Below are 115,343 nucleotides of genomic sequence, written 5' to 3'. Positions count from 1 at the left end.
GCCGTGCGGGGCGACGACGACCGGTTCCAGGGTCACCGCGACGACCTCGGGGTGGTCGTCGACGAGGCGGGACACCCTCAGCAGCAGTTCCTCCAGGGCCGCGGTGTCGACGGGCGCCGAGCCTCTCCAGCCGAACAGGAGCGGTGCCGTCCGGATGGAGCGGACCAGGGAGGTCGCCTCGCGGTCAGTGACCGGAATCAGCCGGTGCGCGACGTCCCCGAGCAGCTGTGATGCGGCCCCGGCGAGCCCGAAGGAGAGCACGGCTCCGGCCGCGGGGTCGATGACGGCCCGTACGACGGTGTCCACGCCGCGTGGCGCCATCCGCTGCACGACGGGGCGCAGCTCCTCGGGCGTCCCGAACAGCTCGGTCAACTCGGCGTACGCCCGCCGCAGTTGTTCCTCGTCGGCGAGATCGAGGCGTACGCCGCCCAGGTCGGCGCGGTGCCTGAGGTGCGGGGCGGTGGCCTTGAGGGCGACGGGGTAGCCGAGGGTGCGGGCGGCTCGGGCGGCCTCGTCGGGGGTGGGTGCGGGCAGGGCCCGGTGCACCTGGACGCCGTACTTGCCGAGGAGTTCGCAGGTCTCGTCGGTGCCGAGGGTCAGGCCCTGTCCGCGCGCGAGGAGGCCGTCGATCAGTTCGGCGGCGCCCTTCTCGTCGATGTCCTCGTGCTCGGGCACCTTGCCGGGCTCGGCGGCGTCGCGTCGCCATTGCGCGTACTTCACGGCTTCGCCGAGGGCGCGGACGGCGCGCTCCGCGGCGGGGTAGGCGGGGATGAGGCGGGAGCAGTTCCGGGGTGCCTCTTCGGGTGCCTTGACGGCGAGGCGGTCCAGGGCGCGGAAGGGGTGGGAGGCGCTCGGCGTGGCGGCCTGCGGAGCCGTGCTGGCCGCGGCGGACAGTGCCTCCGCGAGTCCGCCCAGCTCGACATGGACCACCAGCACCGGCTTCCCCGGCACCCGCTCGGCCGCCGACCTGAGCGCCTCGGCGAGCGCCGCGTCCCCGGCGGAGCCCTCCCCCACGGCGGGTATCGCGGTCACGACCACCGCGTCGCAGGTGTCGTCCGCCAACGCGCGCGACAGGGCCGTGTGGAAGTCCGCGGGCGAGGCGGCCGTCGTCAGGTCCAGCGGGGTCAGCGGCCTGAGCCCCTCGGAGAGGCAGGCGTCGTAGGTCAGCAGGCCCAGGGACTCGGAGTTGCCGAGGATCGCCACGCGCGGGCCGCCCGGGAGGGGCTGCCGGGCGAGCAACAGGCCGGTGTCGACGAGCTCGGTGATCGTGTCCACGCGGATCACACCGGCCTGTCCGAGCAGGGCGGACACCGTCGAGTGCGGCAGCCGGGTGGCCCGTACGGCATGCCCCTGGGGGGCGGCGCCGGCGCTCTGGACGACGACCAGCGGCTTGGCGGCCGCGGTGCGGCGGGCGAGGCGGGTGAACTTGCGCGGGTTGCCGATGGACTCCAGGTACATGAGGACGACGTCGGTGTCCGGGTCGTCGTACCAGTACTGAAGGACATCGTTGCCGGAGACGTCCGCGCGGTTGCCGGAGGAGACGAAGGTGGACACGCCCGTGGTCCCCGTGACGCCGCCGCCGCGTCGGTGCAGGCGGGACAGCAGGGCGATGCCGATGGCGCCGGACTGGGCGAAGAGGCCGATATGGCCGGGCCGAGGCTTCTCGTTGGCCAGGGACGCGTTCAGCTGTACGTCCGGGTTGGTGTTGATGATGCCGAAGGCGTTGGGCCCGATGATCCGCATGCCGTACGCGCGCGCGTGCCGCACGAGTTCGCGCTGCCGTTCGCGTCCCTCGGGCCCGCTCTCGGCGTACCCGGCGGAGATCACCACGAGTCCCTGCACGCCGTGCTCGCCGCACTCGGTGACGACCTGGGGGACGTGCTCGGCGGGCACGGCGACGACCGCGAGGTCGACGGGCCCCTCGATGTCGCGCACCGAGCGGTAGGCGGGAACCCCGTCGAGCTCCTTGCCGGGGAAGGCCTGGTTCACGGCGTACAGCCGGCCCGTGAAGCCGGCGTCGCGGATGTTGTCGAAGATGCCGCGGCCCACGCCACCACGGGCGCGGCCGACGCCGATCACGGCGACCGAGCCGGGCGTGAGCAGCCGCTGCACCGACCTTGCCTCGGCACGCTGCTCGCGCGCGTACTGCACGGCGAGGGAGCGGTCGGTGGGTTCGAGGTCGAACTCCAGGCGGACGACACCGTCCTCGAAGCTGCGCTTCTGGGTGTACCCGGCGTCCCTGAACACCTTGATCATCTTGTTGTTGGCGGGCAGCACCTCGGCGGCGAAGCGGCGGATGCCGCGCTCGCGGGCGACGGCCCCGATGTGTTCGAGGAGGGCGGAGGCGACGCCCCGGCCCTGGTGGGCGTCCTGCACGAGGAAGGCGACCTCGGCCTCGTCGGCCGGTGCGGACGCGGGCATTCCATCAGTGCCGATGCGGTCGTAGCGTACGGTGGCGATGAACTCACCGCCGACCGTGGCGGCGAGTCCCACCCGGTCCACAAAGTCGTGGTGCGTGAAGCGGTGGACGTCCTTGGCGGACAGGCGAGGGTAGGGCGCGAAGAAGCGGTAGTACTTCGACTCGTCCGACACCTGCTCGTAGAAGCTGACCAGGCGCTCGGCGTCATCAACGGTGATGGGGCGGATGCGCGCGGTACCGCCGTCGCGCAGCACCACGTCGGCTTCCCAGTGCGCGGGGTACTCGTGCCGGTCCGGCGAGGTCTGCATGGGCCCCAGATTACGGCTCGCGTACGACAACGGCGCGAGGCAGTCTGTGGAGAACGCAAGAGGATCACTCAAGGACGGAAGTCGGACCGAGGCCGCGGTCCGACGACTCACCCCGGACGGGACACAGGGTCCGATCCGGAGACGCTTCACGTTGTGGGAAACTGGTCTAGACAACCTGAACACCGAAGGGCAGCATCACATGGCTGAGCGCCGCGTCAACGTCGGCTGGGCCGAGGGCCTTCACGCCCGCCCCGCTTCCATCTTCGTCCGGGCCACCACGGCCTCCGGTATCCCCGTGACGATCGCCAAGGCCGACGGCAACCCCGTCAACGCGGCCTCCATGCTGGCGGTTCTGGGCCTCGGCGCCCAGGGCGGCGAGGAGATCGTCCTCGCCTCCGACGCCGAGGGCGCGGACGCCGCCCTCGACCGACTGGCGAAGCTGGTCTCCGAGGGTCTCGAGGAGCTTCCCGAGACCGTCTGATTTACCGGGGCCGACTGATTCACGGCACCACAGAAGGGCTCGTCCGAATTTATCGGGCGAGCCCTTTGTATTTCCCGCTCACAGGCAGCGGAAATAATCCCCCGCGAATTACTGCCTCTTTGTATACGGCTCCCGTGTTAATGCCGCAGGCTCGGCATGTTTACGGGATGTTGCGAGTTCCTCACACGCTCCGGCCGATCTCCCGCCCCGTTGAATCGGAGTCGGTGCACGGCTGTCGAGCGCTCCGTGTGCAGAGCCGTGACCGCCCGCGCGCGCTCTCCGTCGCCGCGCGCCACGGCGTCGACGATGGCGCCGTGCTCCGCCCAGGACTCGACCGGGTTGGCCGGGGCGTCCACGGCGTACATCCAGGAGATCTTGTGCCGCAGCTGGGTCAGCATCGAGGTCAGCGCGGGACTGCCGGAGGCCTGGGCGAGCGTCTCGTGGAACCAGCCGCCCAGGGACCGCAGGTCATCGCTGTTGCCCCTCCTGGCCCGCTCCTGGCCCAGCCTCACCAGACCGCGCAGGACCTTCAAGTGCGCCTCGGTGCGCCGCTGGGCGGCCCGCGAGGCACCCAGGGGCTCCAGGAGCATCCGCATCTCCAGCAGGTCGGCGGCCTCCTGCTCGGTCGGTTCGGCCACGCACGCGCCCGCGTGCCGCCGCGTCACCACGAAGCCCTCGGCCTCCAGGGTGCGCAGCGCCTCCCGGACGGGGACACGGGAGACCCCGTAGCGGCGGGCGAGGAGTTCCTCGGTGAGGCGGCTGCCGCGCTCGTAGACACCCGCGACGATGTCGTCCCGGATCGCCGTGCATACCGAGTGCGCCGGAATACGCATGACCGACCTCCGCTTTAATCCCCGTGAAACGTCGACGATTGACGTGTGTTCAGTGACTCTATTGCAAAGAGCGGGAATTTCCGATGGCAGGCCGGAATCCATGCATATTTTTTGGACAGGCGGGTGGCAAAAACGGCGAAACCCCGGCTCGGGGAGCCGGGGTTCCGGGAGATCTTGCGGTCCGTCGTCAGACGTTCACGCCATGCGAACGCAAGTAGGCGACGGGGTCGATGTCCGAGCCGTACTCCGCGGTCGTGCGGGCCTCGAAGTGCAGGTGCGCCCCGGTGACGTTGCCGGTCGCGCCGGAGAGGCCGATCTGCTGGCCCGGCGTGACCGTCTGGCCCACCGAGACACCGATGGACGACAGGTGCCCGTACTGGGTGTACGTGCCGTCGTTCATCTTGATCACGATGTTGTTGCCGTACGACCCGCCCCAGCCGGCCTCCACGACCGTGCCGGAGCCGACCGAGCGGACCGAGGTGCCGCTGGCGGCGTGGAAGTCGACGCCGGTGTGGCTGCCGGAGGACCAGACGGCGCCGCCGGCCTTGTAGCCGGTGGAGATGTACGAGCCCGAGATCGGGGCGACGTAGCTGTTGAGGCGCTTGCGCTCGGCGGCGGCGCGGGCGGCGCGCTCCTTGGCCTCGCGCTCCTTCTTGGCCTTGGCCGCGGCCTTCTCGCGCGCCTCCTCCTCGGCCTTCTGCCGGGCCTTCTGCTCGGCGGCCTCGATGGCCGCCTGCTGCTGGGCCTCGGCCTGGGCGTCGATCTGGGCGGCGACCGAGTCGCCGATGGTGATGACCGGGGTGAGGCCGGTCTGCTCGGCCGCGGGCTCAGCGGCGAGGGCCGGGGCCGCGAGGGTGCCGATGACGCCGGTGGTGGCGAGTGCCGCGACCCCCGCCACGTGGGCGGTGGTGCGCTTCGTCCGGCTGGGACGGCGGTGCTTCCCGGTGGCGCGCGTGAACGCCATGTAGTGGCTGGTCCTTTCCTTCCCTCTCGCCTACCGGGTTAGCTGACGGGTTCGGAGCAGGAAGGTCTCCTACGGACCCCCTCGCTGCACGCGCGGGCGTCCGATTCACCCCAGGGACTACATATATGTGGGTCCCCGGCTCCCCTGGCTCGCGCCGTACGGGGACTCGGCGATGGCTGTCCGGTGCCGCGGGCGCGGCGCACTGCCTGACGAACAGCCCGGATGACGCTAAGCGGGGCGACTTTCAATCCCCAAACGGATCAGGGTTTTTGTAGCGCATGCCACAGGGCAGACAGGCAACCTCTCCCCTAATTCGGACATTAAGGGGCCCTGGTGACACGTCAGTCACCAGGGCCCCTTCACGCGCGTGCCGCTACTCGGCGGACACGACGGTCACTTCACCGATCCCGAGGGCCTCCACGGGCTCCTTGATGGCGGACGCGTCGCCGACCAGGATCGTCACGAGCCGGTCCACCGGGAAGGCGTTGACGGCCGCCGCAGTGGCCTCCACGGTGCCGGTCGCGGCGAGTTGCCGGTACAGCGTGGCCTGGTAGTCGTCGCGCAGGTGCTGCTCGACCTGGTCGGCCAGCGTGCTCGCGACGGCCGCCGCGGTCTCGTACTTCAGCGGGGCCACGCCGACGAGGTTCTGCACGGCCACGTCCCGCTCGGCGTCGGTGAGCCCCTCCGCGGCGAGGGTGCGCAGGACCGTCCACAGGTCGTCCAGGGCCGGACCGGTGTTCGGGGTGTCGACGGAGCCGCTGATGGCGAGCATCGCGGCGCCCGTTCCGTCGGGGGCGGACCTGAGGACCTGCCCGAACGAGCGCACACCGTAGGTGTAGCCCTTCTCCTCGCGCAGGACACGGTCCAGACGGGAGGTGAGGGTGCCACCGAGGCAGTACGTGCCGAGCACCTGCGCGGCCCACACACGGTCGTGCCGGTCGGCGCCGATACGGCCGATCAGCAGCTGCGTCTGGACGGCGCCGGGGCGGTCCACGATGACGACACGGCCCGTGTCGTCGGCGGTGATCGGCGGCACCGGACGCGGTTCGGCCTGGGAGCCGGTCCACGAGCCGAGGGTGTCGGCGAGCAGCGCGTCGAGATCGATGCCGGTGAGGTCGCCGACGACCACGACGGTGCCGGTGGCTGGGCGGACGTGCTTCTCGTAGAAGGCGCGTACGGCCGCGGAGTCGATGTTCTGGACGGTCTCCTCGGTGCCCTGGCGCGGGCGGGACATGCGCAGGTCCGCCGGGAACAGGGTCCTGGAGAGCTCCTTGGCGGCCCGGCGGGAGGGGTTGGCCAGCTCGTGCGGGATCTCGTCGAGGCGGTTGGTGACGAGCCGCTCGACCTCGCTGTCCGCGAACGCGGGCGCCCTGAGGGCGTCGGCCAGCAGACCGAGCGCCTTGGGCAGCCGTGACGCCGGGACCTCGAGGCTCAGCCGTACGCCGGGGTGGTCGGCGTGGGCGTCGAGGGTGGCGCCGGCCCGCTCCAGCTCGGCGGCGAACTCCTCGGCGGTGTGCTTGTCGGTGCCCTCCGAGAAGGCCCGCGCCATGATCGTGGCGACGCCGTCCAGGCCGGCCGGCTCGGCGTCCAGCGGGGCGTCGAGGAGGACCTCGACGGCGACGACCTGCTGGCCGGGGCGGTGGCAGCGCAGGACCGTCAGGCCGTTGTCGAGCGTGCCGCGCTCGGGGGCCGGGAAGGCCCACGGCCGCGCCTCGCCCGCCTGCGGCCGGGGGTGGAATTCCATCGTGGCGAGCTCGGTCACTTGGCCGCCTCCTCGTTCTTGTCGCCGGCCTCGACGGTGGCCTCGGCCTCGGGGTCCTCCGGGGGATCCGCGTCCTCGGCGGTCTCTCCGGAGACGGGCTCGTAGACGAGCACCGCGCGGTTGTCGGGGCGCAGGCGGGCCTTGGCGACCTCCTGGACCTCCTGGGCGCTCACCTCGAGCACCCGGTTGACGGCGGTGAGGGCGAGCTGCGGGTCGCCGAACAGGACGGCGTAGCGGCACAGTTCGTCGGCGCGGCCCGCGACGGTGCCGAGCCGGTCCAGCCACTCGCGCTCCAATTGGGCCTGGGCGCGCTCCATTTCCTCGGCCGTGGGGCCCTCCGCGGCGAACCGGGCGAGCTCCTCGTCGATCGCCGCCTCGATGACCGGCACCTCGACGTCACCGGACGTCTTCACATCCAGCCACCCCAAGGAGGGCGCTCCGGCGAGCCGCAGCAGGCCGAAGCCGGCGGCGACGGCCGTACGGTCGCGGCGTACCAGCCGGTTGTAGAGGCGGGAGGACTCACCGCCGCCGAGGACGGTGAGCGCCAAATCGGCCGCGTCGGCGTCGCGCGTGCCGTCGTGCGGCAGCCGGTAGGCCGCCATCAACGCGCGCGCGGGGACCTCTTCCTCGACGACCTCGCGCAGCTGCTCGCCGATGACCTCGGGCAGCGAGCCGTCGCGCGGGGCGGGCTTGCCGTCGTGCGACGCGATCGAGCCGAAGTACTTCTCGATCCAGGCGAGCGTCTGCTCGGGGTCGATGTCGCCGACGACGGACAGCACCGCGTTGCCCGGCGCGTAGTACGTCCGGAAGAACGCGCGCGCGTCCTCCAGCGTGGCCGCGTCCAGGTCGGCCATCGAACCGATCGGCGTGTGGTGGTACGGGTGACCCTCGGGGTAGGCGAGGGCTGTCAGCTTTTCGAACGCCGTGCCGTAGGGGACGTTGTCGTAGCGCTGACGGCGCTCGTTCTTGACGACGTCCCGCTGGTTCTCCATCGACTCGTCGTCGAGGGCGGCAAGGAGCGAGCCCATGCGGTCGGCCTCCAGCCAGAGGGCGAGCTCCAGCTGGTGGGTGGGCATGGTCTCGAAGTAGTTGGTGCGCTCGAAGCTCGTGGTGCCGTTGAGCGAGCCGCCCGCGCCCTGGACGAGCTCGAAGTGGCCGTTGCCCTTGACCTGTCCGGAGCCCTGGAACATCAGGTGCTCGAAGAGGTGAGCCAGGCCGGTACGGTCCTTGACCTCGTGACGCGAGCCGACGTCGTACCAGAGGCACACCGCCGCGACCGGGGTCAGGTGGTCCTCGGAGAGCACCACGCGCAGCCCGTTGGCCAGGCGGTGCTCCGTTGCTGTCAGGCCTCCGGTGCCTGCCTGGTCTGTGGCCGTGTGACCCATGGGCATGTACGTCCCTTCGATCGCGGTGCGGTTGATCTGAACCGCGTTTTTCTGCCGGTCCTGCCACTGTATGCAAGCGTGCGGAGCGCCGGTGAAGTTCCCGGTGGTCGTACGCCGACAGCGAGATCCCGTAGCCTGCGGGCGGGCGCCGCGTGCCGTACGGGTGAACACCCTGCGGGACGGCTGACGCCGGGTCGTCGTCCGCGTTGTCAGTGCCGCGGTCCACAATGGTCCGCGTCAGATCCCGTTCACGCTTCAGCAAGAGTGAGCCGAAGGGGCGCGACCCGAAGGCGAGCGACCAGAAAAGAGGAGCCGGCAGCGATGGCCCGCCGAAGCACGAAGACCCCGCCGCCCGACGACTCGTTCGAGGAGAAGATCCTCGACATCGACGTCGTCGACGAGATGCAGGGCTCCTTCCTCGAGTACGCGTACTCGGTCATCTACTCCCGCGCCCTGCCGGACGCCCGTGACGGCCTCAAGCCGGTGCACCGGCGCATCGTCTACCAGATGAACGAGATGGGCCTGCGCCCCGACCGCGGCTATGTGAAGTGCGCCCGTGTCGTCGGCGAGGTCATGGGCAAGCTGCACCCGCACGGCGACGCGTCGATCTACGACGCCCTGGTGCGCATGGCCCAGCCCTTCTCCATGCGCGTCCCCCTGGTCGACGGCCACGGCAACTTCGGTTCGCTGGGCAACGACGACCCGCCGGCCGCCATGCGGTACACCGAGTGCCGGCAGGCCGAGGCGACGAGCCTGATGACCGAGTCGATCGAAGAGGACACGGTCGACTTCGCCCCCAACTACGACGGCCAGGAGCAGGAGCCGGTGGCGCTGCCCGCCGCGTTCCCGAACCTGCTGGTGAACGGCGCGTCGGGCATCGCGGTCGGCATGGCCACGAACATGCCCCCGCACAACCTCTCCGAGGTCATCGCGGCCGCCCGCCATCTGATCCGCCACCCCAACGCGGATCTCGAGACGCTGATGAGGTACGTCCCGGGCCCCGACCTGCCCACCGGCGGCCGGATCGTCGGCCTGGCCGGCATCCGGGACGCGTACGAGACGGGCCGCGGCACCTTCAAGATCCGCGCCACGGTGTCGGTGGACACCGTCACGGCCCGCCGCAAGGGTCTGGTCATCACCGAGCTGCCCTTCGCGGTCGGCCCGGAGAAGGTCATCGCCAAGATCAAGGACCTGGTCGGCTCGAAGAAGATCCAGGGCATCGCCGACGTCAAGGACCTCACCGACCGTGCGCACGGCCTGCGTCTGGTCATCGAGATCAAGAACGGCTTCGTGCCGGAGGCGGTCCTGGAGCAGCTGTACAAGCTGACGCCGATGGAGGAGTCCTTCGGCATCAACAACGTCGCGCTGGTCGACGGCCAGCCGCTGACGCTGGGCCTCAAGGAGCTCCTCGAGGTCTATCTCGACCACCGCTTCGAGGTCGTGCGCCGGCGCAGCGAGTTCCGCCGCACCAAGCGCCGTGACCGTCTGCACCTGGTGGAGGGCCTGCTCACGGCGCTCGTCGACATCGACGAGGTCATTCGCCTCATCCGCTCCAGCGACAACTCCGCGCAGGCCAAGCAGCGCCTGATGCAGCGTTTCTCGCTGAGCGAGATCCAGACGCAGTACATCCTCGACACGCCGCTGCGCCGCCTCACCAAGTTCGACCGCATCGAGCTGGAGTCCGAGAAGGACCGGCTCAACGCGGAGATCGAGGAGCTGACCCGGATCCTCGACTCGGACACGGAGCTGCGCAAGCTGGTCTCCACCGAACTGGCCGCGGTGGCCAAGAAGTTCGGCACCGACCGACGTACGGTCCTGCTGGAGGCGGGAGCGGTCGCCCCCGCGGTCGGCGTTCCCCTGCAGGTGGCGGACGACCCGTGCCGGGTGCTGCTGTCCTCGACGGGTCTGCTGGCCCGTACGGCGAACGGCGAGCCCTTCCCGGAGGACGCGGACAGCCGGCGCGTGAAGCACGACGTGATCGTCTCGGCGGTCCCGGCGACCGCGCGCGGTGAGGTGGGCGCGGTGACGTCGAGCGGCCGGCTGCTGCGGATCAACGTCATCGACCTGCCGCAACTGCCGGATACGGCGTCGGCGCCGAACCTCGCCGGAGGGGCTCCGCTGACGGAGTTCGTCTCCCTGGAGGACGGCGAGACGCTGGTCTGCCTGATGACCCTCGACGAGTCGTCGCCGGGTCTGGCGCTCGGCACGGAGCAGGGTGTGGTCAAGCGTGTGGTGCCCGACTATCCGTCCAACAAGGAGGAGTTGGAGGTCATCACGCTGAAGGACGGTGACCGGATCGTCGGCGCGGTCGAGCTGCGCACCGGTGATGAGGACCTGGTCTTCATCACGGACGACGCGCAGCTGCTGCGCTACCAGGCCGCGCAGGTCCGCCCGCAGGGCCGGCCCGCGGGAGGCATGGCGGGCGTCAAGCTCACGGACGGCGCGAAGGTCATCTCCTTCACCGCGGTGGACCCGGCCGTGGACGCGGTCGTCTTCACGGTCGCGGGCTCGCGCGGCACGCTGGACGACTCCGTCCAGACGACAGCCAAGCTGACCCCGTTCGACCAGTATCCGCGCAAGGGTCGCGCCACCGGCGGCGTCCGCTGCCAGCGGTTCCTGAAGGGCGAGGACTGTCTGTCCCTGGCCTGGGCGGGCCCCGTACCGGCCCGCGCCGCGCAGAAGAACGGCACACCGGCGGACCTGCCGGAGATCGACCCGCGCCGTGACGGTTCGGGTGTGTCGCTGGCGAAGACGGTGTCGGTAGTGGCGGGACCGGCCTAGAACGCGGGGTCCTGAAGGTCCTCTTCGGGATCCTGTACGTAGCGCAGGACGCCCCACATTCCGTGCTCGTCGGCGGTGTGCGGGGCGTCGCTCCCGCACTCCTCCAGTTCCTTGCCGAGCGCGGGCACGTCGATGCCGGAGCCGATGAGAACCAGCTGGCTGAGGCGCTCGGCGTCCACGGGCCAGGGTTCCGGGTAGAAGCGCAGGAACCGCCCGACGGCATGGACGGCGTAACGGTTCCGGGTGTCGTACGCGCCGAAGTCGACGTACCCCTTGATCCGGTACAGCCCCTCGGGCCGACTGTCGAGGAACCGCATGAGCCGACGCGGATCGAGCGGCGTCTCGGAGACGAAGGAGAGGCTCTCGTACGCGGCGTGCAGATGCCCGTCGTGCATGTCGTCTTCGTGGTGGTGCAGGTCGTCGAAGGAGAGCTGCCCGATCCGCTCCTCGCCGGGCCGGCAGTCGAAGAGGAACTCGGGGTCGATGCGGCCGTAGGCGGCGGGCACCACCGCGGCACGGTCGACGAGGGACCGTACGGGTCCGAGGACGCGCTCGCCGTCGGGCGCCCGGTCGAGCTTGTTGACCACGACGAGGTCGGCGAGGGCGAGATGCCGGTCGATCTCGGGGTGCTTGGCGCGGGTGTCGTCGAACTCGGCGGCGTCGACGACCTCGACGAGTCCGCCGTAGACGATCCCCGGATGCTCACTCGCGAGCAACATACGCACGAGTTCCTGGGGTTCGGCGAGCCCGCTGGCCTCGATGACGATCACATCGATGCCGGTGTCCGGACGGGCAAGCCGTTCGAGGTACACGTCCAGCTCGGCGGCGTCGACGGCGCAGCACAGGCAGCCGTTGCCGAGGGAGACGGTGGAGTCGCCCAGGGCGCCCGCGACGGCCATGGCGTCGATCTCGATGGCCCCGAAGTCGTTGACGATCGCACCGATACGACTGCCTCCGCTGCGGTGCAGGAGGTGGTTGAGGAGGGTGGTCTTGCCGGAACCGAGGAATCCGGCAAGTACGACGACCGGGATCTGCCGACGGCTGTGGCTCGGCTGACTCAACGTGCGACCTCTCTGACACCGACGCGTGCACCGGATCGCGGGCCCGGCGCACGTACGAGGATTGAATGCCGGACCAGGATACGAGCCGGAAGAATCACCGCGAAGTGAACGATTGTTAGCAGCACTTGCGGGGCAGACGTTGGGCAAGGCGCCGGTGCGTGCGACCCTCGCTTCCCTCCGTGCGCCTCCTCTCCGCCTCCCCCGCCGATCAGAGCCGCTCGGCACCCTGGGAGACGGCAAGCGCCGCCCACCGCTCGCCGGTCCCCTTCCGTCGACCCGCACCCCGACGACCGGCGGACGGCCGCCTGATTCGGGGGTTGACATGGCCACACAGAGTGCAGGTGTACGGAGGATGGTTTCGGCCGCGAAGGCGCGGCTCACTGTCGCCGTCGACTCCGTCGGCATGCCGGGCTCACGACGCCGCAAAAGGGCCGCTCTGGCCGAACAGCACCGGCTCTCCTTCGACCTGCTCTGCAAAGCCATGGCCGATCCGGCCCTGGCCGAGGTGCTGAACACGTACGAGTCCGAGATCCCCATCGACAAACAGCGACAGTTCCTCTTCGCCAACGCGCTCTACGTCAACAACCTGCACTTCTACCGGATCGGCGCCCTGTCCCAGGCGGAGCTGTACGGCCATCTGCGGGTGATGTGCCAGAACAAGGTGTTCCGCGAGTACTGGGACGCGACTCGCCACCACCGCAAGAGCCTGCCCGAAGCATCGGAGGAGTTCATTCTTGGCCGGATGATGGACGATCTGATCCAGGAGCTGGCCGATTCCGACACCGACGAGTGGTGGGTCGTGGGCGAGCCACCCGACGAGTCGGCATGACTTCGAGGCCCGGATTCACAGGGCCGGGCCTCGGCAGGGCGGTCACCACTCAGGACGTGTCAGACATCGGGGATGTCTTGCTTGGCGCGGACGAGCGTCTCGCGTGTGATGACGACGATCCGCTCGTAATCCGCTCGTGCGGCGTCCGACGGGAGCTCAGGGTCGATTTCGGCGGTCGCCTCGCGCCCGATGACCGCGAAGTCACCATTGCTGAGCTCGAAGATGTCGGGGCAGGTCTGGCCTGTGGTACTGCCACGCTCCCGTGGCGAGACCCCGACACGTCGCACGATCTTCACGGAGGTGTACCGCCTTGTGACTCAGAGGGATGGGTGTGCCCTCTGATGTCAGCCGCGATGGTTCGTCGTTGGTGCGACGGAGTGCGCTCTCCGCGCAAGGGTGTCGCCGGAGCGCCCGGAGAGGGCCAGGCCAAGGTACCCAGTCCGACGAACGTTCTACGCGCGTTATCTCTCCGCAAGTGGGTGAAGTTTCCACAACAGTCTTGGCGCGGCCACATCGCACAAGGACCTCCACCCGCGAGGCACTTCGAGTATCGGTCAACCGTTCGCTCCAGGCACCGCCACCGGCGCCCCCGGCCCCACATACCGCGCCACCGGCCTGATGATCTTCGAATCCTGCGCCTGCTCCAGGACGTTGGCGCTCCAGCCCACCACCCGCCCAGCGGCGAAGGTCGGCGTGAACATCTCGCGGGGCAGGCCGCAGAGTTCCATGACCACGCCCGCGTAGAACTCGACGTTGGTGTGGAGTTCGCGACCGGGCTTCAGCTCGGCCAGGATCGCCTCGATCTGACGCTCGACCTCGACGGCGAAGGCGACGCGCGGGCCGCCGAACCGCTCGGCTACCTCGCGCAGCATGCGGGAGCGCGGGTCCTCGGTGCGGTAGATGGCGTGACCGAAGCCCATGATGCGCTCACCGGCGAGGACCCGTTCGCGGATCCAGGGATCGATACGGTCGGGCGTACCGATCGCATCGAGGGTGTCCAGCGCACGGCTGGGCGCACCGCCGTGCAACGGCCCCGACAGCGCCCCGACCGCACCCACGAGGCACGCCGCGACATCCGCACCCGTCGAGGTGATGACCCGTGCTGTGAAGGTTGATGCATTGAAGCCGTGATCAATGGTTGAGATCAAGTATTGCTCGATCGCCCGCGCACACCGTGGATCCGGCTCCGAACCCGTCAACATGTAGAGGTAGTTGGCCGCGTAGGACAGGTCCTCGCGCGGCTCCACGGGTTCCAGCCCCTGCCCCAGCCGGTGCAGCGCGGTGAGCAGAGTCGGCACGGCCGCGGCCGCCACGACGGTGTCCTGCCGACGTTCGTCCGCGTCGATGTCGTACACCGGCCGGAAGCCCTTCGCCGCACCCAGCAGCGACAGCGCCGTGCGCATCCCGGCGAGCGGGCCGGAGACCGCGCTCGCCGCCGCGACGGCGGGCAGCGCCGCCCGCACCTCGTCGGGAAGTCGGCGCAGCGCGGCGGTCTCGGCGGCGAAGGCGGCGCCACGTTCGGCGTCCGGCAGTTCGCCGTGGACCAGGAGATGCCAGACGTCCTCGAACCCGCGGGTCTGCGCGAGTTCGACAGCTGAGTACTGGCGGTAGTGGTAGAAGCCCTCGACCCCCCGGACATCACCGATCTCCGTGTCGGTGACGACGACGCCCGCGAGTCCTCGCGGTACGTCGACGAGGGTGGCCGCGGTCCTGTTGACGGACATGTTTCCTCCCTGGACTTGATTCGACTGTCCATGCTTGACTCGACTACTGTCAATATTGATTGAATCAATATTTACTCAACGCCGATACGGTGACCTCATGAGCGATCACGAACCCGTTCCCGACCTCGAGGGACGGCGGCTGACCACCAAGGAGGCCGCCGAGCTCCTCGGCGTGAAGTCCGAGACCGTCTACGCCTATGTGAGCCGCGGTCAGCTCGGCAGCCGACGCGTGCCCGGCGGCCGCGGCAGCACCTTCGATGCCAAGGAGGTACAGGCGCTCGCCCGGCGCAACAGGCGGGACACCGGCGGGAGTTCGGGCTCCGGCGGCGAGCTGTCCGTGCGGACCCGCATCACGCTCATCGACACGGACCGGTACTACTTCCGGGGCGTCGACGCGACCGAACTGGCCGCGCGCCACTCCTACGAGGAGATCGCCGAGTGGCTGTGGACGGGGCGGATGCTTCCCGGCACGACCTTCACGGCCCCCGACACCTCCGTCTCCGTCGCCCGACGCGCCGTCGACGCACTGCCCGAACACACCTCGCCCACCGACCGGTTGCGGGTCGCGGCGATCGCCGCCGCGACCGCGGACCCGCTGCGCTTCGACCTGTCCGAGAGCGCCGTGCTGGGCACCGCGCGCATCCTCATCCCCACCCTCGTCGCCGCCCTGCCTCCCGTGCGGATCGGCCACCGCGACGAGGGCTCGCTGGCCGAGCGCCTGTGGGCGCGACTCAGCGCGCGCAAGCCCGACGAGGCGTCCCTGCGCGCCCTGGACACCGCTCTGGGCCTGCTCGTCGACCACGACCTGGCCGCCTCCACCCTCGCCGTGCGGGTCGCCGCCTCGGCCCGCGCACACGCCTACGCGGCCGTTTCCGCCGGGCTCGGCGTGCTCGAGGGCCCGCTGCACGGCGCGGCCAGCGGGCTCGCCCACCGGCTGCTGCTGGACGTGCTCGACCGCGGCGACGCGGGCCCCGTGATCGCGGACGAACTGCGGGCCGGACGCCGCATCCCGGGACTGGGCCACCGGCTCTACCCGGGCGAGGATCCACGCGCGCGTGCCCTGTTCGGCCTCCTGGAGGAGATCCCCCGCGCCGCACCCGCCCTCGCCGCGGCCCGCGACGTGGTGGCCACCACCGCCCGCCACACCCCGCTGCACGCCAACGTGGACCTGGCCCTCGCCGTGCTCACCGCCTCCTCCGGGATGCTCGCCACGGCCGGCGAGACGATCTTCGCTGTCGCCCGTACGGCGGGCTGGATCGCCCACACCCTGGAGGAGTACGGGGAGCGCCCGCTGCGCATGCGACCGAGCGGTCTCTACGTGGGCGCCAAGCCACCTCAAGCGCTGCCGTAGCGGGACACCAGCACCGTCGGAATTCGCCCCGCGCCAAGTCAGGTTAGGCTCACCTCTGTGAGTACGTGTGTATCCGTCTCCCGCGACCTCGACGAGCCCATTTCCGGGACCGCGGCGACCGCGAAGACCTGGCTGCTCCTCGAACAGCCCGGTCCGTGGGGCGCTCATGCGCTCACCTCGAGCCATCTGGACCCCGCGCTGGGCCACGCCCTGGAGCGGGCGGCGAAAGGCACGGGCGTACGGATCGCGCTCATCCGCCGCCCCGGGCGGCACGCGGACTGCGGCACACCGTCCGTGCGCCGGGTGTACGCGTCCCACACGGCTCCCGGGAACGTCTGGCTGCACAGCGCCGAGGTCCGCGACCCGCGGCGCCTGCTCGATCTCGACTTCGCCGCACTGGGCGCCGGTGACCACCACAGCTTCGGCTCGGCGCTCGGCGGACGGCCCCACACAGGTGACCCGCTCGCGCTCGTCTGCACCAACGGCAAGCGCGACCGCTGCTGCGCGCTCCTCGGCCGGCCCCTGGCGGCCGAGCTGTCCGCCTCCGGGGTCGAGGGGGTCTGGGAGGTCACCCATCTGGGTGGACATCGCTTCTCGCCGACGCTGCTCGTCCTGCCGTACGGCTACGCGTACGGCCGGGTCGGGGCCCACGCCGTCAAGGAGATCCTGTACAGCGTCCAGGACGGACGGATCGTCGTGGAGGGCTGCCGCGGAGGCTCGGCCTGGGAGCGGCCCGGCCAGGCGGCGGAGCTGGCCGTGCGCACGGCGGCGGGCGAGTACACGGCGGACGCGCTGAGCGTCGTACGGATGGACGGCGCGGCACCGCGCTGGGAGGTGACCGTCGCACACGTCGACGGGCGCCACTGGCGGGTCGCCGTGGCCCAGAGCGCGTCCCTGCCGCCGCGCGAGGAGGGCTGCGGGACGTCGGTGCTGGGCTCGCCCGCGCGGATGGACGTGATGGCGGTGCGCGAACTGGCGCCGCCGGCAGCGCTCGCGAGCTGACCTGGGCGTACGGCTTCCGTGCGGTGATGGTCGTACGGCCCCCATGTGTTGATCAAGAGATCCACGCCACACCCCTACGGCAGCTCGTAGCCCTCCGCGTACCGTCATGGGTATGAGCCCCACTCCCCCCGCACGACGCCTCCGCCTCGGTCTGCCGCGGCGGATGTTCTCGCAGCTGCTGCTGATGCAGCTCGCGATCGCCACGGGGGTCACTGTGCTCGCGACCGGGCTCTTCCTCGCGCCGCTGAGCGACCAGCTGGACGACCAGGCGATGCGCCGGGCCCTCGCGATCGCGCAGACGACCGCCGAGCAGCCACAGATCGCGAAGGACCTGCAGAGCACCTCCCCGTCGGTGAACGGACCGGTGCAGGTGGAGGCCGAGCGGATCCGGAAGGCCACCCAGGCCGAGTACGTCGTGATCATGAACACGAGAGGCGTGCGCTGGTCGCACACCGACACGCGGCAGATCGGCGGGATCGTCTCCACCGACCCCGCGCGGGCGCTGGCCGGCGAGCAGGTCATGGAGATCGACGACGGCACCCTGGGTCGCTCGGCCCGCGGCAAGGTGCCGTTGCGTGACAGTGACGGCGACATCATCGGCGCGGTCTCGGTGGGCATCGCGTACGACAGCGTGCGGGCCCGGCTGATCCACGCGATCCCGGGGCTGCTCGCCTACGCGGGCGGCGCCCTGGCCGTCGGCGCGCTCGCCGCCTGGCTCATCTCCCGGCGGGTCCAGCGGCAGACCCGTGACCTGGCCTTCTCCGACATCTCGGCGCTGCTCGCGGAGCGCGAGGCGATGCTGCACGGCATCAGGGAGGGCGTCGTCGCTCTGGATCGCAGCGGCCGTATCCGCCTCCTCAACGACGAGGCGCGGCGCCTGCTCGGCATCGGCGACGAGGCCGTCGGCCGCTCCCTGGACGAGGCGCTCGGCGAGGGCCGTACGACCGACGTACTGGCCGGCCGGGTGACCGGCACCGACCTGCTCACCGTGCGCGGCCAGCGGGTCCTGATCGCCAACCGCATGCCCACCGACGACGGCGGCGCCGTCGCCACCCTGCGCGACCGCACCGAGCTGGAGCAGCTGGGCCGGGAGCTCGACTCGACGCGCGGTCTGATCGACGCCCTGCGCGCCCAGGACCACGAGCACGCCAATCGGATGCACACGGTCCTCGGACTGCTAGAACTGGAGATGTACGACGACGCCGTGGAGTTCGTCGGAGAGGTGGTCGGCGACCATCGCGCAACCGCGGAGCAGGTCACCGAGAAGATCAGGGACCCGCTGCTCGCGGCCCTGCTGGTAGGCAAGGCGACCGTCGCGGCGGAGCGCGCGGTCGCGCTGTGGATCTCGGACCGGACCTGGCTTCCCGATCGGCTGATCGATCCCCGCGGCATCGTCACGGTCGTCGGGAACCTGGTGGACAACGCGCTCGACGCCGTCGCGGGCAAACCGCACGCGCGCGTGGAGGTCGAGTTGCGCGCAGAAGGACGTACCGCCGTCCTCAGGGTGCGCGACACGGGGCCGGGGATCCCCGCGGAACACCGTGAACTGGTCTTCACCGAGGGCTGGTCCACGAAGAAGCCGCCGGCACACGGCAAGCGCGGCATCGGGCTCTCCCTGGTGCGCAGGCTGGCCGAGCGCCAGGGCGGCAGCGCGACCGTGACCGAGGCCGACGGCGGGGGCGCGGAGTTCACCGTCGTCCTGCCGGAGGCCCTGGCAGGCCCCGGCCTGGAACCGGCGCTCACCGTACCCGCAGTCGTCGAGGAGGAGTCGTGATGATCGAGGTCCTTGTCGTGGACGACGACACGCGTGTCGCGCGGGTCAACGCCGCCTATGTCGAGAAGGTGCCGGGCTTCCATGTGGCGGGCGAGGCGCACAGCGCGGCGGAGGCGCTGCGCCAGGTGGAGCTGCTGCCCCGGCTCGACCTGGTCCTCATGGACCACTACCTGCCCGACGAGACGGGGCTGTCGGTCGTCCAGGAGATGCGCCGCCGCGGCCACCAGACCGACGTGATCATGGTGACGGCGGCCCGGGACATCACCACCGTGCAGGCGGCGATGCGGCAGGGCGCGCTGCAGTACCTGGTCAAGCCGTTCGCCTTCGCGGGCCTGCGCGCCAAACTCGAGGCCTACGCGGAGCTGCGCCGCACCCTCGACGGCGGCGGCGAGGCGGAACAGGCCGAGGTGGACCGCATCTTCGGCGCCCTGTCCGCACCGTCGGAGCCGGACCTGCCCAAAGGCCATTCCCCCACGACCGCGGAGCTCGTACGGCAGTCCCTGATGAACGCCGAAGGCCCCCTGTCGGCCCAGGAGATCGCCGAACGGACCGGAGTGAGCCGCCAGACCGCTCAGCGCTATCTGAAGCTCCTGGAACGCACGGGACGCGCCCGCCTCACCCTCAAATACGGCGACGCGGGCCGCCCGGAACACCGTTACGTGTGGGCGACCCGCGCCTGAGGGCACGGCCCGTGGGGGCGGGGGAAGGGAACCGTGCCCTCCCCTCTTACGGATGTCACCCCGTCGTCGTCTCGACGATCTAGGCGGCTCCCGCCCCCGTGAGCGACCGCACCTCGGTCTCCGCGTGCTTGGCCTCGTCCGCCACCTCCGCCGAGGTGACCGTCCCGAGCCAGCCGGCGACGAAGCCCAGCGGGATCGAGACGAGGCCTGGGTTCTGCAGTGGGAAGAACTGGAAGTCGACACCCGGGAACAGGGACGCGGGGCTTCCCGACACCACGGGCGACAGCAGCACGAGCACCACGGCCGGGATCAGCCCGCCGTACACCGCCCACACCGCACCCCGAGTGGTGAAGCCGCGCCAGAACAGCGAGTAGAGCAGCACCGGCAGATTGGCGGACGCGGCGACCGCGAAGGCGAGACCCACCAGGAAGGCGACGTTGAGGTCGCGGGCCAGGAGGCCGAGCCCGATCGCCACCACGCCGATACCGACGGCGGCGACGCGCGCCACGGCGACCTCGCTGCGGGGCTTCGCGTTCCGTCGCCGCAGCGACGCGTACAGGTCGTGAGCCACGGACGCGGAGGAGGCGAGGGTGATCCCGGCGACGACCGCGAGGATCGTGGCGAAGGCGATGGCGGCGACGATCGCGAACAGAACCGTTCCGCCTGTGGAGTCCGCGCCTCCGCCCAGATCGAGGGCGAGCAGGGGCACGGCCGTGTTCCCGGCCGCGTTGGACCCGCGCACGGCCTCCGGCCCCACGATCGCGGCCGCCCCGAAACCGAGGACGATCGTCATCAGATAGAAACCGCCGATGAGCCCGATCGACCAGACCACCGAACGGCGTGCGGCCCGAGCCGTGGGCACGGTGTAGAAGCGCGAGAGGATGTGCGGCAGCCCCGCCGTGCCCAGGACGAGCGCGAGTCCCAGACTGATGAAGTCGAAGCGTGCGGTCCAGTCCTCGCCGTACTTGAGCCCGGGTGCCAGGAACTTCTCGCCGTGCCCGCTGCGTTCGGCCGCGGTGAGCAGCAGCTGGTCGAAATTGCCGTGGCACCGCACCAGAACGAGCACGGTCAACACGATCGTGCCGCTGAGAAGCAGGACCGCCTTCACGATCTGAATCCATGTGGTGGCCCGCATCCCTCCCAACGACACATAGATCACCATGAGCGCGCCGACCCCGATGACCGTCCAGGTCTGCGCCGCTTCACTGGTACCACCGAGCAGCAGGGCGACCAGGCTCCCCGCACCCACCATCTGCGCCACCAGATACAGAACGGACACCGTGACCGAGGAAGTTCCCGCCGCGATCCGCACCGGCCGCTCACGCATCCGCGCCGCCACCACGTCGGCCAGCGTGAACCGCCCGCAGTTGCGCACCAGTTCGGCGACCAGGAACAGCACCACCAGCCACGCCACGAGAAAGCCCACCGAGTACAGCATCCCGTCGTACCCGAAGAGCGCGATGAGTCCGGAGATGCCCAGGAAGGACGCCGCCGACATGTAGTCGCCCGCGATGGCAAAACCATTCTCCATCGGTGAGAAAAGGCGGCCCCCCGCGTAGAACTCCTCCGCCGAACCGTGCCGGTTGCGGCTCACCCACGTCGTGATCCCCAACGTGACCGCGACAAACGCGCTGAACAGCAGTAACGCCAGCGTCTGATGATTGCCCGTCACGAAGCACCGCCCCGGATGCCCCGCGTCAGCTCCTGGGTGTCCCAACGCAGCTCCAGCGCCGCCCGATCCCTGCGCAGCCGCGCGTGCCGGGCGTACGCCCATGTCAGCAGGAAGGTGGTGAGGAACTGCCCCAGCCCCGCGACCATCGCCACGTTCACCGCACCCGCCACCGGCCGTGCCATCAACCCGGGCGCGGTCGTCGCGGTCACGACATACCCCACGTACCAGCCGAAGAACACGACGGACGCCGGCACGACGAACCTCCGGTACCGGCCGCGCACCTCCTGGAAGGCCGCACTGCGCTGCACCTGGAGGTACACGTCCGCAGCCGCCGCCTCCCGCTGGGCCCGCCCGGCCTGTGCAACGGGCAACGGCACAGGCGCACCGGCGCCGCCCGACTCACCCCAGCCCGAGGCGAGTGCGTCGTACCAGGGGTCCTCGTACCTCACGGCTTCGGGTGCCTCGGCAAGTGCCGGGGCGTGACCGTCGTGGTGTTCGGCCGCACTTTCGGGACCACCCCCGCCGGAGCGGGGACGACCGTTGCTTGACTGCATGCCCAAGGATGGACAGAACGGGAAGATCCCCGACTCTTCTTCCCCTCGCGCTTCACCCCATCAGGTGACTCAACCCGCCGGAGGCCGCACAAGTCCCTTCGCATACGCGTAACGCACCGCCTGCGCCCGGTCCTTGAGCCCCGTCTTGGCGAACAGGTTGTTGATGTGCGTCTTCACGGTCGCGGTGGAGACATGCAGTCTTCTGGCGATCTCCTGGTTGCTGAGCCCATCGGCGATCAGCACGAGCACCTCGGTCTCCCGCCCCGTGAGCCCGTCCGGCGCCTCCACCGGCTCGGCCGGCTGCGGCTCGGGGTCCGACAACCGCTCCAGCAACCGCCGCTGGATGCTCGGCGACAGCCCGGCGTCCCCGGACAGCACACTGTGCACCGCCCTGACGATCTCGTCCCCTCCCGCGTCCTTCGTCAGATAGCCGCGTGCACCGGCTCGCAGCGCCGGGAACAGCGACTCGTCGTCCGCGTACGTGGTGAGCACCACCACCTGGGTGCTGGGGTGCTCGGTCCGGATCCGCCGGGTCGCCTCCACGCCGTCGCAGCGGGGCATGCGCAGGTCCATCAGCACCACGTCCGGGGCGAGTTCGGCCACGAGCCGCACCGCCTCGTCCCCGTCCCCTGCCGCGCCGACGACCTCGACACCGGGCAACAACCCGAGCAGCATGACGATGCCCTCCCGGACGACGGTCTGGTCGTCAGCGACCACCACCCGCGCGGTCCTGCCCTGGACCTCCTGCGTCATACGGGCACCTTCAGCGTCACCACGAACCCCTCCTCGTCCGGCCCGGCCTCCAGCGAACCGCCGAGCAGTTCGGCACGCTCCCGCATGCCCAGCAGACCGTACCCGGCCCCCGCAGCGGTGAGTTCGCCCGGCGATCCCCCCGAGTCCCGTACGCCCAGGGTCACTTGATGTTCGCCGTAGTCCAGCCTCAGCCGCACCTTGGCGCCCGGAGCGTGCTTGCGGACATTGGTCAGCGCCTCCTGGGCCACCCTGCGGACCGCCTGCGAGGCTTCGGCCGGCAGGCCCCTGCACTCACCCGTAATGGTGACCTCGGCATCGTCGGTCGTCTCCACGAGCTGGGTCAGGAAGTCCTCCAGCGGCGTCAGATCACCGCGCAGCGCCGAGAGAGCCTGCCGGGTCTCGGCGAGCCCGTCCCGCGCCATCCCCCGTGCCGCGACGACCCGCTCGAGGATCTGCTCCCGGTCGACTCCCCGCTCGATCAGCAGCCGGGCGGCCTCGAGATGCACGAGCTGCGCCGAAAGGCTGTGCGCCAGCACGTCGTGGATCTCCCGTGCGATGCGGGCCCGTTCCGCGAGGGCCGCCGACTCCGCCTCCGCCGCCCGCGCGGCCCGCTCCTGCGCGAGCAGCCGCTGGGCGTTGCCACGGGCTTCGGCGTCCAGGCGCAGGGTGTAGCCGGCGAGCGCCATTCCGGCCGCCGTCACCGCGGTCGTCAGCCACACGTCGTTGTTCATCGCGGCGAAGGCCGCGAGGGAGACCGCCGTCACGGGAAGCGCGGCAGCGAGGGGGAGCCGCTCCAGGGCGCTGATGGCACAACCGCACCAGATGACGAGAGCCACCGTTGTGAAGTCGGCGGCCTGTCCCACGACCGCGATCCCCAAGAGCACGGCGATGAGCGCGATCGACGGCAGGAGCCGGTGCGCAAGCGTGACTCGCCAGAACGCCCAGGCGACGAGGGTGGTCAGCAGAACTCCCGCAACGGCCCCGACCACGCCCCATCCATGGACGTGAGTGCTGTCGTACGCACCCCACAGCAGCATGCCGATCACCAACAGCCGCACGACCCAGCCGATCAACCGCCGGGATCGCGCGGCGCCGTCACGGCCCAGCGCCTCCCGCGAAGGCCAGCGTGTCCAGGAGTTCTCCGTCACACACGCTCCTTCCATGCGGGCCGGGGCATCCCGTCACCGTACGCCGCGCCCTGTGCGGGGGCCGTGTGCAGGGACTGGGCGCGAAGGGCGAGGATCCCCGAGCGGACGAGCAGTGTGGCTGCCAGGGCGAGGAGCAGGGCGGACGACTCCTGGTGGACTCCCAGTGCAGCACCGAGGGCGTAGAGGCCGACGCGGAGGGCTATGCCGACGAACCAGACCATGTCGCTCGCCTTGGAGCTCTTGCTCCACACGGCTCCGTCCGGCTCCTTCCATATGCGGGTGGTCCAGGCCCACGCAGCTCCGGTGGCCAGACCGATGAGCAGCTCGGCGGTGAGCAGTACGACCGACGCCGTGTGGTGATGGGCATCGACGATGCCGGGCTCGCGCAGCGCCACGACGCCCAGGACGACGGGCAGCAGCCACCAGCGCCGTCCCGCGTCGATCTGCTGCGCGCGGAACTGGCGCGCGATCACCAGGGCGACCACGGCCACGATCAGAAACGCGTCGACCAGCCCGGACATCAGAGCCTCCGTGAGCGAAGAAGGACCGTGCCGACAGCGATCGCTGCCGACGCCTTCGAAGCTACGAAAGTTCGCAGGTCAGGAGATCGGAGCAGGGGTGGATCGTGGGTGGATCCGCGAGTGCGGCGGCGTCCACCCACGGGTGGAGAGACGCTGCCGCCAGCCAGTCGTACGCAGGCGACCCGCCGGCCGACACCGACCGTTCCCATCGCCTCGCGCCAAGCCGGAAGCGCTCGTGCGCCTCCCGATGAACCGGAGGCACATCTCAGACACACCCTGGGCCGAGCCCGGCGACCTCACCAGCCCCAGGCGACCACTCCCAGCGCAGCCGCGCCCACCGGCCCGGCCCCGCCGAGCCCGGCCGGGGACCCGCTCCGGCATCGCCGGTCCGGGTTCCCGGTCCAAGCCCGGCGCAGCGTTACGCGTCGATGCGCGACCGGTCCAGCGTCGCGGCCGAGCTGGAGATGAACTCCTTGCGCGGCGCCACATCGTTGCCCATCAGGAGGTCGAAGACCTGCTCGGCGGCCTCCAGGTCGGAGAGGGTGATGCGTCGCAGAGTGCGGTGGCGGGGGTCCATCGTCGTCTCGGCCAGCTGGTCGGCGTCCATCTCACCGAGGCCCTTGTACCGCTGGATGGAGTCCTTGTACCGAACACCCTTCGTCTGGAACTCCATGAGCTTGTCGCGCAGCTCTCGGTCCGAGTACGTGTAGACGTACTTGTCCTGCCCTTTCTTGGGCTGGACGAGCTCGACGCGATGCAGCGGCGGAACCGCCGCGAACACCCGGCCCGCCTCGATCATCGGCCGCATGTAGCGCTGGAACAGCGTCAGTAGCAGCGTCCGGATGTGGGAGCCGTCCACATCGGCGTCGGTCATCATGATGATCTTGCCGTAGCGGGCCGCGTCGATGTCGAAGGTCCTGCCCGACCCCGCTCCTATGACCTGGATGATCGCGCCGCACTCGGCGTTCTTGAGCATGTCGGTCACGGACGACTTCTGGACGTTGAGGATCTTGCCGCGGATCGGCAGCAGCGCCTGGAACTCGGAGTTCCGGGCCAGCTTCGCCGTACCGAGCGCGGAGTCTCCCTCAACGATGAACAGCTCGCTGCGGTCGACGTCGTCGCTGCGGCAGTCGGCGAGCTTGGCGGGCAGCGACGAGGACTCCAGGGCCGTCTTCCGGCGCTGCGCGTCCTTGTGCTGGCGGGCCGCGATACGCGTGCGTGCGGCAGCGACCGCCTTCTCCATGACGACCCGGGCCTGCGCCGCCGCGTCCCGCTTCGTGGACGTCAGGAACGCCTTGAGCTCCTTGGCGATCACGGTGTTCACGATGCGGCGGGCCGCCGAGGTGCCAAGGACCTCCTTCGTCTGACCCTCGAACTGCGGTTCGGCCAGTCGCACCGTCACCACCGCCGTGAGGCCCTCCAGGGCGTCGTCCTTGACGACGTCGTCCTCGGCGACGCGGAGCAGCTTCTTGGCGCGCAGCACCTCGTTCATGGTGCCGGCCACGGCGGTCTCGAAGCCCGCGACATGGGTGCCGCCCTTGGGGGTGGCGATGATGTTCACGAACGACTTGAGGGTCGTGTCGTAGCCCGTGCCCCAGCGCATGGCGACATCGACGTCGAGCTCCCGGGTGACCTGGGTGGGCGTCATCTGTCCATGCTCGTCCAGGACCGGCACCGTCTCCTTGAAAGTGCCCTGGCCGGAGAAACGGAGGATGTCGCAGACGGCCTTGTCGGTGGCGAGGTACTCGCAGAACTCGCTGATGCCGCCGTCGAAGCGGAAGGACTCCTCTCCCTTGCTGCCGCCCTCGCCGAGACCGAACTCGTCACGGACGACGATGGTCAGCCCCGGCACCAGGAACGCGGTCTGACGGGCGCGCTGGTGGAGGTTCTCCAAGGACAGCTTGGCGTCCTTGAGGAAGATCTGCCGGTCGGCCCAGTACCGCACGCGCGTACCGGTGCGGGTCTTGGGGACCCGCTTGGTCTTGCGCAGGCCGCCGGGCTCGAACTTGGCGTCGGGACCGACTGCGGCGAAGGCGCCGGGGACGCCGCGCCGGAAGCTGATCGCGTGCGTGTTCCCGGCGCGGTCCACCTCGACGTCCAGCCGGGCCGACAGGGCGTTCACCACGGAGGCACCGACGCCGTGCAGGCCGCCGGAGGCCGCGTACGACCCTCCGCCGAACTTGCCGCCGGCATGCAGCTTGGTCATGACGACCTCGACGCCGGACAGGCCGGTCTTGGGCTCGACATCGACCGGGATGCCCCGGCCATTGTCCCGGACCTCCACCGAGGCGTCATCGTGCAGGATGACCTCGATGTGGTCGCAGTAGCCCCCGAGGGCCTCGTCCACGGAGTTGTCGATGATCTCCCAGAGGCAGTGCATCAGGCCTCGACTGTCGGTCGAGCCGATATACATACCCGGGCGCTTGCGCACGGCCTCGAGCCCCTCGAGGACGAGTAGGTGCCGCGCGGTGTAGTTGGAACCGTCCCGGTCTGCTCCTGCCAGCAGCGCTGTGGACGGCACGGACGTCTCGGCGGTCACGCGGTTCGCTCCTCGCTGAATTTCAGATGTGGCCCTTGTGGGTAAGGGCGCGGCTTCGGTCGCCGCCAAGAGGGTACCGAGGCCTGGTAGAGCCGTTGTAACGCCACCCTCGTCTGAACTCACGATAGCCCAGAGTCGCATACGTGTTCGATCCCTCGATGGAGTGAAGTACATATCACGTTCCCTTCGAGGCATGAACCATTTAGGCTCCGGGCACGTCCTCATGAACAACCGGCAACCCAGCCGGGAGGACGGACATTGACAACAAGAGCGAACCCGTAAGACACATAGACACGCAATACGGCACATTCGCCGCCAACCGGCAGCAGACAGCCGGACTCGAAGATTTTTTTCGAGGAGAAGCCCTGAGCGGGAACGTTTTGGGGCTGGTTGGATGTTGACCCTGGTACGACAGCTCGTCGAGCTAGAGAAGAGGCGACGTGACTACTGTTCTGACCCCCGCGAGCCCGTTGACGGCCGCCGATCGCTGCGACCGCTGCGGCGCCCAGGCATACCTGCGCGTCGTCCTGCTCAGTGGCGGTGAACTGCTCTTCTGCGCCCACCATGGCCGCAAGTTCGAGCCGGAACTCAAGAAGATCGCCGCTGAGATACAGGACGAGACGGAGCGGCTGACTACCGTTCCGGCATCCTCCAACGAAGAAGAGCGCTGACACCTCGCGTCCACGACGAGCCAGCGTCGGCACAGGCCGGCACGCGGGCGGCCGCCCCTCAAAGCAGGGGCGGCCGCCCGCGCCGTATCCGGCAATGGCTCTCAGGATCCGTCAGGGGGCCGTGTGCGGCCCCCGCAGGCCGCTTGCCCACCCCAGCGTCCGTACGACGTCGGACACGCGCGTATAGACGCCTGGGCTGCCCGGGCGACCGCAGCCGCTCCCCCAGGACACGAGCCCGACCAGCTTCCCCTGGGCGACCAACGGCCCGCCGCTGTCCCCCTGGCAGGCGTCGACACCGCCCTCTGCCTCCCCGGCGCACAGCATCGAGTCGGCGGCATAGGTGCCGTCGGCACCGGCCGGGTACGCCTGCTCACAGAGGGTGTCGGCCAGCACATGCACGCGTGCCGCCCGCAGACCGCGCGCGTAGTCACCACCCCCCGTGGCGTCACCCCAGCCGTAGACGACGGCAGCCGTCCCCGGCTCGTACGCCGCGTCCCCGGCGGAAGCCATCGTGACGACGGAGCTGGCCGCCAGAGGCTCGGCGAGTCTGAGGACCGCGAAGTCCCCGGCGTTGGTGCTCGTGTCGTATCCGGGGTTCACCCAGGTGTCGCGGACGGGGATCTCCTGCCCCTGGTCCGAGAGCAGGTCCGTACGGCCCGCGATGACTTTGAGATCGCGCACCCGGTTCGGCGGCGCCCCCAGCACGTCCGCACCCAGGCAGTGTGCCGCGGTGAGCACGACGGTCCGGCCGACGGCCACACCGCCGCAGAACTGCCCCGCGCGAGTTCCTCCGAAGCGGTCACGGCTGGACAGCGCCACGGTCCACGGCCCCTCGGAAATGTCGACGGGAAACCCGCCGACGACGATGCTGTCGGCGGCCACGGGGGCAGCGGACACGAGCGGTATGGCACCCGCCACGGCCGCCAGGACCAGCGACCCGTTCAGTGCCCGGGCAAAGGGACGACGCATGCAAGATCCTCACTCTGGGGTGGTCATGGGACACCCAGAGTGATCCACGTCGGCGCGACGCGCACCCGCTCAGCACGAAGGCCCGGCTCCCACCAGGGAAACCGGGCCTTCTACGTCGTACGACCGCGACCTAGTCGAGGTAGTCGCGCAGCACCTGCGAACGCGACGGGTGGCGCAGCTTCGACATGGTCTTGGACTCGATCTGGCGGATGCGCTCGCGCGTCACGCCGTACACCTTGCCGATCTCGTCGAGGGTCTTCGGCTGACCGTCGGTGAGACCGAAGCGCATCGAGACCACACCGGCCTCGCGCTCGGACAGGGTGTCCAGCACGGAGTGCAGCTGCTCCTGCAGCAGCGTGAAGCTGACCGCGTCGGCCGGGACGACGGCCTCGGAGTCCTCGATGAGGTCACCGAACTCGCTGTCGCCGTCCTCGCCGAGCGGGGTGTGCAGCGAGATGGGCTCGCGACCGTACTTCTGGACCTCGATGACCTTCTCGGGGGTCATGTCGAGTTCCTTGGCCAGCTCCTCCGGGGTCGGCTCGCGGCCCAGGTCCTGGAGCATCTGGCGCTGCACGCGCGCGAGCTTGTTGATGACCTCGACCATGTGCACCGGGATACGGATGGTGCGGGCCTGGTCGGCCATGGCGCGGGTGATCGCCTGACGGATCCACCAGGTGGCGTACGTGGAGAACTTGTAGCCCTTGGTGTAGTCGAACTTCTCGACCGCGCGGATCAGGCCGAGGTTGCCCTCCTGGATCAGGTCCAGGAAGAGCATGCCGCGACCGGTGTAGCGCTTGGCCAGGGAGACCACCAGACGGAGGTTGGCCTCCAGGAGGTGGTTCTTGGCTCGACGGCCGTCCTCGGCGATGATCTCCAGCTCACGCTTGAGCTTCGGAGCCAGCTTGTCGGCGTTGGACAGCTTGTCCTCGGCGAACAGACCGGCCTCGATGCGCTTGGCGAGCTCGACCTCCTGCTCGGCGTTGAGCAGGGGGACCTTGCCGATCTGCTTGAGGTAGTCCTTGACGGGGTCGGCGGTGGCACCGGCCACGGCGACCTGCTGGGCAGGCGCGTCGTCCTCGTCGTCGTCGGAGAGGACGAAGCCCTTGGTCTCGCCGCCCTCCTCTTCCTCTTCGCCGGGCTTGATCTCTTCGAGGGCCTCGTCCTCGGTGGCCTCGGCGTCGTCCTTGCCGGCAGTCGTCTTCTTCGCCGCTGTCTTCTTGGCGACGGTCTTCTTCGCGGCCGCCTTCTTGGCGGTCGTCGTCTTCTTGGCGGCGGCCTTCTTCACGGGCGCCTCGTCCTCGACGGAGGCCTCGGCGGCGGGCGCCGCCGGGGTGGCGGTGGCGGTGGCCTTCTTCGTGGTCACCGTCTTCGCAGCGACCGTCTTGGTGGCGGTGCGCTTGGCCGGACTCTTCGCTGCGACGCTCTTTCGGGTGCGCTTGGGCTCCGCGGCACTGACCATCAGCGTCACACCCTCTTCCTCGAGGATCTGGTTGAGGCTGCGCAGTACGTTCTTCCACTGAGTGGCCGGAATCTGGTCAGCTTCGAAGGCCCGACGCACGTCATCGCCGGCGATCTGCCCCTCAGCCTTTCCCCGCTCAATGAGAGCCATGACAGAGACGGACTCGGCGATCTCCGGCGGGAGCGTACGGGATGTGCTGGCCGACACGAACAACCTCTCGGAACGTTGGAAAACGGCTTCCGGCCCCGTCCGGGATGGACAGGAACCGACCACCGGCCGTGGGGATGGGCCGACGGTGCGGGCGGGGGCCGGGAAGATGCACAGCGCCTTTTACGGCGTCCGTATTCCCTCCGCGGCTGTCACCTCTTAGGTCATCGCGTTGTTTCCACAAGCGTTACGCCCAATCTGCGTGGCCCGAGTCACACCCCGTAAGCGTTCAAAAACGGTCAGACACGGACAGAGGAGGTCACCAGCGGGCGCTGGGAGGAAGAAACTGCCCTGTCACACCATCGGACCCCGCAGGATTCCGAAGGATCCTGCGGGGTCCGACGGGGGGACGGTTCACCGGCCGAACGATGCCCAGGAGGGGGAGGCACCCTCCGGCCGTACCGCCCGCGGTGCGTGGTCAGTGCTCGCGCGGCGCCGGCACCACGCGCTCGACCTCAGGATGAATGGTGAGCAGTTGCCGTACGGCCGCCTCGGCCGCCGTCCCGTCGCCGGCGGCGAGGGCGTCGACGATCCTGCCGTGCTGCACCAGCGACGCCTCGTTCGGACGCTCACATCCCGTGACCGGGCCGCCGGAGACCTGAAGGGCCGACGAGACGATCCCCGAGAGGTGCTCCAGCATGCGGTTGCCCGCGACCTGGATCAGCAGGGAGTGGAACTCGGCGTCCGCGCGGGAGAAGGTGAGCGCGTCACCCTGACCCATGGCGTGGCCCATGATCTCGACCATGTCGGAGAGCCGCTGCTGGACGTCGTCGCGTCCATGCCCGGCGGCGAGGCGCGCGGCGAGCGGTTCGATCGTCCAGCGCAGCTCGCCCAGCTCGCGGCGCTGGTCGTCGCGCTGCGGCCCGAAGGCCCGCCACTCGATGATGTCCGGGTCGAGCAGGTTCCAGTCGCTGACGGGGCGCACGCGCGTGCCGACGTTGGGACGGGCACTGACCAGGCCCTTCGCCTCCAGGACGCGGAGGGACTCACGGACGACGGTGCGGGAGACCTCGAAACGCTGGCCGATCTCCTCGGGCACCAGCGGGCGGTCGGCACCCAGGTCGCCCGAGACGATCATCTGGCCTAGCTGCTGGACGAGTTGGCCGTGCAGTCCGCGTCCACGGCTGCCCGCGGCGCGTCGGCCCACGCGGCCCAGCTCGGGGTCCGCGGCGTCCCAGGCGGACACCCCGACACGGTCGGCGGCGGGCGCCTCGGCATAGGGGTAGCGGTCAAGTCCGCCCGGGCCGGCGAGGCCGGAGTCTGCGGAGCGGGCGGCGGTCATCATGGTGTGCGCAAGGGTACTCACGGATCCTTTGTCGGCGCCGTCCTCAACTGCCTTGAGGTCTTTGGTGAAAAGCACACGAAAGGGTGATCGCTCACCCCGTCGCAATTGACGCCTTATCGGAAAGAAATGGGCTTTCCACGGGGAGTTGTGCGCAGAGCAGGACCGGACGGCCACGGACGGTCGTCATCGGACCCTGCTTCGCAGGGTCGTGAGCACATATGCGCAGAGCAGGGCCATCAACGACAACGTCAGCGCACCACCCACGGGTTGGGCGATCATGCGCGCCGCAGCGGAAAGATAGCGCTCTCCACCGAAGGGCCACTGCGGCAGGAGCCCCTCGCGCAGCCGCAGCGGAAACCCGGCCGCCGTCCGCACAGCCGGTCCTTCCAAGGCCTTTTGTACGAGAGGTACGACCAGGACGGGGACCGCGACCACCGCCGCCAGCCCGGCCGTGGTGGACCGGAAGATCCCGGCGGCCAGCACACCGGCCCAGGCGCACCCGATCACGAGCCCGAACCAACTCGCGCCCAGCGGCAGCCAGTCGGCGGGAACTTGCGCGAGCTCTCGTCCGTACAGGAGATAGAGCACTTCGGCGTCGCAGCCCACCGTGAGAAAGGCCAGCAGCAGCGCGGTGGCCGCGGAGACGACGAGTTTGGCCGCGAGCAGCCCCAGTCGGCGGGGCACGGTGCCACGGTCCGCCGCCAGGGCGGGGTGGCGGAACTCGTCGCCGAAGGCGAACGCCCCGAGCAGCCCCGCGCCCAGCGCCGCGGGCGGCAACGGCAGCTCCTGCGGCCACGCGGCCAGCAGGCGGTGCTGCGGGGTATGGCCGACACGGGCGAGGAGTGCGGCGGTCAGGGCGGAGACAACGAGTACGGCAGCCCCGGTCAGGAACCCGGTCCCGACGCCGGCGGCACGGCGCAACTCGTACCGCAGTGGGCGCAGCGGGCTGGGAGCGGGGCGAACGGAGATGGGGGGCGGGAGTTCGGAGAGGGCGTTGAGGGTGGTGACTCCGGCCGCGGCTCGAGGTCGCGTGGGGCACTGAGGCGAGGCGTCCTTGGCCGGGTGGGGTGCGGCACAGGCGGAGGGTTGCCGGGTGGTCGCGCCGTCGCCTGAGGTATGCGCGGACGTCGCTGGCCGGTCGCTGACGTCGGTCGCCCCCGCACTGTCGGCTTCGTGGGCTCCTGAGTGCCCGGCTTCGGCGACGAGCCGCGCCTCGCCGGCTTCCCCCCGGTCGGCCTGACCGTCCTGTGCGAACGACGACGGCACCTCCCGCGCCCCACCCGGATCGAGGTGACCCTCGCGAGCCTCGGTCGACGTCGACCGGTCGGCTCCGGCCGGGGCTTCGGGACTGAAAGCGGCTGCGTCCGATCGCGGCTCGTCGGAAGACGGCTTCGGCTGAGCCTCCGCCGTTCCGGGTGCGGTGGCTGGGGCCGGACCGTGCGCGGCGGTGTCGGGGTCCCGGATCGCGTCGAGCCGGTGCCCGCCCTGGGTGGCCTGCGGTGCGTCCGACGGGGCCTCTCCAGCTCCGGGACCCATGTCGCCTACCTCGTCCGCGAGTTGGTGTACGAGGATGCCGTGGCGGAACGCGGTCTCGCCGACGTCGGCGCAGGTACTGCCGTACACGGAGAGGCGGCTGCCGCCCTCCCGTACGACCTCGACGGAGCGCTGTGCCGTGCGGGCCTCCTTGGTGAGCAGGGTCGCGAGGCGGGCGGCGTGCGGGGTTCGGACCGCGACTCGGGGGCGCAGTCGGGTGCGGGAGAAATCGGCGGACTCCTGGTCAGCGACGAGTCGGCCCTCCTCGAGCGTGACGATCCGGTCGGCGGTGCGGGCGGCCTCCTTGGGGTCGGTCGCGGTGATCAGGACCGTGCCGCCCTGGGCCGCGTGGGCGCGCAGCATGCCGTACAGCCAGCGGCCCTCGCGGGCGGAGAGCCCGTCGGCGGGATCGTCGAGGACGAGTGTGTGCGGGTCGGACAGCAGGGCGCAGGCCAGACCGAGGCGACGGTCCATTCCACGCGACAGGGTGCCGAGGCGTTCCTCGCGCAGGCTGACGAGACCGACGACCTCGAGCACTTCGTCGGCGCGGCGCACCGGGACGCCCGCGGCGGCGCACAGCATGCGCAGATGGCCTCGGACCGTGCGGGCGGGGTGCCCCGGCACGTCGCCGAGGAGCACGCCGACCTCGCGTGACGGATGGGCGATCCGGCGCAGGGGGCGTCCTCTGAAGTAGGTGACCCCGCGGCCTTGTTGGAGTTCGAGCATGAGTCTGAGTGCTGTCGTCTTGCCCGACCCCGGAGCGCCGAGCAGCGCGGTGACGCGGCCCGCGCGTGCCTCGAAGGAGACGTCGTCGACGGCGGGCGGAAGCTCCTTGCGGGGGTTGCTGGTCAGTCCGAAGGCCTGGATCACCCGTAGCAAGATAGCGCGCTATGTCCGGTTTCGCGGGCATCGCAAGGCTCGCTCCGCAAGCGGAAATTCGGCCCGGTCGGACCCATGCTCGGCGGCTGCCGGCGAGGCCGATCGGTCCGGGCCGCGGCGGTGCCGTCACATCTCGCGGCGTCGGCAAGGCGATTGAGTGCTCGTCACACTTCGGGGCGCAGCATCGGCGGGTTGAGCAGCGTGGCGCCACCGGCCCGGAAGAGCTGGGCGGGGCGGCCGCCCTGACGGGTGGTGGTGCCGCCGGTGGGGACGAGGAAGCCCGGCGTACCCGTCACCTTGCGGTGGAAGTTGCGTGGGTCCAGCGCCACTCCCCACACCGCCTCGTAGACGCGGCGCAGCTCGCCGACGGTGAACTCGGTGGGGCAGAACGCCGTCGCCAGCGACGAGTACTCGATCTTGGAACGGGCGCGCTCCACCCCGTCGGCCAGGATCTGGGCGTGATCGAAGGCGAGCGGCGCGACCGGTTCGCCGTCACGCCCGTAACCGCTCTGCTGCAGCAACTCCTCGACCGGCGCCCAGCGGGCGTTGCTGGCGTCGCCGCCCGCGCGCGGCGCGGGGAGGTCAGGGGCGAGCGCGAGGTGGGCGACGCTGACCACCCGCATCCGGGGGTCCCGCTTGGGGTCGCCGTACGTTGCGAGCTGCTCCAGGTGGGCGCCGTTGTCCTGCACGGGGACGGCCGGCTCATGGGCGCGCAGCCCGGTCTCCTCGGCCAGCTCGCGGGCCGCGGCCTGCGACAGGTCCTCGTCGGCCCGTACGAAACCGCCGGGGAGCGCCCAGCGTCCCTGGAACGGCGGCTCGCCCCTGCGCACCGCCAGCGCGCACAGGGCATGGCGGCGAACGGTCAGCACGACCAGGTCCACGGTGACGGCGAAGGGCGGAAAGGCTGACGGGTCGTAGGGCATGCGGCGATCATAGTCGTCTGCCTGACGATAAACACGCCCTTCGTCGGCCGCATCGATGTCTGATCCACTGCGGCTCAAGCGGGTGCCACCGTCCTCCCTGCCGTCGTGCGGCGGCACGTCGTACGAGGTCACACGCCCAGTTGCAGCCCGTCGGCCGCCTCCTCGACCATGGCGAGGCCCAGGCGGCCGACCCGTACGGAGAACGGGGCACCCGCGATCCGCAGTCCGGTCAGGACGATCTCGCCCAGGGGTGCGCTGCGCACCGGGCGCAGGGTGACGGTCCCGGCGGGGGCGTCGGGCCGGATGCCCGCGAGCGTGGTCACCAGCAGCACGCCCGCTGCCGCCGCCGTGGCCGCGGGCCGGCACGCCGCCGGATGCGGGACGGGGGCACTCCCGTCTGTGCGCTGCTCCCCCGCGTACATCTCGGGCAGCCGGTGGCCGAAGGCCTCGGCCGCCGCCAGTGTGCCCCGCAGCAGAGAGGCCGCCTCCTTCTCGTAGCCTGCGGCGGCCAGGCCGGCGAAGGCTACGGCCGTCTCGTGGGTGCGCACGGCTCCTCCGCGGTGGCCGAACGGGTTGTACCCCGCCTCTTTCGCACCCAGACCGCGCAACCCCCAGCCCGAGTCCATGGCGGGGCCGCCCAGCAGCCGGGCCAGCTGTTCGATCTGCACCTTGTCGAGCAGCCCGGACGCCCGCTCACCCCCGCCCAGCAGACCCGTGTCGAGGAGGTGGACGGCTGCCGCGCCCAGGTGTGGCACGAGTCGGCCGTCCGGGGCGCGGGCGGCCGCGGGCCGGCCACCGCCCAGGTCGTCGATCCAGAACTCCTCCCGGAAGGCGGTCCGCAGTTCCTGGGCCCATTGCCGCAGCCCTGCACCGCCCGGTCTGCCGCAGGCGTCCAGCAGATCGGCGCCGAGCAGCGCGGCGCGATGGGCATGAGCCTGTGTCTCGCAACGGACCGGACCGGCGGGCTGGGGATCGCGCAGGTAGGGGGCGTCGCCCACGGTGGTCCGCAGCCAGGTCAGACAGCGTTCGGCCGTGGGCAGCAGTTCTTCCGCGTCGGGATCGGGAAGTCCCCAGCGGCGGGCCTCCGCGAGGAGTACCGGGAAGAGCAGCGTGGCTTCCGTACCGGTGCAGCTCGGCGGGAGATGGGTGCCCGCGTCGCGTCTGGGCCCGGGAATCATGCCGGACTGCTCTCCCGGGCCCCGGAGTTGGGTGCGGGCAAGGGTGCGCAGGGTGCCCGCGGCGAGCCGGGTACCGAGGGGCAGGAGCATTCGGGCCGCGGCAAGCGCCTCGGCCGGGGCCAGGCCACAGCGCCAGGGGGCTCCGGCGGCCAGGTGTGTGTCGGTGGGATGTGCGGGGTCCCGAAGGAGCAGCGCCTGAAGGTCCTCGATGCTCGTCCGGAGCAGTTCCTGGACTCGGGGATCGTCGCCTGCTGCCCGTGCGGGAGCGAGGGGACTCGTGGCTGCCCGGCCCACGGCCCGCACGGGCCCGGTACCGTCCGGACGGACCCGCAGCTCCACGCTCGTACTGCCTCCCGGTGGCAGGACGAACTCCCAGCGCAGCAACCCGGCCGAGGCCAGCGCGTCGGCGGGCTGCGGGTCCGCTGTGATCGACGAGTTGCCGACGGGCGAGGACCAGCGCAGGCCGGAGTCGTGGACGCTCGCGGGCAGTTCGGGTCCGGGGGTGCCGCTCGCGATCGCCCCCAGATCGGCCATGTCCGTACCGAGGGCCACCTCGACCGGTAGGCGCAGCGGGCGTGGGGCCGCGCTGTACAGCGTGATCCGCTCCGTGCCGTCCGCGTGACGGACGCGCTCGACGACGACGTCCGGGTCCGGGCCCGTGTGCGCGGAGGTCCGAACGGTTCCCAGGAATCGGGCGCTGTCGGCCGTGGTCATGCGCGACTGGACCGCGACGGGTTCGCGTCCGGCCACTCGGACCTGGCAGCGGGACAGCACACGTCGACCGGCCCGGTAGAACCCCTCCAGCCCCCGCCCGGTCAACTGCCCCTGTTCCGTGGAGATCGCGAGGCCCGGGAGAGCGACGCAGATGAGGGCGGTGTGGGTGGACGGCAGGTCGACGGGGCGGCGGGGTGACGGAGGGGGACTGCCACGACCGGGTGAAGCCGGCGGGCGACCCGCCTGGCCGGTGGGCTGGGGTGGTGCCGAGCGATGGCCCGTGGGAGGCGGAGGGGTGGCCCTTTCGTCGGCCGACGGACCTGAGTGGTGCGGCCGACCCGCCGATCGGGCAGGGGGCGAGCCGGACAGAACGGCCGGGTCCTCCTCGCCCCAGCTGGGCGGGCCCAGTTCCCTCGCCCGGCTGGGGCGATCGGCCGGGTCGGCCTCCCACGAGGGGCGTGAGACCGAGGGCATCGCAGGACCGGGGCGACCACCAGGGTTCGCCTCCCACGAGGGCACCGAGGCCTGGGGCATCGCGGAATCAAGGTGACTGTCCGGGTGCGCCTTCCATGAGTGGAGTGGGCCTGAAACCGTCACCGGACCAGGGCGGGCGACCCGGCCCGCCGGCCATGCGGAAGACTCCCCCTCCTCGGACGAGGTGGGCGCGTATCGGTCCTGGCCGGGGGACACAGAGGGGCCACTCGGACCTTCCGGCGCGTGCCGGTCTGCGCCGTCCGCGTGCGGTGGCAGGCCGGTCTGCGGCCCTGGTCCGCCCGCGGCGGAGCGGTTGTCGTCGGCGGTGGAGGGCGGAATCGGCTGATACATGGGCGGCTTCTTCTGCGCTCTGTGCGCCTCGGGCGTGGTCGGCGTCGGCATGGAGGTTCCTGAACGGCCTGAGCGGCACACCGGCAAGGCCCGTCCAGGTGTTCCGCCACTCAGGTGAACGGAACAGGGCTCCTCGGGGTCACGCCTGTGACCGGCCGAGCCGACCGATTGGCGGCGGGTGTCAGGTCGGCCGTGGCGTCCAGGTGCCGGCGTAGGCCGCCCGTTCGCAGGCCGGTCTGGTCGGCGACACGCCCTAGCCAGGGCATGGGCCGACATGACCGAGGTTGGGTGTCCGGTCCGCCGAGGCCTTTGAACGCCGAGGTGGGCTGACGTTCTGAAGGGCCGTGTCCGGGTCCGCCAAGTCCCCTGGCCAGCAACGTGGGCGGACGTGCGGACGTCCCGAGGACTCATGTCCGGGCAGCCCGAGGCCCTTGGGTACCGGCATGGACCTGCCCACCAGTTGCGCCCGCTCACACGTCCCCGTCAGTGTCACCGCCCCGACTCCGCACCGCCCTCTTCCGCGTGCGGTTCACCCGCGCGGCCAGCGGCCTCGTGCCTCCCGCCGCCGGCGTACGAGGCCGGGAACCGTTCACCCCGTGTCCCTGCGCCCTGGTGTCCGCGGCATCACCGGATCGCGTTTTGCGTCGGCGTCCGGAGGCCGGTGCGGCGCAGGGTGCAGGTCCGTCCACGTCGCCCTCCTCCGGACCTTCGGCGCCTTCGGGACTTCCGGAGTCCGGCTGTTCCCTGTCCCCCCGTTCCGCACGCAGACAGCGGCGAATCGACTCCGGGTCCAAGCCCTCGTTGCAGGCCTGGTGCAGCAGCCGCGCGAAGAGGTAACCAGGATCCGCGCCGAGTGCCATGGCCAAGGCTTCCCTGGCCTCCAGGTCGTCGCCTGTGGACCAAGCGACCCAGCCGGCAAGGGTGAGCGGCGCGGCGGCGTGTTCGCCGTACGGGCCGACACAGCGCCGGGCAAGTGCCCGCCACAGCCGGAGCGCAAGGACGGCCTCGTCGCCCTCCATCCACTCGGCCGCGCGGTCGCGAGTGGTGCGGTCCTGCAGACCGAGAATGAGCGTGGCGGCCTCGTCGTGGTCGAGCAATTGATCGTCGCGGAGATCTTCCGTGAGCGTGCCGGACACGACCGGAGCCAGCGCGTAGCGCTGCATGACCTGCCTCGCCAGCTGCAGCGTCTCCTCGGCCACGCCCGTACGGCTCGCGCCGTCGAGGATCCTCGGGACGATCGCCATACTGCCCGTGTCCAGCGCGATTTCCTGAGCCAGGGCGGAAGCGTTCTCCCAGGGCAGCAGCCTGCCCCGCAACTCCCTGAGGGTGCCGCGCACCTGGAGCCCGGCGTAGGTGGCGGCTGCCGCCAGGACGGACGTGCCGGGCAGGCCCATCGCCTCCCCCTCGGGCGGGCAGCATTCCTCACTTCCGCAGCAGTAGGACCAGAAGCGGCCGTCCGAAATGCACAGTGCCTCGATCACCGGTACGTCGAGGAGGCCGCACTCGACGCGCAGCTTCTGGGCGAACCCCCTCAGTCGCTCCATCACCTGCCTGCCGGACTCGCCCTTCCCGGGCTCCTGACAGAGGTAGGCGACCATCTGCTCGGGGCGGGCTCCCCTGCGTTCACTGCCAGTGACCAGCCCGTGGGCCAGCTGTCGCGCCACGGCGGGCCAGTCGTCGACGCTGCCGGGGATGCCGAGCCTGGCCCGGCCCCCGAAGCGGCCCCGTCCGCCCCTGTCATGGAGGGCGACCAGGACGATGCTGTCCTCAGGGCGGTACCCGAGCAGATACGGCAGGGCGTCGGCCAGTTCGGCCGGGGTGCGCAGCGTCACCTGATGCTCGGCGCCGTGGCCGTCGTAGGTGGTGCAGTCGAGGTGGCCCATCGGCGTCGCATGCCCGCCGTGCGCACCGTGGGGTGCGCGGGGCTCCTGTCCCGCCGCGTCGCCGTTTTCGGGGGATCCAGTCGTTTCGCTGTGGTTCGTCATGCGCAGACGATCTCGCGGATCATGAAGTTCCGCTTTGCCCTGTGGATAACCCCGACCAGGGACACGTCAATGCACATCTTGACCGCGACGCTCCGTCCACAGGTGCCTCCACCCAGCACCCCTGCCCAGAGCCGTCCGGGCCCGGCTTGTCAGTGGCGTCCTGTTGTATGGACGCATGGAGCACACGAGCAACGCCGATCTCCGAGTGGCCGCCGACGCGGTTCTCGCCCGTCTCGTCGGGGACCCCACGGGCACGGCCCGGCTGCGGGAGGACCAGTGGCGGGCGATCGAGGCGCTGGTGGCCGACAGACGGCGGGCCCTCGTCGTGCAGCGCACGGGCTGGGGCAAGTCCGCGGTGTACTTCGTGGCGACGTCGCTGCTGCGCTCCCGGGGCAGCGGCCCCACCGTGATCGTCTCGCCGCTTCTCGCGCTGATGCGCAACCAGGTCGACGCCGCGGCCCGGGCCGGCATCCACGCACGGACCATCAACTCCTCCAACACCGAGGAGTGGGACACGGTCCAGGCCGAGATCGCGGCCGGCGAGGTCGACGTCCTGCTCGTCAGCCCCGAGCGGCTGAACAACCCCGACTTCCGCGACCAGGTGCTGCCCAAGCTGGCCGCCGCGACCGGACTCCTCGTGGTGGACGAGGCCCACTGCATCTCCGACTGGGGCCATGACTTCCGCCCGGACTACCGGCGGCTGCGAACCATGCTCGCCGACCTCCCGCCCGGCGTCCCCGTGCTGGCGACGACCGCCACCGCCAACGCCCGCGTGACCGCCGACGTGGCCGAGCAGCTCGGCACGGGTGCCACCTCGGACGCCCTGGTCCTGCGCGGCCCACTGGACCGGGAGAGCCTGAGCCTGGCCGTCCTGCCGCTGCCGGACGCCGCGCACCGGATGGCCTGGCTGGCCGACCACCTGGACCAGCTGCCGGGCTCCGGCATCATCTACACGCTCACCGTGGCCGCCGCCGAGGAGGTCACCGCCTTCCTCCGGCAACGGGGCCACACCGTCACCTCGTACACGGGCAAGACGGAGAACGCCGACCGTCAGCAGGCCGAGGACGACCTGCTGGCCAACCGGGTCAAGGCCCTGGTCGCCACCTCCGCCCTGGGCATGGGCTTCGACAAGCCCGATCTCGGCTTCGTGGTCCACCTGGGCTCGCCCTCCTCCCCCATCGCCTACTACCAGCAGGTGGGGCGCGCCGGACGCGGCGTCGAGCACGCCGAGGTGCTGCTCCTGCCGGGCAAGGAGGACGAGGCGATCTGGGAGTACTTCGCCTCTCTCGTCTTCCCCTCCGAGGATCTCGTGCGCCGCACGCTCGACGTCCTCACTCGCGCGACCGGACCCATGTCGCTGCCCGCGCTGGAGCCGCTGGTGGAGCTGCGCCGTTCCCGGCTGGAGACCATGCTCAAGGTCCTGGACGTGGACGGGGCCGTGCACCGGGTCAAGGGCGGCTGGGTCGCCACCGGGGAGCCGTGGGCCTACGACGCGGGGCGGTACGAATGGGTCGCCCGGCAGCGCAAGGCCGAACAGCAGGCGATGCGCGACTACGCGTCCACGACGGGCTGCCGGATGGAGTTCCTGCAGCGCCAGCTGGACGACGAGGGCGCCAAGCCCTGCGGACGCTGCGACAACTGTGCGGGGACGCGCTTCACCGCGGACACGTCGACGGCCGCACTGGACGCCGCACGCGTCGACCTGGGCCGGGCGGGCGTCGAGGTCGAGCCGCGCCGCATGTGGCCGACCGGGCTGCCGGCGATCGGTGTCGAGCTGAAGGGGCGCATCCCGGCAGGCGAACAGACGGCACCCGGACGGGCGTTGGGCCGCCTGTCGGACATCGGATGGGGAAACCGGCTACGACCGATGTTCGCCCCCCATGCCCCGGACGGTCTGGTGCCCGACGACATCGCGAAGGCGGTCGTGGGCGTGCTGACCGACTGGGCCAGGGGCCCGGGCGGCTGGGCTTCGGGAGCCCCGGACGCCCCGCCACGGCCCGTCGGTGTCGTCACCGTCCCCTCGCGCACGCGGCCTCAGCTGATCAACTCCCTCGGTGCGCGCATCGCGGAGGTCGGGCGACTGCCGCTGCTGGGGTCGGTGGAGTACGCGGGCGAGGCGCCCCCGCTTTCCCGGAGCAACAGCGCCCAGCGCCTCAAGGCACTCGACGGAGCCCTCGTTGTGCCGCCCGCCCTCTCCGCCGCGCTGGCCGAGGCCGGTGGTCCCGTCCTCCTCGTGGACGACTTCACCGAGACGGGCTGGACCCTCGCGGTGGTCGCCCGGATGCTCCGGCGGGCCGGTGCGCAGGGGGTGTTGCCGCTGGTGCTGGCCGTACAGGGTTGATGACGCCGCGTCGCGGAACCCGGTCTCCGACGGCACTCACCATCTGCCTGGTACGTCGAGAGTCCGCACCTCTCTGAGGTGCGCGGATGTCCCGGGCGTCACACGGCGCTTCGCCGGGTAGGGATATAAACCACACACCGCCAGATTCCGGTCGGTGGCCCCAATTGCTCGTTGCCGCAACCAAGTTCGACAGGAAGAATTGAAGTCCGCTCCCCGCACGGCTCGCCCGTGGTCCGGTAGGGCTCTGCTGCGGCGTGCGTTCCCCCGAATCCGACCCCGCCCGCAGTGTGGGCGCGTAGCCGAAGGGAGGACCGTGACCTTCGGATTCGCTCCGTCCTCCGCGGCATCCACGTCGACGTCTGCCGACCTGTCCGCCGCATCCAACAACCCGCTGACCCGCATGCTCGAACCCGCGGAGTGGGCCGCAGCCGGAATTCCCCTGCTGCGCAACCCCCGGGAGGTCGTCAGCGGACTGCACTCCCGGCATCGCCCGAAGCCGGCGACCGCGATCGTGGCCGTGCTCGATCCGGACGAGCGGCTGCGCGCGAGTGCGTCGTTCACCCGACGCCCGGCCCCGGCAGACGGCTGGATGTTCCGCAACACGCTGCTCGCACAGCTGCGCCGGGTCATCCCGCACGACCTGCGGCGCCGCACTCCGGTGCGTACCGCCGTACTGCTCTACTGCCGGGACGGCGACGCGCGTTGGACGGAGGAGGACGGCGCGTGGATGTGGGGCCTGCGGGACGCCTGCACACTGCACGGGCTGCGCTGCGGCGCGTACATCACGCTGACCCGTGACGGCTGGCAGGTTCTCGGCGAGGGCCGCGGCGGCCGCCGCCCCAACTCCGACTCGTCACCGGAGCCCTTCGCCCTCTCCGAGGCGCCGCCCCCGCTGCCCCGCACCGGCGGTGCCGCCTCGGAAGTCCTGCGCCGCGCGGCAGCCCGCTGAAGAACCACGGGAGAACCCCGACCGACCCTCGCGGATCAGAGGTCGGGGAACGCTCCGGGCCCGAGCCGATGGAGCGGTCCGGCTGAGATGCCTACGGATCGCTCCGGTTCGCGTCGCGATCAGCCGCGCACGGCATGCGACTTCGAACGGCCCACGCCTTAGTGCGGCGCACGACAGGCGGAGGCTTAGTGGGCTGTACGACGGGCGGACGCGAGGAGCATCGGGCGGCCGCCCAGCCATCGCCGGCCCCACCTCGATCCTGCGCTGCGGGCCGACGGCACAACTCCCCCACGGCCTCAGGGTGCACTCGGGCGAGGGCGGACGCGCGCGGACCATCCCCACGATCGTCCGCGCACGACAAACCCCCCACTGTGCAGGAGCCGCCGAAGCGGCGCCCTCGTCACCCCCGCGCCCCCCGGACGTGCGGGAACGGGCTCAGACGCCCGCGCCCAGCACCGAGTTGATCTGCTGCGGGTCGCCGCAGACGATCAGCAGGGCGCCGGCCCGGCCAAGCGCCAGAGGCAGAACCGTCGCGGCAGCGGAGTCGGGACCGCCGTTGACGGCGACCACGACCACAGGGCGCGTGGTGGCACGGCCCACTGCGGCGGCGTCGGCGTAGAAGACGTCGTCGCCCGCGTCGTGCTGGGCCCAGTAGGAGGCTTCGCCGAAGGTCAGCTCGTGGGTGGCCCACGGGTGCTGCTCGCCGGTGGTGACCACCAGCACCTCGCCGGGGGCACGACCCGAGTCCAGGAGCAGGTCCACGGCTTCCTCAGCGGCGTCGAGCGCGCCTTCGGCGGAGGCCGGGATCAGCTGGATCTGCGGGGATGCCGGGGCCGGAGCGGCGGCGGTGTGGGCAGCCGGACCCGACGGTCCGGGCTTGGCAGCCACGTCATGCGGCGTGCGTTGCACCGGAGGCGTGGGCCGGAAGGGGCCGGGACGCGGATGCGCCGCGGGCCGAGGGCCGGGTACGGGACGGGGGGTCGGCGCGGTACGGCCACTGGCCGAAGTGGCGCGGGGACCCTGGGCACTCTCGTGAATCTGAGGCTCCTCGGGAAGGAGAGGCATGGCTGACTTCTATCAAACGTTGGTGCGACTCGCGTCGGCGGGTGGCACATGAGTGCGAGCGGAACGGTCAGAAATCGAATCCGAGTTGGCCTTCCATCTCCGAAACGCCTCCGTCTGCCCAGCTGCGGGCCTTCTTGAGGTGCCGCCACTGGGGCAGCGCATCAAGATACGCCCACGACATCCGGTGGTACGGGGTGGGTCCCCGCTCCTCCAGTGCGGCCTTGTGCACGGGCGACGGATACCCGGCATTGTCCGCAAAACCGAAGTCTGCATGGTCGATACCCAGTTCGGCCATCATTTTGTCGCGCTGAACCTTGGCGATCACCGAGGCCGCCGCGACAGCCACGCACGACTGGTCACCCTTGATGACCGTACGGACCTTCCAGGGGACCCCGAGATAGTCGTGCTTGCCGTCGAGGATCACGGCGTCCGGCCGGACCGGCAGGACCTCCAGGGCGCGGACCGCCGCCAGTCGCAAGGCGGCCGTCATGCCCATGGAGTCGATCTCCTCCGGGGAGGCGTGCCCGAGGGCGTACGACGTCACCCACTTCCGGAGCTCCACGTCGAGCGCGGTGCGCCGTTTGACGGTGAGCAGTTTGGAGTCGGTGAGACCTTCGGGGGGGCGGCGCAGTCCGGTGATCGCCGCGCAGACGGTGACGGGGCCGGCCCACGCGCCGCGCCCCACCTCGTCGACACCGGCAATGACCTTCGCTCCGGTCGTGGCACGGAGGGAGCGCTCGACAGTGTGTGTAGGTGGTTCGTACGGCATGGCGCCCTTAGCGTACGCCGCCTGGATCACCCGGCGACACCCCGGTTTCCCCGAGCCCTGCCACCTCCGGTCCGAGCCACGTTCAGCCGTCACTCGTCCGCAGCAGGGGAACCATCAACTGGTCGATCATCTCCTCGAGATCCCGATCGCTCCATTCGCTTCCGCACATCTTCGATCGGTACATCATCATCGCCGGTATGGCGTCGAAGACGTAGCTGTTCGCCGCATCGGAGCGGACCTCTTGGCGCCTGATTCCACGGGTGATGACCTCACGGAGCAACCTGATGGTCGGCTCGACGACCCCGTTGAAGATCACGCCATGGAAACGCTCCGCCTGGATTGGGTCGCATTCGTGAATAACGGCACGGAGCGCAAAGCCGGGGCGTGAGTACATCGCCTCACGTGCCTGCCGGCACAGTTCGAGGAGGTCCTCTCGCACGCTGCCCAGATCGGGAGCCGTCTCGATGATCGGCAGCCCGGACTGCAGGGCATCGGCGACGAGGTCCTCCTTGGACGGCCAGCGCCGATAGACCGCGGCCTTGCCGGTCTGGGCGCCGGCGGCGACGCCCTCCATCGTGAGGCCCTTCCAGCCGACCGTACTGAGCTGTTCCAGGGCGGCATCGAGGATCGCGCGTTCGAGTACGGCGCCGCGCCGACGGAGGGAGGCCGCCTGAGCGGGGGCGGCCGTCCAGCGCGAGGTAACCATCTGAGTAACTCCAACGAGCAGGGGAAGCGGGGATTCCGGGGATACGGGGACGGTGCGCGGCGACGACGGGGGAATACGCCGCATGACGAGAACCTAAGTGAACGCTTGCGTTCACTATGAGGGACTCACTACGGTTGACGCGACAGTGAACGCGAGCGTTCACTAACGCACTTGTGGGGGACCCATAGTGACAACCTCTCAGTTGATCAAGGAACGAAAGCCAGGTGCGGCCCGCCGGGAAGGACACCCCGGCATCGCGCTCGCCGTCATCGCGGCCTGCCAACTCATGGTGGTCCTCGACGCGACCGTTCCGACGCGTGTTTCACCGTCCCTGTCATTGTCGTCGCCATCGTCCGTGTGAAACAAGCGAGGGTCGACCACGCCTTCGACCAGCATGTCAGGCAACGGCGGCTCGTTCGATGGCTCGGGCACGGGAACCGCTGGAATCGCCGTGGACTCCGTGAGGGTCTTAGCGATGCGCTCCCAGGTGCCGTCCGTTTTCCAGCGGGTCCAGCGGCTCATGAGGGACTTGCCCACCCCATGGCTCAGACTGCGAGCCGCCTCGTTCCACGTCTTCGCCGTCCGCGCTTTCCACAGAATCGCCTCGACGGCGTCCCGGGCTGGGAGGTCGGTGGACTTCCCCGATCCCCTGCCGGTCTTCGTGACGAGCGGCTCGATGACCGCCCACGCCGCATCGGGGACCTCGACCGGAATGTGCAGGTCGCGCTCCTTGAACCACGTGCCCACAGCACAGCACGCGCGGCCCTTGCGTACCGGGACGGGGCCCTGAAGTGTGACTTTGAGATCGATGAGATCGATGACGTCGGCCCGTTCCGCATCGTTCATGAACGGCATCTGGGCTCGGGCTCGTTCAGCAAGGGCAACAAGGTCCCTCGCCCGGCGCTCGGCGGCCTCGTTCTGGTGCTGCCATGCGACGGCCTCTTCTCGGAGTTTGCGCAGCTGACCGAGTTCGACGTTCATGGGGCCGGTGGCCTGGGTCACCATCTGGGTCGCGGCGTCCTGATCCAGTCCTTGCTGCGCGGCCTGGATCGCTGTGGCGGCCATCACTGTCGCGATCGCCCTCTCCTGGACGGCGATCTGCGCGTCGAGTTCCTCGATACGGTCAGCGTGCCCGCTTCGGGCGCCGAGCGTGACATCGGCCCATTCCCGAGCCAGATCCATCAACTCCTCCGGGTCCTTGAGGAGTCGGCTGATGCGCCGCCACGCCTCCTGCTCGATCCGGTCCGCGTCGATCTGGCTGCAGCCGCACACCGGACCGCCCGCGTGTCGGGGCTGCTTGCCCGAGCAGATGTATTTGCGCCTTCCTGTAATGGTTTGGATCTGCCCGACGTAGTGTGCGCCGCATCGGCTCACGATCCGCTTGGACAGCGGATAGCCACGCGAGCGCTCGCGGACTGCCCGCTGCGCGCCGATCCGGGCAGCCGCTGCCTTCAGCTCGCGAACCTCTTCCTCCGTGAACACCTCGTCGAGTTTGATGGCGACCGTGGCCCCGAAAACAGGGCTGCCGTCCCTGCCGAGCTTGGTGCCGCGTCCGGATCGCGCATCCTTGGAATGCGGATCCCTGAAGATCTGCACCCCTTCGAGCACCGCGCGGGACATCACGCGCGCCCGGAGATTCTCCCTGGACCAGGGGGCTCCCGAACGTGTCAGCAACCCTTCCGAGTTCAGGACGATCGCGGCCTGAGTCCAGTTCCTGCCCTCGTGCACCAGGAGGTAGCGGGCGCGCCGCAAGGTCATCGCTTCGCCCTTGGCGGCGCCATCCTCCTCGTACACGTCCAGCACCAGACGGCTCTCGCCCTTCTTTCCCCGATCCTGAATCCGCCAGCCGAAGGGCACCGTCCCACCGGTGTAGCCGCCTTCTTCCGCCTTCTCCTGAAGGCCCCCCTGCGTGCGATCCCGAATCTTCTCGCGCTCGTCCTCCGCGTAATCGGCGCCCTTGCGCATCTTCGAGCGGCCTGCCGAGGTGGTGTTGTCGTAGTCGTCCTTCACGACGGCCACGAAGACGCCCAAGTCTTCCAGCTCCCACACCCACGGCCAGAAAGCGCGTCCGCGGCGGCCGATGGCCCGCTCTTCGTAAACGACGACGACATCGAATGGGCGGGGTTCGGTGCGGGCGTCCCTCATCAGGCGGCTGAGGTCTTTCCGCTTGTGCGCCTCCAGGCTCCCGCTGAAGCCTTCATCGGCGTAGGTGTCAGCGTGCGACCAGCCCTTCCGCCCGATGTATTTGGCCGTCTTCTTGCCGGTATAGGCAATGCCGTAGCCCTTGGCCTGCTCTTCGGTGGACACCCGTAGGTAATCCACGGCTCGCAGCGGTGCCGCAAAGGACTCGCGGGATGCCGTTCCGGCGCCGTCCCTGACAAGGTGCGTCATCGTCGTCCCGTTTCTTAGGAAGAATCGGGGCACCGGTGCGCTGCGCCGCAGCCGGTGCCCCACAGCGACGCGCAGCGTAGCTCTGTCTTCGCCAGAGCGCCCGGACCTCTGACCAGCTCAACTGCCGCTCTTCAAGCCTCTATTCGCGCTCTTCACGCAGGGCGTTGCCGAACAGGAGCCGTGCGAAGCGGAGGCGCTCGGTGCGACTCCAACGGGTGACGGTCCACCGCGCCGTGACGCGCTCTACCTCCACGATCGGCATATCGATGCCCGAGCTGGGCTCCGACTGTTCGACCGAGGCAATGTTCGTGTCCGGGTGGTCGTCATCGAGGGCGGCAGCGTGCTCTGGATCGGCGCACGGGTCGTGGTCTTTGCCCTGCCGCGGGGTTGGCGTCCGGCTCGATCCCATCAGAATTCACCGCCAGGGGTGACACCAGCGCCCGAAGGCGCGCCGTAGCCCGGGACTGACGGCAGGAGCACGTTCAGGGCGTGAGCGGCTTGGGCGGGGACGACGGCGTTACCGAGCAGGCGGAGTTGGGTGGCTCGCGACAAGCCGGCTACGGCCGTGACGTGGCCATGAAGACCCATCATCCACTCGACGAACTCGGCGGAGAGGCGTCGTGTTCCAGGCTGGGTCGGAGGGGGTGCTGGGTGCGCGGTGATCAGTTCCCAGCGGCGGATGGCGGGCAGGTAGGCGGCCCACCAGCCGGGAGGCGAGTGACGGCGGTGCGAAGGTTCATGCCGCCCTGTCGTTTCGGCGTAGTACCGGCACCGCCGTTCGCATCGGCCGAGGTCGGAGTCGGCAGCAGCCGTTCGGAAGCAGGGGTGGTGAGGGCGGCCGCCGCGGAAGCAAGGGTGAGGCTGCCGTCTCCATGGCACTGGTTCGGTGAGCCTTTGGCACCGTCGCTGGCCCTCGGGGTGGGCAGTAGGTGTTCGACCTCGTCGGCCAGGGTTGGGCCGTGGCCTCCGGCCTTGCGTCTGGCCGGGTGCTGGGAGCCACCGTTGCTGCCCAGGTTGGCCGTCGGGGTCTTCAACAGCGGCTCGGTCTCGGGGTGTTGCGGGCCAGGCGACGAGGAAAACTCGCGCCCGGCGGTGTGGGGCTCCGACGTCAGAGGCGCGTACGCACGTCCAGTTCGCGTCGTACCCGAGGTCGGCCAGGTCTGCGAGTAGCACGCCCAGTGCCCGCATGCGGGGTTGATCGGGTGGGTCTCCCATACACCGCGGGCAGGGTTCCATGTGGCGAAGTGCGTGGGCGCCGGCTCGCGTGGAAAGCAGGCCGCGGACATTTTCGATCACCACCAGGCAGGGGTTGAGGGCGTCGATGGCGTCGACGACGTGGCGCCACAGGCCGGAGCGGGTGCCGGTGGCCAGTCCGGTGCGGGGGCCGGCGACGGAGAGGTCCTGGCAGGGGAATCCGGCGGTGAGGACGCACACGGGGCTGGTTCTGTGCCAGTCGACGGCCCGGACGTCGCCCAGGTTGGGGACACGGGGCCAGTGCCGTCTGAGGACGCAGGCCGCGTGCGGGTCGCTCTCTGCGTGCCAGGCGAGGTGGCCGCCGAGCGCAGCCTGGACGCCGAGGTCCAGGCCGCCGACCCCGGAAAACAGACTGCCGATCGAAAGGTCAGCGGCCTCCACAGCGGGCCCTTCGGGTGCAGGTACGGGAGCGGATGACGGCCGTTCTCAGGCGAGGGCACGACGGTGCGGCGGTGACCGTTCCGGTCGGGGCGGCCGGTTGGCCGGGCCTGGTGAAGACCAGTACGTCCTCGTGCTGGACCACCGCGAGGGGGATGCCCTGACGGCGGGCGTCGCGGACGTTCTTCATCTGGAAGAACGACGGGCGGGTGATCAGGCGGCTGTCGCGGATGCCTGCGAGGAGGGCGACGCAGCGTTCGGCGGGGGTGAGCCCGGCGGTCCGGCCGGCGGCGAGGACGGCGGAGGGCAGGTCGATGAGTTCGCCGCGCTCGCGCCATGGTCGGGTGGTGACGACCACGGTGCCGCCGGGGCGCAGGACGCGGCGGCACTGGCCGAGGATCTCGGTGAACGCCTCCAGGAGCCGGTCGGTGGAGACGTGGGCGAGGTTGGAGGGGTCGTGGCTGTAGCGGTAGTCCTTCTTGAGGACGCCGCGTGCGCCGGTCTCGCGGCTGGATCGGACCTGTCCGTGCACCGAGTTGCCGTACGGCGGTGAGGTGACGACGAGGGCGACCTTGCCGTGATGACGCTCTTCGATCAGGTCCGTGAGGTGGCGGGCGTCGCCGCACGCGACGTGTCCATTGCCGCCTTCGGTTCCCTGGAGGGTGTGGGTGACGTTGGCGCGGGCCAGGTCGGCCCAGCGCCGTTCGTACTCGGTGCCGAGCGCGTGGCGGCCGAGGCGGACGGCTTCGACGAGGGTGGTGCCGATGCCGCACATGGGGTCCAGGACCAGTTCGCCAGGGCGGGTGTAGGTGGTGATGGCGTGGGCGGCGATGGCCGGGAGCATCTTCGCCGGGTGGGCGGCGGAGCCGGGGACGTAGCGGTCCGCGCGCTGGGCGGGGGCTGAGGTCGGGGCGGTGTTCCACACCGAGAGAGGGGAGGGCGGCACGGCGGTTCTCCTCTGCCTTCGGCTTACGCGGGGCGGATTGCGGACAGGGCGATCAGGTCGCAGTGCGCGACGCCACGGGGCGCGTCTGCGGGGAAGGTGGGGATGAGGCGGTCGCCGACCGGGTGGCCGTAGACGACCACGATGTGCTGCAGGTAGCGGAAGCCGGCCGTGCGGGCGGACGCGATCAGCGCGCCGAGCGGGTCGGTCAGTTGCCCGGAGTCCCGGCGCTGGCGGGTGGCCAGCAGCAGGAAGCCGTCCTCGGGGAGGAGCCGGTGGGCGCGATGGAAGAACCCGGGCCAACTGTCCTCCAACGCACCGGGCATCTCGCTCCCGCCCGCAGGCAGGTCGTCGTCAGGTGCGGGGAGGGCGTCGGGGTGGAGTTCGGCGAGCAGGATGGACGGCCTGTTCGTGGCGTCCTCGTCGTCGGCCGGGGTGGTGAACGGGGTGGGCGGGATGCGGGCGTCCATACCGGGTGCCGTATCCCGGATCGCGATCTTGAGCAGCGGGGCGGGCCGGTGGCCGGGGCGTCCGACGAACTCGGTGCGGATCTTGTCGAGGGCCCAGGCGGGCAGCACAGCGCCGGGGATGGGAGCGGCGTTGGGCTCGTCCGGGCCGGGGAGCCAGATGGTCGTCGGCAGCGGGCGGTCCGTAAGAGGGCGGGAAGCGGTGGAGCGCGACATGGGCTGAGCGGCGCCCGGGAGCGAGGGTCCGGCCGTACTCGTGCTGACGTGAAGTAATAGGGGATCGCCAGCCGATCTTTGCCATCACGATCGCGTGTTCGATCTTTGGGGTGACTGCTCTACACATGGGCGAGCGCCCCCGGGGATTCCCACCGGGCGTCGCGTTTGCGCAGCTCATCCTGCATGCGAGCCAGTAGCGAGCCACCGCCGAGCCATCACCGATCGGTGCCCCGTTCCGCACACGGTGGTCTAGGGCCTGTATCGGAAGTACGCGGGGCACCCCGGATCTGGGGTCTCACGTGGCGGTGACATCCTTGGTCAGTGTTCTCATCCGATCATGTGGGCGCTGTGTTCTTCGATGTCGACGGCACCCTCGTCCCAGGCACGAGTTCGTCAGTCTTTCTGGCTGGCTTCCTTGGCCATCGGGACGAGTTGGCCAAGGCCGAGGACGCCTACGCCTCCGGTGACCTGGACAATCGACAAGTCTCCGAGCTGGATGCCAAGGGCTGGGCGGGTGTGTCCGAAGAACAAGTCTCTGGCTGGCTCGATGGGCTTCCCTTGGTCTCGGGCATCACGGAGACCGTGGGCTGGTGCCGGCGGAACGGACTGGTGCCCATGCTGGCAACTCTCGCCTGGTCGCCGGTCGGCAGTTACCTGACCGACCGCTTCGGCTTCCACGCGTTCAGCGGACCTCGGCTGGAGACCACCGACAGCCGGTTCACGGGCCGCGTCGCTTGCCACTTCGATGAGTACGACAAACGTGATTTCGCCCTCGCACAAGCCCGAGAGCTGGGGTTGGCTCCCCGCTCGTGTGGGGCCATCGGAGACAGCCGCTCCGACCTGCCCTTGTTCGCTTCCGTCGCGCTGAGCGTGGCATTCAATGCCTCGCCAGGGGCACGGGCGGCGGCGACCGTCATGGTGGATGGCGGCGACCTGCGAGGCGTGCTCCCCGCCTTGAGCCGCTTGGTCACAGCCACTCGTTGATGGCCGCGACGAGGACGGTCGCCTCGTAGCGGACCGCGAGCTTGTCGTACCTCGTGGCCACGGCTCGATGCCTTTTGAGGCGATTGATGCCGCACTCGACCGCGTGCCGGGCCTTGTAATCCTCCGGGTCGAACTTCGGCGGACGGCCGCCGCGGGAGCCGCGTTTCCTTCGGTTGCGGGCCTGGTCGGCCTTGTCCGGGATGGTGCAGCGAATGCCACGTCTGAGCAGGTAGGCACGATTCTGGCGGGAGGCGTACGCCTTGTCGGCGCGCACTCGCCTCGGCCGGGTGCGCGGTCTGCCGGGCCCCAGCCGGGGCACCCGGACGCGGCCCAGGACGACCTCGAACTGCGGGGAGTCCCCGCGCTGCCCGGCGGTGATCACGACAGACATGGGCTTCTGCCCCTGCTCGACGGCCAGGTGCAGCTTGGTGGTCAGGCCGCCGCGCGAGCGCCCGAGGCCGTGGTCGTCAGGCTCGGTGGCGACGCCGCCGGGCGGCTCCTTCTGCAGATCCCCCTTTTCCGCGCTCCGGCGGCATGCTGGTGGGCCCGGCACACGGTGGAGTCGATGTTGAGATCCCAGGTGATCAGGTCCTGCGCATCGGCCCTGGCCTGGAGTTCAGTGAAGATGCGCTGCCAGGTGCCGTTGCGCTGCCAGCGGCGGAACAAGTCGTACGCCCGCCCCCATGGCCCGTACTTCTCGGGCATGTCCCGCCACGGGATGCCCGTGCGAACCCGGAAGCGTATGCCGTCAATCAGCTGCCGCCTGGTCCATCTCGGTGGCCGCCCGGGCTTCTTGCCCTTCGGCAACAACAACTCCAGCACGGCCCATTGCTCGTCCGTCAGATCTCCCCGCGCCACGAAACAAGATCATCTCACGCTCAAGATCTACTTCCGATACAGGCCCTAGGCCTTGCCGCCACCCCGCAGGGATGACAGGACCAGGCGCCCATACCGTGTCGTGAGGACGGCGGCTGTGGCAGCAACCGACAGTGCAAGCGCGATCAGCAGGTGTGCCGTGGAGTGATCGTCGAGTACCTGCAGGATGCTGAGGGCGGTGCCGAGCGGCAGGCCGAGGATGGTGAGGACGCCCAGGGCCCCGCTGATCTGCTGGCTCTCCTGGGTCTGCACAAGCCTGCTGTAGTCGGCCGCTTCGGCCAGGATCTCGTCGAAGCGGGCGGGCAGCCGGTGCTGGTTCTGGAAGGCGAGGAGCAGGTCGTTGGCCGCGCCGTGGGCGGTGAGGTGCTGGCGCCAGTAGGTGCTGCGGAAGACTGCAATGTTCCGCTCCAGCGTGGCGACGCGGCGGGCGAGGCGTGAGGAGTTGAACACCTCGGAGAGTTCGTCGGTGAGCTCGTCGATGTGGTCGCGCTGGAGCGAGCCGAGAAGCAGGGCGTCGAGGTAGACGGTCCGGGAGTGCAGGGCGCCGAACTCGAAGAAGTCGCCCGCGCCGGTGTCGGGGCGGTGGCCGAGAAAGGCAGCTCCTTGGCGTAGCACCAAGGCGCTCCAGTCTGCGGAGATCCGTACAGCGTCCTTGAGTTGATCAGCGGCGGTCTCCGGGGGTAGCGGGAAGTCCTCCGGGGTGGAGCGGGAGGCCAGTTGCCACAGCCAATGGTCCGCGGTGACGGGCAGCGCCCCGTCGTCGCCGATGCGGAGTGCCGGGGTGTGCCGCTCGGTGGGGGTCATGAAGGCGATCGTGTAGGGGCGGGCTATGGCGAACGGCTGGTCGGGGTCGCGGACGTCCGCGATGCCGGCGAGGAGCGCGGCCGGGTCGAAGGGGCCGGTGAGCAGTTCTTCGGCCAGATTCGGCCGCCGACCGGCCAGGGCCCGCAGGATGGGCAGCAACGGTCTCTCCACGCTCAAGTGCAGGACGACAAGGGCGTGTTCGGGGTTGCGGGCGGTGGCCGCGCGGAGCAGTTCCATGCCCAGCAGGTGCAGCCCATCCTGCTTGACGTCCAACGGCAGGTGCCAGCGACGCGGCCGACCGGGCGCCCCGTACAGGGCGCGGGCGGAGGCAGGGGCGAAGTACGTGGACCGGGTCTGGGCGTCGGTGCGGCGGCTGCCCAGCTCGAAGGGGAAGGGGCCTTCGGGCCAGCCGGGGACGCGCAGCAGGCGCACCGGCAGGACGACGGTCAGCTCCTGGCGTGCCCCTGTTACGTCTTCGAGCTGCGGATCTCCGTTGGCGGTCACTGGTAGTACTCGGCCGGGTCGGGCTGATCGAGGCGGATGACGAACTCCGCCCGGTCGGGGCTTTCGGCGCTGACGTGGAAGCGGACGCGTTCGCCGGTGCGGATGGTGCGGAATCCCTCAGTGACGATCTGCCGGTAGTCGAAGCCGTAGTAGCGCTCGTCCTCGTCGTCCCGGACGACATAGGTGCCGAGCGCACCGCTCAGCCCGCCGCCGCTCGGGCGCCGGTCCACAATGGTTCCGTGACGGGGGTCGCCGATGCTCATGCTGTCGCCTCCTTGGTCCCGGAGGTGTCGAGGTCCTGCACGCACCGGAAGCCGACCGCGTTGCTTCCGCCGCGCTTGCGGTAGATGCCCTTGCTGCTGGTCTGCACGGCGCGCATCGGGTTGTCGTAGCTGCCACCGCAGATGACCGCCTCGCCGGGGTCGTCCAGGCTGGTGGAGGTCCACTCCCAGCAGTTGCCCACCATGTCGAGGACGCCGAACGGCGAGCGGTTGCCGGGCCGTTCACCGGCCGGGGTCACCCCGGCCCGTCGGACGGCGTCGCCCGCGAAGTCCCGGTACCAGGCCTGATACGTCACGACGGGCTGGCCGACCCAGGTGTCGGCGCAGTTGACGCGGGTGCTGTCGAGGGTGTCGCCCCAGGGAAACAGGCGCCCGTCGCCGCCGCGCGCGGCGGCCTCCCATTCGAGGGAGGTCGGCAGCCGCTTGCCCTCGAACGCAGCGAAGGCATAAGCGCTCCACCAGCTGACGCAGATGGCCGGGTGGTTGTCGTAGCGCGGGTTGTCGTAGTAGTCGGGGTGCCGTAGCCGGTCGGTCCAGGGGCGATGGGTGACGTCGGCCGGCTGGTCGGGGTGGTCCCACCGCGAGGTGCCATCTGCATCTAGCGATGCGAGGAAGCGGCGGTAGCGGGCGACGGTCACGGCATGGCGATCGAAGCGCACTGGGTGCTCGACGCGACGGATCAGCAACCGTTCGGCCGGACCGACCAGGTACGCCCCGGCGGGCAACACACAATCATCCGTATCCCGGCCTCCAGGCAGGTCGGCGAGGAAAGCGCGCACCTGCTCGGTGAGGAAAGCACCGCCGAGAAGGCCCGCCGCCAGGTCCCGGTTGGCCGACTCGGCGAGGAACCTAGCCGCCAGCAGCTCCTGGTACGCCGTGTGCACGAAGGCGACGTGATCGGGCCCGGCAGGTCGCAGCAGCGCAGCGAGCACACAGGCGTCGAGATCGAGGCGCCCGTCCGCGAACGCTTCAGCCCCCACCTGGCGGTGGATATCGAGGAGGGAGAACACGGTGCGGTCGCTCAGAAAGGCATGGCCGAACGCGGCGGGGAGCAGCTGCTCCAGGTCGGGTCGGCCCCGCTCGGTCAACGTCCGCGTGATGTGCGTGCCGAGGATGTCCGCGAGCGGCTGGCCCGCGGGAAGGCTCAGCGCCGTGGTCAGGCGCGTCTCAAGTGGCGTGGTTTCGGGTTCGGCCAGGCGTACGACGTGGAAGTGCGGCACGCGGGACGGGTCAACGCCGTTGGCGTACATCTGCTCGACCAGCTGCTCGGAGCGACCCGCGCCATTGTCCAGCAGCTGACGCACCTGCGGTGAGTCCGCGAGGAAAGACACCCGTGAACTCATGACCACCGCCGACTCGGCGGACAACACGGCCGCGAGATCGGCGAAGAGCCGCAGGAAACCGGCCGGGCTTGCTTCGTCCACGCCCTCGTCGACGGCGTCGAGCACGCACAGCGCGGTCCCCGAGCGGATGAGGTAGAGGAAGAGTTCGTAGGCGCGCGAGCGGTCCGACGTCATGACCGGCGCGAGGAGGCGGGCCGCGTACTCGGAGAACGGTTCGTCCTTCGGTTTGAGGCCGAGGTCGAAGTAGAAGCGGAAGCGGCGGAGCTCCGGATTGGCGGCGAGTGAGCGCAGGAGCGTGCTCTTGCCGCTCCCCGGACGGCCGGTGACCAGGACGTTCGCACAGCCGCGCGCCAGACCCGTCAGGAGCTCCGCTGCGTCGCCGGACAGATCCATCCTCGACTCGCCGGTGCGCGGGTCGGTGGTCAACACCGCCGCCGCGATGGCAGCCCTCGGCTCGGCCGGGTTGGCAGCGGAGGTGAGTTCAGCAAGGTGGGTGTCCAGGTTGACGAGGGTGTCGACGAAGCCGTCGTACCGCACGATCCGGAAGTCCAGCCCCAGCATGGGGTGGAGAGCGCCAGGCATCGCACCGCCGTCGTCGTCCAGGACGACGAACCGGGTGAGCTTGGGGAGCCGGGTGCGCAACAGCTCCCCGTCGCTGGAGGCCAGGACGGTGCGCAGGTCGTCGGCGTCCCGGGAGAGCATCAACTCCACGTACTCCAGCCGCATCCCCGCCTCGCGGCAGAACAGCTGGTACACGGTGTCCGGGCTGAGGACGAACCGCTTCGCCTGCCGGTAGCCGAGCGTGACGTACAGCCCGGCGAGGAACTCGCAGCGGCGCGCCACCTCGGGCGCCATGTCCGGCTCACCGCCCAGCAGCGCCGCGCTCCCGGTGTTGGTGAACCAGACCAGCACGTCCACAAGCCGGCGGACCGCCAGCAAACCGTCCTCGTCACTGATGTCGTACCCGTCGTGCGTGGACCGGTTGCGCAACCGGCGAATGTCTTCGAGCGCATCCACCACCGTGCTGCTGCGGATGTACGGGCGGCAGCGCTTGACCAGGTCGTTCAGGGCCTTCGTCGACGGGTCACCCTCGACACCGTGGTGACGCCACAGCTCCTTGAGCAGCTTCTCGGTCAGCTTCCCGACCAGGGCCACCGCGTTCTCCGGATAGCCGTCGTTGAGGGACCGTAACGGCCGTTCCAGATCCAGCCCCAGCCGATCGGCGATCCTCGCGTGGTCGTCGAGTTCACTCCGCAGGCGCCGCAGCCGTTCATCGACCAAGGTACTCACGAAGACTCCCCAGCTCGCCGACCGAGGACGAACGCGAACCGGTCCGGAAACACCAGCACCGGCTCCGGATGCGCGGCGCGCATCTCCTCGACGCCCTTCTCGATCTCGCTGTCGCTGAAGGTGGAGAGCAGGGACATGTAGCGGGCACGCACCATGCCGAGGTACTTGTCCCGGTCGATGCGCAGCTCATGCTCGACATGACTGAGTCCGGCCTCCAACCCCGCCGCCTGCAAGTACCCCTCAATCACGGCCGGGTCCGGTTGCAGCTCCTCGAAGCGCGCGAGGGCCGCCTCGAACAGCGGGTACTGGATGGTGGCCGGAAGCATCACCACCAGCAGCCGACCTCCAGGGGCCAGTCGGCTGGCCAGACCGCGCAGCGTGTGCGCCGGATCGGCCACGTGATGCACCGACTCCTTCAGCCACATCGCGTCAAGCCGCTCGTACGGCAGACGCGCACGTCCTTCGGCGATGTCCTCGGCGGAAGCAACGACCGGCGTCAGATCGGCCGAAGGCAGCGTCCCGAGCTGACCGAGCATCGCCTCGGACGGATCAACACACAGAATGGGATGCCGGGGCTGGACCCGCTGGGCCACTTCTCTCGCGAACAGGCCCGTACCGGAACCGATGTCCGCGACTCGGTCCGCGGGGCCTAGACGCAACGCCTCAGCGATACGACCGGACATCCAGGGCACGTAGTCCGGACCGTAGACCCAGTGCTCGTCGTATTCAGCCGCCAACCCCTCGTAGTGCCCGCGCACGTCGCGCCCGTCCACGATCCCCCTCGCGTGTCGCCGGTTGTGCCGTACAGGGCAGAAGACAGGCTATCCCGCGTACTTGATCGACAACAGGCGGTAACTGGACGTCGACTGGCCCTTGTTCAACGCCCCTGCCGGAGACTCAGGCCTCCGACCAGCACCACAGTGGCCAGTCGCGCATTGCCACCGAGTCGGTGCCACGCCCGCGCAGGCGTGTGGCCGGAAGCAATGCGGCGAGGAAACGCAATAGGAGCGACATGAGCAGCCCTCGCAGACTCTCATGAACTAGATCACGCCACTTGGGCCTCTTTCGCGTTGCGCCTGCAACGGGTGATGCGAGAGGATGTTCGACGTTCTGTGAGCCGTGCGTGACGCACGATGACGCAGTGGCAAGCGGGCAACCGCAGTGCACAACACGCTTACGGGGGTGGGTTGATGAAGTTCGACATGGGGTCGACGACGCTGTCGGAGCTCGGCAAGAGCACCGCCGGGTCCAGCGTGGACCTGGGCACGCTGATCTCCTGGCTGATCCAGGCGGCGGAGCCGTTGGAGGGGAAGTTCAACGGGTCGGGCAAGGCCGCGTTCGACAGGTTCAAGCTGCATGCCGATGAGATCACCGACGCGCTGAACGGCTCGCTCAGCGCGATTCTGGGAGGTCAGTCCGGCATGGACACCGCGTTCGGCACGGGTGACGTGGAGCTGGAGGACAACGCCCACCAGAACATGGGTGCCGCCAACTTCGACGCGGCGCGCTTCGGAGCCCGGTAGCCGCGGCAGCGCGCACGCGCTGAGCCGCCGACGTCCACGTCACCGTCACCGTTTCCAAGGGGGAACTTGGCCATGGGTCAGAGCCTGGACCGCCGTTCGTACGACACCGGTGCCTCGAGTGAGGTGCAAATCAGCCTGCACGGGATCATCGGCCAGCTGGAGAGCCTGCTGACCGACCGTGACCGCGCGGTGAAGGCCGCGATGGCCGACTTCGCCGCGGACGGCGTCGCCGACGAGTACCACGGCAAGGAGTTGCGCTGGCACCGCGCCGCCGACGAGGTCCGCGAGATCATCCGGCTGGTCCGCACCACGATGGAGCAGAACGACGGCACCGCGCAGTCGACTCTGGCCAGGGCTCGCGCGGCCGTCGACAACATCGGCTGACGGCGAGCGCGCGGCAGTAGCAGTGAACGGGGAGAGGGAAGCGGGGGCTGACGCATGCCGGGGTGGGACATTTCTCCGTCCGGGGTCGGAGTGGTGGTCTCGCGGGTGGGGGACGTCATGAAGGTCCTGGATGACATCGTCCAGGCGTACGCGGGTGACGTGGAAGCCGCGGCCACTGCGGCCGGGACGATCGCTCCGGGAGGGGCGAGCGGGGAGCACAAGAGGCAGACCGGGCTGGTGGCCGCGGCGCTCGCGGAGTTCATCGAGGGCACGGCGGACGAGCTGAACTTCATCGGCACGCGCGTCGGCAGGTCGGTGAACGGCGCGGTGGACGCCACCGTCGCCTACCGGGACGGTGACCTGGAGATGGCGGCCGAGATGCAGCAGCGGGCGGCCGGGCTGGTGATGCCCGACATGCCGGACGGCTGGAAGGCGGGACGCCTGTGATCCAGCCGGAGTCCATCCCTCTGTTCACCGGCGACCTCGGCCTGCTGGAGCACCACATCGACGCCCTCGGGCTCGAAGCGGACGGCATCCGCCAGGCCGGCGGCGAAGCTCATCAGCAGTTCCAGGGGCTGTCGGCCTTCTACCAGGCCCCGGAGGCAGAGGATCTGTTCGCCTCCACCGCACCGGCCCGCGACGCCGCCGACAGTTTCGGCGACAAGGTCGCCACAGTGGCCGACGCACTGCGCACCTACGCGGCCGAAGTCGCCCCGATCGCACGGCGGTTGGAGCACCTGAAGGGCCGGGCGACCGCCTTCGTGGCGGGACTGAAGACCGACAGTGGCGCGTTCGACGAGAACTGGACCGACGACGCGGACAAGGTCTCCGAGCACCAGGCCCTCATGCATGACGTGGCCGTCGCCCAGGCCGCGTTCACGGCCGCGGAGATCGCCTGCAACAACAAGATCACAGCGTTGGTCGGCGGCACCCAGTACGTCATGAACACCGGCGCCAAGCAGTTCGTCCCGCGCGGCGCGGAACTCTACGGCTACAGCGCCGAGGTGCTGGAGAACGCCCAGGAACTGCCCTGGGGCACGCCCGAGACCCAGTCCCACGACTGGTGGGACACGGACGACCTCGGCTACTACGCCAAGAGCTTCTTCTGGGACGGGTTCATCGTCGACAACGTCTGGGGCACCATCGACGGCCTCGCCACCCTGACCGGCTTCCACGGCTCGGAGCAAGCCGGGCAGGCCTGGGAAGGCCTGCTCCGCGTGGTCGTCGGCTCCGAGACCTACCTCATGGAAGCCGGCGGCCAGGAACCCACCGGGGTCTTCGCGACCGACTTCGCCCAGGACAGCAAGGCGTACGCCAAGGAGTTCGGCAAGTCCTTCGTCGCCTGGGACATGTGGAAGGAGAACCCGGCCCGCGCCGCCGCCACCGTCGTCTTCAACGGCCTCACCCTGGGCGCCGGCCCCCTCAAAGTCGCCTCCGCGGGCAGAGTGGGCACCGGAGCCAAGGTCGCCAGCACGGTCGCCAAGGTCGGCGACGTCATCGACCCGATCGGCGCCGCGGTCAAGGTGACGGGGCATGCCGTGCCGAGAATCGCCGAGGTCACAGCGAACCTACGCGGCGTCGACAACGTCCCCGACCTGACCGCGCCGCACAGCGTTCTGGAACTCTCCGACGGCTCCAAGCTCGTCGTCGAAAACGGCGAGTTCATCGCCTACGACAAGCACGGCAACGTCGCCAGCGACGCACCGAAGGCGGAACGTTCCTCCGCAGCCGAGGGCACGTCGGAGGAACTCGCGAGGCGAGAGCGAGAACTTGCCGGGGTCGGCGGCAGGGCACAGTCAGCGCAGGCATCCACGCACACAGGTGACGGATCCGTCGGCACCACAGCCGACACCGGCGGTGGCATCCGAGAGCACGCCTCGTCGCCTCGCCAAGGAACAGGCAATGCCAATGGGTCCGGTAGCAGCAACGGGCCGTCCAGCTCTGCCGCAAGATCTGGCGATTCGGACCACAATTCCGGAGGAACGAATTCAGGCGGAGACCGGGAACTCACCGCCGCGGAACGAAAGCGCATCCGCGACGAGCACGTCTGGAAGGCCAACAACGACCCCGCCTGGCGCGACGAGCACTACGATGCCATCGACCGGCGCAGGGATGCCTCAGAGATCGTTGACGGCGTCGAACTGCCCGTCCTCGCCAGAGACGCGAACGGCAATCTGGTATCCAAGTACGACCTGCCGAGCGGACCGTCGGAGGTCAAGTTCGGCCGGACTCTCTTCACACCTGATTCTGTCGATCCTCTGCATCGCCCAGAACTCGACGAAGCGGCCAAGAGCCGTAAAGTGTCCGTGGACCTCACCAAAGCCGAGAAGGCATATGAGGAGCACCCCTCTACCGCTGCAAGCAAGGTCCTTGAGGATGCTCAAAATTCCTATCACCAGCAGCTCGGTGACACCCCCAACAACAGCAAGCTATCGGAGCAACTTGGCGAGAAATCCGCTGAACTGCACGTGGTTCCTGAGCAGTTCCCGAATGCTGAGTGGATCGATCTACCCAAGACACCAAACGGGGCGGACGCGTTCGACCAGGCGTACAAACTCCATGACGGTAGCTACGTCATCGTCGAGGCAAAAGCGCCGTCAGGGGATCTCGGCTGGCGGAAGGGCGCCGGCGCATACCAGGGCATCAGGGTCAAGCAGGGCACCAAGGAGTACGTGGAGACAATCCTGTCTCTGATGCGTGGACGGGGCGGGAAGGATGCTGAGATAGCCCTCGATCTACGGGATGCGCTCGCGGATGGCAAGCTTCAATACGTACTGGTGAAGGCGAACGAGAACCCAGGCTCGTACGCTGGTGCCGCGCTTGAGTACTTCAAGATTGATTAGGAGGAGGCATCCAGTGGCCTCAAGGGTTCCCCGCCATGAGTTCCGCACGGACAACGCGGCCGAGGCCATGGCACCGCTGATCAAGGGCAAGGAACGGCTACTGGCGCGGATTGAGACATCTGATGTCTACCGAGCCAGTGCTCTGGCAGAGACGCTGACAACGGCGAAGTGGCACTGCTTGACGGACCCCGAAGCGGCGAAGTTCGAGACGTGGGAGGCTTGGGTTACAGCCATGCAGGTCGGTTGTGCCCTGTTCGACTCGGCCACGGCCACCGAGGGACCCGTGCCGTGCCGTATCGGGAGCCGAGGCGAGGTGAAAAATCTTCCCGCGACCGGTCCCACGTCTTACACAAATGCAGGAGCGTGGCTTACGACGGTGTACCTCGCGACGATCTGTCGCGAAAACGAACGCCTCGACCGCCTGATGCGGGTCCCCCTGTCGTTCCTTCGTGCGTCTCTTCCCGACAGTATGGCGGTCGACGAGTACATCTACGACTGGGTAGCGGCTCTGCAGAGTTTCTGGGCCCGCAGGTCGACGGAAATGTGGGACCAACTGGTCGCTGCAATCCGAGCCACTGATCCCGAGGGCCCCCTGGTCACCGACAGGGAGACCATGCTCAAGCAGCTGTATCCGCCCTTGGAACTCTTCCAACTGTGCAATCGCCAAGAGACCGCGCGTTTCAATGAATCTCTGGATCAAGCCCTTACCTGGCACAAACAGTACTGGGCCGACGACGAGGCGCGTGCACTGAGCGGTGACGGCCTGGTCGCTCTCGGCCCTCTCGCCATCGCTTGCATGGCTTACGACAATGACTTCCCGATCGAGGTCGAGTCCGAATACCTGCCCAAGCATCTTCTGAGGCGTTCATGGGTCGGCGAGTTCGACACGTGATCCGCTTTCTCTGCGAGGTGGGTGGCAACCAGCTGTGACAGCCCAGGATTACGACAGCCAACTCCTGGAGTCGGTGTCGGTGCGCCGCCGACGCCTCCGTGACGCCTTCCTCTTCGGCCCACAGCGCCAACGCCGGTCGCTGGACGAACGGATGGGGAAGGTGTTCGCCGGGGTGGTGATCGCGGCGGTGCTGTGTGCCGGGTGTGTGGGGTGGTCGTTCGTTTCGCACCGGGTCATCGGCAAGAGCCCGTACGGGACCTCCGTGACGACGCCCTCAGCGCAGCCCTCCCCCACAACTCCCTCCCCATCTGCTGTTTCTTCTCGGTGATAGGTTCGAACGCGTGATATCCACGGGGTCCTTGAGTCGTTCCGCGACCGGCAGTCGTACGGCGCTCAGCCGGGTCACCCTGGTTGGTGAGCGGCGTCGGGTGGACCTCGTACTGCCGTCGCGGGAGCCCGTCGGGGTGCTGCTGCCCGAGATCATGCGGCTGTTGGACGATCGGGTCGGGGAGCGGCCCGAGTTGCGGCATCTGGTCACCCCGGACGGGTCGGCGCTCGCGCACGACGGCACCCTGGAGTCGGCCGGTGTGTCCGACGGGGCGGTGTTGCGTCTGGTGCGGGTCGAGGACGCGCCGTCGGCTCCGGTCGTCCATGACGTCACCGACGAGGTGGCCGACGATCTCGACGTGCGGGCGTGGCGGTGGCGGCCTGCTGTGCGGCGTGCGGTGGCGGGGAGCGCCACCGTCGTGTGGGCGCTGGCCGCCGGAGTACTGGCCCGGACCCACTTCGACCTCGCCACCGTCGGGGCGGGGCTGCTCGCCGTGGCTCTCGTCGGTGCCGCCGTCGGCGTCCTGTGCGGGCGGGCCCGGCGGCACGCCCTTGCCGCCGCCCTGCTCGTCACGGCCGCCGTGCTGGCCGTCCTGGGCGTCTGGACCTGCGCCGACGCGTACGGCTGGAACGGTTCTGCGCGCCTGGCAGGCGTCGCCGGGGCCGTGGCGCTCGCGTTGTTGCTCGCCGGATGGTTCACACCGTCGGGGCGCGGGGCACTGATCGGTGCCGGCAGCATCGCCGGCTGTCTGGTGCTGTGGGAGGCGGCCCTCGGGCTGCAGGACGGTGCCGCGACCGCTGCCCAGCAGACCCGTGCCGGTGCGTTGCTCGCCGTGGTGTCCGTTGTGGCCCTCGGTGTGCTGCCGCGGCTCGCCTTGATGGCGTCGGGGTTGACCGGGCTGGACGACCGGCGTACGGGCGGGGTGTCGGTGAGCCGGTACCAGGTGGGCACCGCGCTCGCGGCCACCCACCGGGGGCTGGTGCTGGCGACTGTGGCCCTCGCCGTCTCCGCGGGCGCGGCCGGGGTCCTCGTCCTGCGTGCGGTGTCGGTGTGGACGGTGTCGCTGGGCGTCGTGGTGATGGTGGTGCTCGCGCTGCGGGCGCGGGCGTTCCCGCTCGCCGCCGAGGTCGTCGTGCTGCTCGTCGCGGCGGCGGTCGTGGCGGTGCGGCTCGTCGCGGTGTGGGCCGAGCGCTCCGCGGCCGCCGGTCCCGTCGTCGCGCTGGGCCTGCTCGCCGTCGTACCGCTGGTGGTGTTGGCGGTGGAGCCGGCCGAGCATGTGCGGGTGCGGCTGCGGCGCGCCGGTGACCTGCTGGAGTCCGTGGCCGTGATCGCCTTGTTCCCGTTGGTGATCGGCGTGTTCGGGGTGTACGGGCGGCTGCTCGACACCTTCGCGTAGGGCCGGTTGCCGACATGACAGAAGGAGCGGACTGGCAGCGCGACGTGCTGCGGGAGCTGGCCGACGGCACCCCTGAGCCTGCTGCCCCTGCCGCGCCCTCCCTTCCGGCCCAGGCCGCTGCCGAACCTCCCCCGCCTCCGGCTCCTCGCCAGATGCGTGATCCCCGCGTCCCCGCCCCGGTCCCCGAGTCTCTCCCCACCATCGACCCCCGGCTCGCCCTCGCCCTGGGCGGCCCTCAGCACGGCGACTCGGCCGCGCGCCGCGCCGGAGCGTCACTGCGCAGGCTCACCACCTCCGCCACCCAGGAAGTCGCCCAACAGACCCGTTTCGCGCAGGAGTTGCAGCAGCCCGTCACCACCGGCCGAGTCATCGCCGTCACCTCGATCCGCGGCGGCGTCGGCAAGTCCACCGTCTCCGCACTGCTCGGCCGCACCTTCAACCACTACCGGCACGACCCGGTGCTCACCCTGGAGGCCGACGCGGCCCTGGGCACCCTCCCGGTGCGCATGGGCGCCGACACGGTGCGCTGGTCCTGCGCCGACCTCGCCCGGATCCTGACCCCCTCCATGCAACTCACCGACGTCACCGGCTACCTGGTGCCGGTGGCCGACGGCGGCTGGCTGCTGCCCGCCGGACAGGGGCGGGTCGGCGCCCCGCTGGACGTGGCCACCTACCGGACGGTGACGCTGGCCCTGCGCCGCTACTTCGCGGTCACGGTGGTGGACTGCGAGACCCTGCCCGGTGAGGTGGCCCGTACCGCGATGGACACCGCCCACGCCCGGGTGGTCGTCGCCCCGATGACCGCCGAGGGCATCCACGGCACCCGCCAAGTACTGGACTGGCTGGCGCACCTGCCGCACTCCGCCCTGGCCACCACCGTGGTCGCACTCAGCGCAGGCACCCCTGACGCCACCATCGACGAGAAGGCCGCCCTCGCTCACCTGCGCGAGCCCGGCGTGCCCGTCGTCCTGCTCCCCTACGACCGTCATCTCGCCCAAGGAGGCCCCATCCACACCGCCATGCTGGGCCGGAACACCCGTGACGCCGCCGTCCACCTGGCCGCCGAGGTGATGCAGCGGGCGGTGAGGGTGCGATGACACAGCACGTCGTCCACCGGCCCGCCCGCTCCACCCGCCCCCTCCCGGCTGCCGAGCCCCGGACCATCGAGGCGCCGCCGAACCTGCCGGAGGGGAAGGTCGGCAACGCCGCCACCGCGCTGCTGCCGATGGCCGGTGTGGTCAGCTCGGTGGTGCTGATGACGGTCATCCGCAACAGCCAGTTCGCCGCGATCGGCGCGCTCGTGCTGGTCGTCGCCCTGCTCGGGGCGATGGCACTGTTCCTATCGCAGCGCGGCAAGGCCCAGCGCACCCGGCGGGTGCAGCGGGAGCGGTATCTGGAATACCTGGAGGAGCTGCGCGAGGAGCTGGGCTCCGTAGAGCGGGGACGGCGGCAGGCGGCGCGTGAACTGAATCCGCCGCCCGAGGCGTTGTACGACCTCGTCCGGGACCCTGCCCGGCTGTGGGAACGCCGTCGTGCGGACGCCGACTTCCTCTCGGTGCGGGCCGGCACCGGCGACGTACCGGCCCCGCAGCCGGTCATCGCGCAGAACGGCGCCAGCGGGGTGCTCACCCCGCCAGACCCCTTCATGCTGAACGAGGCCCGCGCCCTGCAGGCCCGCTTCGGCAGCACCACGGACGTCCCGCTCACCGTGCCCCTGGACCGCGCGGGCAATGTCAGCATCGTCGGAGACCGGGATGGCGTCCTCCAGGTCGCCCGGGCCCTGCTGGTGCAGGCCGCGGTAACGCACGCACCGGACGACGTCGCCCTCGCCGTCGGCAGCGGCGACGAGTCCGCATGGGCATGGGCCAAGTGGCTGCCGCACGTCCTCGATCCGCAGACGTACGACGGCCCGGTCGCCGCCCGCCGCATCGCCCCCGACCTGGCCGAATTGGCCCGACTGTGCACCCCAGACCTGCGTCAGCGCGCCGCATACGCGGCCGAGGTACGCCGCGGACTGACCGGCCGAAGCGCCGACGCGCTGCGCCTGACCTCACGCATGCTCATGGTCAACGACTCCTACGGCCATCCGGCCGCCGAACTCCCCCGCACCGACTCGGCGATCGGGCTGCCTGAAATGGGCGTCACCGTGCTGCACCTGCTCCAGCAGCAGATCCACGAGCCCGACCAGGTGAGCGTGCGCATCACCGTCGACGGAGACCGAATCCTCGTGGACGACCTCCGCGGGAACGTCGCGCACGGCACCGTCGATGCGGTGAGCACCGCCGGGGCCGAGGGCATCGCGCGCCTGCTGGCCCCGCTGCGGCTGTCGGCGGAGTCGGCCGCCGAGGGCACGCCCGTGTCCGGGCCGGTCGACTTCCCCGCCCTGCTGGGCATCGACGACCCGGCCGCCCTCGACCTGCACCGGCTGTGGGCGCCGCGCGGGGAGCGGGACTTCCTGCGCGTGCCCATCGGCCTGACCGACCGCCACGAACCGGTGCTGCTGGACCTGAAGGAGTCCTCGCAGCTCGGCATGGGCCCGCACGGGCTGTGCGTGGGCGCCACCGGCTCCGGCAAGAGCGAGCTGCTGCGCACCCTGGTGCTCGCGCTCGCCGCCACCCACTCCCCCGAAGACCTCGCCCTCGTCCTGGTCGACTACAAGGGCGGCGCCACCTTCGCCCCGTTCGCCGAACTCCCGCACGTCGCCGGGGTGATCACCAACCTGGAGAACCAGGCCGGGCTCGTCGAACGCGTCCACACCAGCCTGACCGGCGAGGTCAAGCGCCGCCAGCAGGTACTGAAAGACGCCGGGAATATCGCCGACATCGGCCACTACACCGCCCTGCGCGCAACCGCCCGCCCCGACCTCGAACCTCTCCCCCACCTGTTCGTCGTCATCGACGAGTTCGGCGAACTCATCACCGCCAAACCCGACTTCATCGACCTGTTCCTGTCCATCGGCCGCATCGGCCGCTCCATCGGCGTCCACCTGCTGCTGTCCAGCCAGCGCATCGAGGCCGGCAAGCTCAAGGGCCTGGACACCTACCTGTCGTACCGGCTGGGCCTGCGCACCTTCTCCGCCGACGAGTCCCGCACAGTCCTCGACACCACCGACGCCTTCCACCTGCCGCCGCTGCCGGGCTTCGGCTACCTCAAGGTCGACACCTCCACCTACGAACGCTTCAAGGCCGGCTACGTCTCCGGCGCCCACCGCGGCCCGGCCGCACGAAGCAAGGAAGACGACGCCGAGCCGCTCGCCCGGCCCTACCCGGCGTACAACACCCCGCAGCACACCGAGGTGATCACGGAGGCTCCGACTGCCACCCAGCGGGAGACCGGGCCGACGGTCCTGTCCGTCATGGTCGGCCAACTCGCCACGGCGGCACCACCGGTACGCCGGATCTGGCTGCCCCCGCTCCCGGACGCCACCAGCTTGGACATGGCCGCCAGACCCGTGCAGGCCGGCACAGACGGTCTGCACCTCACCACAGCAGGCGGCCCGATGCACGTCCCGCTGGGCATCCTCGACGACCCGGCCCGGCAGTGGCAGCAGCCGTGGCTGCTCGACCTCACCACCGCCGGCGGGCACGCGGCGGTCATCGGCGGCCCGCAGTCCGGCAAGACGACACTGCTCAGGACGCTCGCGCTCTCCCTGGCCCTCACCCATACCCCGTACGACGTCGCCGTCTACGGACTCGACCTGACCGGTGGCGGCCTGTCGGCGCTGGCCGGGCTGCCGCACGTCGGCGGCATCGCGGGCCGCGCCGACCGGGACCGGGCCGCGCGGACGGTCGCCGAGGTACGGGCCATGCTGGCGCAGCGCGAGGAACTGTTCCGCGAGCGCGGCATCGACTCCGTCGAGCAGCTGCGGCATCTGCGCGGGCAAGGAAAGCTGCCCGAGCTGGGCGCCACCGACGTCGTACTGCTCGTCGACGGATTCGGCGCCCTGCGCGACGAGTTCACCGACCTCGACGACCCGGTGGCCGACCTGCTCAAGCGCGGCGGCGGCTACGGCATCCACGTCGTCGCGGGCATGCTCCGCTGGAACGACGTCCGCATCGCCACCCAGTCGATGTTCGGCACCCGCGTCGAACTGCGCCTGAACGACCCGGCGGACTCCTCCATCGACCGCAAGCTGTCCGAGACTCTCGCTCCCGACACCCCCGGCCGGGTGCTGACCGACGGCAAGCTGTTCGCTCAGGTGGCACTGCCCCGTATCGACCACCGCCCGGTGGCGGGCGACCTGGCCACGGCTCTGGAGGAGGCCGCCCGTACCGTCCGCGCCACCTGGCACGGCGAACTCGCCCCGCCCGTACGGGTACTGCCCACCCGGCTGCCCGCCGACCGGCTGCCCGCCCCGGCCGCCGAACCCGCGAAGGTCCCCCTGGGCGTCGACCAGGACACCCTCGCCCCGGTCCTGCTCGACCTGTTCGACACCGACCAGCACCTGCTGATCCTCGGCGACAACGAGAGCGGCAAGACCAACCTGCTGAAGCTGATCGCCACCCAGCTCGTCGAGCGGTACTCCGACGAGGAACTCGTCTTCGGCGTCTTCGACCCGCGACGCGGCCTGCGCGGCGTGGTCCCCGAGCCCTACCGCGGCGGCTACGCCCACAACGCCAAGCTCGCGAACGCCCTCGCCACCGGCATCGCCGCCGAGCTGGACAAGCGCCTGCCCGAGACGGCGGACCCCGACGCACCCGAGACCGGACCGGCCTTCCACGGCCCGCGAATCGTCATCCTCGTCGACGACTACGACATCCTCACCACCGCCGGCCAGCAGCCCCTGACGCCCTTCCTGCCCTACCTCTCCTCCGCCCGGGACATCGGCCTGCACTTCGTCGTCGCCCGCCGCACCGCCGGCGCCTCCCGCGCCCTGTACGAACCCGTGCTGACGACCCTGCGGGAGACCGGCACCGCCGCGCTCGTCATGACCGGCGACCGCACCGAGGGCCAGCTCTTCCCCGGCCTGTACGCCTCCCAACAACCCCCGGGCCGCGGCACGCTCGTCCGCCGCGGCCGCCCCCACCTGCTGATCCAGACCGCCCTGAACGACCAAGGGACCCCGTGACCAAGGACGTCATCGCCCTCACCCCCAAGATGCCGGACCTGCGCACCCTGCTCGCGGGCCTCTACGCCGGCGGCCCCGACCTCGGCCTGAACACCATCGCCGACGGCGCCGTCGTACAGCTCTACGCCCCTGACGGTCGCCCTCTGGTCTCCGTGGAGGCGCCGATCCTCATCCAGGTGCCCGGCGAGACCGCCCGCCTGCTGAACCACCCGGCCGACGACGTGCCGGTGTGGTGGACCGAGGCCCGCGCCTCCACCGCCGTCCCCGAAGCGGGCCGCCTCGCGGGCTCCTTCGCCGGGCGCCTGGCAGCCGTGCTGGGCGGCACGGTCTGGCCGCCGGAGGCCGCCACTACCGACGTCGTCTCCCTCACCACCGATGGCTCGGCGACACCGGTTCCCGCCACCGGTGCTCCGGCCGTGGACGTCCTCACGCCCTCCACGGCGGTGGTCATCCAGGACCGCCCTGTGGTCGCCCTGACCAGCTGGCTGTCCGACGCCCTGCGCACCGCGACCGCCGCCGACCGCGCCCTGCAGATCGTCACCCCGCCAACGGCACGCCTCACCCTGCCCACCCGTACGGCGCTGCGGGGGCTGCCCAACCGCTGGGTCGTCCAGGACGCCGAGCACGGCTACTACGACGGACTATCCGGCGCCGTACTCCACTGGAAGAACGGCACCTTCACCCCCGTACACGACGAGGCTGGTACCACCCGGGTCGCGGAGGCCTTCACCTCCACGATCGACTCCGGGGACCGTCAGCTGATCCTCACCCTGAGGACACGCCACCCCGCCGACGCCGACCTCGTCCTCGGCCACGCCCTCGAAACCACCTTCCACCACCTCACCGGCACCCCACCGGGGGGCTGGAGCACCGCCGAACCGGTCAACCTCCCCTGGTCCACCCGCCAGTTGACCGACCTGGCCCGAGCACGCGCCCCGCGGCCCACATGGCTCATCGCCATCGGACATCCCGACCGGCCCGCCATCGCCACGCTGCGTGTGCTGCGCACTCCAGCCGGCGTCGAGGAGCACATCACCCTCGCGCTTGGCTACGGCAACGACGAAACACCGCCCCGGGATGCCATCGAAGATCTGGCAGCCGAACTCGACGCCCGGCACGACCTCGTCACTCTGCTCACGTCACTCCGGTCCGCCCGCCGCGACCTGACCGTGCCCTCATGCCTCGAAGTTCCCCCGATCCCCGTCGCGTTCACGCTCGGCCGCGACGCGGCCGCACACATCGACCCGCCCCCGCGCCCTGCACCCGTCCGACTCGGCTCCGCCCTCCACTACCGCCTGGGCGACGGAACCGACACCCAGGCATGGTCCACGCTCGAGCAGCTCACCCGGCGTCTGAAGCCGACTTGACCGTGTTGTGCCTGCGGATTTATGGCGCCGATCGGCTGGTCAGTATCGAGACGGGGCGGCCGGTGGGCTGGGCAGAGATGTGTGTCCTGGCTGCTACAGCTCGGACACGGCAGCTGTAGTTCTTGATCGTCGGCCTGTCCGTGCTGGATTCAACATGGATTTACCAAGGGACAGCGTTACAACGTGGCAGCGAGGCTCCGCACCATGCGGATGCCCCGCTGTCACGAATCACAGCCCGATCGGCTTGTAGGCGAGGGCGGCGTCCACGATCTCCTCTGCCGTCAAGTCGTCCCGATCGAATCCCTCCTGGCGAGGCCAGTAGACGAGGTCGATGACCCGCGGGTGAGGAACGTTGCGCTCAAGAGTCCTCCTGAGCTCTGCCTGTTCCTCTTCCGTGCCCTCGCCGCTCAAGATCGTCTCGACCAAGGCGATGAGATCCGTCCGCGTCAGTCCACTCACCACTCGTCTCCCTCCCTGGGAGTGCAGCTGGCCCGAGTTCATGCCTTTCCTTCAGTTTCATGCATAAATACGCCGCATTGTGTGCACAACCAACAGCATCGAGAGCGTCAACGCCCGCATCCGCAAGGCCGCTCCCGCGGGCACTTCCCCACGGAACAGGCCGCCCTCAAATGTGTCTACATGGCCGTCATGAGCCTCGACCCGACCGGCGCCAGCCGCAAACGCTGGACCTTGCGCTGGAAGGGCGCCATGAACGCCTTTGACCTGGCCTTCGACGGCCGCCTCACCGCAGACCAACTCTTGCCACACCAAGCCCAGTTACACCGCTCGCGTTACAGACCCTTTGCCGTGGCAGTAGCAGAACCTCCGGTTCCTGGATGTCTGCTGTGGCTGCTCCGAGGCTCAACGAGCCGTTGCGGCGTCTCGTGGAACGAAGCGCATGTAGGGGAAGGCCGGGTCCGGATGCGGCTCGCCCTCGGGCAGCACTGGCGCGAGTGTCAGGAACACTCGTTCCATCACCTCATCGGTGTATCCCCCCAGAGTCTCCGAAGCCTGGAGCAGAGCACCTCCAGCGCTCAGCGGGATCACCCGATGGAAGGCCCCTGACGCCTCTAGAGCTGATGCGCCACCGAGGAGTGCCAAGAGTTCGGCGGGACAAACCGTCACCCAGGCATAACCTCGCAATGTCTGACGACTTTCCCGCAAAGACTTGCGCTGCCTGCGGCGCAGCACAGCCTCGATGTTCGTGAGTTCGTTGAAATTGTTCAGTTCAATACGGCCGAATGTAGGGCTGCTCCCGTCCAGAGCCTCGCGCAGACATTCCACCAGCGCCGCACTCTGACCAGAGTCGTCTGAGGACTCCACGACCAACGCGGCCGACGCCTTCCAAAAGGAGCCATCGGTGAACGCATGGCGTGTGCTCACTGAGCCCAGTTCGGACATTTCGTGACCGTCCTTGAGGAACGTGACCCTCGCCCCCCAGGGGAACGTGGGGAGACATTCCTCGAATTCCCCCCAAGCATTGTTGACATCGGAGAAGCGACGAGGAGCATCATCGATTCCTTGGATGACCCGAGCAAGAGAGAGAATTCGCTCGCCACGGTTCGCTTCCGCTGCCACTAGCCCATCGAACAGGCGAATGCGTGCTGTCCGGAACCACCGGATCAGGGATGCGCCGGGCTCGGCGGCCGTCGTGCTGTCGAACGAGGCTTCAATGTAGACGTCCATGTCGCTCACCCTGCTCGCGCCTCAGCAGGCCTGGCGAGCATCTCGTGGCACGAAACGCACATCAGGGTGGGCTGGATTCGCGTGCGGTTCACCCTTGGGCAACACCGGGGCGAGCACGGTGAATACTCGCTCCATCGACTGATCCGTGTATCCGGCCAGCGTCTCCGAGGCTTGCAACAGCACGCCACCAGAGCCGAGCGGAACAACTCGGTGGAACGCCCTCGAAGCAGACAATGCTGTTGCGCCGCCCAGTCGCTCTACCAACTCTCCAGGGCACACGGTTACCCACGCGTAGCCGCGCAGGAATTGCCGCCCTTCCGGGAGAGATTCGTCGAGGTCACGGTTCAGGACAGCTTCGATGTTGGTCCTGTCAGAAAAGACGTTTGATTCGATTCGCGCGAAGATTGGGTTCAGATCATCAAGCGCCTGCGTGAGGAATCCCACCAGGCTTGCGCACTGCACGGAATCAGAAAACCCCGAAGAGCCAACTTCAAGTGCCACGGCAAACTTTGACCACTCCCCTTCGACTGGAAGGTAGGAGCACTGCACTCTACCCAAGGTGCCGTCACCATAGAATTCCGTGATAACCCCCTTGGGACTCTTGGCGAGTTCCGCGCTCAGTCGATCGCGGTTCCGTCCCAAGTGAGGCATTTGAATGCGCCGCTTACCCTCGGATGGCCACACAGAGGTTCTGGTGTGCACGCCTGCTTCAGCGCGCTCCTCCTGCCAGACAAGATCGGCGAGTGGTCCGGAGAGCGCCGCCTCGAACCAGGCAACGACTGCCTTGCCCCGCTCTGCGGAGCCGAGTGGGGCGATGGTCGCCTCCATGTACACGTCGATGCTCACTCATCCTCCTCGCGTGGTTTCCATCCTACGGAGCCGACGCCCACCCCATCAGCCGGGCATCGGTCGCTCCTCCTCAGCACATCCCCCCCACCAGACATGCGGGCCCCTTGGACAGGACGTCCGCCGCCCAAAATGCCACGCTGGTGAGCGTCACTCCACCGCCGACCACGGCGGCTTCACCCGAGTGGCTAGTGGCGGGCGAGCCCCCGCTCCAGGTCCCTGTCGCCGATGGAGTGGGCTCGGCTGTTGGGGTGCGCGTCGGCCGCTGAGTTGGAAGGTCGGTCGAACCGGGGCTCGGCTGGGGAGTCGGCTCCTCGTCATCGTTGTTGTCCAGACCGTAGAACCGCATTCCCGGGTAAGCCTTGAGGGACCAGACTGCACCCCGATAGGTGGTCCAGGTGAATGGCTTCCTGGCGATGTATGGCCCCGTTTGAACTGAACGGCTGTCCCCTTGGCTTCGAAGGTGGGTTCGCAGCTTGTTCACATAGTTGTCGAGCTGTAGCGGCCCATCCACGTAGGCATACGTATCGTCTTTATCCTTCCCAGGCCTAGGCTTTACCTCCCAAATATATACCGTGTCCTTTGTCCATAGAATTACGTCGGCCTCCCCGTCCTTCTCCCCTTCTAGATTTCTATGTCCCTTCGGGATGCCGTTGATTTCCTTTTTACCCGTCCCGACTCCCACCGTGACGTACCCATCGATGTTGTGCTGGCTCGCCCACTCCGCAGCTGCCTCACCGGTCTTGCAGACCGCCACGTCGTGCGGGTTCTTCATCGCACCCATGGCCGCACCGGTGCAGGCTGTACCCACATTCGACTGCCCGTTGTTGCGGACAACTGTCGTGCCCTGCTTGTCCTTGCCCTGGCCCTTGCTGCCACCCGAGCCACCGCTGGGCGGCTCGTACGGTGTATCAGCTGTGTTCTGCCCATGCCCCTCGCAGGCCTCCTTGGGGCACAACCCGGTGGGGTCACTCTTGGTGACAGGGTTGTTGTTCGCGTAGGAGTACCCGTTCGACTGCAGCGGATCCGCCATGTTGAACACAGGGTCAGCCGAGATGAAACGGCCAGTGTTCTGGTCGTATTCGCGGGCCCCCAGGTGCGTCAGGCCCGTGTTGGTGTCATCAATGCCGACGCCCAGATACGTGTGCTGGTTAGGCCAGTTGGACGGCTTGGTGCCGCGGGTCTCGCCGTAGGGCTTGAAGGCGCGGCGGGTGGCTATCTGATCCTTGCCCAGGTCGACGGCGATCGTGGCAGTGCCAAGCCGGTCGGTGAGCGTGCAGCTGAGTTTGTGGCTGGTGGCGGAACCGTTGGTGGTGCGGATGACGGTCGGTGCGCCGGCCTGTGCGTAGGCGCGGGTGGCGTTGACGGGTGTGCCGGAGCCATCGGTCATGACTTCGGTTTCGCCCAGGTACAGAGTGGTGCCGGCGGAGGAACTCTGAAGGATGCGGTTGCCATCGGCGTCGTACACGTACTGGGTGGTGTTGCCTTCGGCGGTCGCTGTGTCGAGCTTCTCCTCGGCTGTCCATGTCAGGGACTGGTCCTGGGTGGTGCCGGGGCGGACCGTGGTGTTACCGGCCGCGTCGTAGACGTACGACTGGGTGCCGGTAGTGGTTGCGCCCTTGGTATTGGTGACGCTGGTGAGAGTGTGCGGCTGGGTCAGAACGGGCTGGCTCGTGCCGTTGCCGGTGTCGAGCTTGCCGTGACCGTACGTGCGAGTGATGTCCTGGCTGGTGTCCAGGCCACTCGCCGTGGCGTGCTGGGTCTGAGTGGCCCGGTTGCCGATGGCGTCGAAGGTGTACGAGTCCCAGTACGTCGTGCCGGTGCCCGTAGCGACGGTGCTGGTGTCGGGTGCGGCGTTCGTCAGCGATGTCTTCAGAGCGTCATCGGGCGCCGTGGCGTCGGTCTGGGCGTCCGGGGCGTTGGCGATAGGGCCGGCGGAGCGCAGTCCGTCGCCGCGGTAACCCCAGGTTGTCCCATTGGCGGACTTGCAGCCGGTGCCGCCCGTGCCGGGTGTGATGTTCGAGGTCCAGGCGTGGACCAGCTCACCCATCGCGTCGTATGTGAAGCACTGGGTGTCCCAGACCGTCGACGTCGTGGTGGCGGCGCCGGTGGACTGGGAGGTGATATTGCCGACTGTGTCGTACGAGTAGCGGGTGTCGGCCAGGCGGTGAGGGCCCGCGGTCTCCCGGTCGCTGACGGTGCGCTGGAGACGGCCTGTGCGGTCGTCGATGAAGTTGGTGGTCCAGACCCTGTAGGGCTGCGGGCCGGTGACGGTCCGCAGGACCTCGCCGTAGGGCGAATAGCTGGCATCCGCGGTGTACCAGGACAGGCCTGATGTCGATTCGGCCAGGCCGTCGCTGTCGTAGCGGGTGATCACTTCTTCCTGTGCGAGGCCGCCCGGGGTGGCGGGCAGGGTGGTGCTGCGCGGCTTGCCGGTGGGGGTATAGGTGTAGCCGAATTTGTATGTGCCGGAGACACCCTTCGTGAGCGGGGATGTGTTGGGGATGGTGATTTCGCGGCTCGTGACGCGGTAGCCGGTGTCGTAGCCGGTGATGCGGCTGACGTAATCGCCGCTGGCGTCATGGCGGATGGCCGCAGCCAGCATGCCGTCGGCACCGGGCAGGGTGTCGTATTCCCATTCACGGGTCGGCGCCGCGCTTGCACTGCCCTCACGCGTGGCTATGACTCGCCCGATGTCGTCGTAGTCCGTATGGACGGTGTACTCGGTCTTCTCACGTCCTTCGACGACCTTCGTCCGACGGTCGAGGTCGTCGTAGCCGAAGGAAGAGTGCCCGGTGTCGGGGTCAAAGGAGTCAGTGAGCCGACCGCGGGCGTCGTAAAGGTAGCTCCAGACACTGCCGGCCTCGTCGGTGACCTTCTTCTGCTTGCCACGGGCGTCGTACTCGTAGGTGGTGTCCCGCCACTGGCTGAGGTCGGACTTGGTGTAGTGCTGGATACGGCTGACTCGGCCGAGCGGGTCCGTCCAGGTCTTGGTCGCCGGAGCAGCCCCGCCAACGGGCTTTGCGATGGTGTAGTCGTCGCCGTAAGTGGTGGTGCTGGAGTAGACGGCACTGCCGCTCTGGACGGTGGTGGCCTTGACCGAGCGTTCCAGGCCGTCATAGGTCGTAGCGCTGCCGCTCGGGACGAGTGTGTCGCTCTTCGGTTTGAACTGCGCGGCCTGCGGTTCACCTGGGGCGAGGTAGGGGTTGTTGGTCTGCGACATCAGGCCGTGGTCGTTGTAGCGCGTGTCCGTGATGACACGGCCGGGTCCGTGTGCGGGGGCCTGGGTCTGGATGGGTCGCAGCATGCCGTCGTAGAGGGTGATCTGCTTGTCGTAGCCCCCGTCGTCGCGCAGGGATTGGACGGTGACCGCGGTGGGCTTGCTACCGGAAGTGACCTGGTAGGAGATCTGCACATCCGGGTTCTGGGTTCCAGAGGAGTGGGACGGCGTCCATCCCTTGATCAGGCGGCCGAAGGCGTCGAACTCACTGCGGGTGACACGGCCGTTGGTGTCGGTGCGGGTCAGAACCAGGCCTCGACCCGGGTCGAGGGTGGTCTTGACGTAGTGGCCCAAGGCGTCCGTGACCTTCATCTCGGTGACCGGCCCGCCCGCGTCCCCGGGGGTGTATTCGGTCCGAGAAACCGGGACGTCCTTGGCGTTGGTGACGATGCGGATGCGGCCGAGTGGGTCGTAGGTGTTGTGAGTGCTGCGGATCCATCCGGTGCCGTCGGCGGTGTTGGACTGCTCGGTGGTGACCAGGCCGACCGTCGGCGCCTCGCCCCAGGCCTTGTTGTCGTAGGTGTTCCGCACCGCGGAGATCAGCTGGTCCGCGGTGGCGGATCCCGCGCTGGCACACGAGGTGGCGGTGGTGCGGACCTGCTTGGCCAAGCCGATGATGTTGGCGTCGTCATTGTTCGCGTAGTCGGTCTTGGCACAGGTGTAGTTGCTGCGTTTCTCCGCTCCGGTGCTGTCCGGCTGAACAACTGACGTCTCGACAGCGAGAGGCAGACCGTGGTCGGTGTCCATGCTGACGGTCTCGGTGCGCACAGAGCGCCAACTGGAGCCGACGGTCTGGATCGCGTCGCTGCGCCTGGCCCACACCCTTCGGGCGAGAATCGGGTCGAGTCCGCCGTCGCGTGCGCGCGAGGCGGTCTGCTTGGACTCCGGGAAGGTGAGGGTGCGCTTGACGAGCTTGGCGCCGCTGGCGCTGCTGTCGTAGACGAGCGCCTCGGCAGCCAGGCCCGCGAACTCCGGTCTGTCCTCGCCGAGTTCGATCGCGTCTTTGGAGTCCTTCAGAGTGCCGCCTGCGCCACGGAAGTAGCGGGTGACGGATTTTGACTGCGTCTGCGGCACGTCCGGGCCGGAGGCGGGGTTGCCTGTGAGCGTGGTGACCTTCTGGTAGCCACGCCACACGTTGTACGTGCGCAGGTCGGGCTTGCTGAACTCGTCGTCGTCCTTGCCCCAGGCGCCGTTGTCGTAGCTGTACGACGTGATGATGTCCTGGCCGTTTGAGGAGACCTTGTCGTGTCGGCTCACGGTGGTCACCACGTACTTGTTGAACCAGGCGATGGCGGGCTTCTTCTCGTCTCCGTCCGGAGACCAACGGACGGGGAAGCAGGTGCCGTGGTTGTTCTCGGGCGCGACCGATGGTTCGGTCTTGCAGCCACCGGCGTAGGTCACCTCGATGTCTTCGCCTGCCTCGGTGGTCACGGTGCCGATGCGTGGCCGGTTGAAGCCGGGGCGCGGGTCGCCGCTGTAGCGGGGGACGAGGTTGGGCAGATGCTTGTCCGCCAGGTAGTCACCGAGCGGGTCGGCCGCGTCGACCGTGTACGCGGAGAAGGTCACTGGGGGCATCTTGGAGCCCTTGGTGTCGCCCGGGCGGTACGCGTAGCGCGTGATCGAGTTCAGCCACAGGCTGGGGGACGTGTGGTACCAGTCGCGTGGGAAGGACTGGTCGAGGTCGTATCTGTCGACGGTGGCCAGGCCGCTGACTCCGGGGCGCGCCGCTTCGGTGCTGACGGCGTCGAGGCGCATGCGGGTCCAGAACGAGGGAAAGGCCGGGCACAGCTTCGAGTCGGATTTGCAGTTGAGGTTGCCCGGACTGTCCCACCAGGGGCGGTAGGCGGCGGGGTCCTTGGTCTTGTCGAAGTTGGCGGGGTCGCAGGCAGTGTCGCTGGCCAGGCACCGTTCCTTGGCATCGAAGACGACCCGTGCGGCGGGCTTGGTCAGGTCGTTCGGGCGCAGCCCGTACTCGATGCTGGTCGGGTAGCCTCCGCGTACGTACTTCACCGGCGACTTGAACTTCTTGTTCGCGGCGTAGTAGTTCGTCTCCGTCTGCCAGTTGACGATCATGGTGTTGCCGTTGGTGTCGACGACCTTGTCCAGGCCCCACTGCCAGGCTTGCGTGCAGCGGGAGTCCGCGAACGCATCCTTGCGGCAGGGTTCGTCAGGGTGGTTGCCGAACACGGGGGCGGTAAAGACAGACTGGGTGTCGGCGTGGGAGCCGCCCACCTTGTTCAGACCGAAGAAGTATTTGGTGCCGTCGGTGGTGGTGACGACCCAGTACTCGCCGTTCTCGTCCCCGTTGTCACCGCCGGTCTTCCGTTCGATGCGCGTCCCGTCATCGCTCTGCGAGCGGTAGGTGTCGGTAGTGCCGACCCGCACGAGTTCGGTGGTGCGGCCGTTGAGGGTCATCACCGCGTTGTACGACACCCAGCACAGGTCCGGCGTCTTGTCCTTCTTGGCTGTGTTGTTCGGAGACTTTCCGTCGACGTCCTTGCGGTCGTCCTGGCACGAGCGGTAGCGGCGCTCGATGTGGCCGGGGTCGTAGCCCCATCCCTCTCCGACCCAAGAGGCCTGCGGCGAGGAAACAGCGGTCTTGCCGTCCACCGACTGCGAGTTGTACGTGAACGACACCTGCGGGGTCGGACCAGCCGGCGCGGGCGGCACCTGCAGTGGATACGAATAGGTGAACGCGCCCGACGAACCGCCCGCCTCCCACTTGCCGGATGCGGCGAGCGCGGTCGCCTTGAAGGTGCCACTCGGGCCAGCACCCGAATCGATCACCGCCACCGCGGTCTTGTCGCCGGTCGCCGCGACAGGCTGCGCATACGAGGCCTGAACGACACCCGATGACCCATTGATGCCCGTGTTGTTCGCCGAAGCCTGACTGACAGTGCCGTCGGCCGCGGTGTCCACCGTCGCCGAAACAGTCTTCGCCGCCGCGTCGTTGTCGGTTTCCAGTTCCTCGTACGCATCGCACCCCTCGACGTCTGGGGTGGTCAGGTAGCATTCAGGGAACTGCACGAACTTCAGCCGGGACGCCCAGTCGGCGCCGTAGAGGTTCTCAAACTTCGAGTAGTCCAGCTGCACACCAACGGGCACAGAGCCGGTCGCCGGAGCGGTCACCGTCATCAGCGCGCCGTCGAGCCCGTTCGCCAGGGCATCGGACCGGTCGAACAGCTTCACCTGCCAGGTGCCCGTGGGGGCCGGCTGATCTGCGGCCTGGGCGAGTTTGACCGGCAGCGATCCCGCCTGCGTCCCGGCAGCTGCAGACAACCCCTCGGTCACCGATGCAGGCGACGTCGTCGTGGAAGCCGATGTGGCCGAGGCTGTCGTTGCCGGAGCGGCGAAGGCCACCGAGCCGGTGCCACCGGGGGGCACCACGACCGTCTCGTCGGGTGGTGCTTCGGATCTCACTGGTGCCCGAAAGACCAGCCCGGTGCGGGAGACAGTCTGGGCGGAGCCGGACGTCAGCGCGTCCTGCTGCAGATCTTCCAGCTCGACCCCGCTGCGGTCGGGATCCGGCGGGACGGCCCAGGCTTGCGTCGGCAGCAGCGTCACCAACAGGGCTGCACCCAGAGCTGACACGACCATGCCACGCCACGGCGTCCGCCGGTTCATCGCAAGTCCCCCCACATTTTGATCAGGTCGCGCCGATTCTGTGGGAGGCATGTGAACGATGAAAAGATCAACATTGTTCAAGTGATGATCATCACATACGCAATCGAGTGAAAAGTATGTCGCCGATTCCCATTCTCTGACGGAACGTCACAACCACTCTCCATGCGGGGCGTTCACGGACTGATGTCATGTCACCATGTATTTCAGCTGCACCAGCCACATCTCCGTCACCGTTATGCGTAGTTACGGGGCCAATGCACGGAAAACTAGCTCCGGAAGGGTCGTGCCAAGGCTGTCGCCTCTGGTTGAGGTCACGTGAAGGCAGGAAGAACGCCGCTCGTCTGCCGGGATCCGCCCGAACAGCCAGGTGATGACGTAACCCGGTTCCTGAGCCATGATCTGCTCCCGATATCCGCGTGCCGAGCCGTGCCGAGAGGGTGCTGGCCCGGGCGGAGGGGGGATTCCTGCACATGTCCATCACATGGCGCCGCCGACCACAGCGCCGGGCGATCGCCGTCACAGCTGCGGCCGCATGTCTCGTGGGCGGTCTCACGTATGCGGGCCTCGGCAGTTCCGACCGAGATCACCCTCCGGCGCCCCGCCGGGAGCACACCACCAAGCAGCCAGCCCTCAACGAGGCTGATGCCGTCACTAGCGCCGCGAGGACCGGAAAGCGGGCCGAAGCCACCGCACTGCGCACTGCCTACGCGACGACCTGGGCCGAGCCCGACGGCTCCCTTCACCGCCGTATCCACACCAGCCCGATCCGGGCCAAGGTGGACGGCACGTGGAAGCCCATCGACACCACGCTCGCCCGAAGCAAGGACGGCTGGTCACCGAAGGCGACCAACACCCAGATGGTTTTCTCTCCGGGTACTCATGGCACCAGCTCCGGGCGAACCTCTCGTGCACAGATGTCCCGTGTTCAGCTGACGACAACCGCAGACGACGCGACGGCAGGCAGTCCTCTCGTCACGCTCTCGACGAGCGGTCACGACATGGTCCTGACCTGGCCCGGCGCAATCCCTGAGCCAATTATCGACGGTTCTCGAGCCCTCTACCCGGAGATCATTCCCGGTGTGGACCTCGTCCTCGTGGCGGACGACGGCGGCTTCGCCCAACTCCTGGTGGTGAAGAACCGCGCGGCGGCTGATGATCCGCGCCTGGCCCAACTCACGTACGGGCTCTCCTCGCCCGACCTGTCCTTTGCCCTGGATCCCCAGAGCCGCATCCTTCACGCGCGTGACGAGGTCGGAAAGGACGTCGCGATCTCCCCCACACCGCTGATGTGGGACTCCGCAGGGCACTCGGCGGCCACCGACGGCACCGCCGACAGCGGACCGACGCCGAGCGAGAGCAACAGCCACGCAACGGATGGCGAATCCGCATCGGAGGAGGCTCCGGAGGAGGAGACAGCAGCTTCTCCGTCGGCCACGGCAGCGGAAACCCTGGCTCCGGCAGACGGCGAGCGCTCGGACCCCTACCCCGAAACGCGGCCCTCCGCGACCGATGAGGCGCCGGATCCTTCCCTCACCGACAGCCCGAACACCGGCACGCCGGCCCCGCTCACCGAGCCGACACCAACGCCGACCCATACCGGCGCGGCCGTGACTCTCGACCTGCCCGGCCTCGACGGTCCCCAGCCGGATTCCCACGGAACCCTCGTCGGTGCCTCCTTGGACGGCAACACCTGGACTCTGACGCCGAGCCAGAAGATGCTCACCGACGATGCCACCGTGTACCCGGTCTTCGTGGATCCCTCCGCCGAGAAGCACACCGACGACTGGACCACCGCCTACAGCCTGTGGCCGAAGGCGAAGTTCTACAACGGCAAGGGATTCAATTCCGGCACGCACGAGGCTCGAGTGGGCTTCGAGTCCGATACCTGGGGTACCTCCCGGTCCTTCTTCACCATCGACTGGGACCCCAAGTTCAAGGGCGCCAAGGTCTACAGCGCCACGCTGCACGCACGCGAGACCTACTCGTGGTCCTGCGACGGACGGGTCGTCGAGGTGTACAGGACTGGCGCCATCGACGGCGACACCTCATGGTCCAACCAACCGAAGTGGTACGAGAAACTCGACTCCAAGGACGTCGCGCACGGCTACCGCTCGTCGCGGTGCCCCGACGAATACGTGAGTTTCGACGTCAAGGACGCCGCCGTCCAGGCCGTCAACGGCGGCTGGGAGACCCTCACTCTGGGCCTGCGCGCGAACAACGAGAACGACCAGTTCGCCTGGAAGAAGTTCCAGGCCGACGGCGGTAACGACCCCTACGTCGATCTCGAATACAACCGGCCGCCCAAGGAACCCACCAACCTCGACATGGAACCCGACGGCCTGTACTGCGACATCACCGCGGACAAGGACGGAAAGTACGTCAACGTCGGCAAGACCGCCATCACGCTGTACGCCAGCGCCACCGATCCCGACGGAAACCTTTCAAAAATCCACTTCGACGTGTGGCCCACCGGCGACAGCGACCACCCCATCCTCAACACGGACGTCTCCGTCGGCGACAACGGCGGCAGCAAAGCACGCGTCCACACCGACGAGATCCCTGCCTCGAAGTTCGTCACCGGCAAGACCTACTCCTGGCAGGCCCGCGCCATCGACAAGAGGACCGGCACCTCAACCAACGCCCCCAAGGGCGATACACCGTGCCGCTTCACCTTCGACGGCACGCCGCCGCCATCGCCCAAGGTCACCTCGGCAGACTTCCCGGACGCCGACGCCAACCACGACGGCGACACCGACGACAACGGCGACAGCCAGTGGAGCGCCAAGAAGTTCGGCACGGCCGGCAGCTTCAGTTTCAAGAGTTCCAGCGACGCCGTCCGATTCGAGTACGGCTTCAACGGCTCCTACGACCAGCCTCCGGTCACCCGCAAGGTCACCGACTCCACCACCGTGACCGTCAGCGGTATCAAGCCACCGGAGGCCGGCCCCAACCTGCTGTACGTCCGCGCCGTGGACACAGCCGGAAATGCGTCCCAGCCCACCAAATACTTCTTCTACGTCACCCCCCGGGACACCGCCGACGCGGCAGGAGACGTCACCGGCGACAAGCTGCCCGACGTATTCGTCATCGACGGCAACAGCGACCTGCGGCTCTACCCGTCCGAAGCCAACGCGGATCTCACCAAGGGAACCGGCGACCTGCACATATCGATGTCCGGCGCCTACCGCAACAACCCAGATCGGGACCCCAACAACTCGGACGAGCCCAAGTACTCTCCCCTGACGATGGGATACTGGGAAGACGCCCTGATCACCCATCTCGGTGACAGCTACCACGGCGACGGCGTCCAGGACCTCATCGCCCGCCTGGGCGGCAAGCTCTGGCTCTATCCAGGCGACGGCTACGGCGCAGTCAACGTCGACCGACGCCAGGAAATGTACCTGCCGGCCGGAGCCCCTGATCCGGCCACCTACAGCCAGATCATTGCCACTGGTGACATCACCGCCGACGGAAACCCCGACCTGTTCGTCGTCACCACCGACGGCCAGCTCTGGGTACTCTCGGGCTACGAAGGCGGCTCCTACAAAGCGGCCACCAAGCTCGCATCCTCGGCATGGTCCGAGCGCGACCTGGTGAGCATCCAGGACATCAGCGGAGACGGCGTCGCCGACCTGCTCTATCGCACCGACGCCAGCGGCCGCCTCCTGCTCCGTACCGGCAAGCCGGCTCAGGGCGGCGGAGTCGACCTCAACTCCCTGGCCTCCGCCGCCGCCTCCGCCACCGGCTTGGACAGCGAGTACGCGGCCACAGGGTGGTACCGCTCGGATGTGCGATTGATGCGCGGCACCCCCGACGTCAACGGAGACAAGATCCCCGACATCTGGGCCCTCATGTCCGACGGCTCCGTCCGCTTCTACCCAGGCGGAAAGACCTCCACCGGTACGCCCACCACCGCCATCAGCACAGGAGGCTGGACCTACAAGCAAGCGCTTGGCTGACCTGCCCCAGAGAGCAATAGCCATCAGGCTGCATGCGGATGCGCTGCCCCCGCAAGGGACAGCGCATCCGCATGCCTGACTGAGCGTTTGATCCGGTGATCCGTGTTTACTCCCAGGTCAGGTTCCGCGCCAGTTCAGGGTGGCTTCGCCGGTGAGTCTGCGGGCCATGAGGTCGATCACCGCAAGGTGGATCATCGCTTCCGAGCGGTGCGGGTGGCGTTCGTAGTCGCGGGCGAGGCGTCGGGACTCGAACTTGCGCAGTACCCCCTCGGCGCTGGCTGACGAGACAAGTCACGCCCGCCAGCCGCTCCCCCATTTCACAACTGTTGCACGATCACGCGGGGACCCTCTGCGACAGCGTGGCGGCCACGCCCGCCTTCTCCGGGATCACCTCCCCGCCACCACGCCTGTTCGATCCGACAGCACGCCGCCGGGCCTGTCGACCTTCTCAGCGCAGGGCGCCGCTTCAAGGCCAACCGCCTTAGAGAACGCTTGTGTTCACTAGGGCCGACTCGCTATCGTCCCGACTAGTGAACGCATACGTTCACTACTTCGTCTCTGGGGGAGATGCCGTGACGCACGATCAGATACAGACGCAATCACCCGCGCCATCGGGTCCGGCCTCACGCTCGTCACACCCCGGCATCGCGCTTACGGTCATCGCTGCGTGCCAACTGATGGTGGTGCTCGATGCCACGATCGTCAACATCGCTCTGCCCCACATACAGACCGCGCTGAACCTCTCCACTACCAACCTGACATGGGTGGTCAGCGCCTACACACTCACCTTCGGCGGCCTGCTGCTGCTCGGCGGGCGAGCCGGAGACATCCTCGGGCGCCGCAGGGTCTTCATCGCCGGCATCCTGCTGTTTACCTTTGCCTCGTTGCTCGGCGGATTCGCCCAGGAACCCTGGCAGTTGATTGCCGCACGAGTCCTGCAGGGAATGGGCGGCGCGATCGCATCACCCACCTCGCTCGCGCTCATTACCACCACCTTCCCCGAAGGCCCCGAACGCAACCGGGCATTCGGCATCTTCGCGGCCGTCTCAGCGGGCGGCGGCGCCATCGGACTCCTGGCCGGCGGACTGCTCACCGACTGGCTCGACTGGCGCTGGGTGCTCTTCGTCAACGTGCCCATCGGCATCCTCATCGCGGCACTCGCACCGCGCTACATCAACGAGTCCGAGCGCCGCCCCGGCCGCTTCGACTTCACCGGCGCACTTACGTCGACGCTCGGCATGGTCGCACTGGTCTACGGGTTCATCAGGGCAGCATCCGACGGCTGGCGGGACTCGCTGACGCTCGGCGCGTTCGGCGCGGCCGTGATCCTGCTCGCCGCCTTCATCCTCGTCGAAAGCCGTGCCAAGGAGCCGATCACCCCCCTGCGGATGTTCGCCGACCGCAACCGCTGGGGCACGTACGTGATCATGATCAGCCTCGCGGCTGCCATGTTCGGCATGTTCTTCTACATCGTGCTCTTCGTGCAGAACGTGTTGGGCTACTCCCCCATCCGCGCCGGCCTGGCCTTCCTGCCCGTCACCGTAGTCATCGCGATGGGCGCGGGGATATCGCAGCGGCTGCTTCCGGTACTCGGCCCCAAGCCGTTCCTGACGGTCGGCACCACCCTCGTCACCATCGGCCTGGCCTGGCAGTCTTTGGTCGACTCCGGCAGCTCGTACGTCGGCGGGGTACTCGGCCCGATGCTGCTCTTCGGCTTCGGCATGGGACTCAACTTCGTCACCCTCACCGTGACCGCCGTATCCGGCGTCGCATCGCACGAAGCAGGCGCGGCCTCCGCCCTTCTCAACACGACACAGCAAGTGGGCGGTGCGCTCGGCCTGTCCATCCTCACCACCGTCTTCGGCTCGGCCAGCCGCGACGAGGCAACCAAGCAGGTCGCGTCGTTCATGGCCCAGGCCACGCCGGAGCAGAAGGCCGCGTTCGCCAAGACCCACCAGCTGCCCGCCCCGTGGAGCCACGAAGTCCTCGCTCACGGGATCTCCACGGCCTTCATCCCAGCCGCCGCCATGGCCATCCTCGCGCTCGGCGTCGCTGCAGTCGTCGTACGGGTCCGCAAGAGCGACTTGGAAGCCCTCAGCGGCGCGGGCAGCGCTCCGGCCGTATAGCCGTCACCCGCTCGTCCCCCGACCACGGCATCCGTAACCGATCACCCTGCCCGCCACGGGTGAATCGGCTTACGGAGGCCGTGCGGCGCGCCCCGGTCCGGCAGCTCCCACCATCACACCGCGGCCCCAATTCGGAACCTGATAACGCCCGTTGGAACGCCACCCGACGCGACGATTGTGAACATCGCCCTCCCGCACATTCAAGACGCTCTCAAGTTCAGCACCACCGACCTCACCTGGGTCGTCAGCGCGTACACACTCACCTTCGGCGGGCTGCTGCTCCTGGGCGGCCGGGCCGGTGACATCCTTGGCCGACGCCGGGTCTTCACGGCCGGCATCCTGCTGTTCACCTTCGCCTCGCTGCTCGGCGGACTCGCCCAGGAGCCCTGGCAGTTGCTGGCCGCACGCGTCCTGCAGGGTGTCGGTGGCGCGATCGCGTCGCCCACCTCGCTGGCCCTCATCACCACCACGTTCCCCGAAGGCCCGGAACGGAACAGGGCGTTCGGAGTGTTCGCCGCGGTCTCCGCGGGCGGCGGCGCGATCGGACTGCTCGCGGGCGGCATGCTCACCGAGTGGCTCGACTGGCGCTGGGTGCTCTTCGTCAACGTGCCGATCGGTGTCCTGATCGCCGTCCTCACGCCGCTGTACATCAACGAGTCCGAGCGGCACACCGGCCGCTTCGACATCGCCGGCGCACTGACGTCGACGGCGGGCATGGCGTCCCTCGTCTACGGCTTCATCCGCGCGGCGGACCAGGGCTGGCGGGACAGTCTGACCATCGGTTCGTTCGGCGCGGCGATCGTGCTGCTGGCCGCCTTCGTCTTCATCGAGACCCGGGCGAAGGAGCCGATCACACCGCTGAGGATGTTCGCCGACCGCAATCGCTCGGGCACGTACGTGATCATGCTGAGCCTGGCCGCGGCGATGTTCGGCATGTTCTTCTACATCGTGCTCTTCGTGCAGAACGTGCTGGGGTACACCCCGATCGAGGCAGGTCTCGCCTTCCTGCCGGTGACGGTCGTGATCGCCCTCGGCGCGGGCCTGTCCCAGCGGTTCCTGCCGGTGCTCGGACCCAAGCCGTTCATGATCGTCGGTTCGGCACTCACGATGATCGGACTGTTCTGGCAGTCGCTCATCAGCTCCGACAGCTCGTACGCCGGCGGAGTACTCGGTCCGATGCTGCTCTTCGGTTTCGGCATGGGCCTCAACTTCGTCACGTTGACGATCACCGCCGTCTCCGGGGTCGCCCCGCACGAGGCGGGCGCGGCATCCGGACTGCTCAACACCACGCAGCAGGTGGGCGGCTCGCTCGGCCTGTCCATCCTGACGACGGTGTTCGGCACGGCCAGCAAGAACGAGGCGGAGAAGCAGGTGCCGCAGTTCATGGCCGACGCTTCGCCCGAGCAGAAGGCGGAGTTCGCCAAGACCCACGAGTTGCCCGCCCCCTGGGGACACGAAGTGCTCACCCAGGGCATCTCGACGGGGTTCGTCGCCGCGGCCTCGATGGCCGTACTCGCCCTGGCCACCGCCTGGTTGGTCATCCGGGTCCGCAAGAGCGACCTGGAGGCGCTCGCGGGTACGGCCGGCCCCGGAGTCGGCTGACTCCACCGGGCCCGCACAGGGTCGTGGATGGCCGGACCTCGTCCAGTGAGCCGACGACGAGGACACTCCGGTCATCCGCACTCCGCGTACGGGACGCGACGAGACGCAGGCGGCGCGTCGCCGTACGGCCCACGCTCCGGTCACGACGGCCATCACGGCCAGCACGTCCGGCAGGACCGCGAACATCGACATGAACCGCGTGACCACCCCCTGCACCCCTCGTGGGTCACCTGCCTGTGCGCCCCCATGGCTCACACAGCGGATGCCACGACAACGAGCGCACGGTCACACAGAGTTCCCGACACGTACAGAGAGTTTCATGCAGGTGGATGCAGTGAGGCCTCAGACGGCGGTCGGCACCCACTCCGGCAGCGCCTCGGTGCGCTCCACCCACGCGGCAGGCGGTGTACCCGCCTTGCCCCCGGCGATCACCCCGCCCACGATGGCGCAGGTCGTGTCCACGTCGCCGCCCACCTGAGCGGTCGACCAGAACGCCTCCTCGTAGTCCCCAAGGGACCGGGCTGCCGACCAGAGGGCGAAAGGCACCGTGTCATGAGCCGTCGTGCGGCGCCCGCAGCCCAGCACGGCCGCGACCGTCCCCGCGTCGCCGTAGTCGAGCATGTCGCGGGCGCGTCGCAGGCCCGCTCCGACGGCGCTCTTCGGGACGAGCGCGATGACTCCGTCGAGGAGGGCCTCAGGGCTGGGCGGCCCTCCGGGGGCCGCGGCCAACGAGGCCGCCGCGGCGACGGCCATGGCGCCCACCACGGCCTCGCGGTGCTGATGCGTGGGGTAGGCGGAGATCTCCGCCTGGTGGACCGCCTGCTCCGGGTCGTCCGCGTACCAGGCTCCCAGGGGGGCGATCCGCATCGCCGCGCCGTTGCCCCAGGACCCCTGCCCGTTGAAGAGCGCGGCAGCGAGCTCACGCCAGTCGCCACCCTCCCGGACCAGTCGCAGCAGACGGTTGACGGCGGGGCCGTAGCCACGGTCGAAGTCGTGGTGGTGGGCGAAGGAGTGAGCCAGCGCGTCCTGGTCGATCCGATGGTGGGCGCCCAGGACGGCCACCACGGAGCAGGCCATCTCGGTGTCGTCCGTCCACTGCCAGGGATCGGACGGCAGGTCTCGGCGCTTCAGCAGCGGGTAGTTCACCGGCACGAAGAACTGTGAGCCCAGCGCGTCCCCGACCGCGAGTCCGCGCAGGCTGGACAGGGCGCGGTCCAGGCGCCCGTCGGGAGAGGAGTCAGCGGTCATCGCTCTGCCACTCTATCCGGTGATCCCGTAGGGCTCCGGGTCACGCCAACGTTCAAAAGGCCGGTCAATCGCGTACTTGCCGTCGTCCCCGAGAACGAGCATCCGCATCTCCGCGTTCCCCGGATTCGACAGGGACTCGAATTCCGCGACGGTCCAGTGGAACCAGCGCATGCAGAACAGGCGCATCGCGAGGCCGTGGGTCACCAGCAGGACGTTCGGCGGATGGTCGGGGGCCTCGAAGCTGCGGAACAGACTCTCCAGGAAGCCGCCGACCCGGTCGTACACGTCGGCCCCGGACTCTCCCTGGGCGAAGCGGTAGAAGAAGTGGCCGTAGGCGTCCCGGTAGGCCTTCTGCAGGCGTACGTCATCACCGTCCTGCCAGTTCCCCCAGTCCTGCTCACGCAGCCGCGGCTCCTCACGCACGCGTACGAGCTCGGGGTCGAGGTGGAAGGCGCGGAACGTCTCGTGGGTGCGGCGGTACGGGGAGACGTACACGCTGATCTGCTCGCGGCCGAACACCTCGCGCAACCGTTTGCCGGTCTCCTCGGCCTGCTGCCAGCCCCGCTCGGTCAGTGCCAGAGCGTGGTCTGGCTCGCGTTCGTACACGGTGTCATCAACATTGCCCGTTGACTCGCCGTGCCGGACAAGGACGATGCGCCGTGGTCGTGCCATGCCAAGACCCTAGATCGAGTGAGGCCCGATCGAGCACCCGTACGGCCTCCATACGGCGTAGGTCACACATTTCCTGCACCATGGGCCACACCAGGGCGCACGATTAACAGTCCGGTTTTCAAACCGTCCAGCTCGGCTCCAGCTCCACGATGTCGCCCGTCAAGGACGCCACGTCCGCCTCCGTCTGGGCGCGCAGCGCGAGGCGCTCGACTCGCTCCGTGCGGTACTTGCCGTGCTCGGCGGCCGACTGCCACATCGACAGCACCAGGAACTCGTGGCCCGGCGCCTCACCGAACAGACCGCGGATCATGCCGGGCGAGCCGGCCATCGCGGGATTCCAGACCTTCTCCTGCATCAGCGAGAAGTGCTCGGCACGCTCCCCGTGGACCCGGCAGTGGGCGACCCGTACCAGGTCGGTGTCCGTGAAGCGCGGTTCGAAGCCCGTCTTCACGTCGAATCGGTAGTCGAAGAGCTTGACCTGCGCGTCCTTGAACGTGCCCGACTGCGTGGACGCAAGCCGGTCGTGGGAACGGGCCATGAAGGAGTCGTAGAAGGAACGGCTCTCCCAGAAGGAGAAGATGTGCGCCACTCCGGGCCGCCCCCGGCTCCAGCCTCCGCCCTGTCCCCGAAACCCCGGCTCCCCCAGAAGCCCCGCCCATCTCCGCTGCCCGCGCTCGAAGCCGCGGCGGTCCACCACGGTGCAGCGAATCCACTTGACCAGCACCGCGCCATCGTAAGGCCACGCAGCGTGGCCCAGGTCACGCTCCGACAGAGATCTCTCCCGCGAGCGGTACGCGCGCGTGGCAGGATGGACAACCGGCCCCGACTGCCTGGCAGTTCGGACCGTGGACACGGGGAAGGGGAAACCTGGTGAACGCCCTCAACAAGGGGATCCGCAAGGTAGAGGTCTCGCTGAAGTGGGATCCGAGTCCGGTGGGGAGCGCTGCCACCGATCTGGACATCGTCGCCGCGACGTATCTGGAGGCGGATCCGTACGGCGATCCCGCCTATGTGGTGCACTTCGACAGCCGTTCCCCCGACGGCACCATCACCCTCAACCGAGACAGCAAGGACGGCAAGGGCTTCGGCTGGGACGAGGTCATGACCCTGGAGCTCAACCGGCTCGACAGCCGGTACGCGCGCGTGGTCGTCGGTGTCGTCATCCAACAGCGCTCCGAGGACCGGACGTTCGTCGGCGTGCTCAACCCGGCGCTGCGGATCCGCGAGGGATACACCGTGCTCACCGAGGACGACTTCGGCAGTGTCCTCGGGGCGACCGCGGCGACGTTCGCGGAATTCGTACGGGACGGGTCCGGAACGTGGGAGCTGCACCCCGGCATCCACGGCTTCGAGGACGACCCCTCGGGGTACACGCGGGCCATGGGGCAGGCACACCGGCCCTGATCAAGGGGTGCCGGTGCCCAGACCCCTGAGCTCCAGCTCCGCCGTGATGTTCGCGAGCCACGTCAACTGCCCGTCACCGGCAACGAGTCCGGTTCGGGCAGTCTCGCACCAGTCCTCGCGGTCGAGCAGCGCGAGATAGGCGCGACGCAACGCCGCCCACCGCTCGACGGGACCGACGGGGTCTCGCTGTGACTCCGAACCCAGGCTCCTGGCCAGCATCCCGGCGATGGCGGGTGTCGTACCCATGCCCGCGCAGTGACACATGACGTGGAGCAACCGCCCGGCGTGGTCCACCACGTCGGCGTCGGGTGCCTGCCGTGTCATGGCGTCGCGCAGACCCGCCACCACCGCGACCCTGCCCGCGAAGTAGCCGTTGAGATGGTCCCCGTCGGCTGCTGCGCGCAACAGCCAGGGCCGTACGGCCGGATGCTCGTCGGCAAGGTCACACAGAGGCTCCACCACGTGGACCCGGTCCCAGTCCGTCACGCGCTCCGCCAGCCAGAACGGCGTCTTCGGGCTCGCCAACGGCCGGTCGTACGAACCCGATCGCCCGCTCTCACCGCCGCAGCGGTGACCTGCTCATTGGGGCGGTTCGGTACGTAGATGTTGTCGAACCGGCCGACCAGATCCCCGGGATCGGTGTCCGGACGGGCAAAGTGCTCGTCGAGGATGCGGGCGACGTCGACGACCATCACGGCCCGGGAATAGCTCACCGTCACGGTGAAGTGGTGCGTGCGGCGTCCGTTGGTGCAGGCGGAGCGCGTGCTCGAACAAGGGGATGGCCACCTTGCTCACAGCCGGGCGGGGAGCCGGCATTTCGCCGACTCCCCGCCTCTGGCAGTCACTTCACGCCTGAACGGCGCTCACTTTCAGCTGCAACCGCTGGTCGAGCCGCAGCCCTCGCAGATGTAGCAGGAACCGGCCCGCTGCATCTTCGTACCGCAGGAGAAGCAGAGCGGAGCGTCGGCCTGAATGCCCAGCTGCATCTCCACCAGCTCGGCACTGGTGTGGGCCTGCTTCGGAGCGGGCTTGGCCGCCTCGACCTCGGCCTTGGGGGTGACGACGGCCTTCAGCTCTTGGGCGCGCGGAGCCGACTGGGCCAGCCCTTCGACGTCCATCTCGTCATCGGACGGCTCGTACGAACCGGTCTCCAGGTGGCGCTGACGCTCCTCGGCGGAGTGGATGCCGAGCGCGGAACGCGTCTCGAAGGGCAGGAAGTCGAGCGCCAGGCGGCGGAAGATGTAGTCGACGATCGACTGCGCCATCCGCACGTCCGGGTCGTCCGTCATACCGGCCGGCTCGAAGCGCATGTTCGTGAACTTGGAGACGTACGTCTCCAGCGGCACGCCGTACTGGAGGCCGACGGACACCGCGATGGAGAAGGCGTCCATCATGCCCGCGAGGGTGGAGCCCTGCTTGGACATCTTCAGGAAGACCTCGCCGAGACCGTCGTCCGGGTAGGAGTTGGCGGTCATGTAGCCCTCGGCGCCGCCGACCGTGAAGGACGTCGTGATGCCGGGACGACCCTTGGGGAGGCGCTTGCGGACGGGGCGGTACTCGACGACCTTCTCGACCGTCTCGCGGATGGTCGCCTCGGCCTTCGCCGTGACCTCGGTCTTCTCCTTCTCCTTGGTCTTGGCGGAGAGGGGCTGGCCGACCTTGCAGTTGTCGCGGTAGATGGCGAGCGCCTTGACGCCCATCTTCCAGGCCTCGAAGTAGACCTCTTCGACGTCCTCGACGGTCGCCGTCTCCGGCAGGTTGACCGTCTTGGAGAGCGCGCCGGAGATCCAGGGCTGGATCGCGGCCATCATCCGGACGTGGCCCATCGCGGAGATGGAGCGCTCGCCCATCGCGCAGTCGAAGACCTCGTAGTGCTCGGGCTTGAGGCTCGGAGCGTCGACGACATTGCCGTTCTCGGCGATGTGGGCGACGATCGCCTCGATCTGCTCCTCCTGGTAACCCAGGCGGCGCAGGGCCTGCGGGACGGTGCCGTTGACGATCTGCATCGAGCCGCCGCCGACCAGCTTCTTGAACTTGACCAGTGCGAGGTCGGGCTCGAGGCCGGTGGTGTCGCAGGACATCGCGAGACCGATGGTGCCGGTCGGGGCGATGACGGACGCCTGGGCGTTGCGGAAACCGTTCTTCTCACCGACACGCAGCACGTCCTGCCAGGACTCCGTGGCGGCGGCCCAGATCGGCGTGTCCAGGTCGTCCACGCGGACGGCCTTGGTGTTCTCGTCCGCGTGCTGCTTCATGACCCGCAGGTGCGGCTGCGCGTTGCGGGCGTAGCCGTCGTACGGGCCGACGACCGCGGCGAGTTCGGCGGAACGCTTGTACGACGTGCCGGTCATCAGGGAGGTGATGGCACCGGCGAGGGCGCGGCCGCCGTCCGAGTCGTACGCGTGGCCGGTCGCCATCAGCAGGGCGCCGAGGTTGGCGTAGCCGATGCCGAGCTGGCGGAACGCGCGCGTGTTCTCACCGATCTTCTGCGTCGGGAAGTCCGCGAAGCAGATGGAGATGTCCATCGCGGTGATGACGAGCTCGACGACCTTGGCGAAGCGCTCGACCTCGAAGGACTGGTGGCCCAAGCCGTCGTCCTTGAGGAACTTCATCAGGTTCAGCGAGGCGAGGTTGCAGGACGTGTTGTCCAGGTGCATGTACTCGCTGCAGGGGTTCGAGCCGTTGATACGGCCGGACTCCGGGCAGGTGTGCCAGTGGTTGATGGTGTCGTCGTACTGGATGCCCGGGTCAGCGCAGGCCCAGGCCGCCTCGGCCATCTTGCGGAACAGGGTCTTGGCGTCGACCTCTTCGATGACCTCGCCGGTCATACGGGACGTCAGGCCGAACTTGCCGCCCGTCTCGACGGCCTTCATGAACGTGTCGTTCACACGGACCGAGTTGTTGGCGTTCTGGTACTGGACCGACGTGATGTCGTCGCCGCCCAGGTCCATGTCGAAGCCCGCGTCACGCAGGGCGCGGATCTTCTCCTCTTCCTTCACCTTGGTCTCGATGAAGTCCTCGATGTCGGGGTGGTCGACGTCGAGGATGACCATCTTGGCGGCGCGACGGGTGGCACCACCGGACTTGATCGTTCCTGCGGAGGCGTCGGCACCGCGCATGAAGGAGACGGGACCCGAGGCGTTGCCGCCGGAGGACAGCAGTTCCTTGGAGGAGCGGATCCGGGAGAGGTTCAGGCCGGCACCGGAGCCGCCCTTGAAGATCATGCCCTCTTCCTTGTACCAGTCGAGGATCGACTCCATGGAGTCGTCGACGGCCAGGATGAAGCACGCGGAGACCTGCTGCGGCTGCGGGGTTCCGACGTTGAACCAGACGGGGCTGTTGAAGCTGAAGATCTGGTGCAGGAGGGCGTACGCCAGCTCGTGCTCGAAGATCTCGGCGTCGGCGGGCGAAGCGAAGTACTTGTAGTCCTCGCCGGCCTTCCGATACGTCTTCACGATGCGGTCGATCAGTTGCCTGAGGCCGGTCTCGCGCTGCGGGGTGCCGACGGCACCGCGGAAGTACTTGCTGGTGACGATGTTGACCGCGTTCACCGACCAGAAGTCGGGGAACTCGACGCCACGCTGCTCGAAGTTGACCGAGCCGTCGCGCCAGTTGGTCATGACGACGTCACGGCGCTCCCAGGCCACCTCGTCGTACGGGTGTACGCCGGGAGTGGTGTGGATGCGCTCGATACGCAGCCCCTTGGTCGCCTTGGTGCCCTTGGCGCGGGAACTCCGTGCCGGACCGCTCGCCGTCTCTGTCATGCCGCCTCCCTCTACGGGCTAAAACGCCCTGAAGTGCCCCGATGTTCCCGTGGCACGGTGTTCTGTCTGGTGTTGCGGGCACCTTCTCGCTGCCGCCCGCAACAGGTCTTGGTTCGCCGCCGTCCGGCCGACCCCGGTGTCTCCGACCGGGCCGGCCCGCCGATCAGTCGGCGGCGCCTGCGGGCTCGGGGACCTGAACGGCCTCTCCCGACCCGCGGTCGTCTCCCTGGCTCCCCGTGACAGCACCTTCGCGGTCTTCGTCGTCCGCAACGGGGCGTCCCGCCGATTGCCTGAGCTCCACGATGGCGGCCTCGAAGTCCTCGAGCGAGTCGAACGCCCGGTAGACGGAGGCGAATCGCAGATAGGCGACCAGGTCGAGCTCCTGCAACGGGCCGAGTATGGCCAGCCCCACGTCATGGGTGGTCAGCTCGGCGCTTCCTGTGGCCCGCACCGCCTCCTCGACCCGTTGGCCGAGTTGAGCGAGCGCGTCCTCGGTGACAGGTCGTCCCTGGCATGCCTTGCGCACGCCGTTGATGACCTTGGTACGACTGAAAGGCTCGGTGACCCCGGACCGCTTGACCACCATGAGCGAACACGTCTCCACGGTCGTGAAACGACGGGAGCAGTCCGGACACTGGCGGCGCCTGCGGATCGACGTGCCGTCATCGGTCGTACGACTGTCGACGACGCGGCTGTCGGGGTGCCTGCAGAAGGGGCAGTGCATGAAGTCCCAACCCTCCTCACAGCAGAATCAATAGCCTCGCTGGGCCTCTTGGGCCCCTCGAAGCAGCCCCAAGCATAGGCGATCGCCGAGGGTCCGAAGACCCGGGGGACCACAACTTCTGGGCTGCTGTAGCAATCCAAGCACTAGATGTAGGGATCGGCTCCATAAACACGCCGTACGCGCGTGTCCCGCCCGTATTGGCATGTGCCGCACGACCACGCCGCCACGCCGGGGACGCTCATGCACAGGCGTACCGCTGCGGCGCATGCGGAGATACCGTGGGCACCGCACGGAGGGGACGTGGGGCTCCCGCGCAGATGAGGACCGGGGCCCTGCCGCCGGAGCACCGGATGGCAGACTGGGGCAACAACCCATGAGGTCCCCACCTCGGCGGTGAAGAGTACAACAAAGGGCCCTTTTGTCCGCCGGACATCACGTTAGCCATACACCCAGACACATGATCGCGGCAGACAATCCGCGATTTTTCACTCGAACGTGTGTTTGGCGCAACCTTTCGAAAGCAACTACCGTTGTCCAGCAGGGAGACCATCGAGAGGGGCCGACGTGACCACCACCGCAGACAGTGCCACCATCACTGCCCAGGACCGCTCCCAGGGCCGACTCGAGCCGGTGCATGCGATGAACGAAGCCACGAATCCCGAGGGGCACAAGCGCTCCCTGCCGGGCCGACCGCCAGGCATCCGGGCGGACAGCTCGGGGCTCACCGACCGCCAGCGCCGAGTGATCGAGGTCATCAGGGACTCCGTGCAGCGGCGCGGCTACCCGCCGTCGATGAGGGAGATCGGACAGGCCGTCGGCCTCTCCAGCACCTCCTCTGTCGCACACCAACTGATGGCACTGGAGCGCAAGGGCTTCCTGCGCCGCGACCCGCACCGCCCGCGCGCATACGAGGTGCGCGGCTCCGACCAGGCCGCCTCCGCGCAGCCCACGGACACCGCCGGCAAGCCCGCCGCGTCCTACGTCCCGCTGGTGGGCCGTATCGCCGCCGGTGGCCCGATCCTCGCCGAGGAATCCGTCGAGGACGTGTTCCCGCTCCCCCGACAGCTCGTCGGTGACGGCGAGTTGTTCGTCCTGAAGGTCGTCGGCGACTCCATGATCGAAGCCGCGATCTGCGACGGCGACTGGGTCACGGTCCGCCGTCAGCCCGTCGCCGAGAACGGCGACATCGTGGCCGCGATGCTCGACGGCGAAGCCACCGTCAAGCGCTTCAAGCGCGAGGACGGCCATGTGTGGCTGCTCCCGCACAACGCCGCGTACGAGCCGATCCCCGGCGACGACGCGACCATCCTCGGCAAGGTGGTGGCAGTTCTGCGCCGCGTGTGACGGCTGCGGCGGGCGGACCCTTTCGAGGTCCGCCCTCTGACCGGGCCCCGGGACCTCTGCGCCGGTTCCGGGGCCCAGTGCTGTGCGGGCGCCCTACGGCGGTCCGGGCGACCGGTGTCTTCCCAGGGCGTGGGGTGGCCTGACCGGCGCTGGTCAGGCCACCCACCCCATGCTCCTACTCCGCTTCCTCCGGCTTCGCCGCCGCGTCGATCGCGGACAGCGACCTCCGGACCTGGTTACGGTCCGTCGTGTACCAGAAGTCGGGCAGCGACGCCTTCAGATAGCTCCCGTACCGCGCGGTGGCGAGCCGCTGATCCAGTACGGCGACCACGCCTCGGTCCCCCGACGCCCGTACGAGACGGCCGGCGCCCTGTGCCATGAGCAGCGCCGCGTGCGTGGCGGCGACCGCCATGAAGCCATTGCCGCCCGCGTCCTCCACCGCCTTCTGCCGGGCGCTCATGAGCGGGTCGTCGGGGCGCGGGAACGGGATCTTGTCCATGACGACCAGCTGGCAGCTGGGGCCGGGGACGTCGACGCCCTGCCAGAGCGACAGCGTGCCGAACAGGCATGTCTTCGAGTCTGCCGCGAAGTTCTTGATCAGCTCACCGAGGGTCTCCTCGCCCTGGAGAAGGATCGGGAACTCGGGGATACGGGACCGCAGTTCCTCGGCGGCGAGCTGGGCGGCCCGCATCGAGGAGAACAGGCCCAAAGTGCGACCGCCGGCCGCCTGGATCAGATCCGTGAGCTCGTCGAGCATGTCCGCGCGGTCGCCGTCCCGCGCGGGGCGCGAGAGGTGCTTGGCGACATAGAGGATGCCCTGCTTCGGGTAGTCGAAGGGCGAGCCGACGTCGACGCCCTTCCACTGCGGGAGGTCGTCTCCTTCGGTGCCCTCGGGGGACAGTCCCAGGGAGGCGCCGACGCCGTTGAAGTCGCCGCCCAGCTTCAGGGTCGCCGAAGTCAGGACGACGGAGCGGTCCGCGAAGAGCTTCTCCCTCAGCAGGCCCGACACGGACATGGGGGCCACGCGCAGGGAGGCGCCGAAGCGGTCGTGACGTTCGTACCAGACGACGTCCCACTCGGAGCCGTTGGTGATCCGCTCCGCCACGTCGTGCACGCTCTCGACAGAAGCCAGAGCCTGCTTGCGTACGGAGTCCTCGTCCTGGACGGACTTGTCGCGGGTGGCACCGATGGCGGAGATGACTGTCCGGGCGGCGTCCCGCAGCGCCATGAGGGCGTAGCCGAGGTCTTCCGGGATCTCCTCCAGGCGGCCCGGCAGCGCGAGTTCCATCAGCCGCTCGAAGCCCTCGGCGGCGGTCTGGAGCTGGTCGGCGGCCTTCTCGTTGACGAGCTTCGCCGCCCGGCGCACCGCGCGGTTGACCTGCCCAGGGGTGAGCTCACCGGTGGCGACTCCGGTGACCCGAGAGACCAGTTCGTGCGCCTCGTCGACGATGAGTACCTCGTGCTGCGGGAGCACCGGGGCGCCCTCGATGGCGTCGATGGCGAGGAGCGCGTGGTTGGTGACGACGACCTCGGCGAGCTTGGCGCGCTCACGGGCCATCTCGGCGAAGCACTCCGCGCCGTACGCGCACTTCGTGGCACCCAGGCACTCCCGGGACGACACCGATACCTGGGCCCAGGCCCGGTCGGAGACGCCCGGGGTGAGGTCGTCGCGGTCGCCGTTCTCCGTCTCGTCCGACCACTCACGAAGTCGCAGCAGGTCCTGGCCCAGCTTGCTGGTGGGCGCGGCCGCCTCGAACTGGTCGAAGAGCCCCTCTTCCTCGTCCTGCGGCACGCCCTCGTGGAGGCGGTGCAGACACAGGTAGTTCGATCTGCCCTTGAGCATCGCGAACTCCGGGCGGCGGCGGAGCTGAGGGTGCAGCGCGTCGACCGTGCGCGGGAGGTCCCGCTCCACGAGCTGGCGCTGCAGGGCCAGGGTGGCGGTGGCCACGACGACTCTCTCCCCGTGCGCGAGCGCGGGCACGAGATAGCCCAGCGACTTTCCGGTGCCGGTGCCGGCCTGGACCAGCAGATGGGAGCCGTCGTCGATCGCCTCCGCGACGGCTTCGGCCATGGTCACCTGACCTGGGCGCTCTGTGCCGCCGACGGCAGCGACGGCGGCATGCAGGAGTTCGGGGAGTGAGGGCTTCGTCATAGCGCGACAACCCTACGGCCCACCACTGACAAACGAGAGGCCAAGGGGGGACGAGGGGCGGGATCAAGGCCGGATGCGGGAGGGGCTGGGGATCGGATGGGTTCGCTTGAGGTCGGGATTGGGCGATTCAGGGCCGGTCTTGATCTGTGCGGAGGCGAGATCGGTTCGGATGCGCGAGGAGTACGTAAGGATCGGTCCGGATCAGTCAATTGCGGACGGGGCCGGTCGGCTGTGCGCGGGCCCGTCGGACACTCAAGCGCGGGCCGGGTCGGGCGCGGACTGGATGAGCGCGGACTCGCCGGGTGCCGACCGGTCGAGCGGTGTCGGTCGAAGGCGCGCAGGTGCACGGGGGCACAGCCGCACAGCCGCACAGGCGGCCAGTGCTGGTCCAGGGGCGCCCCGGTTGAGGCCCTGCACCGGCCCTGCACAGCGATGTCGCTCCGCTTGAAAATGGTGCGGCGCGAGTGGGAACCGAGTCGGCACTAGCGGTGTACCAAAAGTGACGAAGTTGCGACGTTGTGTCACATCAGATCGCGCAGGCATCGGTCTCGGACCATGAGGGCCGCCCGCTTGTCGGGCAGGTCGACCTCGGCGGAGAACCGGAAGCCGGCGCTCAGGAAAGCGGAGACAGAAGGGGTGTTTCGCATGGCGGGTTCGGCGATGACACGGGCGCAGGCAGGGCGCTTGTCGAGCGCGAGGTCGGCGACGGCTCGGAGCAGTGCGCTGCCGAGACCTCGTCCGCGGTCCGTGACCTCACCGACGAGGAGGTGGATACCCGTGTCATGAGGTCGGGCGGGATAGTGGCGGGCCAAGGGATCGAGGTCGGCCCGGTAAATCTCCCAGTAGCTCATCGGCGTGCCGTCCAGGACACCGAGGCAGGGGACGCTTCGGCCATCTCCGGCGAGTTGGGCGTGCACGTGGTCCGCCGCCAAGTTCCGGGGGCCGGACAGTTGCCAGAACTCCGCGACGGTGGGGTCGTTCATCCAGCGGCTGATGAGTGCGAGGTCTTGCTCGCCCTGGACAGGGACGAGGTGGAACACCCCCACGGGCGTGGCCACAGATCCCCAGTCGGCGACGCAACCGAGGAGGTCTCCGCGGGCCCGGGGGGCCGAGCCGGGCACTGCCGCACCGTGCTCGCCGCGTCGTTTCTCACCGCTGTCGGAGGCTTCGTTCGCGATGAGCGCGAGGAGTTCGTCGGGCAGGCGCAGATCGAGGGTGTCCTCGCTGTCGGATCCCCAAGCTCGATCGGCGTCGACACCCCGGAGGGGATCGGCACCGGCGACGCCCGGGCCGGCCCCGAAGGCGGTGCGGCGGTCAGCCGGGCCGGGGTTGGTGCAGGTTGCGGAATCGGTGCCGGGGGCGGTACCGGCGTCGGCACTCGCGTCGGTGGGAGGCACGGCGACGCTCCTCTCAGGAGACGGGTCGGGGCATGTTCCTCAGGAATGAAGGGGGTTGACGGTGATCACGAGCGAAGGAGTGCCGGCGACGACGCGATACACGGCGGTGATCACGAGTGCAGGGGGTTGGCGATGGTGACGTACACGGACTGGGTGTCGACCGGGCTGACGAGTTCGTCGAGGCCATGCAGCCGGGTCAGGAGGTTGGCCTTGCAACGAAGAGCGGGTGAGTCGAGCAGGCGGGCAGGCAGTGAGGTGTACAGCCGGGTGGGTCCGGAGGCGACCTCGCTCAGGAAACGGCGGAAGGCGGCGAGCAGCAGCCGTTCGTCGGCGAGTCGCTGGGAGCCGAACGCACCGATGAGACCGAGGACGTTGTTGATGCCGAGGTAGTACGCGAAGCGCTCGTCGGTGACCTCGTCGGAGACGAATGTGTCGCTGTGCTCGCCGATTCCGGGAAGCCTGGCATCGAGTTCCGCGCGTCGGGACTCTCGGAAGTAGTAGCCCTGGTTGTCCCGGTAACGGCCTCCCACGGGCCAACCGTCGCCGTCCAGGTGGACCAGCGTGTTCTGCTGATGCGCCTCCAGGGCGATGCCCGCCTCCGCGTCGAACCACAGCACCGGTCGGACGACCTGCTCCAGATAGCGCAGGAACCACTCGGCGGCGACGGCACCCAGCGGTCGACCGGTTCGGCCGGCGAGGCGCGTGACGACGTTGGCGAGACGGGATCGCGTGGCCGACGGGTCGGCCGTCCCACCGCCCGTGTTGCTGTCCGACCAGGGGGAGGGCCTGGGCGAGACGAGCCCGGCGACGCAGGAGACGTCGTCCGTGGGGCGCAAAGGGTTGTGCCGGATCATCACGTCGAGTCCCGGCACAGGGTTGCCGTCCGGACCGTCCACGGCCAGCCAGGCCGGGTCGCGGACGATGTCGAAGCCGGGATGAACGGCCTGCCAGTGCTTGGCGAGTCCGCTGCGCAGAAGACGGTGGACCTCGACGCCTCGGTGGAGTTCCTTACGGAGGTTTTCGCGGCGGGAGTTGGTGATGCGCAGTCCCAGCGAGAGTTTGAGCATGGCGGGGGCACCGGAGCGATACACGGTGCGGACGGAGGAGGTGGGGTGCCATGCGGAGCCGTGTGCTCCGAGATCCCTGAGCAGTCCGGCGTCGAGCAGGGCCGCGGTCGCGGGGTGGTGCCGGACTTCCCGCAACTGCCAAGGGTGGAGCGGCAGGGCCACCTGGCCGTCGGGCAGGGGCAGTCCGGTTCCGGCGAGGCGTGCCGTGAGTTGTGCCGCCGGGATGGGGCGTCCGCGCTCGGTCCAGGCCGAGGCGGTGGCGAGTACGGCGGGAGCGACAGCGATCCAGTGGAGGGGGAAGGAACCGCGCAACTCAGGTGAGTAGAGAGGTGCTTCAGCCTCGGAGAGACCCTCACGGCTCTTCGGAGTGGGGTGCAGAGGGTGTCCGAGCACCAGGGCCTGTTCGGCGGCGAGGAAGAGGTCGGACTCGTCGGAGGGATGCCTTCTGCGCTCGTCGATGAAGGTGGCGGTGCGGCGCACGGAGTCGGCTACGCGGGCGACGAGGTCGGTGCCGGCGGTGGCGTCCAGGGGTGCAGAGGTGGCTTGACCTGCCAGGGCACGGACGGCGGCCGGCTCAGTGACGGCGGCCGGACTGGAGACCGCGGCCAGGGCTCGGGCGTCGGGGCTTCCGCCCGGCGTCTCCCTGGAGAGCAGTGCCGCGACCGTGACGGCGTCGACGGGCGGGGCCTGTGGAGGAACGTCAGCCAGGTAGGGAGGGTCGAAGCGGTGCCAGCCCGTCGGGGACCAGTACTGGACGGGGGCCAGCAGAGCGGTGCCGCTGGCGGGCAGGGGGATGCGGAGGGTGCCGTCGGTGGGGGCGGGGAGGTCGGCTTCGCGCACCCAGCAGCGGAGGAGGTTCTCCACGGCTGCGGCCTGGGCCGCGGTGTGCGGGTCGGGATGGTCCAGGGGTTCCGTGGGGGTACCCCGCAGCCGGTCGACGCTCTGACGGTTTCCCGGCGCGGGGGTCCTGCCCTGGCCAGGAGCCTGTTCCGGGACCCGTTCCTGACCCGGAACCCGTTCCTGACCTGGGCCGTCGCCCCAGCTGGAGGTCTTCCCTTCCTGAGGACCCCGTCCCTGTTCCGGAACCCGTTCCTGCGGGCGAGGGACCGCGACGGTCGTCGGTCCGGGCTCGGGCTCGGGCTGCCGGGAAGTCTCCGTGACGGAGGAGCCTCGGGTGGGTGTGTGGACCGGACCGTCGGGTGCGGGGGTGCTGTTCAAGGCTGTTCCTCGTGAGCGGGTTCTGGGTCGTGAGAGCGGGCCGGGGTCATGTCGGGGTGTGGGAGTGCGTCGGTCTGTGGCGTCTTGGTGGCTGGTAAGTCGAGTGGAGGTGCGATGTCGTTCCGGAGCTGGAGCAGTGGGTCGGGGTTGGTCCAAGTCGCGATGCAGATGTGGGCGTTCGCGCGATCCGTGTCATCGGCCGACGGGCTGTTCCACGCGTGCGGAGCGATCGCCGTGACGGTGGTGTGCGAGACCCGATGGGCCTGTCTGGCCGTGAGAGGTGTGGCCGCGAGCCGCCGCCTCCACCGCGTCGGACAGCCGGTCGAGCACCGCGTCCGCCTGCTCGTCGCTGATGGTCAGGGGTGGGAGGAGGCGTACGACGCTCGCGTGGCGGCCACCGAGTTCGACGATGAGACCGCGCCGCAGACACTCCCGCTCGACCGCGGCGGCGAGTTCAGGAGCAGCAGGGTGGGAATCGGTGGCCGCGCTCTCGGCAGCCCCGCTCCAGGCTGCTTCAGCCTCAGCCTGCCGAAACCCCAACTCGGGATCGACCAACTCGACCCCGAGCGTCAACCCCCTTCCCCGCGCCTCCCCCACACACGAAAGCCGCTGCCCCAGATCCCGAAGTCGGCACAGCATCCGCGCCCCCAGCACCGACGCGCGCTCGGCGAGACCGTTCTCGCGGACGTACGTGAGCGTCGCGGTGCCCGCGGCCAGGGCGAGTTGGTTGCCGCGGAACGTGCCGGCGGGGGCGCCGCGTTCGCAGCGGTCGAGGTCGTCGCGGTAGACCAGGACAGCCAGCGGCAGGCTGCCCCCGATGGCCTTGGAGAGGATCATCACGTCGGGAGTGATGCCACTGTGCTCCACCGCCCAGAAGGCGCCGGTGCGACCGACACCAGTGTGGGCCTCGTCGGCGATCAGGGGGATGGAGCGAGCCGCCGTGATCTGCCGCATGCGCCGCATCCAGGCGTCCGGCGCGGGGATGATTCCGCCCTCGCCCTGTACGGGTTCGACGATCATCCCGGCGGGTCCGGGGGCACCCGACTCGAGGTCGTCGAGGAGGTACTCGGTCCAGCGGGCGGCGAGTTCGGCGCCGCGAGTGCCGCCGACGCCGAACGGGCAGCGGTAGTCCTGCGGATAGGGCAACCGCGTGACGCGGACGACGGCCGCCTCCTGGGACGTTTCGAGTGCCGTGGTGGTCCTGCCGTGGCGGGAGCCGGTGAAGGTCAGCATGCCGGTGCGCCCGGTTGCCGCCCGCACGAGCTTGAAGGCGGCCTCCACCGCGTCCGTGCCGCCCGGTCCGCAGAACTGCACGCGCGCGTGGTCGGCGAGACCGGCCGGCAGGGTGCGGAACAGCTCGGTGACGAAGGCGTCCTCGACGGGGGTCGCCAGGTCGAGAGCGTGCAGGGGCGCGCCCGAGTCGAGGACCTTGCGGATGGCCTCCAGCACCACGGGGTGGTTGTGCCCGAGCGCCAAGGCCCCCGCGCCGGAGAGACAGTCCAGGTAGCGGCGGCCGTCCGCGCCCTCGATGGTGAGTCCGCGCGCCCGCACGGGCACGATCGGCAGGGCACGCGCATAGGTGCGCGCCGCCGACTCACGTGCCGACTGTCGGCGCGGGATCCCCGCGGACACGCACCCGCCGTACGAAGACTCGGCCACGTCTCGCTGTCCTCCCGCCGTCGTCCCACGCCCACGGGCGAGCCGAAGTCGCACCACGGGCACAGGGGACCGCACAGAGACAGCAGGCCCCCACGGCTACCAACCCCGGACGGTTCACCCGGTTACGGGTTGCCTCAAGATCCTTGCCGTGACGGAACCGTTGCCGTTCCGTCGGGAGTCCCCCACAGCGAGCGCATAGTGTGTGTTGCCGTTCCAAGAGGTCGTGCGCACACAGGAGAACGGCACCGGACGGACCAGAGCCGCCGGGGTGCCGATGTGGGGGTCACGGCCGCAGCGCCTAGTTCGTTCACCTCAGGGGGAGTCAGATCATGCGATCCATACGGCCGTTGTCCACCGTCCGCCGGGAAAGGTGGGCGCGCCGCAGAACCTCCCCCGTGCTGGCCACCGTTGCTCTCGCCTCGGCGCTCGCACTCACGGCGACCGCCTGCGACTCGGGTGACGCCGAGGCAGGCGGCGAGTCCTCCGCCTCCGCCACGTCGGGCGACGGGAAGATCACCATCCCGGACGACATCAAGGACCGGCTCAAGGAGCACGGGATCGACGTCGACAAGTGGAAGGACGGCGCCTGGAAGGACTGGAGCAAGGACGACTGGCTGCGCGAGGCCGAGGACTACATCAACCCGATCATCGAGGGCCTGTGGGACCCGGACCGGATGCGGGAGGCCGAGGAGCCGGACCAGGAAGTCGACGACAGCGACCTCGACGGTGACCAGGGAGTGACCGACCCGGAGCCTGCGCCGGTGGACGCGAAGGCCGTATCGCCTACGTATCACGACACTGTCCCCGAGGCGGGCAAGGTGTTCTTCGACTCCCCCGAAGGACAGATGGTCTGCTCGGCAACGGTCGTGCAGGACCCGGCCAACCCCGGCAAGTCCAACATGGTGTGGACGGCGGGCCACTGTGTCCACGCGGGCAAGAGCGGCGGCTGGTACCGCAACCTCGCGTTCGTGCCGTCGTACAACGACAAGGGCCTGGCCACCGCCGAGTTGGAGAATGCCCCTCGGGAAGAGGTCGCTCCGTACGGCGTCTGGTGGGCTGACTGGGCGCAGACCTCGGACCAGTGGATCGAGCAGGGCGGTACGACGGGCGGCGACGGAGCCTCGTACGACTTCGCGGTCATTCATGTGACCCCGGAGGAGGGCGGCACGGGCAAGTCGCTGGAGGAGACGGTCGGTTCGGCTCTGCCGGTGGACTTCAAGGCTCCGGCAGCGACGAAGATCCAGAGCATGACGGCGACCGGATACCCGGCGGCGGAGCCGTTCGACGGCCAGACGCTGTACCAGTGCCAGGACAAGCCGGGTCGGCTGTCGATCAGCGCCTCGGACCCGACGATGTACCGCATCGGCTGCACCATGACGGGCGGTTCGTCCGGTGGCGGCTGGGTCGCGACCGGTTCGGACGGCAAGCCGGCGCTGGTGTCCAACACCTCGATCGGCCCGGTGACCGCGGGCTGGCTGGCCGGACCGCGGCTGGGTGAGGTGGCCAAGGGCGTGTACGACTCGGTCAGCGACAAGTTCGCCGGTCAGTGACGACGGCGGCGACGGGGCGGTTCACCGGGCCCACCGGCTCACGAAAACCTTCACCGCCCCGTCGCTGTTCGCCCTCAACTCCACGGGCATAGTGGGTTGTCGCGTGATGAGGGGGGTTCGCACAGTGCACGGCCCCCCCTCGATCGAGTGACGCGCGCATGACATCACCGCACTTCGAAACACCAATCGCTCCAACGGGGGTTACCGCACCATGCGTTCCACACGTACGTCCGCGACGCCGAGTCGCAGGCGACGCACCACTCTTGCCGTCACCGGCCTCGCCGCCGCCCTGGCGCTGACCGCGACCGCCTGCGAAGGCTCGGACACGGCGAGCGACAAGCCGGGCGCCACCACGTCCCAGGCCGCCGACAGCGGCAACGACAAGGTCCAGATCCCTGCCGACCTCGCCGACAAGCTCAAGGAGCACGGCATCGACGTCGACCAGTGGAAGGACGGCGCCTGGAAGGACTGGGACAAGGACAAGTGGCTCAGTGAGGCCAAGGACTTCGTCAACCCGGTGATCGAGGGTCTCTGGAAGCCGGAGCGGATGAAGTCCGCGAAGTCGGCCAACAAGACGTACTCGACGAAGGACGCGGCGGCCGAGCAGGGCGTCAGCGACCCGGACCCGGTCCCCGTCGAGGCCTCGGCCGAGAAGACGCCGTACCACGAGAACGCGGCCCCGGTCGGCAAGATCTTCTTCGACACTCCCGAGGGCTCTGCCGTCTGCTCGGGCACGGTCGTCAAGGACGTGAACCACCCGGGCAAGTCGAACCTGGTGTGGACGGCCGGCCACTGCGTGCACGCGGGCGACGGCGGCGGCTGGTACCGCAACATCATGTTCGTCCCGGCCTACAACGATTACGGCAAGTCCGAGGCGCAGCTGACGAATTCGAACGCCTCCGAGATCGCGCCGTACGGCCAGTGGTGGGCGGACTGGGCGTCGACCTCGAACGAGTGGATCGCGGGCGGCTCGGAGACCGGCGGTGCCGGTGCCGCGTACGACTACTCGGTGCTGCATGTGAAGCCGGAGTCCGGCGCCAAGTCGCTGGAGGAGACGGTCGGGGCCGCGCTGGACGTGGACTTCTCCGCCCCGTCCGCGACCGAGGTCGCCAAGATGGGCGCCTGGGGCTACCCGCAGGCGGCACCGTACAACGGTCTGAAGATGTTCAAGTGCATCGACCAGCCGGGCCGTCTCTCGCTCAGCACGGCGCTGCCGACGATGTACCGCATCGGCTGCACGATGACCGGCGGTTCGTCCGGCGGCGGCTGGTTCCGGGTGGTGGACGGCGAGACCAAGCTGGTCTCGAACACGTCGATCGGCCCGGCCGACAACACCTGGCTGGCCGGCCCGCAGCTGGGCCAGGGGGCCGAGGCGATCTACCAGAGCATGAGCAAGACGTACGGCGGTCAGTGACCGGAGCAAGCTGAAGGCCCGCCCCCTGCGGAGGGGGCGGGCCTTCATGGCGTTCCTGAAGGGCTACGGCCGTCAGGCGACCGACACCGGCACCGGCACGTACGGCGCGAGATCCGCCGCCAGCTCCTCGTGCACCCGGACCTTGAGCAGGGTGCCTTCCGGGGTGTGCTCCTCGGAAATCACCTCGCCCTCGGTGTGGGCGCGGGCGACGAGCTTGCCGAGCGTGTACGGCACGAGCGCCTCGACCTCGACCGACGGCCGCGGCAGCTCGTTGTCGATGAGGGCGAGCAGTTCCTCGATGCCCTGGCCGGTACGCGCCGAGACCGCGATGGAGCGCTTCTCGATCCGCATCAGCCGCTGGAGCGTCAGCGGGTCCGCCGCGTCGGCCTTGTTGATCACGACGATCTCGGGCACGCGGGTGGCGCCCACGTCCGTGATCACCTCGCGCACGGCGGCCAGCTGCTCCTCCGGGTTCGGGTGCGAGCCGTCCACCACGTGCAGGATCAGGTCGGACTCGCCGACCTCCTCCATGGTGGAGCGGAACGCCTCGACCAGGTGGTGCGGCAGGTGGCGTACAAAGCCGACGGTGTCCGCCAGCGTGTACAGCCGCCCGCTCGGGGTCTCGGCCCGGCGCACGGTCGGGTCGAGGGTCGCGAACAGGGAGTTCTCGACCAGCACGCCCGCGCCCGTGAGGCGGTTGAGCAGCGAGGACTTGCCGGCGTTGGTGTAGCCCGCGATGGCCACGGACGGCACCTTGTTGCGCTTGCGTTCCTGGCGCTTGATCTCGCGGCCGGTCTTCATGTCCGCGATCTCCCGGCGCATCTTCGCCATCTTCTCGCGGATCCGTCGCCGGTCCGTCTCGATCTTGGTCTCACCGGGACCACGGGTGGCGAGGCCGCCGCCCTTGCCGCCGCCCATCTGACGGGACAGCGACTGACCCCAGCCGCGCAGTCGCGGCAGCATGTACTGCATCTGCGCGAGCGCGACCTGCGCCTTGCCCTCTCGGGACTTGGCGTGCTGGGCGAAGATGTCGAGGATCAGTGCCGTACGGTCGATGACCTTGACCTTGACGACGTCTTCGAGGTGGATGAGCTGGCCCGGGCTGAGCTCACCGTCGCAGATGACGGTGTCGGCGCCGGTCTCCAGGACGATGTCCCTGAGTTCGGTGGCCTTGCCGGATCCGATGTAGGTGGCGGCGTCGGGCTTGTCGCGGCGCTGGATCACGCCGTCGAGCACGAGCGCGCCCGCGGTCTCCGCGAGGGCGGCGAGCTCCGCGAGGGAGTTCTCCGAGTCCTGCGCGGTCCCCGAGGTCCAGACGCCGACGAGCACGACCCGCTCCAGGCGGAGCTGGCGGTACTCGACCTCGGTGACGTCCTCGAGCTCGGTGGAGAGGCCTGCCACGCGGCGCAGGGCCGCGCGCTCGGAGCGGTCGAACTGGTCGCCGTCCCGCTCTCCGTCGATCTCGTGGCTCCAGGCGACGTCCTCTTCCATCAGGGCATCGGCCCGAAGACCTTCGGGGTGTGTTTGCGCGAAGCGCTGCGAGTCCTGGGAAGGGGATGAAGAGGAGGTCATTGGGTCCTTACGTCGTTGGGGATGCCGATTCGGCGATCACACTGGTGACAACGCACGAGTACCCCGGGAGATTCCCGTGTCCCGTGCCGCGCCGACCTGAAGATGGTCGCACGGCACGGCCCGTCTCGTCATCGCCTTATTTCGCGGCCTTCCCGGTGGCCGCCTTGGTGGTCGCCACCGACTTCCAGTCCGAGTGGCCCGGCATCGGCGGGGTCTTCTCGCCGTAGAGCCAGTCCTGGAAGAAGCCCCCCAGGTAGCGGCCGGAGATCTCCTCGGCGAGCGCGACGAAGTCGGCGGTCGTGGCGACGCCGTCCTCGTGACGGCTCACCCAGGCCCGCTCCAGGCCCTCGAAAGCCGGCCGGCCGATCTCCTCGCGCAGGGCGTAGAGGATCAGCGCGGCGCCGTCGTAGACGTTGGGACGGAAAATGCTGATCTTCTGGCCGGGATTCGGCGCCTTGGGCGCGGCCGGCGGTCCGCCCGCGGCGCGCCAGCGGTCGGAGGCGCCGTACGCGGCCTTCATCCGCGCCTCCATGGGCCTGTCGGCCTTCTCCTCGGCGTACAGGGCCTCGTACCAGGTGGCGTGTCCCTCGTTGAGCCACAGGTCGGACCAGTTGCGGGGGCTGACGCTGTCGCCGAACCACTGGTGGGCGAGCTCGTGCACCATGATCGACTCGACGTACCACTTGGGGTAGGCGGGCTCCGTGAACAGGTCTCTCTCGAAGAGAGAGAGGGTCTGCGTCTCGAGTTCGAAGCCGGTGTCGGCGTCGGCCATGAGCAGCCCGTACGTCTCGAAGGGGTAGCGGCCGACCTTGCTCTCCATCCAGGAGATCTGGTCGGGGGTCTTCTCCAGCCAGGGTTCGAGCGCCTCGCGGTGCTCGGTGGGCACGACGTCGCGGACCGGCAGTCCGTGCGGGCCGGTGCGGTGCAGCACGGTGGAGCGGCCGATGGACACCTGAGTGAGCTCGGTGGCCATGGGGTGCTGGGTCCGGTATGTCCACGTGGTCTCCCCGGCGACCCGGTCCACGCCAGCCGGCAGGCCGTTCGCGACGGCGGTGTAGCCGTCGGGCGCGGTGACCCGGATCGTGAACATCGCCTTGTCGGAGGGGTGGTCGTTGCACGGGAACACCAGATGGGCGGCGTCGGCCTGGTTGGCCATGGCGAGACCGTCCGTGGTCCGCACCCAGCCGCCGTCCCGGTTCTCGGCGGACACGGGGTCGCTGGTGTGCTTCACGGTGATCCGCATCCAACTGCCGCCGGGCAGCGGTTCCTCGGGCGTGACCACCAGGTCCTCGCCGGCGCCGGTGAACGCGGCGGGCTCGCCGTCCACCTCGACCGAATCGACCGTGCCGTGGGCGAAGTCGAGGTTAATGCGATCCAGTTCGGTGGTCGTCCAGGCGTCGATCGTGGTGACGGCCTTCAGCGGCTTGCTGTTGGAGCCGGGATAGGTGAAGGAGAGGTCGTACGACGCCACGTCGTACCCGGGGTTGCCCAGGTGCGGGAAGAGACGGTCGCCGACGCCCAGCGGGGCGGCGGGCGCGCTCGCGGCGACGAGACAGACGGCGGAGGCGAGCAGCGCGGCCGCCTTCAGCCGGCGAGGGCTCCTGGCGTGGGGGGTGAGCAGCATGCACCACGGCTACCAGCGCGCGCGTGCCGTACGGCGACGACTCGCGCCCGGCCCACCCGAACGGGTAACGGCCTGGTTGGATTCGGGCATGGACGTGTACGAGGAGTCCGGACTCACGAAGGCGGTCTGGAGCGACGCAGATTTCGAGCAGATGGGGTGGCACGACGTCACCGTGCACGGCATGTACGTACAGCGAACCGATGACGTGCTGCCGCGCCTGCTGTTCGATCTCGACTACATCACCCGCTGGGTCCATCCGGTCCCGCCGGAGACGCACTTCAGCTTCTGGATCGCGCCGTCGACTCTGGTCTTCGACGAGATCTGGGATCTCGAAGGGGATCTCGACTTCAGAGGGCTGGGCGTGGACCTGGAGCTCGACGCGCTGCACCGGCTGACGCCCGAGGACGACCGGCCCGGGTGGAGTGCTGTGCCGCTGTGGCACCTGGAGGGGCACGCGTTCGACCTCAGGTTCCACGCCCCCGGCTTCCGCCAGTACATCCGGCAGCGGCCCCGGCTCTCGCCCCGCCTCGTCCTGGGCCACGCCGAGCGTGGCGGCTGTTCCTTCGCCGAGACGGCCTTCGAGTAGGGCGAGCCCGTCACACGCCCGTCGTCTGTGCCCTGCTCACGTCGTACACACCCGGGACGTTCCGCATCGCCCGCATGAGCGCGGGCAGCAGTGCCGCGTCCGGGAGTTGGACCGTATAGGTGTGGCGGACGCGCTGCTGGGTGGGGGGTTCGACGGTCGCCGAGACGATCTCGGCGCCTTCGAGTGCCATGGCCTCGGTGAGGTCGGCAAGCAGGTGAGGGCGGCCGAACGATTCGGCGAACAGCGTGACCCGGCACTCGGTGGTGTCGCCCCAGCGCACATCGACCTCCGTGCGCTTCGCGTCCTTCATACGCGCCACCGCGGCGCATCCGACGCGGTGCACGGTGACCACTCCCCCGCGCACGGCGAAGCCGGTGATGTCGTCGGGCGGTACGGGTGTGCAGCACCCGGCCAGCCGTACGGTCGCACCGGGCTGGTCGACGAGGACGTCGGCGGTGCCCGGGCGGGCGGCGGGACCGTCCGCGACCGGCGCTTCGGCGGCGGAGCGCGGGGTCGGCTCGCGCTCCTCGACCTCGTGCGGCTCCTCCTGCGAGGGATGCGTCGCGATCCACCGCTGGATGGCGATCCGCGCGGCGGGCGTGTGCGCGTGCTCAAGCCACTCTCTGGAGGGCTCGGAGGCCGGGTCCTGGCCCATGAGCAGCTGGACGGTGTCGCCGTCCCGCAGAACGGTGCTGAGCGTCGCCAGCCGGCCGTTGACGCGGGCGCCGATGCACGCGTGCGCGTCCTCGCCGTACTGCTCGTAGGCGGCGTCCACACAGGTCGCCCCCTCGGGGAGGCCGAGCGTGCCGCCGTCGGGCCGGAAGACGGTGATCTCGCGGTCCTGGGCGAGGTCCTCGCGCAGGGTGGACCAGAAGGTGTCGGGGTCGGGTGCGGCCTCCTGCCAGTCGAGGAGGCGGGAGAGCCAGCCGGGACGTGTGGGGTCCTCGCGCTCGCCGTCCACGGACTCCTCCGAAGGAGGAGCGTAGGGATTGGCGAGCGCGACGACGCCGGCCTCGGCGACCTTGTGCATCTGGTGGGTGCGGATGAGGACTTCGGCGACCTGGCCGTCACCGCGGGCGACCGCGGTGTGCAGCGACTGGTACAGGTTGAACTTGGGTACGGCGATGAAGTCCTTGAACTCCGAGACGACGGGCGTCAGACAGGTGTGCAGCTCGCCGAGCACGCCATAACAGTCGGCGTCCTCGTTGACCAGCACCAGCAGCCGGCCGAAGTCGGCGCCGCGCAGCCGGCCACGCTTGCGGGACACACGGTGCACGGAGACGAAGTGCCGGGGCCGGATGACGACTTCGGCCTGGATGTCCGCGTCGCGCAGGACGCCGCGCACCTCGTCGGCGATCTCCGCGAGGGGGTCGTCCGCGCGGGAGGCGTTGTCGACGATCAACTCCCGTGTGTGCTCGTACTCCTCGGGGTGCAGGATCGCGAAGACCAGGTCTTCCAGTTCGGTCTTGAGGGCCTGCACACCGAGCCGTTCGGCGAGCGGGATGAGGACGTCGCGGGTGACTTTGGCGATGCGCGCCTGCTTCTCGGGGCGCATCACGCCGAGAGTGCGCATGTTGTGCAGCCGGTCGGCGAGTTTGATCGACATCACACGGACGTCGTTGCCGGTGGCGACGAGCATCTTGCGGAAGGTCTCGGGCTCGGCGGCGGCGCCGTAGTCGACCTTCTCCAGCTTCGTCACACCGTCGACGAGGAAGCGGACCTCCTCACCGAACTGCTCCCGTACCTGATCGAGCGTCACATCGGTGTCCTCGACGGTGTCGTGGAGCAGAGACGCCGTCAAAGTCGTGGTCTCGGCGCCGAGTTCGGCGAGGATCAGGGTCACCGCGAGCGGATGTGTGATGTACGGCTCACCGCTCTTGCGCATCTGGCCGCGGTGCGAGGACTCGGCCAGGACATAGGCGCGGCGCAGGATGTCGCGGTCGGCGTCGGGGTGGTGGGCCCGGTGGGCCTCGACGACGTGGCTGATGGCGTCGGGCAGCCGGTCGCGGGTCGCGGGGCCGAGCAGGGCGGCGCGGCCCAGACGGCGCAGGTCGATCCGCGCCCGCCAGCGCGCCGCAGGCCCTGTTACCGGACCTGGGGTCGCGGGGTTCGTGGCCTCCGCACTCATGGGCACCTCCGGCTGCGTCAACCGGCGGACGGGGTGCCCCAGGGCGGACACGGCTCAGGGGATGGCATCGGTCCCCCGTCCGGGCCGGTGCTTGATGCTACCGAGCCCACCACGTGCGGCTGACCGCCTCTCGTCGAGCGTGAAACGGATCACCCATTCGAGCGACGATTCCGAGGTTTACGATTTCGCGCCAGCTGACCTGCGATTGCCCGTCGATTCGAACCGCTCCGAATGCCTGGAGCTGCGGATCCCAGCGACCGGGGCCGCCGGACCCCATGATTCACGCGCTCAGCGGACCGCGTTTTCCAGCCATTCCGGTTCGATCTCGCCTTCGGCGACGATCACGGCGGGGCCGGTCATCTCGATCTCGCCGTCGGGCCGCTCGGTGATCACGAGGGTGCCGCCGGGCACATCGACGGTGTACGTCACCGGGGTCCCGGTCACGGCCGGGTCGGCCCCGTCCCTGCGAGCGGTGGCCACGGCGACGGCGCACGCGCCCGTGCCGCAGGACCGGGTCTCACCGGAGCCGCGCTCATGGACGCGCAGGGCGACGTGACGGGGGCCGCGGTCGACGACGAACTCCACATTGACCCCGTCCGGGTACGCGGCGGCCGGGCTGAAGGGCGGCGGGGAGTGCAAGTTGCCCGCGTGGGCGAGGTCGTCCACGAAGGCCACGGCGTGCGGGTTGCCCATGTTCACGTTCCGCGTCGGCCAGCTGCGCTCGCCGACGCTCACGGTGACGTCCCCTTCGGGGAGCCGGGCCGTGCCCATGCCGACGGTGACGTCACCGTCCTTCGCGAGGTGCACGGTCTTCACGCCCCCGCGCGTGGCCACGGCGAGGTCGCCCTCGGTGATGTGCCCGGCGTGCTGGAGGTAGCGCGCGAAGACGCGTACGCCGTTGCCGCACATCTCCGCGATGGAGCCGTCGCCGTTGCGGTAGTCCATGAACCACTCCGCCTCGGCGGCCATGCCCTGCGCCTCCGGATGGGCGGCGGATCGCACCACGTGCAGCAGGCCGTCACCTCCGATGCCGGCGCGGCGGTCACACAGGGCGGCGACGGCGGCCGGGGGGAGGTCGATGGCGTTCTCGGGGTCCGGGACGATCACGAAGTCGTTCTCGGTCCCGTGACCCTTGAGGAAGGCGATCCGCGTGCTCATTCCTCGATCGTACGGGGTGGGTACGACACCGAGTCACGGACAGCTGTACGACGTCTCCACGCGTACGTGGTCGTACGTCACGCCACGCGTGCGTGAAGGTCAGCGCAGCCGGGCCACGCGGAGCACGGCCAGCGCGATCACCGCGGCCACGACCACGACGTAGAGCAGCACCACGCGCCAGTCGGGACGCCGTCCGGACCCCCGCTGCGGCAGCCCGGGCCACGTGTAACCGACCCGGCGGGCGGCCATCATGCCCCACCCCGCCGCGCAGGAGCAGATCAGCAGGCCCAGCATGGCGATCACGGCCCCGCTGTCGCCGAAGTCGAAGGCCAGCGGGAAGGCGAACATCAGGGAGCCGACCGCGGCCAGGGCGACGATGGGCGCGAGCTGCCAGATGCGCATCCGGCGCTGCGGGCGCAGCTCGACCTCGACCTCCGGGCCGCCCGCGAACATCTCCTCGGGCTCGGGACCGTCGGCGGTCACACCGCCCTGCGTGTCGTCGGGCCCGTCGGGGCTCAGACGGTCTCCGTCCTGCTCCGGTTCACCGCCGTCGACGGTGAGGGGCTCGGTGCCTTGTGCGGTGTCGCGAGGGCTGGCCTCCATCGCCACGCGCCCTCCCAACTCGGACTCCACTTGGTCGATCGAAGCTCGATGATGGCACGGCGCCGGAGGGCCGGATGACGGCCTGAGCGTCCCGATGCCAGGACGTGATCAGGCTGTGACCGGTCGTTCGACCAACGCCAGCGCGAGCTGCGGAAGTTCTGTGAGATCCGCCGCAGCCCCACTCAACCAGTGCACCCGCGGATCGCGCCTGAACCATGAATCCTGGCGGCGCGCGAAGCGCTTCGTGGCACGGACGGTCTCGTCCAGCGCTTCCTCGAGCGTGCACTCCCCGGCGAGCGCCGCGAGCACCTGCTGGTACCCGAGCGCGCGCGAGGCCGTACGCCCCTCGCGCAACCCGTGCGCCTCCAGCGCCCGTACCTCGTCCACCAGGCCCGCGTCCCACAT

Annotated in this window: 83 protein-coding genes, 3 pseudogenes and 1 riboswitch (2 of these 87 running past the window's edge); of the genes and pseudogenes, 30 read left to right on the top strand and 56 right to left on the bottom strand. The window is 69.3% G+C overall.

Annotation, left to right across the window (positions count from 1 at the left end; all coding sequences use genetic code 11):
• A protein-coding gene (locus OHU89_RS36365) for a GNAT family N-acetyltransferase (protein ID WP_405649200.1) crosses the window boundary here: on the bottom strand, positions 1 to 2,727 show its 5' portion. The gene continues 84 nt to the left of window position 1, outside the view; the window shows 2,727 of its 2,811 coding nt (coding positions 1-2,727); the start codon lies at positions 2,725 to 2,727; the stop codon falls past the left edge of the window.
• A 199-nt stretch (positions 2,728 to 2,926) separates the two neighbouring features.
• On the opposite strand from OHU89_RS36365, the gene OHU89_RS36360 reads away from it, so the two are divergent.
• Complete coding sequence (locus tag OHU89_RS36360) at positions 2,927 to 3,208, top strand: HPr family phosphocarrier protein (RefSeq protein WP_059198592.1); 282 nt, start codon at positions 2,927 to 2,929, stop codon at positions 3,206 to 3,208.
• Positions 3,209 to 3,345: 137 nt separating this feature from the next.
• Here OHU89_RS36360 and OHU89_RS36355 read toward each other — a convergent pair whose 3' ends face one another.
• The 4 genes from OHU89_RS36355 to OHU89_RS36340 all read right to left on the bottom strand — a co-directional run bounded on the left by OHU89_RS36355 (position 3,346) and on the right by OHU89_RS36340 (position 8,158).
• Positions 3,346 to 4,041 carry a GntR family transcriptional regulator gene (locus tag OHU89_RS36355; protein ID WP_266821298.1) on the bottom strand — a complete coding sequence of 232 codons (696 nt, stop codon included), beginning with the start codon at positions 4,039 to 4,041 and terminating at the stop codon, positions 3,346 to 3,348.
• Positions 4,042 to 4,228: 187 nt separating this feature from the next.
• Positions 4,229 to 5,005 (bottom strand): M23 family metallopeptidase, encoded by a 777-nt coding sequence (locus tag OHU89_RS36350; protein WP_267014703.1) that lies wholly within the window; start codon positions 5,003 to 5,005, stop codon positions 4,229 to 4,231.
• A gap of 12 nt (positions 5,006 to 5,017) precedes the next feature.
• Positions 5,018 to 5,187, bottom strand: a riboswitch (cyclic di-AMP (ydaO/yuaA leader).
• A gap of 191 nt (positions 5,188 to 5,378) precedes the next feature.
• Positions 5,379 to 6,767, bottom strand: coding sequence for a M16 family metallopeptidase (locus OHU89_RS36345; protein ID WP_405649199.1), 1,389 nt, complete (start codon positions 6,765 to 6,767; stop codon positions 5,379 to 5,381).
• A complete protein-coding gene (locus OHU89_RS36340; RefSeq protein ID WP_405649198.1) occupies positions 6,764 to 8,158 on the bottom strand; it encodes a M16 family metallopeptidase in 1,395 nt (464 codons plus the stop codon). Before OHU89_RS36340 ends, OHU89_RS36345 begins: the two co-directional genes overlap by 4 nt.
• 315 nt (positions 8,159 to 8,473) lie before the next feature.
• On the opposite strand from OHU89_RS36340, the gene OHU89_RS36335 reads away from it, so the two are divergent.
• Complete coding sequence (locus OHU89_RS36335) at positions 8,474 to 10,933, top strand: DNA topoisomerase (ATP-hydrolyzing) subunit A (RefSeq protein ID WP_405649197.1); 2,460 nt, start codon at positions 8,474 to 8,476, stop codon at positions 10,931 to 10,933.
• On the opposite strand, the gene OHU89_RS36330 is transcribed toward OHU89_RS36335, so the two are convergent.
• Complete coding sequence (locus OHU89_RS36330) at positions 10,930 to 11,994, bottom strand: CobW family GTP-binding protein (protein ID WP_405649196.1); 1,065 nt, start codon at positions 11,992 to 11,994, stop codon at positions 10,930 to 10,932. The genes OHU89_RS36335 and OHU89_RS36330 overlap by 4 nt on opposite strands.
• A 322-nt stretch (positions 11,995 to 12,316) precedes the next feature.
• On the opposite strand from OHU89_RS36330, the gene OHU89_RS36325 reads away from it, so the two are divergent.
• Positions 12,317 to 12,823: a DUF6082 family protein gene (locus OHU89_RS36325; RefSeq protein ID WP_405649195.1), complete on the top strand. Its 507-nt coding sequence runs from the start codon at positions 12,317 to 12,319 to the stop codon at positions 12,821 to 12,823.
• A gap of 59 nt (positions 12,824 to 12,882) precedes the next feature.
• On the opposite strand, the gene OHU89_RS36320 is transcribed toward OHU89_RS36325, so the two are convergent.
• A complete protein-coding gene (locus OHU89_RS36320) occupies positions 12,883 to 13,119 on the bottom strand; it encodes a hypothetical protein (protein ID WP_405649194.1) in 237 nt (78 codons plus the stop codon).
• A gap of 258 nt (positions 13,120 to 13,377) precedes the next feature.
• A complete protein-coding gene (locus tag OHU89_RS36315) occupies positions 13,378 to 14,547 on the bottom strand; it encodes a citrate synthase/methylcitrate synthase (protein WP_405649193.1) in 1,170 nt (389 codons plus the stop codon).
• A gap of 97 nt (positions 14,548 to 14,644) precedes the next feature.
• On the opposite strand from OHU89_RS36315, the gene OHU89_RS36310 reads away from it, so the two are divergent.
• The 4 genes from OHU89_RS36310 to OHU89_RS36295 all read left to right on the top strand — a co-directional run bounded on the left by OHU89_RS36310 (position 14,645) and on the right by OHU89_RS36295 (position 19,354).
• Positions 14,645 to 15,898, top strand: a complete 1,254-nt coding sequence (locus tag OHU89_RS36310) for a citrate synthase (protein ID WP_405649192.1) — start codon at positions 14,645 to 14,647, stop codon at positions 15,896 to 15,898.
• A gap of 57 nt (positions 15,899 to 15,955) precedes the next feature.
• Positions 15,956 to 16,900, top strand: a complete 945-nt coding sequence (locus OHU89_RS36305; protein ID WP_405649191.1) for a sucrase ferredoxin — start codon at positions 15,956 to 15,958, stop codon at positions 16,898 to 16,900.
• A gap of 112 nt (positions 16,901 to 17,012) precedes the next feature.
• On the top strand, positions 17,013 to 18,674 hold the full coding sequence (locus tag OHU89_RS36300; protein ID WP_405649190.1) for an ATP-binding protein: 1,662 nt from the start codon (positions 17,013 to 17,015) through the stop codon (positions 18,672 to 18,674).
• Positions 18,674 to 19,354 carry a response regulator gene (locus OHU89_RS36295; protein ID WP_046257064.1) on the top strand — a complete coding sequence of 227 codons (681 nt, stop codon included), beginning with the start codon at positions 18,674 to 18,676 and terminating at the stop codon, positions 19,352 to 19,354. The genes OHU89_RS36300 and OHU89_RS36295 overlap by 1 nt, the downstream gene beginning before the upstream one ends.
• 79 nt (positions 19,355 to 19,433) lie before the next feature.
• Here OHU89_RS36295 and OHU89_RS36290 read toward each other — a convergent pair whose 3' ends face one another.
• The 6 genes from OHU89_RS36290 to OHU89_RS36265 all read right to left on the bottom strand — a co-directional run bounded on the left by OHU89_RS36290 (position 19,434) and on the right by OHU89_RS36265 (position 26,541).
• Positions 19,434 to 21,026 carry a cation acetate symporter gene (locus OHU89_RS36290; RefSeq protein WP_405649189.1) on the bottom strand — a complete coding sequence of 531 codons (1,593 nt, stop codon included), beginning with the start codon at positions 21,024 to 21,026 and terminating at the stop codon, positions 19,434 to 19,436.
• Positions 21,023 to 21,580 carry a DUF485 domain-containing protein gene (locus OHU89_RS36285; RefSeq protein ID WP_405649188.1) on the bottom strand — a complete coding sequence of 186 codons (558 nt, stop codon included), beginning with the start codon at positions 21,578 to 21,580 and terminating at the stop codon, positions 21,023 to 21,025. Before OHU89_RS36285 ends, OHU89_RS36290 begins: the two co-directional genes overlap by 4 nt.
• Before the next feature lie 69 nt (positions 21,581 to 21,649).
• Positions 21,650 to 22,333, bottom strand: a complete 684-nt coding sequence (locus OHU89_RS36280) for a response regulator (protein ID WP_405649187.1) — start codon at positions 22,331 to 22,333, stop codon at positions 21,650 to 21,652.
• Positions 22,330 to 23,481: a histidine kinase gene (locus tag OHU89_RS36275; protein WP_405649186.1), complete on the bottom strand. Its 1,152-nt coding sequence runs from the start codon at positions 23,479 to 23,481 to the stop codon at positions 22,330 to 22,332. Before OHU89_RS36275 ends, OHU89_RS36280 begins: the two co-directional genes overlap by 4 nt.
• A complete protein-coding gene (locus OHU89_RS36270) occupies positions 23,478 to 24,002 on the bottom strand; it encodes a DUF1453 domain-containing protein (RefSeq protein ID WP_405649184.1) in 525 nt (174 codons plus the stop codon). The genes OHU89_RS36275 and OHU89_RS36270 overlap by 4 nt, the downstream gene beginning before the upstream one ends.
• A gap of 418 nt (positions 24,003 to 24,420) precedes the next feature.
• Complete coding sequence (locus tag OHU89_RS36265) at positions 24,421 to 26,541, bottom strand: type IIA DNA topoisomerase subunit B (protein WP_266887146.1); 2,121 nt, start codon at positions 26,539 to 26,541, stop codon at positions 24,421 to 24,423.
• A 440-nt stretch (positions 26,542 to 26,981) separates the two neighbouring features.
• Between OHU89_RS36265 and OHU89_RS36260 the strand changes: the two genes are divergently transcribed.
• On the top strand, positions 26,982 to 27,212 hold the full coding sequence (locus OHU89_RS36260) for a hypothetical protein (protein ID WP_046257057.1): 231 nt from the start codon (positions 26,982 to 26,984) through the stop codon (positions 27,210 to 27,212).
• Positions 27,213 to 27,323: 111 nt separating this feature from the next.
• Here OHU89_RS36260 and OHU89_RS36255 read toward each other — a convergent pair whose 3' ends face one another.
• The 7 genes from OHU89_RS36255 to OHU89_RS36225 all read right to left on the bottom strand — a co-directional run bounded on the left by OHU89_RS36255 (position 27,324) and on the right by OHU89_RS36225 (position 39,169).
• Positions 27,324 to 28,181 carry a S1 family peptidase gene (locus OHU89_RS36255; RefSeq protein WP_405649182.1) on the bottom strand — a complete coding sequence of 286 codons (858 nt, stop codon included), beginning with the start codon at positions 28,179 to 28,181 and terminating at the stop codon, positions 27,324 to 27,326.
• A gap of 130 nt (positions 28,182 to 28,311) precedes the next feature.
• Positions 28,312 to 29,847 (bottom strand): RNA polymerase sigma factor, encoded by a 1,536-nt coding sequence (locus OHU89_RS36250; protein WP_405649181.1) that lies wholly within the window; start codon positions 29,845 to 29,847, stop codon positions 28,312 to 28,314.
• A gap of 418 nt (positions 29,848 to 30,265) precedes the next feature.
• Positions 30,266 to 31,153, bottom strand: coding sequence for a FadR/GntR family transcriptional regulator (locus tag OHU89_RS36245; protein WP_266887152.1), 888 nt, complete (start codon positions 31,151 to 31,153; stop codon positions 30,266 to 30,268).
• Between the two features lie 162 nt (positions 31,154 to 31,315).
• The gene (locus tag OHU89_RS36240) at positions 31,316 to 33,535 is read right to left on the bottom strand and encodes an ATP-binding cassette domain-containing protein (protein ID WP_405649179.1); all 2,220 of its coding nucleotides are present in this window, start codon (positions 33,533 to 33,535) and stop codon (positions 31,316 to 31,318) included.
• A 173-nt stretch (positions 33,536 to 33,708) separates the two neighbouring features.
• Positions 33,709 to 34,467, bottom strand: coding sequence for an NUDIX hydrolase (locus OHU89_RS36235; protein ID WP_266887156.1), 759 nt, complete (start codon positions 34,465 to 34,467; stop codon positions 33,709 to 33,711).
• 128 nt (positions 34,468 to 34,595) lie between these two features.
• Entirely contained in the window at positions 34,596 to 36,512 is a 1,917-nt protein-coding gene (locus tag OHU89_RS36230) for a glycogen debranching N-terminal domain-containing protein (protein WP_405654801.1), read from the bottom strand.
• A gap of 1,142 nt (positions 36,513 to 37,654) precedes the next feature.
• The gene (locus OHU89_RS36225) at positions 37,655 to 39,169 is read right to left on the bottom strand and encodes a DUF4192 domain-containing protein (RefSeq protein WP_405649178.1); all 1,515 of its coding nucleotides are present in this window, start codon (positions 39,167 to 39,169) and stop codon (positions 37,655 to 37,657) included.
• A gap of 175 nt (positions 39,170 to 39,344) precedes the next feature.
• On the opposite strand from OHU89_RS36225, the gene OHU89_RS36220 reads away from it, so the two are divergent.
• The gene (locus OHU89_RS36220; protein WP_405649177.1) at positions 39,345 to 41,510 is read left to right on the top strand and encodes a RecQ family ATP-dependent DNA helicase; all 2,166 of its coding nucleotides are present in this window, start codon (positions 39,345 to 39,347) and stop codon (positions 41,508 to 41,510) included.
• A gap of 313 nt (positions 41,511 to 41,823) precedes the next feature.
• Complete coding sequence (locus tag OHU89_RS36215) at positions 41,824 to 42,459, top strand: hypothetical protein (protein WP_307025021.1); 636 nt, start codon at positions 41,824 to 41,826, stop codon at positions 42,457 to 42,459.
• 435 nt (positions 42,460 to 42,894) lie between these two features.
• Here the strand turns inward: OHU89_RS36215 and OHU89_RS36210 are convergent, their stop codons facing one another.
• The 8 genes and pseudogenes from OHU89_RS36210 to OHU89_RS36175 all read right to left on the bottom strand — a co-directional run bounded on the left by OHU89_RS36210 (position 42,895) and on the right by OHU89_RS36175 (position 50,648).
• Entirely contained in the window at positions 42,895 to 43,524 is a 630-nt protein-coding gene (locus tag OHU89_RS36210) for a hypothetical protein (protein ID WP_405649176.1), read from the bottom strand.
• Between the two features lie 67 nt (positions 43,525 to 43,591).
• Positions 43,592 to 44,293 carry a ribonuclease HII gene (locus tag OHU89_RS36205; RefSeq protein WP_405649174.1) on the bottom strand — a complete coding sequence of 234 codons (702 nt, stop codon included), beginning with the start codon at positions 44,291 to 44,293 and terminating at the stop codon, positions 43,592 to 43,594.
• A gap of 82 nt (positions 44,294 to 44,375) precedes the next feature.
• On the bottom strand, positions 44,376 to 44,999 hold the full coding sequence (locus OHU89_RS36200; protein ID WP_405649173.1) for a TetR/AcrR family transcriptional regulator: 624 nt from the start codon (positions 44,997 to 44,999) through the stop codon (positions 44,376 to 44,378).
• Between the two features lie 486 nt (positions 45,000 to 45,485).
• Positions 45,486 to 47,390: pseudogene (locus tag OHU89_RS36195) on the bottom strand (recombinase family protein); the annotation flags it as partial.
• Positions 47,391 to 47,529: 139 nt separating this feature from the next.
• Positions 47,530 to 47,799: a hypothetical protein gene (locus OHU89_RS36190; RefSeq protein ID WP_405649172.1), complete on the bottom strand. Its 270-nt coding sequence runs from the start codon at positions 47,797 to 47,799 to the stop codon at positions 47,530 to 47,532.
• Complete coding sequence (locus OHU89_RS36185) at positions 47,799 to 49,025, bottom strand: DNA cytosine methyltransferase (protein WP_405649171.1); 1,227 nt, start codon at positions 49,023 to 49,025, stop codon at positions 47,799 to 47,801. The genes OHU89_RS36190 and OHU89_RS36185 overlap by 1 nt, the downstream gene beginning before the upstream one ends.
• Positions 49,012 to 49,968, bottom strand: coding sequence for a TRM11 family SAM-dependent methyltransferase (locus tag OHU89_RS36180; protein WP_405649170.1), 957 nt, complete (start codon positions 49,966 to 49,968; stop codon positions 49,012 to 49,014). Before OHU89_RS36180 ends, OHU89_RS36185 begins: the two co-directional genes overlap by 14 nt.
• Positions 49,969 to 49,991: 23 nt before the next feature.
• Complete coding sequence (locus tag OHU89_RS36175) at positions 49,992 to 50,648, bottom strand: hypothetical protein (protein WP_405649169.1); 657 nt, start codon at positions 50,646 to 50,648, stop codon at positions 49,992 to 49,994.
• A gap of 321 nt (positions 50,649 to 50,969) precedes the next feature.
• Here OHU89_RS36175 and OHU89_RS36170 point away from each other — a divergent pair, with 321 nt between their 5' ends.
• The gene (locus OHU89_RS36170; RefSeq protein WP_405649168.1) at positions 50,970 to 51,632 is read left to right on the top strand and encodes an HAD family hydrolase; all 663 of its coding nucleotides are present in this window, start codon (positions 50,970 to 50,972) and stop codon (positions 51,630 to 51,632) included.
• Here the strand turns inward: OHU89_RS36170 and OHU89_RS36165 are convergent.
• The 5 genes from OHU89_RS36165 to OHU89_RS36145 all read right to left on the bottom strand — a co-directional run bounded on the left by OHU89_RS36165 (position 51,616) and on the right by OHU89_RS36145 (position 57,503).
• Positions 51,616 to 52,490, bottom strand: a protein-coding gene (locus OHU89_RS36165) for an IS5 family transposase (RefSeq protein WP_405649167.1) whose coding sequence is annotated in 2 segments (ribosomal slippage) — positions 51,616 to 52,113 and positions 52,116 to 52,490 — 873 coding nt in all. Because the reading frame shifts where the segments join, the coding sequence is not laid out codon by codon here. The two genes, OHU89_RS36170 and OHU89_RS36165, sit on opposite strands and share 17 nt — an antisense overlap.
• Positions 52,491 to 52,535: 45 nt before the next feature.
• On the bottom strand, positions 52,536 to 53,816 hold the full coding sequence (locus OHU89_RS36160; RefSeq protein WP_405649166.1) for a hypothetical protein: 1,281 nt from the start codon (positions 53,814 to 53,816) through the stop codon (positions 52,536 to 52,538).
• Complete coding sequence (locus OHU89_RS36155) at positions 53,813 to 54,079, bottom strand: hypothetical protein (protein WP_405649165.1); 267 nt, start codon at positions 54,077 to 54,079, stop codon at positions 53,813 to 53,815. Before OHU89_RS36155 ends, OHU89_RS36160 begins: the two co-directional genes overlap by 4 nt.
• Positions 54,076 to 56,730, bottom strand: coding sequence for an SUMF1/EgtB/PvdO family nonheme iron enzyme (locus tag OHU89_RS36150; RefSeq protein WP_405649163.1), 2,655 nt, complete (start codon positions 56,728 to 56,730; stop codon positions 54,076 to 54,078). Before OHU89_RS36150 ends, OHU89_RS36155 begins: the two co-directional genes overlap by 4 nt.
• Positions 56,727 to 57,503 carry a class I SAM-dependent methyltransferase gene (locus OHU89_RS36145; RefSeq protein WP_405649162.1) on the bottom strand — a complete coding sequence of 259 codons (777 nt, stop codon included), beginning with the start codon at positions 57,501 to 57,503 and terminating at the stop codon, positions 56,727 to 56,729. Before OHU89_RS36145 ends, OHU89_RS36150 begins: the two co-directional genes overlap by 4 nt.
• A 417-nt stretch (positions 57,504 to 57,920) precedes the next feature.
• Here OHU89_RS36145 and OHU89_RS36140 point away from each other — a divergent pair, with 417 nt between their 5' ends.
• From OHU89_RS36140 to OHU89_RS36095, 10 genes are all read left to right on the top strand, one after another.
• Entirely contained in the window at positions 57,921 to 58,253 is a 333-nt protein-coding gene (locus OHU89_RS36140; protein WP_405649161.1) for a hypothetical protein, read from the top strand.
• A gap of 72 nt (positions 58,254 to 58,325) precedes the next feature.
• Positions 58,326 to 58,637, top strand: a complete 312-nt coding sequence (locus tag OHU89_RS36135; RefSeq protein ID WP_405649160.1) for a pore-forming ESAT-6 family protein — start codon at positions 58,326 to 58,328, stop codon at positions 58,635 to 58,637.
• Between the two features lie 54 nt (positions 58,638 to 58,691).
• Positions 58,692 to 59,084, top strand: a complete 393-nt coding sequence (locus OHU89_RS36130) for a DUF6507 family protein (protein ID WP_405649159.1) — start codon at positions 58,692 to 58,694, stop codon at positions 59,082 to 59,084.
• A complete protein-coding gene (locus OHU89_RS36125) occupies positions 59,081 to 61,480 on the top strand; it encodes a hypothetical protein (RefSeq protein WP_405649158.1) in 2,400 nt (799 codons plus the stop codon). Before OHU89_RS36130 ends, OHU89_RS36125 begins: the two co-directional genes overlap by 4 nt.
• A 13-nt stretch (positions 61,481 to 61,493) precedes the next feature.
• On the top strand, positions 61,494 to 62,372 hold the full coding sequence (locus OHU89_RS36120) for an immunity 49 family protein (RefSeq protein WP_405649157.1): 879 nt from the start codon (positions 61,494 to 61,496) through the stop codon (positions 62,370 to 62,372).
• A 34-nt stretch (positions 62,373 to 62,406) separates the two neighbouring features.
• Complete coding sequence (locus tag OHU89_RS36115) at positions 62,407 to 62,700, top strand: hypothetical protein (RefSeq protein WP_405649156.1); 294 nt, start codon at positions 62,407 to 62,409, stop codon at positions 62,698 to 62,700.
• A gap of 31 nt (positions 62,701 to 62,731) precedes the next feature.
• Complete coding sequence (eccD, locus tag OHU89_RS36110) at positions 62,732 to 64,096, top strand: type VII secretion integral membrane protein EccD (protein ID WP_405649154.1); 1,365 nt, start codon at positions 62,732 to 62,734, stop codon at positions 64,094 to 64,096.
• A gap of 14 nt (positions 64,097 to 64,110) precedes the next feature.
• Positions 64,111 to 65,193 (top strand): hypothetical protein, encoded by a 1,083-nt coding sequence (locus OHU89_RS36105; RefSeq protein ID WP_405649153.1) that lies wholly within the window; start codon positions 64,111 to 64,113, stop codon positions 65,191 to 65,193.
• The gene (gene eccCa, locus OHU89_RS36100) at positions 65,190 to 69,164 is read left to right on the top strand and encodes a type VII secretion protein EccCa (protein WP_405649152.1); all 3,975 of its coding nucleotides are present in this window, start codon (positions 65,190 to 65,192) and stop codon (positions 69,162 to 69,164) included. The genes OHU89_RS36105 and eccCa overlap by 4 nt, the downstream gene beginning before the upstream one ends.
• Positions 69,161 to 70,531, top strand: coding sequence for a DUF6177 family protein (locus tag OHU89_RS36095; protein WP_405649151.1), 1,371 nt, complete (start codon positions 69,161 to 69,163; stop codon positions 70,529 to 70,531). Before eccCa ends, OHU89_RS36095 begins: the two co-directional genes overlap by 4 nt.
• Before the next feature lie 228 nt (positions 70,532 to 70,759).
• On the opposite strand, the gene OHU89_RS36090 is transcribed toward OHU89_RS36095, so the two are convergent.
• Positions 70,760 to 70,990 (bottom strand): hypothetical protein, encoded by a 231-nt coding sequence (locus OHU89_RS36090; RefSeq protein WP_405649150.1) that lies wholly within the window; start codon positions 70,988 to 70,990, stop codon positions 70,760 to 70,762.
• 16 nt (positions 70,991 to 71,006) lie between these two features.
• Between OHU89_RS36090 and OHU89_RS36085 the strand changes: the two are divergent.
• Positions 71,007 to 71,281 (top strand): annotated as a pseudogene (locus OHU89_RS36085) (transposase); the annotation flags it as partial.
• Between the two features lie 111 nt (positions 71,282 to 71,392).
• Here OHU89_RS36085 and OHU89_RS36080 read toward each other — a convergent pair.
• From OHU89_RS36080 to OHU89_RS36070, 3 genes are all read right to left on the bottom strand, one after another.
• Positions 71,393 to 72,217, bottom strand: coding sequence for a hypothetical protein (locus OHU89_RS36080; RefSeq protein WP_405655116.1), 825 nt, complete (start codon positions 72,215 to 72,217; stop codon positions 71,393 to 71,395).
• Positions 72,218 to 72,238: 21 nt separating this feature from the next.
• A complete protein-coding gene (locus OHU89_RS36075; protein ID WP_405649149.1) occupies positions 72,239 to 73,063 on the bottom strand; it encodes a hypothetical protein in 825 nt (274 codons plus the stop codon).
• A 73-nt stretch (positions 73,064 to 73,136) separates the two neighbouring features.
• Complete coding sequence (locus OHU89_RS36070) at positions 73,137 to 79,934, bottom strand: RHS repeat-associated core domain-containing protein (protein ID WP_405649148.1); 6,798 nt, start codon at positions 79,932 to 79,934, stop codon at positions 73,137 to 73,139.
• Positions 79,935 to 80,437: 503 nt separating this feature from the next.
• Between OHU89_RS36070 and OHU89_RS36065 the strand changes: the two genes are divergently transcribed.
• Positions 80,438 to 83,926 carry an FG-GAP-like repeat-containing protein gene (locus OHU89_RS36065; RefSeq protein ID WP_405649147.1) on the top strand — a complete coding sequence of 1,163 codons (3,489 nt, stop codon included), beginning with the start codon at positions 80,438 to 80,440 and terminating at the stop codon, positions 83,924 to 83,926.
• A gap of 117 nt (positions 83,927 to 84,043) precedes the next feature.
• Here the strand turns inward: OHU89_RS36065 and OHU89_RS36060 are convergent.
• A pseudogene (locus tag OHU89_RS36060) lies at positions 84,044 to 84,169 on the bottom strand (IS5/IS1182 family transposase); the annotation flags it as partial.
• A gap of 344 nt (positions 84,170 to 84,513) precedes the next feature.
• On the opposite strand from OHU89_RS36060, the gene OHU89_RS36055 reads away from it, so the two are divergent.
• Positions 84,514 to 86,052, top strand: a complete 1,539-nt coding sequence (locus OHU89_RS36055) for an MFS transporter (protein ID WP_405654799.1) — start codon at positions 84,514 to 84,516, stop codon at positions 86,050 to 86,052.
• 129 nt (positions 86,053 to 86,181) lie between these two features.
• Positions 86,182 to 87,654: an MFS transporter gene (locus OHU89_RS36050; RefSeq protein ID WP_405654797.1), complete on the top strand. Its 1,473-nt coding sequence runs from the start codon at positions 86,182 to 86,184 to the stop codon at positions 87,652 to 87,654.
• Positions 87,655 to 87,996: 342 nt separating this feature from the next.
• On the opposite strand, the gene OHU89_RS36045 is transcribed toward OHU89_RS36050, so the two are convergent.
• From OHU89_RS36045 to OHU89_RS36035, 3 genes are all read right to left on the bottom strand, one after another.
• The gene (locus OHU89_RS36045; RefSeq protein WP_405649146.1) at positions 87,997 to 88,902 is read right to left on the bottom strand and encodes an ADP-ribosylglycohydrolase family protein; all 906 of its coding nucleotides are present in this window, start codon (positions 88,900 to 88,902) and stop codon (positions 87,997 to 87,999) included.
• A gap of 12 nt (positions 88,903 to 88,914) precedes the next feature.
• Positions 88,915 to 89,574, bottom strand: a complete 660-nt coding sequence (locus tag OHU89_RS36040) for a histidine phosphatase family protein (protein ID WP_405649145.1) — start codon at positions 89,572 to 89,574, stop codon at positions 88,915 to 88,917.
• Positions 89,575 to 89,692: 118 nt separating this feature from the next.
• On the bottom strand, positions 89,693 to 90,298 hold the full coding sequence (locus OHU89_RS36035) for a YdbC family protein (RefSeq protein WP_405649144.1): 606 nt from the start codon (positions 90,296 to 90,298) through the stop codon (positions 89,693 to 89,695).
• 146 nt (positions 90,299 to 90,444) lie between these two features.
• On the opposite strand from OHU89_RS36035, the gene OHU89_RS36030 reads away from it, so the two are divergent.
• Positions 90,445 to 90,978: a TerD family protein gene (locus OHU89_RS36030; protein ID WP_405649143.1), complete on the top strand. Its 534-nt coding sequence runs from the start codon at positions 90,445 to 90,447 to the stop codon at positions 90,976 to 90,978.
• On the opposite strand, the gene OHU89_RS36025 is transcribed toward OHU89_RS36030, so the two are convergent.
• The 4 genes from OHU89_RS36025 to nrdR form a co-directional block, all read right to left on the bottom strand.
• A complete protein-coding gene (locus tag OHU89_RS36025) occupies positions 90,979 to 91,503 on the bottom strand; it encodes a hypothetical protein (protein WP_405649142.1) in 525 nt (174 codons plus the stop codon). It lies immediately after the preceding gene.
• Positions 91,461 to 91,697 carry a hypothetical protein gene (locus OHU89_RS36020; RefSeq protein WP_405649141.1) on the bottom strand — a complete coding sequence of 79 codons (237 nt, stop codon included), beginning with the start codon at positions 91,695 to 91,697 and terminating at the stop codon, positions 91,461 to 91,463. The genes OHU89_RS36025 and OHU89_RS36020 overlap by 43 nt, the downstream gene beginning before the upstream one ends.
• Positions 91,698 to 91,847: 150 nt before the next feature.
• Positions 91,848 to 94,742: a vitamin B12-dependent ribonucleotide reductase gene (locus OHU89_RS36015; protein ID WP_405649140.1), complete on the bottom strand. Its 2,895-nt coding sequence runs from the start codon at positions 94,740 to 94,742 to the stop codon at positions 91,848 to 91,850.
• 163 nt (positions 94,743 to 94,905) lie between these two features.
• Positions 94,906 to 95,466, bottom strand: coding sequence for a transcriptional regulator NrdR (gene nrdR, locus OHU89_RS36010; RefSeq protein ID WP_405649139.1), 561 nt, complete (start codon positions 95,464 to 95,466; stop codon positions 94,906 to 94,908).
• Positions 95,467 to 96,030: 564 nt separating this feature from the next.
• On the opposite strand from nrdR, the gene lexA reads away from it, so the two are divergent.
• A complete protein-coding gene (gene lexA, locus OHU89_RS36005) occupies positions 96,031 to 96,810 on the top strand; it encodes a transcriptional repressor LexA (RefSeq protein ID WP_046257039.1) in 780 nt (259 codons plus the stop codon).
• Between the two features lie 175 nt (positions 96,811 to 96,985).
• Here the strand turns inward: lexA and OHU89_RS36000 are convergent, their stop codons facing one another.
• The 4 genes from OHU89_RS36000 to OHU89_RS35985 form a co-directional block, all read right to left on the bottom strand.
• Positions 96,986 to 98,962 carry an ATP-dependent DNA helicase gene (locus OHU89_RS36000; protein ID WP_405649138.1) on the bottom strand — a complete coding sequence of 659 codons (1,977 nt, stop codon included), beginning with the start codon at positions 98,960 to 98,962 and terminating at the stop codon, positions 96,986 to 96,988.
• 521 nt (positions 98,963 to 99,483) lie between these two features.
• Positions 99,484 to 100,359, bottom strand: a complete 876-nt coding sequence (locus tag OHU89_RS35995; protein WP_405649137.1) for a GNAT family N-acetyltransferase — start codon at positions 100,357 to 100,359, stop codon at positions 99,484 to 99,486.
• A gap of 110 nt (positions 100,360 to 100,469) precedes the next feature.
• On the bottom strand, positions 100,470 to 102,644 hold the full coding sequence (locus OHU89_RS35990) for an IucA/IucC family protein (RefSeq protein ID WP_405649136.1): 2,175 nt from the start codon (positions 102,642 to 102,644) through the stop codon (positions 100,470 to 100,472).
• A 192-nt stretch (positions 102,645 to 102,836) separates the two neighbouring features.
• On the bottom strand, positions 102,837 to 104,303 hold the full coding sequence (locus OHU89_RS35985; RefSeq protein ID WP_405649135.1) for a diaminobutyrate--2-oxoglutarate transaminase family protein: 1,467 nt from the start codon (positions 104,301 to 104,303) through the stop codon (positions 102,837 to 102,839).
• 329 nt (positions 104,304 to 104,632) lie between these two features.
• Between OHU89_RS35985 and OHU89_RS35980 the strand changes: the two genes are divergently transcribed.
• Entirely contained in the window at positions 104,633 to 105,853 is a 1,221-nt protein-coding gene (locus OHU89_RS35980; RefSeq protein ID WP_405649134.1) for a trypsin-like serine peptidase, read from the top strand.
• Positions 105,854 to 106,064: 211 nt separating this feature from the next.
• The gene (locus OHU89_RS35975) at positions 106,065 to 107,267 is read left to right on the top strand and encodes a trypsin-like serine peptidase (protein ID WP_405649133.1); all 1,203 of its coding nucleotides are present in this window, start codon (positions 106,065 to 106,067) and stop codon (positions 107,265 to 107,267) included.
• A gap of 72 nt (positions 107,268 to 107,339) precedes the next feature.
• Here OHU89_RS35975 and hflX read toward each other — a convergent pair whose 3' ends face one another.
• Entirely contained in the window at positions 107,340 to 108,839 is a 1,500-nt protein-coding gene (gene hflX, locus OHU89_RS35970; RefSeq protein ID WP_405649132.1) for a GTPase HflX, read from the bottom strand.
• A gap of 136 nt (positions 108,840 to 108,975) precedes the next feature.
• Positions 108,976 to 110,463 carry a M1 family metallopeptidase gene (locus OHU89_RS35965; RefSeq protein ID WP_405649131.1) on the bottom strand — a complete coding sequence of 496 codons (1,488 nt, stop codon included), beginning with the start codon at positions 110,461 to 110,463 and terminating at the stop codon, positions 108,976 to 108,978.
• An 88-nt stretch (positions 110,464 to 110,551) separates the two neighbouring features.
• Between OHU89_RS35965 and OHU89_RS35960 the strand changes: the two genes are divergently transcribed.
• Complete coding sequence (locus OHU89_RS35960) at positions 110,552 to 111,049, top strand: hypothetical protein (RefSeq protein ID WP_405649130.1); 498 nt, start codon at positions 110,552 to 110,554, stop codon at positions 111,047 to 111,049.
• Positions 111,050 to 111,059: 10 nt separating this feature from the next.
• On the opposite strand, the gene OHU89_RS35955 is transcribed toward OHU89_RS35960, so the two are convergent.
• The 4 genes from OHU89_RS35955 to miaA all read right to left on the bottom strand — a co-directional run.
• The gene (locus OHU89_RS35955; RefSeq protein ID WP_405649129.1) at positions 111,060 to 113,177 is read right to left on the bottom strand and encodes a RelA/SpoT family protein; all 2,118 of its coding nucleotides are present in this window, start codon (positions 113,175 to 113,177) and stop codon (positions 111,060 to 111,062) included.
• A 288-nt stretch (positions 113,178 to 113,465) separates the two neighbouring features.
• Complete coding sequence (dapF, locus tag OHU89_RS35950) at positions 113,466 to 114,335, bottom strand: diaminopimelate epimerase (protein WP_405649128.1); 870 nt, start codon at positions 114,333 to 114,335, stop codon at positions 113,466 to 113,468.
• Positions 114,336 to 114,434: 99 nt separating this feature from the next.
• Positions 114,435 to 114,938, bottom strand: coding sequence for a hypothetical protein (locus OHU89_RS35945; RefSeq protein ID WP_405649127.1), 504 nt, complete (start codon positions 114,936 to 114,938; stop codon positions 114,435 to 114,437).
• Between the two features lie 108 nt (positions 114,939 to 115,046).
• Positions 115,047 to 115,343 carry the end of a tRNA (adenosine(37)-N6)-dimethylallyltransferase MiaA gene (miaA, locus tag OHU89_RS35940; RefSeq protein ID WP_405649126.1) on the bottom strand. 642 nt of this gene lie beyond the right edge of the window, so the window shows 297 of its 939 coding nt (coding positions 643-939); the start codon falls outside the window, past its right edge — the gene reads right to left on this strand; it ends in the stop codon at positions 115,047 to 115,049.

The sequence above is a fragment of the Streptomyces sp. NBC_00019 genome (assembly GCF_045041015.1).
Classification (GTDB): domain Bacteria; phylum Actinomycetota; class Actinomycetes; order Streptomycetales; family Streptomycetaceae; genus Streptomyces.
The sequence above is the reverse complement of the archived record's forward strand: the minus strand, read 5'-3'. Positions and strand labels throughout refer to the sequence as shown.

What these genes read in the sequence shown, in the direction of transcription:
- OHU89_RS36325 (WP_405649195.1), top strand. Translation starts at nt 12,317, where the DNA reads ATGGCCACACAGAGTGCAGGTGTACGGAGGATGGTTTCGGCCGCGAAG.
- OHU89_RS36015 (WP_405649140.1), bottom strand. Translation starts at nt 94,742, where the DNA reads ATGACAGAGACGGCGAGCGGTCCGGCACGGAGTTCCCGCGCCAAGGGC.
- OHU89_RS35965 (WP_405649131.1), bottom strand. Translation starts at nt 110,463, where the DNA reads ATGCTGCTCACCCCCCACGCCAGGAGCCCTCGCCGGCTGAAGGCGGCC.
- OHU89_RS36220 (WP_405649177.1), top strand. Translation starts at nt 39,345, where the DNA reads ATGGAGCACACGAGCAACGCCGATCTCCGAGTGGCCGCCGACGCGGTT.
- OHU89_RS36135 (WP_405649160.1), top strand. Translation starts at nt 58,326, where the DNA reads ATGGGTCAGAGCCTGGACCGCCGTTCGTACGACACCGGTGCCTCGAGT.
- OHU89_RS36340 (WP_405649198.1), bottom strand. Translation starts at nt 8,158, where the DNA reads ATGCCCATGGGTCACACGGCCACAGACCAGGCAGGCACCGGAGGCCTG.
- OHU89_RS35980 (WP_405649134.1), top strand. Translation starts at nt 104,633, where the DNA reads ATGCGATCCATACGGCCGTTGTCCACCGTCCGCCGGGAAAGGTGGGCG.
- eccCa (WP_405649152.1), top strand. Translation starts at nt 65,190, where the DNA reads ATGACACAGCACGTCGTCCACCGGCCCGCCCGCTCCACCCGCCCCCTC.
- OHU89_RS36270 (WP_405649184.1), bottom strand. Translation starts at nt 24,002, where the DNA reads ATGTCCGGGCTGGTCGACGCGTTTCTGATCGTGGCCGTGGTCGCCCTG.
- OHU89_RS36210 (WP_405649176.1), bottom strand. Translation starts at nt 43,524, where the DNA reads ATGCCTCTCCTTCCCGAGGAGCCTCAGATTCACGAGAGTGCCCAGGGT.
- OHU89_RS36315 (WP_405649193.1), bottom strand. Translation starts at nt 14,547, where the DNA reads ATGTCCGTCAACAGGACCGCGGCCACCCTCGTCGACGTACCGCGAGGA.
- OHU89_RS36300 (WP_405649190.1), top strand. Translation starts at nt 17,013, where the DNA reads ATGAGCCCCACTCCCCCCGCACGACGCCTCCGCCTCGGTCTGCCGCGG.
- OHU89_RS36080 (WP_405655116.1), bottom strand. Translation starts at nt 72,217, where the DNA reads ATGGACGTCTACATTGAAGCCTCGTTCGACAGCACGACGGCCGCCGAG.
- OHU89_RS36000 (WP_405649138.1), bottom strand. Translation starts at nt 98,962, where the DNA reads ATGACGAAGCCCTCACTCCCCGAACTCCTGCATGCCGCCGTCGCTGCC.
- OHU89_RS36105 (WP_405649153.1), top strand. Translation starts at nt 64,111, where the DNA reads ATGACAGAAGGAGCGGACTGGCAGCGCGACGTGCTGCGGGAGCTGGCC.
- OHU89_RS36065 (WP_405649147.1), top strand. Translation starts at nt 80,438, where the DNA reads ATGTCCATCACATGGCGCCGCCGACCACAGCGCCGGGCGATCGCCGTC.
- OHU89_RS36175 (WP_405649169.1), bottom strand. Translation starts at nt 50,648, where the DNA reads ATGTCGCGCTCCACCGCTTCCCGCCCTCTTACGGACCGCCCGCTGCCG.
- OHU89_RS36190 (WP_405649172.1), bottom strand. Translation starts at nt 47,799, where the DNA reads ATGGGATCGAGCCGGACGCCAACCCCGCGGCAGGGCAAAGACCACGAC.
- OHU89_RS36225 (WP_405649178.1), bottom strand. Translation starts at nt 39,169, where the DNA reads ATGACGAACCACAGCGAAACGACTGGATCCCCCGAAAACGGCGACGCG.
- OHU89_RS36285 (WP_405649188.1), bottom strand. Translation starts at nt 21,580, where the DNA reads ATGCAGTCAAGCAACGGTCGTCCCCGCTCCGGCGGGGGTGGTCCCGAA.
- OHU89_RS35975 (WP_405649133.1), top strand. Translation starts at nt 106,065, where the DNA reads ATGCGTTCCACACGTACGTCCGCGACGCCGAGTCGCAGGCGACGCACC.
- OHU89_RS36310 (WP_405649192.1), top strand. Translation starts at nt 14,645, where the DNA reads ATGAGCGATCACGAACCCGTTCCCGACCTCGAGGGACGGCGGCTGACC.
- OHU89_RS36360 (WP_059198592.1), top strand. Translation starts at nt 2,927, where the DNA reads ATGGCTGAGCGCCGCGTCAACGTCGGCTGGGCCGAGGGCCTTCACGCC.
- OHU89_RS36280 (WP_405649187.1), bottom strand. Translation starts at nt 22,333, where the DNA reads ATGACGCAGGAGGTCCAGGGCAGGACCGCGCGGGTGGTGGTCGCTGAC.
- OHU89_RS36130 (WP_405649159.1), top strand. Translation starts at nt 58,692, where the DNA reads ATGCCGGGGTGGGACATTTCTCCGTCCGGGGTCGGAGTGGTGGTCTCG.
- OHU89_RS36350 (WP_267014703.1), bottom strand. Translation starts at nt 5,005, where the DNA reads ATGGCGTTCACGCGCGCCACCGGGAAGCACCGCCGTCCCAGCCGGACG.
- OHU89_RS36335 (WP_405649197.1), top strand. Translation starts at nt 8,474, where the DNA reads ATGGCCCGCCGAAGCACGAAGACCCCGCCGCCCGACGACTCGTTCGAG.
- OHU89_RS36155 (WP_405649165.1), bottom strand. Translation starts at nt 54,079, where the DNA reads ATGAGCATCGGCGACCCCCGTCACGGAACCATTGTGGACCGGCGCCCG.
- OHU89_RS35955 (WP_405649129.1), bottom strand. Translation starts at nt 113,177, where the DNA reads ATGAGTGCGGAGGCCACGAACCCCGCGACCCCAGGTCCGGTAACAGGG.
- OHU89_RS35960 (WP_405649130.1), top strand. Translation starts at nt 110,552, where the DNA reads ATGGACGTGTACGAGGAGTCCGGACTCACGAAGGCGGTCTGGAGCGAC.
- OHU89_RS35945 (WP_405649127.1), bottom strand. Translation starts at nt 114,938, where the DNA reads ATGGAGGCCAGCCCTCGCGACACCGCACAAGGCACCGAGCCCCTCACC.
- OHU89_RS36045 (WP_405649146.1), bottom strand. Translation starts at nt 88,902, where the DNA reads ATGACCGCTGACTCCTCTCCCGACGGGCGCCTGGACCGCGCCCTGTCC.
- hflX (WP_405649132.1), bottom strand. Translation starts at nt 108,839, where the DNA reads ATGACCTCCTCTTCATCCCCTTCCCAGGACTCGCAGCGCTTCGCGCAA.
- dapF (WP_405649128.1), bottom strand. Translation starts at nt 114,335, where the DNA reads ATGAGCACGCGGATCGCCTTCCTCAAGGGTCACGGGACCGAGAACGAC.
- OHU89_RS36200 (WP_405649173.1), bottom strand. Translation starts at nt 44,999, where the DNA reads ATGGTTACCTCGCGCTGGACGGCCGCCCCCGCTCAGGCGGCCTCCCTC.
- OHU89_RS36255 (WP_405649182.1), bottom strand. Translation starts at nt 28,181, where the DNA reads ATGCGTCGTCCCTTTGCCCGGGCACTGAACGGGTCGCTGGTCCTGGCG.
- OHU89_RS36040 (WP_405649145.1), bottom strand. Translation starts at nt 89,574, where the DNA reads ATGGCACGACCACGGCGCATCGTCCTTGTCCGGCACGGCGAGTCAACG.
- nrdR (WP_405649139.1), bottom strand. Translation starts at nt 95,466, where the DNA reads ATGCACTGCCCCTTCTGCAGGCACCCCGACAGCCGCGTCGTCGACAGT.
- OHU89_RS36355 (WP_266821298.1), bottom strand. Translation starts at nt 4,041, where the DNA reads ATGCGTATTCCGGCGCACTCGGTATGCACGGCGATCCGGGACGACATC.
- OHU89_RS36235 (WP_266887156.1), bottom strand. Translation starts at nt 34,467, where the DNA reads ATGCCCTACGACCCGTCAGCCTTTCCGCCCTTCGCCGTCACCGTGGAC.
- OHU89_RS36205 (WP_405649174.1), bottom strand. Translation starts at nt 44,293, where the DNA reads ATGCCGTACGAACCACCTACACACACTGTCGAGCGCTCCCTCCGTGCC.
- OHU89_RS36140 (WP_405649161.1), top strand. Translation starts at nt 57,921, where the DNA reads ATGAAGTTCGACATGGGGTCGACGACGCTGTCGGAGCTCGGCAAGAGC.
- OHU89_RS36295 (WP_046257064.1), top strand. Translation starts at nt 18,674, where the DNA reads ATGATCGAGGTCCTTGTCGTGGACGACGACACGCGTGTCGCGCGGGTC.